The sequence below is a fragment of the Blautia sp. HCN-1074 genome, from assembly GCF_037890165.1.
GTDB lineage: Bacteria > Bacillota > Clostridia > Lachnospirales > Lachnospiraceae > Blautia_A.
This window is the reverse complement of record NZ_JBBKBP010000010.1, coordinates 1-115,343: the sequence shown is the minus strand read 5'-3', so window position 1 is coordinate 115,343 and position 115,343 is coordinate 1. Positions and strand designations below refer to the sequence as shown.

Here is a 115,343-nt window from a genome sequence, read left to right as displayed (position 1 = left end):
CGGACTTTTAATAAGGTGAAGGTTCATTAAAATAGTGTTAATAATTCCACTGTTTTCTCCAAACATGAATTTAAACACAAGTGCAGTAACCGTAACCGGAAGCATCCAACTGATAACGATAAACCCTCTTATTGGTTTTGCTAATGTGAATTTTTTTACAAAAAACATTGCCAGCAGGAATCCCAGTGAAAACTGGATTACCAGACATCCGATTGTATATACAAATGTATGAAGCACTGATTTACGGAATGTTACATCCGAAAAAATCGCCTTAAAATTATCAAGCCCTACAAAATCTCTTGCCGCACTTGCCAGTGTCGTCGCCGTTACATCCTGTAAACTGATAATCCAGTTATATACAATAGGATATCCTATAAAGATCAGCATATAAATAACTGCAGGAAGAATAAAAAAATAACCTATCCGTCTCTCCCTTTTTTCGCTCTTACTGTTCATCTGGCTCCTCCTTTTTACAATTTTGAGCATAAAAATCCCATCACATCACAATTAATATTGTATATGCGATGGGATTCTCTGATTTTTTATTAATTTATTTGTTTATTTATCAAGAGCATCAATTTTTGCCTGAGCATCGCTCATAGCTGTATCTACATCTTTCTGACCAGAAAGTACTTCCTGTTCTGCTGAATAGATAGCTTCAGAGATTTCTGGCCATACAGGTGAAGGACCTCTGGATTCTGCAGTAGGAAGAATCTCAGCAAAAGTAGCATTTAATGGATCATCTTTGTACATTTCCTGTACATCTACATCTGCTCTTGGTGAATAACGTCCAATCGCTTCACAGATTTTTGCCGACTCTTCTTTACTGGTAATCCATGTAAGGAATTTCCAGCTTGCTTCTACATTAGCGCCTTTACAGATAGCTACGTTCTCTCCACCAAGTACAGAAGCATAATCTCCATCATCTGCTTTCGGAACTTTAGCCACTCCATATTCCAGATCCGGAGCATCATCAGAAAGTCCTGAGAACTGCCACGGTCCGTTAATCATCATAGCTGCCTGTCCTGATGCAAACTGTTTCTCTGCATCTGCCTGTGTCCAGTTAATACATTCTTTGCTGATATATCCTTTATCCATTAAGTCTTTCAGGTAAGTCATAGATTCTTTGGACTCATCACTTGTAAGATTATCCACGCTTCCACCTGCTGAAAGAAGCCATGGCATATACTGGAAAGTTCCCTCTTCATTTCCAATTGCAGAAATTGCAAGACCTTTACAAGTATCTGTTGTCAGTTTTTCACATGCTGCCTCTAACTCTGACCATGTTGTAGGTACTTCTACTCCTGCCTCTTCCAACATAGATTTATTGTAGAAAAGTCCCAGACAGTTATTTCCCCAAGGTAATCCATAAAGTTTATCGTCATAATAACAGGAGTTAATGGATCCTTCCATAAAATCTGCTTCATCCCATGAATTGTACAGATCCGTAATATCCTCAAATACTCCCATGGATGCATAAGAAGCATGATCCGGGTTATCTACCATTCCACAATCTGGAAGTTCTCCGGAAACTACACCTATGGTGTACTGTTTCATCAGTTCCTCTCTTGGAAGATACTGTGCCGTTACATGAACTTCATCCTGAGAATTATTAAATTCCTCAATTGCTTCATTTACGAACTTACCTTCTTTGTCTTCTGACATATAATGCCAGAAAGTAATCTCTGTAGGCTCTGCTGCCGATACCGTTCCTACATTTGTCAGACAACCCGCCATAAGCGCTGCGATTGCAACTACTGCAATTCTTTTTTTCATTTGTTACCCTCCTTAAATAATGTTCTGTTCTCTTTGTTTGTAATTGTAGTATAGCAGTCAGAAGCACTAAAAAAAATTCTATTTTTCTAAAAAAAGTGTAATTATTTTACAGTTTTCAAAGCAAACTGTTTGGCAGATACCCCCACATATTCTTTGAATACTTTAGAGAAGTATTTTTGATCCGGGTATCCCACAGCACAGGCAACTTCATATATCTTCATATCGGTACCAGTCAAAAGTTCTTTTGCTTTCTCCATTCTTACCTGTCGCAGATAATTTGAAAAAGTAATTCCGGTTTCTTTTGCAAAAAGATTTCCAAGGTACTCCGGAGTCATATGAAACTTTTCAGCTATAGCATCTAACTGCAGTTTCATTCCATACGACTCTTCTATCACATTAATCATTTCTCTAACAATATCCGAACAGTTTTCTCTGTTCAGTCCCTGTGTTATTTCTTTTTCCTCATTTAATTTGTTCAGCAATTCTTTCACGTCTGAAACAGATGCCGGTTTCAGCAGATAATCCATTACTCCTAATTGGATTCCCTGCTGTGCATACTCAAATTCTGCATAACCACTTAATATTACAAAATCACAGGATGCTCCCATTTCTTTTGCCTGACGTATCATAGATAATCCATCCATTTTCGGCATTTTTATATCTGTAATGACCACCTCAGGCTCCATATCACTGATCATTTTTAATCCTTCAAAACCATTTTCTGCTTCTCCTATGACTTTACATCCCATATCCAGTTTATTAATCAGAGTGGATAAGCCGTTTCTGATACGAAATTCATCTTCTACAATAATTATTTTCTTCATAATTTGCTCTTCTCCTATGCTACAATAATCCCCGGATCTTTTCTTGGAATAACAAGAATAAATTCTGTTCCACTTCCAAGTTTACTTTTGACCATAATATTAGCTTCTTCCTGATAGTAAATACGAAGTCTGTGAATTACATTACTAATACCAATACTTTCACTATTAAGTGCTCCATTTTCCCTAATTTCTTTTCGAATCCGTTCTAATGTCAATATGTCCATCCCGCATCCATTATCTCTGATGTGAATCTCGAGCTTTCCATCCTTTCTGACGCAGGCTTCTATATTAATCATTCCACCTTCTTTTACATTTTCAAATGCGTGAAGAATCGTATTTTCAATTATAGGTTGCAAAAGCATTTTATATACAGGAAACCCCATTGCATCTTCCGTTACATCATAAACACAATCAAAAGAATTCTGAAAACGATCTCTTTGAAGAAATACATATTTTTTAATCCAACTTATTTCTGCCTCCAGACAAACCATACTTTCAATGTTTGACACACTGTATCTTAAAAGGCTCCCTAATGTTGCCAGCATATCACTAATTTCTTCTTCATCATTTTCAATGGCACGCCAATTAATAGAATCCAACGTATTAAAAAGAAAATGCGGATTAATCTGTGCTTCTAATGCTTTAATTTCTGCATGTTTTTGACTGATTGCCGCTTCCTGAATCTCTATGTTTTTCTTTTCAAGCGTCTCTACCAGATGGTTAATACGTACTGTCATTTTGTTAAACTGACGTACAATCGTATACAACTCATCTTCTTTATTAACATCTACTTTAAGTTCTTCCGTTTGTTTTCCCTCATAATTTCGCAATCCCTGTGAAATTTTCTGGATATTTCCAATGTACCTTCCAAAAATTCCCCATACGAGTGCACAAACTATTACTACTACGATTACAACAATTATTATTACTGCCCATAAAGTATGATAAATATCTTCCCTGTAAATTGCTCTGTCAATAATATGTACAATTGACCACTGAGTAGACTGAATCGGATATTTCCGTATTTCCAATGTAGAAACATTTTTATAAATCTCCCCCAGATAAGAATCCAGACTTATATTAATAAATTTGTCCTTTGTTCCGGCAATAATTTTATTATAATCATCTATAATAACCGTTTCTACCCCTTTTACAGAACTCTCACTTTCACTATTGAACAACAGACAATTATCATCCAGTGCAATAATCAGAACTCCGCTCTGTTCCTGTGTTCTAAGATCACGTACAGGAAATCCCATAAGAATCGCCTGGTCATCTCTCACTTCTTCAATACCTATATTTACAGTAGCAATAAATGTTAATGCCTGATTGTTATTCACATCATCATAGATTTCCGTTCTTTTCTTAGATTCTGACCAGATACTGTCATACTGACTTCCATACCATCGAGAATAACTCACATATTTCCCACTGTCAGAAAGAAATACAGCTGCCCTGATCTGGTCATACGTATTAATACCATTACTTAAGATTTTCTTGATTTTCAGCTCATCAACAGAATCACTGATATTATACATTTTAGCAAGATTAATAAATTCTGAATCTGCAACCAGTTCATACATTACATTTTCATAATTCTCCATTCTTTCCTGCACAATGATTTCATGCTGTTGTGCATTTTCATTCAATATATTATATGCACTGTCCAAAATCCTCTGATAATATACTCCGGTAATTATCAATGCAATCAAAAGCATAGGTATTATTGTCAGTACCAGATAAATTGTTATAATTTTCCTTTGAAAGCTATGAGGATTACCAACAAAACGTTCCAGATAATTTTTCATTATTTGTATCATTCCTTTTAAATATTGTATAACAATCTGTAGATTATAAGTTATCTATGCATCAACATTTATTTATATCAATTTATAAAATTGTCTCTTTCCGAAAGACTAATAAATTATAACATAATTTATACCGAAATAAATATATATAGTTTCATCATAGCACAAAGAAACTTATAGTGTTACTGAGAGCATAGTAAACAGTAACGTTATAGTTTAAATTCCCACAGAAATTTGCCTACAACAAAAAAACTGCTAGCAGACTATGTACTAACAGTTTTTTCAGTTACATTACCCATAGGAAAAATCTCATATCCTGAACTATATTCTTTTTATATTCTCTTTCAGTTAAAGCGAATCTCATCCGCTAATTCCTTTGCCTCTTTTACCATAACCTGAATCTTATCAAATTCACCGTTTCTGATCATATCTCCCTTTACCATCCAGCTTCCGCCACAGCACAGAATCTTATCGCAAGATAAATAATCTTTCAAATTTCCGGTATTTATTCCTCCTGTCGGCATAAATTTAAGGTTCTGGTATGGCGCTGCCATTGCCTTTATCATGGCAATTCCACCAGCCTGTTCTGCCGGAAAAAATTTAACCACTTTCAATCCTCTTTTTACAGCCTGGGCAACCTCTGAAGGGGAAATACACCCAGGAAATACCGGAATGTTTTTTTTCAGACAATAATCCACGATTTCCGGGTCAAACCCTGGACTTACAATAAATTTTGCACCAGATTTCACTGCAAGATCTACCTGCTCTGTAGTCAGTACAGTTCCCGCTCCTACCAGCATATCCGCATATGTTTCTGACATCAGACGAATACTTTCTGCCGCTGCCTCTGTACGGAATGTTACTTCCGCACATGGAAGTCCGCCCTCAGACAGAGCCTTTGCTAAAGGAATCGCATCTTTTTTATCTTCCAGAACAACAACCGGCACTACTCCTAATTTCTGAAACTGTTCTTCTATTGTTTTCATAATCTCTGCCCCTTTATCTTTTAATATCAAAATTCATCTGCATCACATGACGGATCAGTGAAACATCATCGGTAATGTTTCCATCTCCATGAAGTGTATGCTTGATCGCACTGCTGGCCACTCCGAAATTTACGGTATCTTCCGGAGTAAATTTCTGCATAAGTGCGTAAATAATTCCACTTACAAACGCATCACCACCGCCAACACGATCCAGAATATTAAATGTCAGTTTTCTGCTCTCATAAGTCTTTCCCTCATACCACAGATATGCTTTCAGACTGTTTTCACTACAGCTTGGAGAATATCGTACATGTCTGGCAATACATTTCAGATTCGGATATCTTTTAACAAATGCATTGAAGACTATCTCTTGCTGTTCTAAATCTGGCTGAAATGGGATATCATCCTTCACGTCTCCTGCACTGTAATTATTTTCGTCTTTCCATAAGTGATATGGTTCTATTCCCATCAAAACATCGACATACGGAAGACACGCTGTACAGAATTCTCTTGCCTCTTCCCAGCTCCATAATGTACTTCTGAAATTTCCATCAAAGCTGACGGTGATTCCATTCTTTTTTGCAATTTTCAGACAGTCCATGATCATTTTTCTGCAACGTTCTCCCAAAGCAGGGGTAATCCCACTTAAATGCAGCCAGGTATAGCCATCCAGTAATTTTTCCAGATCGACCTTAGTAAAATCATACTCATCAAAAGCACTGTGTTTTCTGTCATAAATGACCTTACTTGGACGAATCCCATATCCAGTCTCCAGATAATATGTTCCTAATCTATGTGTCGGAGTTTCTTCAGATGTACTGAAAATTACAGGTGTACAGTCAACATCATTACTTTTCATCATTCTTATCGCACTTTTTCCAAGGCTATTATCCGGTACAACCGTAAAGTATGAACTGTCTATCCCAAGATTTGCCAGAGACAATGCCACATTCGCCTCACTTCCTCCATATCTCGCTTCAAAGCAATCTGCCGTCCGGATTTTTTCACAGTCAGGAGGAGTCAGACGCAGCATAATTTCACCCATTGTTATAAATCTTTGTTTTCTATTTTCTTCCTGATACATAGTCAATTCCTTTTCTCATATCCCATTTGATCAATATTCCAGATATGCACCCTTCATCGGACTCGCCGCATGCTGGCTGAATAATCTCAAAACTCCTTTTCTATATTTCGGCTCTCTTGGTCTCCAGTTTTTGCGTCTTTCTTTTAGTATCTCATCAATCTCTTCTGCTGTTTTGCGCTCTCCGGCAATTCCAATGATATTCAGTTTTCGCTCCATTACATCAATTTCAATCAGATCGCCTTCTTCTACCAGAGCGATAGGACCACCATCTACTGCCTCAGGGCTGCAATGTCCGATCACCGGACCTGTTGAAGCTCCTGAGAATCTTCCATCCGTGATCAGAGCGATACTTTTTCCTAATTCTTTATCACTGCTGATTGCCTCAGATGTATAAAACATTTCCGGCATTCCGCTTCCTTTTGGTCCTTCATAACGGATAAAGACAGCATCACCTTTCTGAACTTTATGTTTAAGAACCGCATCCAGACATTCTTCCTCACTGTCAAATGGTCTCGCACGAAGAACCGACTTGAACATTTCTTTCGGACACGCCGTATGTTTGATAACAGCACCTTCAGGCGCAAGATTACCTCTTAATACTGCAATACTTCCATCTGTTCCAATGGCTTTGTCATATGGACGGATAATATCTTCTTTTGAAATTTTAATACCATATCTCTGATTAAATTCCTGCAGCCATTTATCACATTTCTCATAAAATCCGTTCTTTTTCAGATCATCAAGATTTTCACCAAGAGTCTTTCCTGTTACCGTCATTACATCAAGATGCAGATGTTCTTTAATTTCTTCCATGATGGCCGGAACTCCTCCTGCATAATAGAAGCATTCTGCGGGCCACCTTCCAGCCGGACGAACATCTAACAGATATCTTGCATTTCTGTGAAGGCGGTCAAAAGTATCTCCTGTAATTTCTATTCCAAACTCATGTGCGATTGCCGGAATATGGAGAAGACAGTTTGTACTTCCTGAAATTGCTGCGTGAACCAGAATTGCATTTTCAAAACTTTCCATTGTCACAATATCACTTGGACGCATATTCTCTGTCTGCGCCAATTTCACCGCCTGTCTTCCGGCCTCTCTTGCATATGCCAGAAGATCCGGGCTGGCTGCCGGCATTAATGCGCTTCCCGGAAGTGCAAGTCCTAACGCTTCTGCCATAATCTGCATGGTTGATGCAGTTCCAATAAAAGAGCATGCTCCACAGCTTGGACATGCATTACATTTAGCCCAGTCCAGCTTTGCCTCATCAATTTCGCCTCTCTCATATTTCGCGCTGTACATGCCAAGCTGTTCAAGAGTAAGCATCTCTGGTCCGGCATTCATTGTTCCACCAGGAACAACAACGGCTGGAATATTGACTCTTGCCAGCCCAATCAGATTTCCCGGCATTCCTTTATCACAGCTGGAAAGATAGACACCTGCATCAAATGGAGTTGCATTGGCATGAATCTCTATCATATTTGCAATCATTTCCCGGCTTGCCAGACTGTAATTAATTCCATCTGTTCCCTGACTTTCCCCGTCGCAGATATCAGTACAGAAGTAACGCGCTCCAAAGCCTCCGGCTTCTGCAATACCTTTTCTGACTTCTTCTACCAATATATTTAAATGTCCGCTTCCCGGATGACTGTCACCATAAGTGCTTTCAACCATAATCTGCGGTTTCCCAAGATCTTCCTTTTTCCATCCTGTTCCGATTCTTAATGGGTCTAATTCCGGCGCTAATTTACGCATTTCCTGACTTTTTAAATTCATGATTTTTCCTCCTGCTAAGCAATTTAGACGTAAGATTATTCGAGAAATCAACCTGTTTGTACACTAGAGTGTGTTTCAAACATGTGCTAAAATATATATGGTAATTTTTTATTATGAAACGATAAACCATACGATCGTTGCTCCAACAATTCCTACTAAACCAACAATCGTTTCCATCACTGTCCATGTTTTCAGATTTGTCTTTTCATCAACTTCAAATAAAGATTTGGAAAGCCAGAAACCGGAGTCATTTACATGGCTGAAGGCTGTTCCTCCTGCTGCAATCGCGATAGTAAGTGTTGCAAGCTGCAACTGTGAAAGACCTGAAACCATAGGCATGTGTTGTAACTATTTTTATATTTCCGGCGCCTTGCTTGATCATGGCTACACTATAACAATTGGATTTTCAGCTTTCAATACATATGACGTATATATATTTTTTTCTGCAAAACGACAAAAACAGGCGGTGATTTTTCCTTGTTCACCGCCTGTTTTTTGTATATTTTTACTATCTTTCATTAAAAAACGTTTTTATAACATTCAATACGTCTGATGTATTTACATTATTATTCTTGTTTGATTGATTAATAGCAGATGTACTTATATATCATCTGGTTCATGATTTTTTCTTACTTTTTTCTTTTTTTCCAGAAGTTCCATGATTACCTTCCGGTTATAGGTCAGGTGCATATTCATGGCACATTTTGCCCCTACAGGATCTTTATGTTCAATAGAGTTAACAATTGCCCTGTGTGTTTCCAGAGTTTCCTGCATCAGACTTCTGTATGTGATATTGGCAAATATCACAACTGATGTATTGATTACAGGGATCAGACGCTCTACTACCATATTTCCACTGAGTTTCGCCAGATAACTATGGAATTCCATATCTTTCTGGATATGATTATGCCCTTGCTTGTATAGCATCTCAACTTCATTACATAATTCACGAAGTTTCGCAATCTGTTCCTTCGTTGCCTTTCTACATGCCCATGTGACAATCTCCGGTTCAATCATCAGACGGACATCAAAAAGATCTAATGCCAGCTGATATCTGTCTTTTATCTGCCCAAATCCCAGAACATCATTCTCCATATAAACTGTACTGATCACATAAGTTCCGTCTCCACGCCGCACTTCCAGAATCCCACGGCTTACCAGCCCCTTCACAGCCTCACGAATTGTACTTCTTCCTACATCAAATATCCCAGCAAGCTCAAATTCATTTGGAATTTTCTCACCAATTGCAATCTGATTATCTAAGATGTACTTCATTAGCTGATCCTCGGTTTGCTGACCAAGAGTCTTTTTTATCTGTACTTTTTTCTGACTCATTGTTTCCTCCTTATGATTGTATGTCCAGCAATATACAACAGAATCGGAATCAGATGTTCCGAATAGTTACTGATCACTCCGAAATTGCATTCTGCTCCAGATATTTCTGCAAAGAAGATACATACAGTTTCCCCATATTACTGAGAATAGAATTCTTTCTGGTGATGTATCCGATTTCCATATCGCTGTTCTGGTTCTGTTCATCGCCCTCGAAGGGAATTGCCAGATAATCACTGCCGTTCAATTCTTCACAGATGATTCCTGAACATAAAGTATATCCATTTAAACCAACCATCAGATTCAGCATCGTTGCACGGTCTGAAGCTTTGACTGTTCTGGTGTATTCGTTCGTAGACAGAATCTCTTCCGCCAGATAGAAATTACCTTTTTCTCCCTGTTCAAAAGACAGACATGGATATTTCTCAAGCTGGCTGTAACTGATTGATTTTTCCTTCGCCAGCGGGTGATTTTTCCATAAATATACATAAGCCTGACAGTCTATAAGATGATGAAATTCCAGGTTCGCAGAATGAAGAAGTTTCAGCAATGCCTTACGGTTAAAATCACTGAGGTAAAGCACACCAACCTCACTCTTCATAGTGCTGACATCGCTGATTACATCTGCTGTTTTTGTCTCCCTGATGGCAAATTCATATTCCGACATATCGAATCCCTGTGCCATATCCACGAATGCCTTTACTGCAAAAGAATAATGCTGCGTAGAAACACCGAACTTCTTCTTATAAGAACCACCCTCGCTGTATTTCTCCAGAACACTCTCGTATTGACCATAAATCTGACGGGCGTACATCAGAAACTCTGTACCGTCATTGGTCAGAGTTACACCTCGGCCGCTGCGGTTGAAGATGGTGATTCCGAGTTCCTTCTCCAGCTCTTTCACAGCATTGGTTAACGATGGCTGGGAAATATATAATGCCTCGGCGGCTTTGTTTAATGAACCTGTTTCTGAAATTGTGATGATGTAATTCATCTGTGTTAATGTCATAACTTCTCCTTATTGTCTGCAATTATTTTACGCTTTGACAGGCTGAGTCAATCGGATATTCGCAATTGAAGCAGGGGACTTACTTGATTCGGTTAAATATCGTTTGCCTGTTTTTTTTATTTTAGTAAACGAAACGTTTTTTTACAAGGATAATTCTCGTATAAAAAAGAAAAACCATGGTTCCAATCCTAATTGCCCACGGTTTTTCCTCTTTTCTACTTCACTATTCTATCACATTGTTGTTTATCGCATTACCAAAAAATAATGATATAAATTTAAGTATCTTTTCTCACTACCTGTAATAAATCCCGCCCCAGTAAATATTGTCTTTCACAATCGTCTCCGGTGGCAGTTCTATCCCGTCTAATGCCCATTTCTTATACTCTGCGAATCCCACGCGGTCAATGATATATCCCACATGTTCTTCTCCGCCCGGTGCATTCGGGTCGATATATTCTTTTACAAATTTATAGGTATTCAGAATGACCTTAATGATCGTATCCTCATCCGCCCAGATCAGGAAATCCTCGCCAAGACGCGGGTTGCGTTTTCCGGTTCTTCCCATAAGCGTAAGGCGGTAGTATTTTTTCTCACTTCGTGTCCATGCTCTGGTCGGACATTTCGTTACGCAGACTCCACATCCCACACACTTTTCCTCATTGCGCACAACCCGGTAATTCTCCATTTTCAGTGCATCTACAGATAGCTTATCGCAGCCTTTTACACAGGCTCCGCAGGATACGCAACGGTTCGGATCATACTGCGGTTCTGTCATTCCGATGATTCCAAAGTCATGCATTCTCGCCTTGATACAATCATTTGCACAGCCTGTAAGAGCAACCTTGAAATGAAGATCATTCGGGAAAATAGCTTTCTCAATCCTCTTTGCAAAAGCTGCCGTATTATAGTTTCCAAAAGGACAGACACGATTTCCGATACATGCGCAGACATTTCGTGTCCCTGATGCCGGATATCCACTTCCAGATTCTGTCTGATTAATCTCAAGATTCTCAATAATCGGCTGAAGCATTTCATTGACTTTGTCCATATCTTCCATACGGATTCCTTCAATCTCAAAGCCCTGACGGGTAGTCAGATGAATCTGTCCGTTACCATATTTCTTTGCAATATCTACTACCTGCTGCATAACTTCCGCATTACAGCAGCCACCCGGAACACGTACTCTTGACGCTGCGATTCCACGAACCTTTGATACACGGAAGGCATTTTTCTTAAGTTTCTTTGTATTAATATCCATCATTCATCCTCCCTTAATCAAACAGTTTCTTTCCTTCTGAATAACAGAAAACCGGTCCGTCCAGACAGATATAGGTGTCATTCATTCTGCAATGTCCACATTTACCAAGTCCACAGCACATCTTTCTCTCCTGGGAAATCCAGATCTGCTCCTCTTTCATACCCAGCTTCAGAAGCTCTGCCACTGCAAACTTCATCATAATCGGCGGCCCTACTACGATCGCAGCTGTCTCGCTGATATCCCCAAGCTCAAGTCCCGGAATATACTTGGTAACAAGTCCGGTCTGATAAGCTGGATCATCTGAAGAATCTACTGTCAGAATAAAATCCATCTGATTTTCCCATCGCTTTAAATCTTCCTTAAACAGAATATCTGACGGAGACTTAAATCCAAGGATCGTATGAAGCTTCTTCACCTCATCTTTGTGCTCACCGAAATAGCTGATCACACCGCGCACCGGAGAAACGCCTGTTCCGCCAGCCACAACAATCAATTCTTTTCCCTGATAATTTTCTTTCTGGAATCCATTTCCATAAGGTCCTCGCATGAAAAAGCTGCTACCCTCTTTCAGCTCAAAAATCTCGCCTGTTACCTTGCCTACCTTACGGATCGTCAAGTCTACATAATTCGTTCCGATCCCGCTTACAGAAATCGGTGCTTCCCCATATTTCGGAATGGAAACCTCGAAGAACTGTCCCGGTTTTACATCACCCACATAAGTCATACGGAAAGTATACTCTGTCTCGGTATGTTTAATAATCTCCTGAATCTTAGACAAGAAAGGAATATATTCGTTCGTCATCTTATTTTCCCTCCTTTTCTTTCAGCTTCTGCAGACATGCAATATAGGAGATATACTCCGGACAGACATTCTCACAGCGGCCGCAGCCTACGCACATATGATAGCCGAATCTCTTTTTATAATCTGATACCTTATGTAAAACCTTAAAACGCATTCTGTCTCCCTGACTCTGGCGGAAACTATGTCCTCCCGCAATATCAGAATATCCATCCACCTGACAGGAAGCCCACACGCGGCGGCGTTCCCCGGCCTTCGGATTATCTTTATAGAAAATATCCTGCATGGTAAAACAGGTACAGGTTGGGCAGACAAAATTACAACGTCCACATCCAATGCATCGTCCTGAATATTCCTGCCACATGGAATCTTCCTGAATATTCTCCGGCAGACTTTCCGGAATCTCTACCTGAACCTGATTCTTTTCCACAAATACCGGCTCTTCTTCAGTGCTCTGTCCACATTCCGGGAGCAAACTTTCCAGTTCTCCACTTTTTACATCCACATAACAGCCATTTTCATCCTGAAAAGCATAAATATCATAACCTTCACATCGGTTTGTTCCCATACTTACACAGAAACAGGATTCTCCGGATTCCTTACATCCCATCACAGCAAAAACTGTATTCTCCCGCATTCTTCTGTAGTAAAAATCCTCCGCACCATTCCTCAGATACATCTCATCCAGACGTTTCAACGCATGGAAATCACAGCTTTTCAGAAAAATCATTCTCGGTCTGGCAGGTCCGTCTGCTGTTTTCATCTCATTTTCTGTAAAATAAAGAATCGTTTCAGAAATCGGAAACAATGCTTCTTTAAAACTGTAGTCAGATTTTCTGTCCCAGACAAGTTCCTCCCAGCTTTCAAGCTGTCCATAACGAACTACATCTGTATCTGAAAAACAGCCTGTTCCCTGATAAAGTTTCGGACCGTATATATCATAGGACTCCTGCAGACTCTCAAAAAACTGCTGCATCTCATCCCTGTTTAATCGTTTTCCCATCAGATACCCCTTTCTCACATCTTATAAAAGTCTGCAAGACCATCGAAATCTATCAGAATGAATCGTTTGCTGCTGTAGTGGATCAGTCCTCTGTCAGTCAGAACCTTACACGCACGGGATACATTTTCTCGCGGAACTCCTACCAGATCTGCCATCAGTGTAATAGTAAGATCGATATCTACCATTACACCCTCTTCTGTCTCCACACCAAAATCCCGTCCAAGTTTCCATAACTTGGCTGCGATTTTCCGCTCCGTCTGCATATTTCCGGTAGTATTTTTCAGCTGATGCCCCATACGCCAGAGGTTCCTTTCATATTCACGCAAAATGGAATAGGTCAACTCATGACACTGCTCCATAAGCCGCAGAAAAACGCCCTCTGGAATTTTCAATGCCTGCACAGGACAGACTGCCTCACCAAAAAGAGCATTCGGCTTTTTGCTCACAATGCTCTGATTTAACAGTCGTCCTTTTCCCAGGATAAAAATCACCTTTCTGTTTCCGTGCTTCGTCAGGTTGTAAAGCATCACCTCGCCCGAAAGCACAAAATACACAAACTCTGTTCTGGTGCGGGAATGAAAAATCACTTCTTTCTTCTTATAAGAAGCAACTGTACTTTCATTAAGAAGATTCTGCAGGATATCCTGCGGAATCCCTTCAAAAAAATCCAGCTTTTCCAGCTCTCTGATCGTTATCTGTCCCATCGTTTCAACCTCACTGACATGCCCCGGCAAAAATTAATTAACTGCAAATATTATTCAATCTTCGAACAATCTCTTCGACAGTTTCATATTCATTTTAATCATGTCCTGCAATTCATGTTTATTATAATGAGAAAATTTTTCGGTTTCTGTGATGTATATCACATTTTCAAAGATTTATAAAAAAATTTCTTTAAATCATAAAAATCGTTCTGCTGCCTTGTATTGTATCCAATAAATATTATTCTGCTTCAGGATGGTACATCTGATGTTCTTTCTCCAACTCTTTATAAAGCTGCATACAGTTCCAGTTCTGATTATGCTCTGTCAGAACTGCCTTATAGTCCACCGGTGTTCCTGCTTTCCGCAATGTATAGAGCACCTGGTCAAATAAATTCCCGGTGATTCCTGCAAGAATCAACATTTCCTTTTCCATCTGTTCCTGTGGTATCAATGCTGACAGAATCTCTGTTGACGCAGTCTCCACTTTCGCAATCTCCTTCACTCCAGCTAGATAACCAATCGGCTGACAGTAATCCTGAGATTCCACTGTTTTTAAGCGGATTTTGAATGGCAGTAATGCCATTTTTAATTTACGAAGTTTCTGCTGGTCTTTAAAATTTATTAATAAAATCGTTGGTTTCATTTATGTTGTCCTCCTATAGTAACCCTCAAAGATTAACTTATTGGTCTTCTATGCTTTTTCTTATTGCCCATCATACCACACAAAATCCGCCAAATTCAACACCTTGCATTGTAATTCACACGTTATTGTGGTAAAGTAGTGTCATGCTATTTTTTCTGAATCTGGAAATTTATTGCAGTCGGCACATGCTCTGCCATCTTCTGTTTCTACTTGAGCCATATATTCTAGAGCGTGTTTGAAAAATGCTTTCTGCAAGATGTGCGTCACAATTTGTGGGAGATTTCGCCTGAATGAGGGCGGCGTAGCGGGCTACGCCAACCGAATGAGGGCAAAATATACCGCAAAGTGGGGCGTGCAGATTGCGGGAATGATTTTTCAAACACGCTCTAGACACCTGCAAGTTATTTCCAGCATCAGAAAAATGAAGGAGGGAACTAATGAAAAATTTCTATTCGTGGTACAAAAAGCATATCACCACCGCAATCTTTATCGGCCTGATCCTCGGTATTCTTACCGGACTGTTTCTGGCAGGCAGATTTGAGCCGGTACTTACTATCACAAGTCTCATCGGAAGCATTTACATGAATGCTCTGAACATGATGATCTTTCCACTGGTCTTCTGTTCCATCATCATGGGTATCTCCAGTATCGGCAATGCCCGTACAACCGGTAAGATCACAGCCGGAGCCATGATCTTCTTCCTGTGCACAACTGCACTTGCCAGCCTCGCAGGACTGATTATTCCACGACTGATCCATCTCGGTGAAGGCGTTAAATTCGAAATGGCAACTTCCGATATCCAGGCCACAGAAATGACCAGCATTCTGGATACCATCAAGAACCTGATTCCATCCAACCCGGTTGCAGCTTTTGCAAACGGAAATATGCTTCAGGTACTTGTATTTGCAGTAATCGTCGGCTTCACCCTCATCGCCATCGGTGAAAAAGGTGCAGCACTTCTGAAAGTGATCGACTCCTGTAACGAAGTCTGTCTGAAAGTAATCAGCACAGTTATGTATTTCACGCCAATCGGTGTCTTCTGTACAATCGTTCCTGTTGTAGAAGCCAACGGTACAGAAACAATCGTTTCACTTGCAACCCAGCTGATCATTCTGTATGTAGCATTCTTCGGATTTGCAATCGTTGTTTACGGCGGTGCTATCAAACTTCTTGGAAAAGAAAGTCCAATCAAATTCTTCAAGACAATGCTTCCAGCAGCATTAAACGCATTCGGAACCTGCTCCAGTTCAGCAACCATTCCGATCAGTAAGCAGTGTATGGAAAATGAAATGGGCGTATCTGATAAAATCACAAGTATCGCCATTCCTCTTGGTGCTACAGTAAACATGGACGCTGTATCCATCCTGATGTCCTTTATGATCATGTTCTTCGCAAATGCCTGCGGTATCAACGTAAGCATTTCCCTGATGATCGTAATCCTTCTGGCAAACGTGCTCCTCTCCGTAGGAACACCTGGAATCCCAGGCGGTGCCATCGCATCCTTCGCAGCCCTCGCAACAATGGCAGGTCTGCCAGCCGGTGTTATGGGCGTTTACATCAGTATCAACACTCTCTGCGATATGGGAGCTACCTGCGTCAATGTTATCGGAGATATGGCCGGATGTGTAGTTCTGAAAGAAAAAATTAAGTTGGAAGACTAAGTTGGAAGATTAATTTTAATAACTAATGTAAAAAAGTTGTTGTATTTTCATTTGATATATGAAAAATACAGCAACTTTTTTCAAAACCACTCTGGTACACTTTCACTTACAGATACTGGCTAAACTCCACTTTCTCCTTATTTGGTCCTTCAATCGTAAAGAACTTCACACCATTTTCCCAGAACGGCAGAAAATGAATCGTATCCTGTGTGGAATTCAGACCAGATTCATTAATATACCGAAAAATCTCCTCAATGTCTCTCACATCAAGCGCAACATGATCAATCGCCCCATGCTCCATCTTCGCCGCATGATTCTCATAAGTCTCCACAACCAAAGTTCCCAGCTTCAGAAAAACAACCTTCTCATTCGCGTCCTCATTCACAGTCTCAAACGCCGTCTCAAATCCTAGCTTATGATAAAACTCCACCGTTTTCTCAATATCATTCGTCGGAATCCCGATGTGCTGTACACCTGTTGAATAATTCTTTAAATCCATAATCATTTGCTCCTTTCTTATATCACACTACTGCCTCAACAATATGCTTTTCTCCAATAAAAACATCATGAACACCAATTTCTTTGTTTTTATTAAAATTAAAACTCAATAAATATCCTGTATCCGTATGATACTCATTCAGATAATCTACTATCTGTTCTTCTCCACGTTTATTATACTCCTCACCATGCCACAACTTCAATTCAATAATATATTGTTTTCCCCGATAATCCACGATAACATCCGTTCTGCGCATGCTTCGCGTCTGAGCCTCAATATAATAATTTCCTGTTCCATTGATAATCGGACGTAGATACAGTAAAAAATATAGCCTTCCTTCCTCTTCCAGGAACCTTTTTCCACATTTTCCAAACACATCATGAAAATGCCAGACAAATTTTTCCAGAACTTTTCTCATATCCAGACATCCATCTATAATAAATTGGTTTTTATCCTGTAAGGAGGCTCTGTAAATATCATTCTCACGCAATTCATCTTCTGATAAAAAAAAATTATACAGCCGTATCTCAAAAATACGATTCGCTACAGCCACATTTCCATTCTGATTTTTTATAAATCCAAACATGGCAGCCATATCAATAATGCCCTCATCTGTATTATATGGATAAGACTTACCGGTAAAAAGAATTCCTTTTATCAGCTTGCTTAATTCAGGATAATCATGCAATTTTCCAATTAAAGATTCAAACAATGTATTCTTCTCAGAGAGAATCAGACGAACAGCTTCATTAAATCCATTTTTCGTCCATGCCAGCTTTTTATCCTCTATTCTCTGATATACAAAAGCATCTATCAACTGACATATTCTTGATACAAGAAATGGATAACCATCTGTATAATCAAAGATCAGTTTCGACATGCCTTCAATATCCATCCCACTGTTATGATCATCCTCATATTCCTGCAGCATGCCCGAAATTTCTTCCTTCGAAAAACTCATATCAATATTAAAATCAGCAGCAATATTCCATGGACTATTATACTTATGATCTTCCTCTGAACGAATCTTCTGCTTCAGGTTTTTAATATCATAAACACCTGCAAAAATCACCGACTGAAATGCCGGCTGCATATCACGGGCAAGATACATCGCACGCAACTGAGCAAGAAAATCTAAAAACACCTGGTTATTTGTCGCACTGTCAATTTCATCAACCAACAATACAATAGGCTTGTCCGTTACTGCACAGATCTGACGTAAGTTTTTAAAAAGAGGTCTTAATGTAAATCGTTCACTTTCCGATTCCACTTCCAGTTTTTTCAACGCATTTTTAAGTTTCGTATTCTCTTCATAATCATTATGATCAAATAACTCCGTAAATTCCATTGCAAAAGAAGTCGAAAAAATGTTTTCTGCGCCGAAATCAGCATTACTAAATGTCTGAAAATCTATAAATACAACATGGTAGTCATTCTTTAAATACTGATTCAAGGCTCTGAGCGTAGTAGTTTTTCCATACTGACGCGCCTTATTAATGACAAAATAACTTTCACCATCCACCAGTTTCTTTATTTTTTTCAAACGATTCTCTATATTTACCATATAATGCTTCTTAGGAACACATACACCTGTCGTATTAAATACCTTCACTATTTATTTCCACCTCTTTTCTGACGTTTCGCATTGTATATCATTTATATATTTCACCTATACTCTGTTCTTTCCACGAATATGGCAAAAGATTATCTGTTTACTTCGGTTAAAAATATTATATCCTGTTCTTTAAGCACTGGCAAGAAAAGCCTGATGATGTAATCCGACAAATCATTACTGTTGTTACTATTTACTCTGTTCTCAGTAACACGCTTCACGATATACCTGATTGCACACCTTTCTGCCTGCTCTTTATTCGCAGTACAATAAAATCCAAAATAAAAATCTCTATTATAAATAGACTTTCTTATACTCGGATACACAACAATTTCTTTACTTCCATAAAATAAAACCATTCCTTCTCCTTTCCCTGTTACTTGTATGTACTTATGATTGTAAGTCTTTTCTCTAACAGAATCAACCTCTTTACGTCCAGCATTACAGTCATTACTGTTCCCTCTTACACTTCCAATCCCCAGCGCGAAGCAGCATCTCTTTGCAGGTGAATTTGGAGGGGGCTTAGTAACTCTTAGGTGGGGGAAATCCGCGTTATGAAGAAAAATAGCAACCTGTCTGAGCGGAGTTCTGCAACGGAGCGAGTTTTGCATTTTTCTTCATGCTTTTAGCGGATTTTCCCTCACCTTAGAGTTACTTAGCCCCCGGAACTGAACCTGCAGATAGATGCTACTTCGCGCGTCCCTTATTGTCTGTGTACGCCCCACGCCAACAAACTTCCCCCAAATACTTACAAAAACCTCTTGACTTTCAAAACAAATCGCGTTAAAATTGCTTTAGTTTTTTAAACAGCTAAACCTATAACGCATAAATTCAATGAAGGGAACCAGTAAAAACAGTCCACCTGTCCCCAGAGAGCTGCAGTCCGGTGAAATGCAGCGACAGACCTGTTTCGAATATCATCCCCGAGAAGGAAAGCCGAACCTTGAATACAGCCATCACAGATATCGCCGCATTCACAGTAAGCTTCCCCGTCCGCCCCCCGTTACAGGAGCCGCGTATATCGGTACGTTGCAGAATCGTACTTGTTTCAAAGATGAAACAGGGTGGTTACGGAATATTATATGTCCGTCCCTGCGTGGGGCGGACTTTTTTTATGTCAAAAGTGCCCTGACACACGAGACATACTTTCTTTTCCAGGCTGTCGATCTGAAACCGAAACACTACTTCTGCTTTTTGAAAACAGCAGAATTCACCACAGATGAATCTGCCCTACATTTCGAAAAACAGGAACAAAAATTTTGAGAGGAGTAGAGAGCATGAAAATCTACAAAAAAATCATGAACGCACTGGCTGCAGCAGAAAAGATCGTCCTTGTGATCTCCACACTGCTGATTCTGGTGCTGACTGTGGGAAACGTATTTTCCCGTAAAGTCATCCACCGTTCCTGGTCCTTCACAGAAGAACTTGTAGTAGCGGTATTCGTACTCATCACCCTGCTGGCAGCCGCACTTGCCTGCCGCGAAGGAGAACTGGTCAGCCTGACACTGGTTACAGACCGCCTTCCGAAGAAACTGAAGAAACCATCCGTAATCCTGATCACAGTCCTGAGCATCATCTTCAGCGTCATCCTTTTCAAATACGGAATGGACAAGGTAATCACTCAGCTTCAGAACGGAAAAAGAACCTTCGTATTAAACTGGCCTGAATGGATCTTCTGGTCCTTCGTCCCTATCGGTGCAGGATGCATGATCCTTCACTTCATCGAATTCTGTCTGGACTTCTGCTGCAAAACCGATAGCGCAGAAAATGCCGACAAAAACACAAAAAGTAACATGAACACAATCACAACAGACAAAAAGGAGGGCAAATAAATGATCAGTGCAATCTTATTTATCTCCTTCTTCATATTCCTGATCCTCGGTGTGCCCATCGGAATCTGCCTCGGACTTTCCTCCGTATGCGCAATCCTCTACTCCGGTACATCCCTGACGATTGTAGCAACAAATATGTACTCAGGAATCAGTAAATTCCTGCTCCTGGCAATCCCATTCTTCGTACTGTCAGGTAACATCATGGCAAAAGCCGGTATCTCCAAACGACTGATCAAATTCGTTGATACCTGCGTAGGACACAAAAAAGGCGGTATCGCTATCGTATGTGTCATCGTAGCCTGCTTCTTCGGCGCAATCTCCGGTTCCGGTCCTGCAACTGTTGCAGCCCTTGGTGCCGTACTGATCCCTGCAATGGTAGAACAGGGCGGTTTCTCCGCACCATTCTCCACAGCACTGATGGCTACCTCAAGTTCCATTGCCATCGTCATCCCGCCAAGTATCGCCTTCGTTGTATATGCTTCCATCACAGGCACATCCATCGCAGATATGTTCATGGCAGGTATCGTACCAGGTCTTCTTATGGGCGTGGCACTGGTAATCGTAGTAATGCTGGAAGCAAAGAAGCATAACATCAAACCATCCAGAGAAAAAGCCTCAGGCAAAGAACGCTGGGACGCTTTCAAAGATGCTTTCTGGGGATTCCTGATGCCAATCATCATCCTGGGCGGTATCTATGGCGGTATCTTCACACCAACAGAAGCAGCAGCCGTATCCGTTGTATACGGACTCTTCGTAGGTATGGTCATCTACCGCGAGGTTTCCATCCGCGATATGTTTGACATCCTGGTAGACTCAGCAAAGACAACCGGCGGTATCATGCTCATCGTAGCAAGTGCCTCCCTGTTCTCCTTTGTATGTACCAAATTCGGTATTGCAGAAGCAGCCTCCAATTTACTTGGAAGCATCGCACACAACCAGTTTACCTTCCTGCTGATCGTAAACATCATCTTCCTGATCGCAGGATGCTTCATTGATGCAAACTCCGCTATGTACATCTTCATTCCGATCATGCTTCCTGTATGTAAGGCACTGGGATACGATGTGGTAGCATTCGGTGTTATGGCAACTGTAAACCTTGCAATCGGACAGGTAACTCCTCCTGTAGGTGTAAACCTTTTCGTAGCAATCAGTATCAAGATTAAAAAAGGTCTGGAAGTTACTCTGCAGGAGATCTCAAGGGCAGTTGTGCCAATGATCGCAGCCTGCGTTGCAGTTCTTCTGATCGTTACATACATCCCGATTACCTCCACCTTCCTTCCGAAAGCTCTTGCAAAAGAAGGCTCCTACACAGGTGATCAGTCCTCCGCTTCCTCAGATACAGCTTCCAAGGATGCTGGAGACGGCAATAACTCATTCGACACAATCGCAGATTACAGCGACCTTGACTGGCCAGAAATGACCTGGAACTTCGCTTGCTCCACTACTGAAACAAGTACCTGGGCTGACGGCGGACGTAAGTTCGGTGAACTGATGGAAAAAGCCACAGGCGGCAAAGTTAAAGTCAATATTTACGCTGCTGACCAGCTGACAAACGGCAACCAGTCTGAAGGTATTCAGGCTCTGATGAATGGTGATCCGGTTCAGATCTCCATGCACTCCAACCTGATCTACTCCGCTTTTGACCCACGTTTCAACGTTGTTTCTCTTCCGTTTGTCTATGATTCTTATGATGACGCAGATGCGAAATTCGACGGCGAAGCTGGTGAAAAGCTGAAAGAAATCCTCAGTGAGTACGGACTCCACTGCATGGGTATTGCAGAGAACGGTTTCCGCGAAATCACAAACAGCAAACATGAAATTAAATCAGTAGACGATATGAAGAACCTGAAGGTTCGTGTAGCAGGCTCCAACCTTCTGATGGAATGCTACAAGAGATGGGGCGCTGATGCCACCAACATGAACTGGTCAGAAACCTACACAGCACTTCAGCAGAACACTGTTGAAGGTCAGGAGAATCCACTTCCTGCTATCGACGCTGCAAGTGTCCAGGAGGTTCAGCCTTACTGCTCTATGTGGGATGCAATCTATGACTGTCTATTCTTCTGTATCAACGAAGACATCTACAATGGTCTGACACCAGAGCAGCAGAAAGTTGTTGACGAAGCAGGTCAGAAAGCAGTTGAATACGAGCGTTACATCAACCGTTCCGGTGATGACGAAATCAAAGAACGCTGGGCAAGCCAGAATGGTGTAACAATCACAGAAAAAGAAGATATGGATATCGACTCCTTCAAAAAGGCAGTTGACGGTATCGATGACTGGTTTGTAAACGAACTGAAGAGCCAGGGCTACGACGATGCACAGGATCTGGTTGACCTTTTCACAAAGGATTCCTTCAACACAGTGGAAGATTACAGTAATCTGGACTGGCCGGAAACAACCTGGAACTTCGCTTGCTCCACTACTGAGACAAGTACATGGGCTGACGGCGGACGTAAGTTCGGCGAACTGATGGAAAAAGCTACAGGCGGCAAAGTTAAAGTCAACATTTACGCAGCTGACCAGCTGACAAACGGCAACCAGTCCGAAGGTATCCAGGCTCTGATGAATGGTGACCCGGTTCAGATCTCCATGCACTCCAACCTGATCTACTCCGCATTCGATCCACGTTTCAATGTTGTTTCTCTTCCATTCATCTATGATTCTTATGATGATGCTGATGCAAAATTTGACGGCGAAGCCGGTGAGAAGCTGAAAGAAATCCTCGGTGAATACGGACTCCACTGCATGGGTATCGCAGAAAACGGTTTCCGTGAACTGACAAACAGCAAACATGAAGTGAAAACTGTTGACGATATGAAGAACCTCAAAGTTCGTGTAGCCGGTTCCAACCTTCTTATGGAATGCTACAAGAGATGGGGTGCTGATGCTACTAACATGAACTGGTCTGAAACTTATACAGCACTTCAGCAGAACACTGTTGAGGGTGAGGAGAATCCACTTCCTGCTATCGACGCTGCAAGCGTTCAGGAAGTTCAGCCTTACTGCTCTATGTGGGATGCAATTTATGACTGTCTGTTCTTCTGTATCAACGAAGACATCTACAACGACCTGACACCAGAACAGCAGGCTGTTGTTGATGAATGCGGACAGAAAGCTGTTGAGTACGAACGTTACATCAACCGTTCCAGCGATGATGAAATCAAAGAACGCTGGGAATCCAAAAACGGCGTGACATTCACAGAGAAATCTGATATGGATATCGATTCCTTCAAGGAAGCCGTTGACGGTGTAGACGAATGGTTCGTAAACGAACTCAAGAGCCAGGGCTACGACGACGCCCAAGATCTGGTTGATCTGTTTACAAAATAACACCTTTATCCAATTAGAAAAGTTAATATCTCCATAAAAATAAAAGAACAGGGTATGAAGTTTCATCAAATAAAGATGAGCTTCATACCCTGTTTAATTATTGTTACTGTTCACTCCGTGCCCAGTAACACGCTTCGCGATGCACAGAATTTATGCTAATCGCATAAATTCGCGCTGTATGTCTCGGGATTTTGGCATATTCATGCCAAAACGCCTCGCGGGATAGTGGCGTGTGAACAGTAACTAATTATTTATATAATTTAAGTATTAGAACATAAAGTACTTGATATCTTCTCTCTTTAACGTTATACTGAACTGGTATAATTGAACAGACTCCGGATGCGAAGTTTCTACCCTTGCCTTCCAGTTTTATGAAAGGAGGGGATGCCTGATGAACACAATGGAAGTTCTTACTTTATTATTAGTAATCTTTACGGCATTGACTTACATAGATCAACATAAAAAGAAATAAGCATCCAACTTTGGGCGGTGGGATGCTTAAATTCTTTTCACATTAATTTTACCGAGGGTAACCGGAACTAGCTTCCGGTCAACTTCTAAGTAGATTATACAATGGAGCACTTGAATTTTCAAGTGCTCTTTTATAACAATTCAGATAGGATTCCACATGTGTTGAGTCAATCGGATATTCGCAATCCGCTTTCGCTACTTGCTCATAACCAAATAACTGCTTCGCAGTTTATCAGAAGGGGCTTGTACCCCTTCTGATACAAGCAAGTCCCCACCCACTGCTTATTGCTCTTCGCAATTGAAGTAGGGGACTTACTTGATTTGGTTAAAACAAAGTGAATTGCAACTTTCATATTTTCAGATAAGACTTTATCTTCTCTTCCTGCAAATCCTCACCAATTACAATCAAAACCTCCTGCCCTACATGAAGAGGACGGATCGTAATTTCATTCTTAGTAGCATTTAATTCAATCCACTTTTTCCAATTTTTCTCCGTCTGAACAGACTTTCCAGAAATTCCATCACCATCGTCCACTCTCATAAATCCTTTCATACGAAATACATGTCCGCATTCCGGATCAGACAGAATCTTCTCTGCCGCTTCCCGCAGTTCCTTCTCGGTCATTTTCACATTCATATAATACAGAGAAGTAAACGCCTCATCCGCTTCGAGCTCCGGTTTCCGGTAAGTTGACATCTCATATCCACAGGACGCAATCCCGGCAAAGTCCTCTTTCGACATTTCATCCCAGTTTTTGTGGATAACATTACCCATTTTATCCATATCCTGTTCCGTATTTTCCTTACCTAAACCGCCAAATCTCCTGCGACAATGCACCTTCTCCAGCGCCCGATTTACATGATCAATTGTCCCCTGAATTTCCTCCGGTGAAGCCTCCTGGCTCTTGCTCATCACGATACATCCCGCATCTGCCACCTCAGAAGCCAGAATAAAATCCGCCTCATCCGACAAATCATTCTCCAGCCTGGAATCCACGATCGCAATCACATTTCCAATCTGGTACCAGCGATTCAGTGGTTCTTCATGAAGGATATCAAAGAACTCATCCACATCAAAAATCCCCGACGGTTCCACGATCACACGATCATATCCGCACATTCCCATAGCAATCAGCTTCGTTTTAAACCGTCTCCTGTGACAGTCCTTGTCACACCCACCGGAAATCATCTCCAGCTCACAGTTATCTCCCATCAGATCCTGAAGCAACATCATATCCACATTCACTGCCCCATAATCATTCTCAAGTATTCCAATATTATTTCCTTCATCCATCAGATACTTCGCATACTTCCTGATAAACGTCGTCTTCCCCGACCCCAGAAAGCCTGTGATTAAATCTACCTTAACCATTCGTTGTTTTCCATTCCTTTCGTAAACTTATATCGCATAATAATTGATAATTTTTTATCTGAATTTTTCATAAACAATCTCCATAATTTTTTATTATAACGGAAAACTTAAGTAATAACAATGGACTAACAGAACAACAAATTAACTTAAATATATTCCTTCCATAGTATAAGGGCGCAGCAGACCTTATCTGTCTGCCACACCCTTATACGCATACCTTTTAATCCATATAACTCTATATAAAAGTAATCCTTTAAGATAACTCCAGCTTACCAGTATAAAGCTGATAATAAGTTCCTTTTAACTTAATGAGGTCTTCATGGTCACCTCTTTCAATGATCTTACCATGATCCAGTACGATGATGGCATCGCTGTTTCTGATGGTTGAGAGTCGATGGGCGATTACGAATACGGTACGGCCTTTCATCAGGTTATCCATACCTTTCTGTACGATACTCTCTGTACGGGTATCGATACTTGAAGTTGCTTCATCCAGGATCAGTACCGGCGGGTTGGCTACGGCTGCTCTGGCGATAGAGAGAAGCTGGCGCTGTCCCTGAGAGAGTTCCTCGCCGTCACCGCTTAACATGGTGTCATATCCATTCGGAAGCATCTTGATGAACTGGTCTGCATGAGCCAGTCTTGCTGCCTCATATACTTCCTCATCTGTCGCATCCAGTTTACCATAGCGGATATTTTCCCTAATAGTTCCAGTGAACAGATGAGTATCCTGAAGTACAATTCCCAGAGAACGTCTGAGGTCGTCTTTCTTAATCTTCGTGATGTTGATTCCGTCGTAACGGATCTTACCTTCCTGAATATCGTAGAAACGGTTAATCAGGTTTGTGATGGTTGTCTTACCGGCACCGGTAGAACCTACGAAAGCAAGTTTCTGTCCTGGTTTTGCAAAGAGACTGATGTCTTTCAGAATTACTTTATCCGGGTTATAACCGAAAGTAACATCTTCGAAACGTACATCTCCTGTCAGCTCTGTGTAGCTTACAGAACCGTCTGCGGAATGCGGATGTTTCCATGCCCACATACCTGTTCTTTCTTTGCATTCTATGATGTTTCCATTGGCATCTTTCTTCGCATTGACAAGTTCTACATAGCCTTTATCCTCTTCCGGTTCCTCATCAATGAGCCTGAAGATTCGTTCTGCACCAGCCAGAGCCATAACGATTGCGTTAAACTGCTGTGCCACCTGCATAAATGGCTGTGTGAAGCTCTTTGTAAACTGCAGATAGGAAGCCATGACACCAAGAGTGATGCCGCCGATTCCTGTTACAGATAGAAGTCCGCCAAGTACAGCTGTTAAAACGAACTGCAGGTTACCAATGTTACCAATTACAGGTCCCATCATGTTACCGTATTTATTGGCATTTGCAGAACTTTCGAAAAGTGCTTCGTTGAGTTTGTCAAATTCTTCTTTGGACTGCTCTTCGTGGTTAAAAACTTTTACAACTCTCTGTCCGTTCATTCTCTCTTCCACGAAACCAGTCACATCTGCCAGAGATACCTGCTGGCGGATGAAGTATTTACCACTGTTAGAACCGATTTTATTCGTGACCTTCAACATGACGAAAATGATCACAACTGCCAGAATTGTAAGCAGCGGGCTTAACACCAGCATGGAAATAAATGTAACAATGATCGTAAACAATGCCATCAATGCCTGCGGAATCGCCTGGCTGATCATCTGTCTCAATGTGTCGGTATCGTTGGTATAAAGACTCATGATGGATCCGTTTGTGTTCTGATCGAAGTAGCGGATCGGGAGAGTCTGCATATGTTCAAACATATCGTCACGGACACGTTTCAGCACGCCCTGACCGATATAAACCATTGTTCTGGTATAGATAAATGTAGCAATTACACCAAGAAGGAAAATACAGCCAAGAACGGAAAGCGCCTTATACAGTTCTGCAAAGTTCGGATCTGTCTGTCCGATCAGCGGAATGATAAAATCATCCAGCAGGAATTTCAATGACAGAGAAACAGAAATGCTGGCTACTGAACTAATAAAGATACAGATAAACACAAGGATAAACTGTGCTTTATAAGTTGCTGTCATATATTTCAGAAGTCTTTTGGCAGTTTTGATGGTATTCTGATCTAATTTTTTCTTCTTATTCATCGTCTCCGCCTCCTTTGACCTGTGATTCATATACTTCTCTGTAAATATCGTTTGTCTTAAGCAGTTCTTCGGATGTTCCCACGCCTACGATCTTACCGTCATCCAGTACGATAATCTGGTCTGCATCCTCAATAGAAGAAACTCGCTGTGCAATAATGATTTTTGTTGTATTCGGGATTTCCTCGCGAAAAGCCTTACGGATCAGGGCATCTGTTCTGGTATCTACCGCACTGGTAGAGTCATCCAGGATCAAAATCTTCGGTTTCTTAAGAAGTGCTCTGGCAATACACAGACGCTGCTTCTGTCCACCGGATACGTTGTTACCACCCTGAACGATCATAGTATTATAGCCATCCGGGAATTCACTGACGAATCCGTCTGCCTGTGCAAGCTTACAAACTCGCTGAACTTCTTCATCACTGGCATGTTCATCGCCCCAGCGGATGTTTTCATAAATGCTTCCGGAGAAAAGCACATTTTTCTGCAGTACCATAGAAACCTGGTCACGAAGAACCTCCAGATTATAGTTACGGACATCTACGCCGCCAACCTGTACATTTCCCTTCGTGACATCATAGAGTCTCGGAATCAGCTGTACCAGAGTAGATTTGGCACTACCGGTTCCACCGATAACACCGACGGTCTGACCTGATTTAATATGAAGGTTTACATCCTTCAGGGAAAGGTTTCCGCCTTCTCCTGCATAGCTGAAATCTACATGATTGAAGTCAATAGAACCATCTGCCACTGTTTTTACTGCATCAGCCTTATCCTGCATTTCCGGAACTTCATCCAGAACTTCAATGATACGGTCTGTAGATGCCTGTGCGATCATAATCATAACAAATACGAAAGTTACCATGTTCAGGGACATCAGAATCTGAAGTGCATAAACGATAACACTTGTCAGTTCACCAGTCTCCATGCCGCCGAGAACGATTCCTCTTCCACCGATGGCAACAATGATAATAATTACGGTATACATCATAAACTGCATAACCGGAGCATTCCATGCAACAATCTTCTCTGCTTTAGTAAAGAGGTTGTAAACGTATTTGGAAATTCCATGGAATTTCTCGATCTCATGGTCTTCTCTTACGAATGCCTTAACTACGCGGGATGCATTTACATTTTCCTGTACAGAATTGTTCAGGATATCGTACTCATCAAATACTTTGATGAAATGCGGATGTGCTTTCTTTGCAATGAAGATCAATGTACCGCCCAGAAGCGGAACTACGACCAGGAAAAGTAAAGCAACTTCCTTGTTAATGGTCAGTGTCATGATCCATGACAGAATGATCATAAACGGTGCTCTGGCAAGGAGACGTATGCTCATCATATATGCCTGCTGCACGTTCGTGATATCTGTAGTCAATCGTGTGACCAGACCTGAGGTTGAAAAGTGGTCGATATTTTTGAAGGAGAAATCCTGCACCTTGTAAAAAATATCATGTCGTAAATTCTTTGCATATCCTGCTGCCGCAACTGCCGCCATGTTTCCGGCCTGTACACCGAAAAACAGAGAGATCATTGCCATTGCAACAAGGATGACTCCTCGCTGGATGATATAGCTCATATCGCCGTTTGCGATACCTACGTCGATGATCTTCGCCATTTCCAGCGGAATCAGAACTTCCATCAGTACTTCCAGAATTACAAGGATCGGAGCCAATACAGACTGCTTCTTGTATTCCCGGACGGAACTTAAAAGTTTCTTATTCATCTTTGTCGATGTCCTCCTTATTCTTTATAATTGTTACCTCTCATTACTTTTTATGTTCACAATGTTCTTCTTTACCATGAACATCATCAACTTCCTGTGACTGTCTCTCTTTCTCCTGATCTGCCAGACAATTACATACGCTTCTGCGATTTTCATACATCTGCCACAGAACCTGCTTGCACAGCTCCACATCTTCTTTCGGGATTCCCCGAACCATTGCCTCTTCATTTTCCTCGATGCTCTTAAGAATTGCCAGGCGGATGTTCTCTGCCTTTTCGGTAGGGACAATCCGTTTCAGACGTGCATCCTGTCTGGCACTCTCTCTGTAAATATAGCCATTCTTCTCCATCAGCTTCAGAATTCCGGTCGCTGTTGGCTTTCTGACCTGAAATTCCTCTTCAACATCTTTCTGATAAAGATCCCGATGCATCGTTTCGAGAAGAATGAATTTCAGCACATGCTTCTGCATCGTTGTCAGATCATCATTCTCCATCACTTCGGTCGGATTATGCCGCCGCATGGAATGTGACAAAATATGGATCAGCCTGCCAACATACATATCCTTTAGTCTCTGTTTCATTTCTTCCTCTATCGCTCCTGCACCTCCTGTCAGTCAGATATTTGTAATCCGCTTCATTACTTTCTGATTTATAGCAAGCTGATAAAATCCCACCTCTTCAGAATACCAGTACATAGAATCCTGAAAGTGGGAAGTTTTATGGCTTTCTATTTAGTTAGTACCCTAACTATTTTTTTATTATAATGATGCATATGTGGAATGTCAATCATTTTTATCGTTACTGTTCACTCCGTTCTCAGTAACGTAGCCAAAATTCATTCCAGATTGCCTGCGGCAATGGAATTTTGGCTTGTATGTCTCGGGATTTTGGCATATTTATGCCAAAACACCTCGCGGGATAGTGGTGTGTGAACAGTAACTTTTTATCAATAACAATTTGTATTTTTTATAATCCAGAAATTGCGTCTGCCCGGAAAGTATGTTAATATTGTTTCACTGAGTACAGCGATAAAATACAAAAGTCCGAAAATAATATTCTGTAAAATCAGATGGATTCCGGACTATGTTTAATAACAAAGGAGGATTTTTATTATGTATATTACATGTCTTGACGTAGAAGGTGTATTGGTGCCGGAAATCTGGGTTGCATTCGCAGAAGCCAGCGGAATCCCGGAACTTAAGAGAACTACCCGTGATGAACCAGATTATGATAAATTAATGAACTGGCGACTTGGCATTCTGAAAGAACATGGTCTCGGACTGAAAGAGATCCAGGATGTTATCGCAAAAATTGACCCGCTTCCAGGTGCTAAGGAATTTCTGGATGAACTTCGTTCCTTCTCTCAGATCATCCTGATCAGTGATACTTTCACACAGTTTGCTGCACCTCTAATGGAAAAGCTTGGAAGACCAACACTGTTTTGCAACACTCTTGAAGTTGCAGACAGCGGTGAAATCACCGGCTTCAAGATGAGAGTGGAACAGTCCAAATTAAGCACTGTCAAAGCTTTACAGTCTATCGGATTTGATACGATCGCAAGTGGTGATTCCTACAATGACCTTGGTATGATCCAGGCAAGTAAAGCCGGATTCCTTTTCAGAAGCACTGATAAGATCAAAGCCGATTACCCGGATATCCCGGCATATGAAGCTTATGATGAATTACTGTCAGCTATTAAGAATGCTATGAAATAATTGACGGAAATCCTAGTGTGCCGACAAGTTGATTCTTGAAGCAATCTTGCAGGATAAATTTTCTTATTTCAAGGCGAAGGAGAGAGGCGTAGCGGTGGCTACGGCGACCGACGACAACGCGGAAATAAGGAATTTAGACGCAAGATTGTTCGAGAAATCAACTTGTCGGTACACTAGAAACTAATTATTTTGAAACATTACTCAAAAATCAATCAATAGCAATTTCGTATTGTAAATAATTTCCAATTATTACAAAAACCATCATACATTCCCAATAACATCGAAATATTTTTTCGTTGCATCGGTTCTGTATGATGGTTTTTTATAAATTCACACAATATATCTCAGGATTTTAGAAGATCCAAAAACGCTTACTATTTTTACTATTTCGTTATCCCGTATTTCTCTTTAAACTGCTCCGCCGAACATGGCTTGCTGTAATAATATCCCTGAATATAATCCGGTTTCATTTTAGTGATCGATTCCAGTTCTTCTTTCGTCTCAATCCCCTCTATCACAACTTTAAGGTTCAGGCTATGTATCATATCTATAATATAATCTAACAGTTTATGTTCATATTCGTTCTTTAACGCCTGCATCGTGAAGCTGCGGTCAATCTTCAACGTATTCGAAGAAAGTCTTCCGATATTTTTCAGGTTCGAATATCCCGTACCGAAATCATCCATCGCGATACAGACACCAATCTTCTTAAAACTCTCCCACATGTGCCGGACATTCTTGGATGTCTCCAGATCTCCGCCAACATCATTAACGACCAGATATTCAATATAATATACGTCAAAAGTCTGAGTAAATTTTCATCTACAGTTCCCTTCAGGAATTCTTATATCAATCCGGCTACAGTTCAAACGCTTTCTTTATGCTGTCATAATGCAGAAATTTTCCTTCTGCCGCAAACGCCTTAATCTCATCAACTGTAGCAAACATATATCCGTCTGTTTCCTCTGTCTGCAGATGCAGATTCTTCTCGTCAATGTCCATCACAAAGCGATACACATCCACGAAATAATTATCGCCCTCACCCGGGTTCTCTCTCTTATATGTAAAAAGATATCCACCTTCTGCACCACGTGCATCCAGACCTGTTTCCTCTTTTACCTCACGCAAAACAGCTTCGTAAGATTCCTCTCCCGCCTGAGCAGCACCACCGGATACTTCCCACCAGCCAGGTGCCCATGCTTTCGTCATTACGCGTTTTGTTATAAGAAAAGTTCCATCCGGTCTTGCAACCACACCCAGAACTGTCAGATGATATTCTCCATCCTTTAAGCACCAGTCATTTCTCTTCATTGTGCGTCCGGTCGGTTTCTTGTCTTTATCATAAATGTCCCAAAACTCCATGTTGATCTGTTTCCTTTCATTAATGTATTGCTGCCCTTCATTATACGGCTTTTCCCTGTCGTAAAGCAACTTATTTATGAAAAATAAACAAGATACCTGCAAAATATCCTTAAATTCCATGCATCCTTGCATTGAAATTAAAACAATTATTAAGTATAATTGCATTAGACAACTGTCACCGTATGGAGGCAGTCATTTAAAGGAGGAATATTATTATGGCAACATGGAAAAATCTGGATACCCTTGCTTCTTACAGCAAACTTGCCGAACTGAAAGGTCACGTAAGTATCGCTGACGCCATGGCAGGTGAGAAGGGTGCAGAACGTGTAGTGAAATACAGCGCACCAATGGCAGCCGGTTTAACTTACAACTATGCTGCAAAACAGGTGGATGAGACAGTTCTTGACGCACTTGCAAAACTTGCAGATGAGGCCGAACTTATCGACAAATTCCAGGAATTATACAACGGCGCTGTAATCAATACAGGGGAGAAACGTATGGTTCTTCATCACCTTGCACGTACCCAGCTTGGTGAAGCTGTAGTTGTAGACGGTGTTGACAAACGTGAATTCTACGTTGCACAGCAGAAGAAAGCGGCAGACTTTGCAAACAAAGTTCACGCAGGTGAGATCACAAATGAAAACGGCGAGAAATTCACAACCGTAGTACAGATCGGTATCGGTGGAAGCGACTTAGGTCCTCGTGCATTATATATCGCTCTTGAGAACTGGGCAAAAGCAAACAACACATTCAAGATGGAAGCGAAATTCATCAGCAACGTAGACCCTGATGATGCAGCTGCTGTTCTTGCTTCCGTAGACCTTGCTCATTCTCTTTTCATCGTTGTATCCAAGTCCGGTACAACTCTTGAGACATTAACAAACGAAGCATTTGTAAAGAATGCTCTCATTAAAGCAGGATTAAATCCTTCCAGACATATGCTTGCTGTAACAAGTGAGACTTCTCCTCTGGCTAAGAGCGAAGATTATCTGACAGCAATCTTTATGGATGACTATATCGGCGGACGTTACTCTTCTGTTTCCGGTGTAGGTGGAGCAATCCTTTCCCTTGCATTCGGTCCTGAAGTATTTGCACAGATCCTTGACGGAGCTGCTGCTGAGGACAAGCTTGCTACAAACAAGAACATCCTTGAGAACCCGGATATGCTTGACGCCCTGATCGGTGTTTATGAGAGAAACGTACAGGGATATCCTGCTACAGCAGTTCTTCCATACTCTCAGGCATTAAGCCGTTTCCCTGCACACTTACAGCAGTGTGATATGGAGTCCAACGGTAAATCTGTAAACCGTTTCGGTGAACCTGTAAACTATGTGACAGGACCGGTTATCTTCGGTGAGCCAGGTACAAACGGACAGCATTCCTTCTATCAGTTATTACATCAGGGAACTGATATCGTTCCGCTTCAGTTCATCGGCTTTAAGAAGAGCCAGCTTGGTGTAGATGTTGATATCGAGAACAGCACAAGCCAGCAGAAACTCTGCGCTAACGTTGCAGCTCAGATCGTAGCATTTGCATGCGGTAAAGAAGACGAGAACCTCAACAAGAACTTCAAGGGCGGTCGTCCTTCCAGTATCATCGTAGGTGAAGAACTGACACCGGCTTCTCTCGGTGCATTACTAGCTCACTTCGAGAACAAGATCATGTTCCAGGGATTCGTATGGAACTTAAACAGCTTCGACCAGGAAGGTGTACAGCTTGGTAAAGTCCTTGCCAAACGTGTTCTCGCACACGACACTGACGGAGCACTGAAAGTATACAGCGATCTGTTAAACATCTGATTTGTAGTTTTATACTTTTACAGAAAATATCTACGGGAAATCATTCTGATCTGGATGATTTCCCGCTTTTTATGTCATAGGAATGTTATTCAATAGTTTTCTATAATATAAAAACCATCATACAATCCCCACAAGATTCTGTATGATGGTCTTCCTATCTTCTTTTAATTTAATTATGCTTCGCAGAGCTTCTGCACAAATTCAGCTCTCGGCGATGGTCTGGAATAATAAAATCCCTGGATATCATCACAGCCCATTTCTCTCAGAAGTTCTACCTGATCCGCGCTCTCCACACCTTCGGCAATCACATTCATGCCAAGTCCATGTGCAAGAATTGTTATCTGCTGCACGATCATTCTTCCCTTATCTTGCCCGATACAGTCTATCAGACTCTTATCGATCTTCAATGTATTAAATGGCAGTTCACTTAATGTGATCAGAGAAGAATACCCGGAGCCAAAGTCATCCATGTGCAATGCAAATCCAGCATTTACCAGTCTCTCTGTAAAGTCTCTGATCTTCACATTATTCAATGTAGCCGTCTCTGTCAGTTCGATCGGCACACAGGAAAATGGAATTCCCGTTTCTTTTACGATGTCAACATAACGGTCTACAACGCCTGTATGATGAATACTTACACGTGACAGATTTACCGAGATTGGAACCAGTTTCTGTCCTTTCTCTATAAGTTCTCGCTGAAATTCACATACATATCTGAATATATATTCATCCAGTTTTACGATCAGGCCATCCCTCTCATATAGCGGAATAAAATCCCCCGGCATTACCATAGAGCCATCCGGATTGATCCAGCGTACCAGAGACTCTGCTCCTACAATTTTCTCTGTTTTTGCATCATATTTCGGCTGGAAATATGCTGCAAACTCTTTATCACGAATCGCACTGTCAAATCGGTTCTCCAGCTTTCTGTCAAACATCTGTTTCTGGTTTAACTCTTTCGTATAATATGCAATACTGTTCTCATAATTATCACGAATACTGCGGATTGCCATAAATCCTCTGTCACAGATTACGGAAACCGGTAACGAAATATCAATATCTTCATAAATTCCGTACTTAACCATAAGATTCGGAATCGGAGCATTCTCCGCAATTTCTTCTGTCACCCTCTTCATTATATCTAACGACAGATCCATATCCCCATAAGCAAGGCATACAAACTGATCACTTCCATATCTGGATATCAGACCATGCGGCATCATCTTTGCATATGTCCGGGCCAGATAACACAGAACCTGATCCCCGATCTTATCTCCATAACTGCTGTTAATCAGTTTAAAATCTCTGATGTCGGCAACTACCAGATGAAATTTCTCCTCCGCCTTAGCCTTTAGAAGTACTTTGGCATGATAGAAGAATGCCTGTCTGGTATAAATTCCGGTAAGTTCGTCATGTTCTACCGCTGTAAGTGTCAGCACAGACTCTCTTAACTTTATTACACTGTTGATTCTGCCCATTACAATTTTAAAATTATAAGGTTTCGGAATAAAATCAACCGCACCCAGATCCAGACACTGAATCTCCGCATCCTTCGAATTACTTCCGGTCATAACAATAACCGGTATCGTTGATAACACTTTATCCGTATTTCTCCGTCTAAGAAATTCAAATCCATCACACACCGGCATGCAGATGTCAAGTAATACTACAGATAATTCTCTGTAATATTCCCTGAGAATCTTAAGTCCTTCTTCCCCATTCTCCGCAAGAAGAACTTCAAATCTCTCTTCCAGAAAAGAAGAAAGAATTTCACGATTCAGTTCATTGTCCTCTACGACCAGAATCTTTCTCTTTGCTGGCGTTTTTCCCGGTTCCAGCAGTTTTACATTGTCAGAATCTTTTATCATACTTCTCTATTGCTCCCTTCAGACCGAAAAGCCAAACATTACTGTTCATTCCGTTTCCGGCAACAGCAAAACATCTCCGGATATGTCTGCCGGAGATGCTTAAAATTCATTGACGATCTGTTTGTTCTTCTAATGTATCTTAAAATAACCGGCCAGATGTATACTCTCGTTTCCTGTCAGAGTTTTCTACAATTTAGGCCTCGTAACCTCACAATTTTAATTATGCAAAATATCCTAAGTTATAAAAAAATCATACATGATATAAAATGTATTTTGGCTTCTTAATTTTACCTTATTCTGCATATTCTTTCAAGAGTTAATATGAAATCGGGGAAACTCTTTCGTTACTGTTGTTACTGTTCCACGCCACTATCCCGCGAACAGTAACATGACGTCCACAATTTGCAGACGTCACATTTCCAATTGCTACCGTTTTCTCTTTCCCGGTAGCTCATATAAAATTTATTCCATTACAGAATATCGCAGAACTTCTCTTCGTCAAGAGCAAACTCCATTTCATTACTGACGGAAAAAATATATCCATCGAATTCCAGAGTCTTAAAAAAACAGTTTTTCTCTGAAGATTTTCCGAGGATAAATCCATTCTCTGTCGGAATTACTTCAAACGAGTCCAGTGCAAGGCTCATTCCTTTTCCAGTCATCTTCATGTAGCTTTCTTTTAATGTCCAGAGTGTAAAGAATGCTCTGTTTTTGTCATCCGCAGATCTTATATATTCAAGTTCTGTGGAGTAGAAATAATGTTCTGCTACCTCAAGTGGCGCTTTACTGTTCTTTTCAATGTCACATCCGACTTCGCAGTCTGATAATACACCGACTACATAATCCCCTGCATGTGACACATTAAAAAAGAGGTTGTCCACAAATGGTTTTTCATTTTCGGAATACTTCAGATCATTTTCTGAAAATCCATTTTCATTAAGAATTTTCCTGATGATGATACCTGCTCCAAGACTTCTCTTCCGGTCATCAGGCTGAAGATACCTGATGACCTTTTTTCTTCGCCTCTCGTCAACCAGTTCGAGAAGCTTTTTATCCTGCAACGGATCATTAAAATTCCTGATATTGATTCTGTATAATTTCATTTTATATCATCCATAAATCAAATTGCTGACCACTCAGTCCTCAGCAATACACTACATTACCTGAATATCTCGTAGAATAACGTTATATAAACATCAGCAATCCTTATATCTTATCTCTCGATTTCTATCTGCTGGTCAAATCCGGTAAGTCTGAAAATATCAAATACTTCATCCGAAACATTTATAATCTTAAATCCATCCTTACCCATCATCTTCTTATATGCAACGATTACCTGACGCAGTCCTGCTGAAGAAATATATTCAAGCTTTGCAAAATCAAACACGAGGCTTGTAATGCTATCCTCAAGTTCTGAAAGTGCCTCCTGTAACTGAGGTGCTGTCTGTGTATCAAGCCATCCGCTGATCTCCAGCGTTGCTTTATTTCCTTCTGTTTTCTTTACGATTTCCATGAAATGTACCTCCTTTTTTATCCAATTTAATCAAAGAACGTAAGTCTGTCAAGTGCTGCTATCGCACTTTCAAGATATTTATCATCCGTAACAGGCCATTTATAATCGAGTCGGTAAAGAACCTGTGCCGTAAATCGGTTACTATAATCCAATGTATAAATCTCATTTTCATTATGTGAAGTATACGCAATAAGTCCCGAAACAGCTTCAGAATCTTTATTACTCTTCGCAAACTCTTTTACAGTTGCCTCGAAATCCTCATCTCTTACAATATCAATCTTAAATCCATAATCGCGCATTGCATAGATCAGATCTGCCATGTAAATATGGTGGCTGTTGCAGGCATGAAATACAGTAAATCTCCTGTCTGTCTGCGCAAGCTTCAGAACTGCAAGGGCAGTGGAGTCAATAGGAGAAAATTCTGCGGCTTCATGCATACCTCCGATCGGGAACTTACCTACAGCCTTATATCCTCTCAGACTGCGCAGGAATCCGTTGGTAATAAAGTTAATCTGGAACTCACCATCAGAATCTCTGCTCATAAGATTTCCCACACGCATAATCTTTCCGTCAAGTCCGTCTGCGACAGCTTCAAGTACTGCTCTCTCGGCGAGGAACTTTGTACGGATATATTCATTCGTAATACTCTGTCCAATATACAGATCATTTTCACCAAAAAGTCTGGACATCGGCGGAACACCATTTGAACCTTCACCTGCAACGGAAACTGTAGAAATCTGAATCAGTCTGCGTCCATTATTTTTGCAGAAATCAACGAGATTTTCTACGCCATGCACGTTTATTTTCTCCAGGACATCACCTGCTGCAAAATGCTTTACGCAGGCTGCACAGTTAATGATCGTATTAAATTTATACGCAGAAAATCCATTCACTTCTTCTTTTGATGTAATATCGCCATCCACGCAAACAATACGCTCTTTGAACATTTCCCGATATGGATTGTCGAAATAGTACATCAGCATATTCATCATTCTCTTCTCCGATGATTCATATGCACCTTTACGTACAAGGCAGTAAACTTTGCCATCATAATTATCCAGATATGCTTTCAGAACATGTATTCCAAGGAAACCTGTCGCACCTGTGATCATGATGTCTCCGAGATTTTCTTTCGTTATTCTGTCAACATTCTCTTCCACATTTCCGCTGATAACACTCTGTATTTTGTTGTAATTATATTTTGAAAATTCATTGTCACTCTGTACAGCTTCAGCTGCCCCGTCATCATCGACGATTGCTGAAAGTGCGCGAATCGTAGGATGTTTGAAAATATCTGCATACACGATTGAAATATTCTTTGAGAGGCACATGATTGCAACCTTTGAAGCAATAAGTGAAGAACCTCCCAGTTCAAAGAAGTTATCATCTATTCCTACGTTTTCAATTCCCAGTGCTTTCTCAAATATCGCACAAAGTTCTGTCTGGACAGAAGTAACAGGTGCCACATATCCTGTTCTCTCGGTCTTTACTTCAGGTAACGGAAGTGCTTTTTTATCAATCTTACCACCCGGAGTGACAGGCAGTTTATCCAGGTAAACAAAGAATGATGGCATCATATAATCAGGAAGCAGTGGTTCCAGGAATGCTTTAAGCTCATCGTCCGGAATACTTTCACCTGTATAATAAGCCGTTATATATTTATTTCCACCTTTTTCGATAACTGTAACTGCAGACTCTTTTACAAGCTCATGTTTAAGGACAGCACCTTCAATTTCTCCAAGTTCAACACGATATCCTCTTATCTTTACCTGTGAATCAATTCTGCCAATGTACTCAATATTTCCGTCACCTTTCATACGGACCATATCTCCGGTTCTGTAAAGGCGTCTGTCCTCTTCGCATACAGAGAACGGATTCTCCACAAATACGGAAGCCGTTTTTTCCGGAAGATTATGATAGCCTCTTGCAATCTGTCTTCCTGCATGACACAGTTCACCTGCTTCTCCCACCGGAAGTCTGTTTAAATCTTTATCCACAATATAACTTCTGACATTTCTCTGAGATTTTCCAATCGGTATATTCTCATACTGTCTGTCAACCCGGAATTCTGTTGATGATACAGTATTTTCTGTCGGTCCATAACCATTGATCATTTGATAGGTACGGTTACGGTAATGCTTAAATTTCTCACCGCCAAGGGTGACAAATTTAAGATTTGGAGCATCCTCAAGCAGTTCTGCAACCAGCTCACCCATCTGTGTCGGGAAAGTTGCAGTAGTAACTTTTTCGTCTTTTATAAATTTGCCAACTGCGATTGCATCTTTTCTTATACTCTCCGGCAGGATATATACGGATGCTCCTGCAGTAAGCGGTGCAAACAAATCTATCACTGATGCGTCAAAACAAAAACTTGCAAATTCAGCAACTACAAAATCCGGTGTCATTTTTCTTGATGCCACAACATATTCAATCAGATTCAGAAGATTTCTGTGTTCAAGCATAACACCTTTCGGTTTTCCGGTCGAACCGGAAGTATAGATCATATATGCCAGATTCTCCGGCCTTGGAGCTGTGAGTTTTACAGAAAGCTGGAAATTCTTTGATTTTTCAGCAACATCATCAATACTTATCACATTTTTATCGTAAAAATCCACAAGATCTCGATACTGGCTGACCACAAGCAGATTATCTGCTCCCGAATCCTTCAGCATATATTCAATTCTGCTCTGCGGATACTCCGGATCAAGCGGAACATACGCTCCACCGGCCTTCATAACACCGACATATGAGACAGCAAATTCTCTTGTTCTTCCACACAGGATACCGGCAGCTTTTTCCCTGCCAAATCCATTTTCCGTAAGATTCTGTGCAATGTAATCGGACATTTGGTCAAGTTCTCTGTAAGTGATCTCACCAGATTCATCTTTTATGGCAGGTCTGTCCGGATATTTTTCCACTGCTTCTCTGAACAGATCCACGAAAGTCTTTCCGGCATGATCAGGATCATTCTCCATTTCTGTCTGTTCCTCAAACATAAGTCTGATGTCTGATGGTTCAGATTCGCCAAGAATACCCTCCGCTGCAATCTCCAGATTATCTGCAAGATATTTCATCGTCTCTTCATTATACTTATCGCCTCTGTACTCGATATCAAAGACGAATTTATTTCTTTGAATGGAAATACTTACGGAAACAGGTGCTTTCGCTGCATTCAGCTGAACCGGTTCTTCCGAAGCAAACTCGCCGCCGATCGTATCGAACTCAAAGCTGTCTCCCTGATAAATAACCATTGCATCCGCTTTTATATTAAATTCACGGCTTATCTGTGAGAACGGATAAATATCATTATTCATAGAATCGATAAGCTGCTGCTGAACGCCTGTCAGACACTCTTTTGCACTGCCTGAAAAATCGCAGTAAACAGGAAGTGTTTTTACAAGCATACCTACTGTTTCTGAAAGTCTTGAGTCATTTCTTCCATGATAGATTGTCGTAAACACAGCATCTTTTCTGAAATTATATTTTCCAAGCGTAAGTCCAAAAACAGAAATGAAAAATACATTTTCCGTAATCTTATTCTTCTTACAGAAATCCTTTACACTCTGCACAGATATCCCTGATATCTCTTTACGGTAAGTTTCCGCCGTCGGAACTGAACCATTTTTGTCCGGGTAGAAGCTTATACTTCCTCCGGCGTTCTCAAATACTGATTTATAGTAATTCTCAGCATTCTTATAAACATCACTCTTAAGCGCATCTCTGTTATCAAGCGCAAGATCATACGAAGTATACTCCTCTGCCTCAAGTTTTTCTCCGGCATATGCTCTGTTAATATCATTGATTATGATAGCGAGAGATGTGCCGTCTGCAACGATATGGTGAATATCCAGGAACAGATAATTTCCATCGCAGGTTCTGTAAATCTCAAATCTGAAAAGCTGCTCATTAAACAACATATATGGGCGAACCAGAGTCTCCCGGTTCATTCCATTAAAAATCTGTGTTCTGCATGGCAAATCATCATTACGTCTCTGAAGAACATCTCCGTTTTCATCCATGAACAGACGTGTTTTAAGGTAGGAATGTGCTTTAACCGTACTGTCGATTGCGCAAGCAAGTCTCTCAAGATCAACCCGTTTGTCAAGTTTCAGCAGATACGGAATGTTGTAAATGGTTGTTCCCATATTTGCAGTACATTCAATAAAGATACCTTCCTGCGTATTGGTAAGCGGGTAAACCTCCTGAATCTCTCTCTTTGTTTCTTTTCCTGCAGTTTTAACAAAGCTCTCCAGAGCCTGGATCGTAGGATTGTTTTTGATATCTGATGTCTTGATCACGATATCAAAAGCTTTTGAAATAAGAATGTTCAGCCTGATCGCAGTGATTGATGTAAGTCCCGCATCATAAATATCAGTTGTAATTCCAAATTCCGTATATCCAAGTACTTCTGAAATACAGTCAAATAATTTCTGCTGAACATCATTCTGCGGCTTAATGATTTCTGCGGCTTTTCTTTCCGGCTTTGGAAGCTCTTTCTTATTGACTTTCTGGTTCTGATTCAACGGAATCTTATCAATCTGCATGGTTACAGCCGGAACCATATACGGCGGCTTTGTTTCTCTGATGAAATCATTTAATGAATGTATATCCACTTTCTCATCAGATACCACATATGCAGCAATATATTTTCCACCAGATGTCTCATCAAACGCAACAACTGTCGCATCTTTGATTCCTTTATATCTTCTGATGACCTCTTCCACTTCTGAAAGTTCGATTCTGAATCCTCTGATCTTAACCTGGGAATCCTTTCTGCCTATGATCTGGATATTTCCATCCGGAAGATATCTCACAACGTCACCGGAATGATACAATACTTCATATCCTTCAGTATCATCATAAATATTTCTGGTGTATACTTCGGCGGTTTTCTCCGGCTTATTGAGATATCCTCTGGAAACCTGCCAGCCTGCTATCATCAATTCGCCGCAGGCACCGTACGGAAGCATATGTCCAAACTTATCTGCCACGTAAAGTCTGACATTATCGAGTGCCTTTCCTATCGGAACATTATTATAATATTTATCAATCTCAAATACTGTTGTAAAGATTGTATTCTCCGTAGGTCCATAAGCATTGAACAATTTAAAATTCTTCGGCGGTTCACATGGAACAAGCTTTTCACCACCGATAGAAAGAGTCTTCAGACTCTTGCAGTCCATCTCCAGTGCAAACTGTCTTCCAACCTGGGTTGTCATAAATGCATTCGTAATACCATTTTCTTCAAAATAATTATTGAGTCCGATAAAGTCAAGCCGGATCTCTTCCGGAATGATATGAAGTTCGGCTCCATTCACGATCGCACCATAAACATCCATCATAGACGCATCAAATCCAAATGAAGCATATGCAGCTATTTTGGAATCAAAACCAATTTCGTAATATTTCTTAAACCAATGGCAGAAAGCAGTAATGTTTCCATATTCAAGCATACATCCCTTCGGGACGCCCGTTGAGCCGGATGTATAAAGCAGAATAAATAAGTCATGCAGAGACGGTTTCCTCAGCTGGATATCTGTATCTTCCAGCTGCATGGTGTCTTCTAACTGCACAATTTCATCCGTAAACAGGATTTTTCCTTTATATCCGTCCACTAACGGCAGGAGTTCTCTGTCAGCAATGAGAAGTTTCGCAGAGGAATCCTCTAACATGTACATCAGTCTGTCTTTCGGATACGTCGGGTCAAGCGGCTGATATGCTGCTCCGGCCTTGATTACACCCAGCGGTGCGATTGCCATATACTCACAACGCGGAATCAGAATTGATACAACCTCTTCCCTGTCAATTCCAAGGGATAAAATATATTTTCCAAGTCTGTCGCTGAGTTTATCAATTTCTTTATATGTATATTTTCTGTCCTTATATACTACAGCAATCTGATCTGGCACTGCCTGTACAATCTCATCAAACATATCAGAAATTGTTTTGCTTCTGTCATAATCACATTCTGTATGATTAAACTCTGCAATCTCATCTGCTGCATTCCGGGAAAGAACAGATACTTCTGAAACATACTTCGCTTTAAGCATAGATTTCATCGCAGCCTCATATGCTTCAAGCATACCATTAACAAAAGCTTCGCTGTACATATCACTTCGGTATTCTGCGGTAAGCACATATTCATTGTTATAATCTCTTACTTGAATAAGCAGCGGCATTTTTGCCATATCAAGGGAGAGGTCTTCTCCTTTTGCCATCGTATCTCCGATCGGATAATCATCCTCAAGTTCTGCCTGATATGCGAAAACAAGATCTGAGTTAAATCCGTATTTTGCACAGATATCAGAGAATGGGAAAATGTCATTTGCCATGGATGACATCAGCTGTTCGGAAAGCTCTGTCATGTAAGTCTGTAGGGTAGTTTTGCTGTCAAACACACAGTAAACCGGAAGTGTTTTTACAAGCATGCAGACTGTATTTTCAAGTCTTGAATCATTTCTTCCATTATAAATAGTTGCAAAAAGACTGTCGTCTGCGTTTGAATACTTGGTCGCAAGAATGCCAAACACACCTGTAAATAAAACATTCGGAGTAACTCCCAGTTTTTCACAGCAGGAAAGGATCTTATCTTCGGAAATCTTTATATTTCTGGATGTATATCCTTTTTCAGGAACTTCACCGGACTTGTCAGGAAGTGGAAGTGATTCTGTCTCAATTCCTTCGAAAATACTGTCATAATATTTCTCAGCTTTCTTATATTTTCCTTCTTTCATCTGCTGCTCTTCATCAAGTGCCGCATCAAATCCCGTATAAGATTCTTTTTCGAGTTTTTCACCCATGCATGCTCTGTTGATATTTGCAAAAATGATGTCATAGGAATTGCCGTCAGCAATGATATGATGGAAATCCGTAAAAAGGTACTTTTTATCTTCTGTAAGATAAATTTCCGCACGGAACAGATGTCCTTTCTCCAGCTTAAACGGACGCACAAGTTCATTCTTTACAGTCTCAAATTTATCATTTGTTGTTTCAATAATCTCAGGTACAAACTCTTTTTCGCAAGGGCACTGCACCATCTCACCATCGTCATTGAGGTACACTTTTGTGAGCAGATACGAATGTGCATTCACCATCGCCGTAACTGCTGCCGATAACTTCTGTACATCTACAGAGTTATCAAGCTCAAATAAGAACGGGATATTATATATGGTACTCTCAGGATTTTTGATACACTCTGCAAAGATTCCCTTTTGTGAACCTGTAAGTGGATAAACATCTCTCTTTTCATAAGTCCTGATCTTAGGTGCAAGCGCGATATATTTTTCCAGTTTCTCAACTGTATTGTTCTCGTGAATATCACCCGTTTTTACAGTAACCCCAAATTCATCTGAAATCAGAATGCAAAGTTTCATCGCACTTATAGAAGAAAGTCCGGCCTTATAAAGGCTTGTATCAATTCCAAAGAAATCATTTCCGACAACCCCGGCAACAATTTCAAAAATCTTCTTCTGCATCTGTGTCTGTGGTTCTTTCAGATTTTTCGGCTCGGAAACCGGCTTCGGCAATGCCTTCTTATCAATCTTACCATTCTGAGTCATCGGCATTTTTTCCAGCTGGATAAAAACATCCGGAACCATATAATGTGCAAGTGAGCCCGCCGCATAATCTGAAAGCTCATCTGTATCAATACTTCTGTCTGCAATAAAATAACAGCAAAGATATTTGTTATCAACAGGAATTGTAATGCTTGTGATAATTCCCTCAAAGCTGTTGATCACTTCTTCAATCTCACCAAGCTCAATTCTCAATCCGCGAAGCTTGATCTGATTGTCCATTCTTCCGAAAAACTCTATTTCGCCGTCTGCATTGATCTTCGCCAGGTCACCTGTTTTATATGCTCTCTCACCGTTAAGTTCAATAAATACGTCAGCAGTCTTTTCAGGAAGATTCATATATCCCCTGCCTACTCCCATACCCGCAACAACAAGCTCTCCCGTCTCTCCATCAGGCAGAATCCTGTTTTCCTTATCGACAATGTATACCTTAACATTACCATTTGGAACACCGATCGTAATGTTTTTACTGTCTGTGATAACCTTCATCGTACAGCTGATCGTTGTCTCTGTCGGGCCATAACCATTCATAATATAAACATCCGGATTTACGGTGCGGATCTTATCATACAACGCCGGTGGAAAAGCTTCTGCTCCCAGATCAAAAACTTTGATCTGAGCCATTGCTTCTTTAAGCTGTGGGATATCGATAATATTTGATACATAGGTAGGTGTTGACGTCATGATATCAACTTTATTTTTTACGATTAAATCACCAAGCATCATCGGATTATTAATCTCATCATCACTTGCGATAACAGCAGTAAGTCCATTGATAAGAGGAACAAATTCCTCCATGACGGACACATCAAATGTCATTGCCGCCATGGAAAGAGAAACCTTTCCTTTGTCTGCAAAACCAAAAATCTCTGCGTTTTTCGGATTCGGATTTACAAAGTTTGCCAGATTAATGTGCTCGATCATAACACCTTTCGGCTTTCCTGTCGACCCTGATGTATAGATACAATAGCAAAGATCATGCTCTCCGATCTCTGTATCCGGATTTGCTGTATTTTCATTTTCAAGCAGCTCTTCCAGCAAAAGTACTCTGCATTTGAGCTTTGTAAACAATTCCTTACGTTCATCTGCAATTTCTTTCGTTGTGATAATAAGCGGTACTCCCGCATCTTCAAAAATATACTCGATTCTGTCATCCGGATATTCCGGCGCAGCAACGGCAAATGCTCCTCCGGCTTTTAAAATACCCTGTCTCACTGCATAAAAGTCGCAGCAGCGTTCAAGTACAACACCTACAATCACTTCACGTCTTACACCATTTTCAATCAGTGAATTGGCAACTTTGTTTGCCCTTTCATTTAATTCAGAATATGTGAAGCTTTCCTTACTCGTAACAACCGCACACTTGTCCGGATGAAGACGTACCTGTTCTTCAAAGAGTTTTGTTACCGGCTGAAACTCAAATGTGAAATTACTTTTCTCATTAATTACGGACATTTCCTTGCACCTCCTGCAATAATCTTCGTTTATAACTGTTCAGTACCTTCATTTTTCTCTTACACTTACTGTTTCTATTCACTGCATAAACAGTAGTCTTTTGCTGATTTTTGTTTTTCTTATCTTATCAGCCTATCGTACCAACAAATTGATTTCCTGAATAATCTTGTCGGCATATTGTTTCCTGCTAAAAAGATATTACTGTATTATTCATATCAATCGCACGGATATAGTTCATCGATGTTGAAATCTTCTTCACAAGCTCTATTCCATGAATATCAAAATCTTCACTGTCATAGCTGTACTCCAGAGGATTGAAATTCACTCCGTTGTCCCTGATTCTCAGGTTGCAGGTATCATCTTCAATACAGAGATTGATATCGATCCAGTTAGAAGTTTTTCCTCCAAACTTAATGATATTTACTGTCATCTCTTCCGCACATACAGCCGCAAGATTTGCTTTCTTTGCCGATATATTATTTTCCCGGCAGAACTCTATGATCTTTTTATTGACATCCTGTGCTTCATCCATTGTACTTTTAATTGAAAAGTCAAGGTTGATTCCCGGATTTTTATCCGGAACAATATAGAATGTAGAACCTTTATGTTTTATTTTCCGGAAAACATATGCTGCGATAGCTGTCACTACCTCAGTAACGACAAAACCAACAGCGATTCCGTCTATACCGATTCCGTCTATCTGTCTCCAGATAAGAATTCCTGCCAGTGTTGCAGGCAGAACCACGATTGCATTCTGAAGAAATGTAACAAAACTTGCGATTGCCGTCTCTTCAATGGATTCATAATAGCTTACCATAAATTTATTCCAGAGATACGGCACCACACATAAGGCAAATATACGAAGTGAATCTACCATCTGTCTTCCCAGTTCACCACCGCTGCTTCCAAACAAAATCGTGATCTGTTCAGTAAATACCATCACACATATAAATACAACTGCCAGAACCATGTAGCTGTATTTCAGCATTTTTTTGCAAAGAACCCGGATACCCACATAATCTTTCTCACCAAAGAGAATACCTGCAACATTCGGAATAACACCGATAATTCCTCCGGTAAGCATCTCAACGATCAGAAGCACATTATCGCAGACTGTAAATACCGCCATTCCGTCCTCACCGATAAGATTCATGATTATTGTATTAAGTCCAAGCGCTTTTACAAAATTTGCCGCCATAAAAATCAGCATCGGTATGCCCGTAACAACTGCTTCTTTTATTATCACGAAATCTCTGGCTTTTAGAAAAAAAAGACTGAGATTTCGCTTATCTGAACGAATATAAAATATAAAGATCACCATCGCAGCCAGAAATCCGAGTACCGTTGATAAAGACGCACCTGCAATTCCCAGCGGAGTAAACCTGAGGAATATGTAATCAAGCACAAGATTTATCACATTTGCAGCTATCAGATATGCAGATGAGAGTTCCGGATGATTCTCTGCGCCAAGATAGCTTACCATCATCAATCCGATTCCAATCACCGGTGCACCAAGCATACTTACGCGAATATAATCTCTTGTATAATGCATCAGATTACCCTCGCCCGATACAAGCAGCCTTGCAATCGGTTCCGCGGTAAACAATGCACTGACTGAAAAAATGATTCCCACAAGAAGTGTCACTATAAAAGTAGCCGAAAATAATTTGGAAGCTCCTTCTTTGTCACGCTTCCCAAGCATAATCCCTGCCGCTATCGAACCTCCGATTCCAAGACAGTAACCCACAAGCTGAACAACTGTCTCAACCGGCAGACTCATCGTAACCGCCGACATCGCCTCTACTCCTATTAAGTTACTTACAAAGATCGTATCAACGATATTTCCCAGCTGAAGCGCCAGCGACATCATAATCCCCGGAATGATGTATTTGTTTAACTTCGCATTCAGCAGCCTGTTATTTCTTTTTTCCAATATTTCATCCCCCTTTTTCAAATAAGCTCTAAATTTCACAATTTTTCCTATATTAAATTATAATTTTACCATAAAAATAACCGCATTTCATTTAAAAAGAACGAAATGCAGTTATTTGGAATGAAATGATATTTTGTTGTGCGTTTTCCTGCCGCAAACAGGGCATACGATCCATTCTGTTTTTATAAGTTTATCCATTCCATACAGACAGGCCACTGGACTATGATAAACAGGTCTTTTTCCGTGGAGGTTATCTCTTTCCACAGTCTGTTTATTATCAGCTGCAGATGAATAAAGTCTGTAGGAAATTAAAAGCTCCGCATTCTAAAGACTATCTGCGAAACAAAAGAACTATCATCGGGGCGTTGGAGCAGTTTGATGACTTCGGCCGCATGCCTGATGGCAGAAGCCGACATACCTTGTTTGAGAGGGGATCCTATCATCTGCTTTGTTCCGAATTCAGAGAATTGATTGATTTTTACCGTATATATGAGAAAAAACGTGGAAAGAAGGAATCGACCATACGGGGTGAAGCACTCAATACAGCATCTTTTTTACATCAGATGCAGCAACGGGGTGCCCAGTGTCTGGATACAATAATGGAAGAGGATGTCCTGTCATTCTTTCTCGTAGAAGGTGGTTCTTTGCAAAGAAGCTGTTCTTACAAGAAAAACATTGCAGCAGTGTTCAAAGCAGGGCTTAACTGGAAAGCAGCACAATGTCGGAAGGTGCTCAGTTTCCTGCCTGTGCTAAGAGAAAACAGAAAAAATATCCAGTATCTTACGCAGGATGAGGTCAGGCTTCTACGGGAAGCAACAGAAAAAGGCGAAGTTTCTGCACGTAATCGGGCGATTCTCTTCCTGCTCCTTTTTACGGGGCTTCGGGGTTGTGACATCGCCAGGCTTACTTTCCGTTCCATTGACTGGAAAACTGAACAGATACTGGTCACACAGCAGAAAACATCCGTACCCTTAGAACTTCCGCTTTCTGCTGTTGTGGGGAATGCCATATATGATTACCTGGAATCGGAAAGGCCGGATACCGGCTGCCCCCGCCTGTTCCTGACAGAAACACATCCCTTTTCACCATTGTCTACCCAGGGAATTGCAAACATCGTAACAAAAATCTGTCGGATTGCAGGAGTGCGGCAGAATCCAGGAGACAGGAAGGGGACACACATCTTCCGGCACAACCTGGCATCCTCTATGCTGGAAAGCGGTGTACTACAGCCCGTGGTTACACAGACTCTCGGACATACAGCTCCCGATTCCCTTGAGCCTTATCTAAGGGCAGATTTTGTACATTTAAAGGAATGCGTCCTGAGTGTGGAGCAAGTTCCCCATGGCAAAGGAGGTGCTGTCCATATGAAAGAATTCCGTTCGTTCCTTTCCCCACAGATCCATAGCTTTATAAGGTACCGGCAGGCATCCCAGCGATGGAATGATTCTTCCTATGAGGAAAACCTGATGCTGTTTGACCATTACTGCCACGCGAATGATCCATGTGCTACCGCACTGACACAGGAAATGGTTGACGGCTGGTGCCGTCAGCGGAGGACGGAAACCAACAACTCCTGCAGGTCGAGGATATATGTGGTAGACAGCTTCATTCGTTTTCTGAACATGCGGGGCCTGTCCAATGTTCAGCCTCCGCAGATTCCCCGGAAAGAAAGGCGGAGATACCTCCCGCAAAAGCACTTGCTACTTTAGAAGATGAGAACGATAAGCATCACGAGAAAAAATAAAATCCCAGAAACCCTTGTAAATAAAGGACTTCTGGGATTTTGCTCATTATTCGAATTCGGGTGCGGATAGGATAATCCAGGTACTTTTCAGTACACTTTTGTGTCGTTTTGTATTCATATTCTCTGAATTTTATTTGATATTTTTCTCATGCCAAATTATTAGAGCCAAAATAGAGCCATCACACTTTCTATTTTTATTCCCCCCGCACCTTAAATATTATCTAAAAATTCAAATGTCAAAAATGCTTATCTGTGTTTCCTTTAACGACACAACCTTTCTAGTACTAATCTTATCATCTTTTTCTATATGACCACATAAAAGTGGTGACAAAGGATCATACTTTTGGAAATTAGACTCCACACTTTTCGCACTATAATTCGCATAACAATATACACATCCATTTTTACATGTATTATATGTACCTACCTCAACACTTTCTACACAGCCACATTCAATACGCTGATTTTTGTCTTTATTTATCTTTAATTTGCAACCTATAATTTTTTCAATTAATTCCTTATCAATACAGGAATTATGAATTATTCCATATTCATCCAAATCAATTTTTTCAGCACAACTTCCAATTTTGATATGATTTTCTTTTGCTATATTGCTTAATTCTTTTGCAAATTCCCGTAATTCACTATCGCTCAAATCATAACTTAACAAATCATCCATATTTTTCTTATTCTTAGGATAAATATCCAAAAAACTGATTACACATTTTTCTGTATATCCACTTAATGCCTCTGCAATACTTCTAAATGCTTTTAAATGATATTTGGCATTATACCTATTACTAAAAAAAATAGGATCATATCTCCAAACCACCTTTTCTTTACCTATTCTATTTGATAATTCTTGAAAAATAGGAATGACTGATGTTTTTTTATTTGGCAAATTTCTCTCCACATCATTTCCGTACCCCGTAAGTGTGAACTGAAAATAATAATTATACGCTTCTAGTTCGTCTAATCTCTCCATCATTGGCAACGGATTTTTAGTCCAAAACACAATACAGTCTACCACATCTGGCGATATTTTAATTTTACTTATTTGATGAAAATTCATTGGATTACGAACATATAAAAATCCCTCTTTTAATCTATTAAAAAACCATTCAGAATAATAATTCGGAATATCTGTTCTTCTACTTACACTCAAAATCATCTAATCACTTCTTTCTGCTCTTTTTTTATGAGTATCTGTGCACTAGCACAACTGTCAAATGGATTATATGCCTTTCTTATTTCATCCGGAATGTCATCAAAAATAAGACAATTCCTTTTATATTCATCCCCATATTCAAAATGTCTGTCTTTATTGTTGTTATTAAAATGCATTCTCCTAACTATCTTTGGATTACCAATTTTTGATTCCAATGCATCAAAAAATTCTCTTCCACCATTATATGCTTTGCTTAAGTTTATGTCGTTACATAAAATATAAATCGGCTTTTCACCACATGCATTTAAAAAAGTCGCCAACTTATCAATAAACTGATTTATCTCTATTGTACTCGAATTCTTATACATATCTGAAAATACATATTGAAAAATCAGTACATCGGGAACCCAGCTATGTCTAGTAATTATATCAACTAATTCTAATATATCTTTTTGATAAAAATTAATTCCATTTCCAAAATATTCTTTAATATCACTCCAAATACGCCTCCATACATTCCCTAATGGATCAATCCCTCTATATTGCAATTTTTCATAATTAAGTACACCTTTTTCTTTAAGATAATCAACTGCTGCTAACTCTGTACACGGACCACACCCAACGGACATAATCTTTAACGTTTTCTTATTTCGAATCTCAGCAAAACAAGCTAAACCATATGTGATTTCCGAGGCATATTTATATGCATATTTACAATAATAACAATCTGCCATATGAACACAATCATATTTTCGTGGTACTGGCGCATTCTGCGGATAATGCACATGTTGCAGACACTTCTGACAGTCACCTGGGCAATTATCTCCGTATGAACAGTCTTCACATTGTTCATGCTCGTTTTGAAATTCATCTCTATAAGAACATTTTTCAATTAAGTCATATAAAAGCATATCCCTCTCCCCTTTGCTTTCTGTTTCATATATTGTATCATTTTTTCTATTATAATTGAAATGATTTTCAATTATCGTTGTCTAGTTGCACAACATTATTATCAAACGAAAAGCAAGCCTTTTCAGACTTGCTTTCTATCATACTTTCCTTATTGGTAAATAATCTCTTTCTCCACAATCTCCTTCACATACGCCTGTATATTGTTCATTCTTCTAACCCCTTCTAAGACATTTTCCACCCTTCTTATCGTTCTCTATCCATAGATTTTTTCTTGACTGACCGTTTTGGCTGCTGTCTGCCTTCCTGCTGATAGCGGTGCAGCTTTTCCAGTACACTCGCTTTTTTCGGCTGTTCTAACGGTTTCTCTTTCTTCTGTTCTGTCTGATTTTTCCATGCCCTTAGTTCTTCGTTGTATTCTATAATCAATTCTTCTGCCTTGTTATAAACCTTCTGAAATGCTTGCACATTGGGATAGCCTTCCCGCTTTACTATCTGTTCCAAACTCTTGTGCAGACGCTTTTCCAAATCCTCTAACAGTTCAATTTTCCCCTCCAAAGATTTTCGCTCTTTGCCTTTAAATAGTCCTCGTAACTCTGACAGTTGCTTTTTCAAAGAAGAAATATCCTGCTGTGTGCGTTTTATCTCCATGGACTGTCTCTGCAATTCATACATGATCTTCTGCATATCTTTCCATTCCTGCAAATCAATCTTTGGTACAGGTTTCGGCGGTAGTTTAAATTTGAAAATTACTTCCTGCAAAAAATCTTTCGCACCTCGGATAATCTGCCGGAACATATCCGGCAGCCAACCGTGTGTCCTGATAGATTGCAGCGTTTTGTCTGTGATTTTTTCCTGCTTGATCTTCAAAATATCTTCTTCGGGAACCCCCTCGACTAATGCCACATCAACTGTCCGATTCCATTCCTGCCTTGCCGCATTGTCTGCCTTTATCTCCTCTGCTTTCGGATTGTTCTTTCCGATTTTCTTGGTTGCCAGATATACGCCGCCCTGTTGGAATACGGATAGTTTTTCTGATTCCTCTTTTACATATCGGTTGATCGCATCGGTAAATAGTTCCTTGACTTCTTTAGTAAAGGCTTTGTTCTTAAACCATTCATCCTTTTTCGTGAAGATATGGCTTTCATAAACTTCCCCTTTGGGGATAATACTGCATCCCGCCCGAAGATTGCCCTGCTCGTCTAAAACCTCTTTCTTTGTGCGTCTATGCTTTCCCTGCTCATCATAAAACATATTTCGGGTAGCAATCTTTACTTCGGGTTGTTCCAACATTTTCCGTTCACTGAATACCAGATGAATATGATAATTCGTCTTTGCTTTGTTGTGATGAAGGGCAGCACTGCATTCCACACCATATCTTTTATGAAAACTCTCCGTAAAAAGCCTTACCACATCATCTGCCCTGTACTGAACAAAACTTTCGGGAAGTGCTATGATGAACTCACGCCCCTCAATACATTTCCCTGCCGATCCGCTTGCCTTAAAATCCAACTGATTTTCTCTTGCAAGATTTTTCCAAAATTCAAGTGTTGCCCCTTCTGTCTGATAGGTAGCATAAAGATATTCCTGTCTTTTCGGATTGGAAATATAATCAATACGCCCTGCCACATCGGACAGCTTACTTTGTCTGATAAATGAATGTCTGCCTATAAGCATCCTCCTTTCTCGGCTTACGCCGGCTTTGCTGTGAGTAGGTGCATAGGCACCTGTTTACGAACTTATCCGCCTGTCGGCGGCTTGCCCCCTGCAAGGGCGAAATACGCAGAGCATAAACAAAGTTTGTGCGATGGGTGTATTTCGCTCTCAAACGCCGAGGGCTTGTTTTTGTTTAAAACTATCCGATTACTTCTCCGACTCACGCTTATATTTATGGGCGTTTCCGCCCTTTTAATCTGCCCGTATCCGTGCTGCTTTTTCTATAACTGACAGCAAATGATCTACGGTACTTTCTTCCCATCCGGCAAGCCATATCAGAGTTTTTTCTTCTGCTTTTGTCAGTTCCACGTCTGCCAGTACCTTGTTCATTTTTTGTATCTGTTTACCCTCCATCTCATAAAATAAATCATTCACATTTCTACTTTCTCTTTCCGGCTGCTTTAACATCCGCAATACTCCTTTCCTGCCTTATCTGTTATTTACAGGTGCGTGGCACGCTCCTGTTTCTATCATCAAGGAAGAATTACCAACGGAATTTCTCCGGCACTCCTCGTCTGTCCAGATATTCTTTTCTCGCATGTTCTCGTTCTTCCTCTGTGGGTGCTGTTTTGTATTTTGAATATAAATCTCTCATTACCAAAGCATCCAATTTCGCTTCTAATCCTTGTTTTATACTTGGTAAATTTTCTTCCATATCCAGCAAATGAAATTTTACAAGTTCCATAAATAACTGCTCCGGTATCTGTATTTGTTTCATACGCTCTCCTTTCCAACTCCGCAACAATGCAATGTCTTTAGTTTTTGCAACCTTACATTTACGTCTCTGCAATTTCTATACACTCTGCATTGTTGCGTTCTTATCTACGGTTTCACGATTTCATCAAGTTTCCAATACCATGATTCTCCAATCCGTTTTCCTTTAATACCCAACTCTTTTTTCGCATTTTCCAATGTTCGTTTTGAAATTCCTTTTTCTTCGGCAAGGTTAACAATATCCTCACTTTTTACCACGCTGTTTGTTTCTGCCAGTTTATAAATGAGTTGTTTTGCCCGCTCCTTTTTATTTGCTTTCGGGGTGATTCCTCCCAACAATTCGTCTGCCGTAATTTCATAATCACCCAGCCAATGAAAGCCTTCTTCCGTCAGTTCAAATGCCTTTGAATGTCCGAATGCGGCAAGGTTATTCTTTATCTGCACAACTGCTCTTGTATTTTCCTGTCCCTCTATTCTGCCGACTAAAAGAACGCTTCTTGCTACTGCAAAAAAGTCAATCGAACCCATTCCTCGATATGCCGCCTTGTTTCCGGCAGCCTTATTCATATGACCAATTAGGATAATCGCGCACTTATACTTCTCTGCTAAAAGTCCTAATTTCTTAGTCATATCTCTTGCTTCATTTGCCCGGTTCATATCCATTCCGCCACCCAGATAGGCTTGTATCGGGTCTAAAATAAGTAATCGTGCATTGGTTTGAACAATCGCCTGTTCCAAACGTTCATCTATCATAGAAAGAGATTTTTCGCTTTCGTCAATAACCATAATTTTCTCACAATCAGCATCTGCCGCTTCAAGTCTTGGCTTAACTGTATCTGCTAATCCATCCTCGGCAGTCTGATAAATAATATTCATAGGCTCTGATACCTGCATATCTTCATCAAGTCCGATACCCTTTGATAATTTGGCTGCAAGATTCAATACAAGTGTTGTTTTTCCATCTCCTGGATCGCCTTGAATAATTGTCAATTTCCCATAAGGGATAAACGGATACCACAACCATTCAATTTCCTGCGATTGAATATCTGCCATATTGATAATTTTTAATTCAATTTTCTGTTCTTCCATAAAGTCCTCCATTCAAAAATTCTGTTGTTTCTGCGGAGAACCTCTGTTATACTGATTTTGTAAATATCTTGATAACAAAGGTTATCCGATTTTTCGTAAGTCCTAACAGTTGCCGCTGTCAGGACTTTTTTCAGTTCCCTGCCAAAGATACTTTGCTCCGTCTAACATCCATATAATGGCTTTCAGCATATCCAGACAGTCATTTTTCATCTGCTCCAATCCTTCGTCTGATAACAGGATTTCCTGCTCTTCAAATTGCTTTAGGATTTCCGCAATGTTGTACTGCATAAGTTGTAATTCCTCAACCAGTTGATATATCACTTCTTTTTTCCCGACTACGCACACTTTGTTATAAATGCAGGAACGTACAAAATAATCTTTTTTCTGCATACCGCTCGCTTTGATTTTTGCTTCTATTTCGTCCCTCTCTCTTGGAGAAATACGAAAACTGATTGTTGGGTATTTGTGTACTCCGCTCATAGCTACTCCTCTCCATTGGCAATTTCCAACTTCTCTGCCAATTCTGCTTGTTTATTGGGATACAAATGTGAGTATGTGTTCAAGGTAGTCTCAATCTTCTCATGCCCCAACCGTTCTGCAATCGCCAATGGCTGAAATCCCATTTCAACCAACAATGACGCATGAGAATGTCTTAAATCATGCAGACGGATACGTCTAACACCTGTTTCTTTTATCCCCCGAACCATTTCATGTTCCATGAATGATTTTGTAAATCGAAACATTCTTTCATTTGCCGTTATTCCATACAACATACTGCAATATTCTTTTAATTCTTCCGCTAAAAATGGCGGAATAGATATTTGACGATTGCTTTTCGGAGTCTTCGGCGGCGTGATCATATCCTTACCGTTCAAACGCTGATATGACTTGTTAATCGTGATACAACGTTTTTCTAAGTCTATATCTTCATAAGTTAAAGCAAGCAATTCTCCAATTCTCATACCAGTCCAATATAAGAGCAGGAATGCCATTCTTGCTTCAGGCTTACTATCCATAGATGGCAAGAACTCTTTGAACTCCTGTTTTGTCCAAAAATCCATTTCATCAGCCTTGCTCTTTCCGATACTTCCTGCTTTTCTGCAAGGATTATCACGCAGATCATAATAGCGTACAGCATAATTAAAAAGCGCTGCCAACTGATTGTTAATACTTTTCAGATAAGTCGGAGCATATCCCTTTTTAATCAACTCATTCTGCCATGCTCTGATATCTGAAGTTTGAATTTCACACATTTTCTTATGTTTGAAATACGGAGTTACTTTCAAGTCAAACACATATCGCTTATTAATAATCGTGCTTTCCCGTAAACGGTTCTCCATATCCGCAAAATAAATTTCTACAAAATTCTCAAAACTGATATCCAGATTCTTCTGCTGTTGCTGAAGAAAGTTTCTTTCCCATTCATCTGCTTCTCCTTTTGTCTTAAAACCTCGTTTGTTCTTTTTGCGGCGTACTCCCTGCCAGTCTTTATAATAAAACTGACTGCGCCATAATTTTCCGTCTCTTGTTGCCGGCATATCTTCATCCCCTCTTTCTTCTAAACAACCATTCCATAATATTTTTCCTGAAAATACTTTCTTGGCACTTTCCCTGAAATCACTCGAAATCCCTTTGCTTTCAACTCATCATTCAGTCCTCGAATAACTTTATATGCATACCCTCTAGATACTCCGAGTAATTCAGCAACTTCATCTGCGGTAATATACATTTTCATCGTATTCTCCATATTCATTTCTCCTTTCCTCTTTAATCTTGGTACACTTTTGTGTTCCTTGTAATTCGTATTATATAGTACACATTTGTGTTCGTCAAGTATTTTTCATAAATTTTTATACACAAATGTGTCCCAATGTGCTAAACTATCTCTATACCCACAAAGCACAAAAAGGAGAAACACTATGACTGTCGGAGAAAAAATCAAATATTATCGGAATATACGTGGAATATCACAAGAAATGTTGGGAAATCTTTCCGGCATAAATCCGGCTACTATCAAAAAGTATGAGTATGGTATTCGCAATCCAAAGCCGGATCAATTACTGAAAATCACAAACGCTCTTGGCATCAGCATTAATCTATTCATGGATTTTGATATAGAAACTGTATCTGATGTACTTTCTTTACTGTTTAAATTAGATGAGCAAGTAGATATGAAATTTGAAGCAGAAAGAGATGAAAATGGAGAGTTTATCCCTTCTACTGTGAAATTTTCTTTTCAGAACGCTGCTATCAACAATAAACTTTGCACCTATCTTAAAGCAAAGCAAATAAAAGAAAATCTGGAAAACTCCAAGAATAAATTGAGTGCCGAAGATAATTATGCAGAAACTATCACTGAGATTGAGCAGAACATGGAAGATATAAAAAATCATCTAGTAGATGATAATATGGTTGTCAAAAAAGGAACCAACAGAATTACTGTAAAAGTATTTCCACAATAGATATAACCTCTCATTCTACTATGTAAAAGACCTTTGACTATTGAATTTACTCTATGTAAAAGCATTTTGATAGAATCATTTACTAACATTTAATACGATATGTCTAGGTCGAGAGAAAAAACACGTAAAAAGGAGGACGCGCATTGGAACTGTATAAACAGATAAAAAGATATCGAACAGATATGAATTTATCTCAGGAAGAACTTGCAGAAAAAATATATGTCACAAGACAAACTATTTCTAATTGGGAAAATGATAAAAGTTATCCAGATATTCATAGCCTGCTACTGTTAAGTTCAACATTTCACATCTCTCTTGATCAACTAATCAAAGGAGATATTACTACTATGAAAGAAGAAATTAGCAAAGAAGCTATACAGAAATTTAATCGTGATGGAGCTATTTTTACAGTACTTTTAATATTAACTGTCATTGCAGCTGTGCCATTGGCAGTATTTTTAGGATATTGTGGATATATCGTTTGGGGAATTCTTTTCTTAATTATGATATATTACGCTTTAAGAGTAGAAAAGTTCAAAAAAGAAAATGATATTATGACGTACAAAGAAATTGTGGCATTCACCGAAGGAAAGCAATTAGATGAAATTGAAAAAGCACAAGAAAAAGGAAAACGTCCTTATCAGCAACTGCTTTCAGCTTTACTAAGTGCCACAATCGGATTTATTATATCTATGTTTTTTGTTTGGTTGCTCAAATCCTATATTTTTTAATCCGTCGACGTTTTTACCTATCAAAATTTCTTAAATAGAGCCAAAATAGAGCCAACAGACATAACAAAACCTCGGAAACCCTTGTAAAATGGGCATCCGAGGTTTTTTGTCCGTTATTCGAATTCAATCGTACCCGGCGGCTTGCTGGTCAGGTCATAGAATACGCGGTTAACGCCCTTAACTTCGTTAATAATGCGGTTCATAACCTTGTTCAGTACTGCATACGGAATCTCAGCAGACTCGGCTGTCATGAAGTCGATGGTCTTCACTGCGCGGAGCGCTACAGCGTAATCATAAGTTCTGAAGTCACCCATAACGCCTACACTTCGCATATTTGTCAGTGCTGCGAAGTACTGGTTCGGCATCCATGAAGGATCTTCACCATGTTCTTTCTTATACTCAGCTGCAGCATTGTCTACCTCTTCACGATAAATGAAGTCTGCATCCTGTACAATACGAACCTTCTCTGCGGTAACTTCACCGATAATACGAATTCCAAGTCCCGGTCCCGGGAATGGCTGACGGAATACCAGTCTCTTCGGAATTCCAAGCTCCAGACCTGCTTTACGAACCTCATCCTTGAAAAGGTCGCGGAGCGGTTCAATAATTTCCTTGAAATCAACGAAATCCGGAAGTCCGCCTACATTATGGTGAGATTTGATCACTGCGGACTCTCCGCCCAGACCACTCTCTACAACGTCCGGATAAATAGTTCCCTGTGCCAGGAAATCTACTGCCCCAATCTTCTTGGCCTCTTCTTCAAAAATACGGATAAATTCTTCACCGATGATTTTACGTTTTGCTTCAGGCTCTGTAACACCTGCCAGCTTGTCATAGTATCTCTGCTGTGCATTGACGCGGATAAAGTTCAGGTCAAACTGACCGTTTGGTCCGAATACACCCTCAACCTCATCTCCCTCATCCTTACGAAGAAGACCATGGTCTACAAATACACAGGTAAGCTGCTTTCCGATCGCTCTGGAAAGAAGTCCTGCTGCAACGGAAGAATCAACACCGCCTGACAGGGCAAGAAGAACCTTTCCATCTCCGACCTTCTCGCGGATTTCTCTGATAGTGTGCTCAACAAAGGCATCCATTTTCCAGTCTCCGGCACATCCGCAGACACCAAGAACGAAGTTGGAAAGCATCTTCTTTCCTTCTACTGTATGAAGTACTTCCGGATGAAACTGGATCGCATACAGCTTCTTCTCCTCATTCTGTGCAGTTGCTACCGGACAGTCTGCTGTGTGAGCAGCGATCTCAAATCCTGGTGCAACCTGGGAAATGTAATCTGTGTGGCTCATCCAGCAGATTGTTTTGTCAGATACATCTTTGAAGATTTTAGAATCTGTCTTATCTACCAGAACCTCTGTCTTTCCATATTCGCTCACATCTGCTTTCTCAACTTTTCCGCCCAGAACATGCATCATAAGCTGTGCACCATAGCAGAGTCCCAGAACAGGAATACCAAGCTCAAATAATTCCTTATTGCATGTAGGTGAATCTGCCTCATAGCAGCTGTTCGGACCACCGGTAAGGATAATTCCCTTAGGATTCATTGCCTTGATTTTCTCAAGATCGGTCTTGTATGAATAGATTTCGCAGTATACGTTACATTCTCTCACACGTCTGGCAACCAGCTGATTATACTGACCGCCGAAATCCAGTACGACGACTGTTTCTCTTTTCATGTTTTCCTCCTTGTTTCTCATTATTTGTAACTGTAAAGATATTGAACCGTTACCATTGAATTTTATTATAAATTACAGTTCGAATTTTTACAATGCTTATTTTCAGTTTTCCACCTTGTGTTTCCTTACTGCGTTACTGTTCACTCCGTTCTCAGTAACGTAGTGGTGTGTGAACAGTAATCTTACTTCCAGTTTATAAGTTTTTTAGAATTTAATCACGTTTTTTTCAACAGTCCATCACATTTTGCTCACAAATTCCCTGTATATTAATAAGCAAATAAAGCAAATGCTTTACAAACAGGTTGCAAATGCTTTTTCACATAGATTTTTAACTTTTTTCTTTTTCATACTTATGCCGGGCCGCAAGGTCCGGCCCTCCTTCTTTTTACAGACCTTTTCAGGTCTTTTTCTTTTTTTATAAGTTTTTTAGAATTTAATCACATTTTCTTCAACAGTCCATCACATTTTGCACACATTTTCCCTGTATATTAATAAGCAAATAAAGCAAACGCTTTATTTATAATAAAACTTTTTCTTTTTCATACTTGCCGGATCGCAAGATCCGGCACTCCTTCTTTTAAAATGTGAAATCCCGCTCACAGTAAGACACAACTGTGAGCGGGATTTTTGTGTTACCGCAGGGAACTTACTTGATTCGGTTAAATTCCCATTGTAAGAATCTCCATCAGTACCCCAAGCAATGACGGATTCAAATTCATGGATACCAGAACAGGCACTGCCTCTGTGCCCAGCTCTTTCACTACTTTATAAACGTCTGTCTTCTGTGCATAGGTAATCTGTGCTTTTTCCAGAATCTCATAAACCTCTTCTGCATAGTCTCTCTGATAAACAGCTGCATCTGCCGCAAAAGTAATCTTCACCTGTGCATCTGCCGGCACATCCTTCAGGATCACTATTGTTCCATGAAGCTTCTCATCCTCTGCGAACTCTGCCTCCTTATATGCCTGTCCGTTTACAGTAAGCTCCTGCGGTTTGTCCAGAATATTGCAGAAGCGGATCTTCCAGGAACGTTTCTGCGGGATCACTGCTGTATTTCCCTGTGCAGCTTCTATAATAAATACTGTTCCATTCTCATCTGCAGTCTTCGTCATTCTGGTGGACACCCAGTTCTCATCCAGGTCTTCCGGTGTGTCCCCACCGTCTTCCCAGAGTACAAATTCCCCGGATTTTCCAGGATATACAAGTACTTCCAGTTTCTCAGGATTCTCAATGGAATTATCATATCCTTCCATGTCCTTCAGCGGAATGATGCTGCCTTCACGCACAAGTACCGGCATCTCATAAATATCTCTCCAGAGATCCACTTTTCTGCCGCCCTTATATGCTCTTCCGTTAAAGAAATCATACCAGATTCCCTGCGGGATCCATGTCTTCGCACCTGCCAGTCCTGTTACCTGATCCAGCTTATCTGTAATTGGAGATACCATCATCTCTGTGCCGAAATAATAGTTGTTCGGCACTTCATAGGTTTCCTCACGCTCCGGCTCCAGATAATACATTGGCTGTACCAGCGGCAGTCCCGCTCTGCTTGCACGACGGTTCATAGTGTAAAGATACGGAACCAGCTTATGACGCAGTTTCAGGAAATTCTTCATTACTGTTTCTACGATCTGGTTGTATTTCCATGGTTCTTTTCCATTGAACGGGTTGTCTGTGCTGTGCAGACGGTTCATTGGTGAAAAGACTCCAAGCTGTACCCATCTTGCAGTGAGCTCGTCGTCTCTGTATCCCAACATATGTCCACCGATATCATGACTCCACCATCCAAAACCGATGTTGCTGGCATTTGCCGTGAAATATGGCTGGAATTTCAGACTTTCCCAGGTAATGACCGTATCACCTGAAAAACCAACCGGGTATCTGTGGCTTCCGGGTCCTGCATATCTTGAGAAAGTCAGCGCACGTTTTCCTTTCCACTTGCTGTCCAGATAGTGATAGTGGTTCAGCATCCAGAGCGGATCCAGTCCCGGAACCTTGGTTACAGTTCCCTGCTGCCAATCAAGCCACCAGAAGTCTACTCCCTCTTCTTCCATCGGATGATGCAGTTCCTCAAAATATGTCTCAATGAATTTCGGATCTGTCATGTCAAAAAGCACCGGTTCCTTGCTTGCAGGATCAATTCCCATCTTCTCTGCAACTCTCGGATATGCTTCCTCATAAGCACGTACTCCATCTGCCGGATGTACGTTCAGTGTGATTTTATATCCATGTTTGTGCAGCCAGTCCATAAATTCAGGCGGATTGGGGAAAAACTTCTTATTCCAGGTATATCCTGTCCATCCGCTTCCATATACAGGAGGTACATCCTCTACCAGATGCCAGTCCATATCTACAACTGCAACAGAGAATGGCACTTCTTCTTTCTCAAAACGCTCTACCAGTTCTTTGTATTCTGTCTCTGTATATTTGTGATATCTGCTCCACCAGTTTCCGAAGGTGTATCTTGGAAGCAGAGGTGTTTTTCCACATAATCTGTAAAAATCCTGCAGGCATTCCACATATCTATGACCATATCCAAAGAAATAGAAGTCTGCTCTGTTTCCCTGACGTGGCTCTACCATTCCATCTTCGCCCATAGCCATTGTGTGGGAATCATCCAACACTGAAAAACCGTTTCTGGACATAATGCCATGACTCAGCGGAATCTCACCGTCTGCTTCATCCAGGGTTCTGGCTGTTCCCAGCAGATCTTTCGGTTCATCACCATAATGCCACACACGCTCGCTGGCTTTTCCACCCGCAACACGTATCATCAGACCGCTTGGAGAAAATTTCTGCCTGTCATAGTGGATTTCCAGATCTTTGGTGTAAATATGTAATTCCTCACCACCATCGCTCACCCTGAATTCCGGCACCGGGAAATCACGATTGCATACCATCTGTGTTGCTCTGTCCTCAAATCCTCCGTCTTCACTGTACTCAAAACGGATCAGGGCAGTTGTCAGCATTGTAATCCTGAAATGATCGCTCACGATCACAGCTTCCTTTCTGCATACAGGATTACCTTCCAGTACAAATTTCTTTAAGTCCATAAAAGCTTTTCCTCCTCTACATCAACAACAGTTGTAATAGCTGCTTTTATGTCTATTTTAATCTTCTGCGGTCCGATTGACAACGATTTTTTCAACTGCTGAACAAATTTGCTGAACAAATTATGTGACATATACGTTACTGTTCACTCCGTTCTCAGTAACGTAGCCAAAATGTATTCCAGATTGCCTGCGGGAATGATTTTTCAAACGCCTGCTGTCTCTGATATAAATTCTGTCTTTTTCAGACTTTCCACATATTTTTCGTCCGGTTTCCTGCAAAAAAGAGGTGAAAGTACATTTACCAGCACCACGATCAGCAGGAAAAGGCAAAATACTTTGCCTGTTCTTTTTAGTATTTTTTTCATTCGATATACCTATATTAATGATGTCCGATTTGTCCGGATATTTTTTCACCGTATTGCCATTTTATTGCAATCATTCACACTTGTCTATTCCACATTTTATTTCTTCATTTCACGACTGATCCATTCCATAATCACATTTACAATATATTCCTGCTCAGTTTCTGTCAGTTCCCGTCCTTTGGGAATATGATGCCATTTTTCCAGGCATCCTCTGCAACAGGTAGCTGTAGCATGCTGTGCCACAAAAACAGGATGTCCTCTCATCGGTGTCTGTTTTCCATCATTTGGTATGTCTGCCTGCGCAAGACGTTTTCTGATAAAATCACAGGCATGCTCGCGTACTTTATCCATTCCTTTGTCTGATACATAACTCCTGTCATTTGCTTTCAGGGAAAAACTGCTTCTGAACTTTGACTGCGACAGGCGTTTCCACAGATTTCCTTCGTAAACTGCCGGGGTCTCACATACCATCGAAGGCTGTATGCCATCCTTGTAGACAATCTTTTTTTCTCTCTTCTGTGGTGAGGTTGCCACAGGAGCACTGCCAGTCTCATTTACTGTCTCATCAAATGCCTCTTGCAAAAGCTGTGTCTTCACTTCCTGTGCTTCTTTGCTATCCGGCTGCAAACGTCTTGCCAGCATGGTATTTCGCCCGGTGGTTGTCTCATTTTTTATCGCATAATACACTGCTTTCTTCTCCCCCACAAGTACCAGGATCTTTTTCGCCCTGGTCACCCCTGTATAAAGAAGATTTCTCTGCAGCATGACAAAATGACTCATGGTAAATGGCATGACAACGATTGGATATTCGCTTCCCTGTGATTTGTGGATTGTCACTGCATAGGCAAGTGTCAGCTCATCCAGCTCCGTCACATCGTAGATTACTTCCCGTTCATCAAACAAAACCGTCAGTTCCCTCTCTTCCATATCTACTTTTGTGATGGTGCCGATATCCCCGTTAAATACTTCCTTGTCATAATCATTCCGTATCTGCATCACCTTATCTTTCAGACGGTACTGTGTCCCGCCTCTCCTCAAAAAAATCTTTGACGGATTCATGGCTTCCTGCAGCACCTGGTTCAGATTTACTGCTCCACATTCGCCTCTCTGCATCGGAGTCAGCACCTGAATGTCCTGCAATGGATCCACATGATAATATCTCGGCAGGTTCATCCTGCAATACTGAATGATGGTATCCACCACTTCCTGATTGCTCTGTTTAGTGGCAAAGAAAAAGTCTGAATCTTTTCCGCCTCTCATATCAATGCTTTCCCCTTTATTGATCCTGTGTGCATTCATAATGATCCTGCTCCCCTGTGCCTGACGGAAAATTCTGGTCAGACGTACAACGGGAACACATCCGGAATCAATAATATCCCTGAGAACATTGCCTGCCCCGACACTCGGAAGCTGATCAATATCTCCCACAAGAATAAGAGACATCTGTTCCGGCAACGCTTTTAAAAGATTGTACATCAACATAATATCAATCATGGAACATTCGTCCAGGATCAGCACATCGCCTTCCAGCGGATGTTCTTCATTCTTCTGATAACCTTCCGGCGGTTTATATTCCAATAACCGGTGAATGGTCTTAGCCTCCATACCGGTAGCCTCGGACATTCTTTTTGCTGCCCTTCCTGTAGGTGCTGCGAGAATAATCTGACAGCCTGCCTGCTTATATGCTGAAATAATTCCCAGGGTTGTCGTAGTCTTTCCGGTTCCAGGTCCGCCGGTCAGTACCATAACTTTAGAGGAAATAGCTGCCTTTACTGCCTGCCACTGGATTTCATCATAGGTAATTTCTGACGAAGCTGCTACTTTCTTTAGTATTTCTTCTGCATCCTCAGATTTCTTCTTTCCACAGGACATAAGCCGGATCAGCCGTTTTGCACATCCACTTTCCGAAAAATAATAGGGTGGCAGATAGACCGCTTCCTGCTCACCGGCCACCTCCCGGATCACATCATTTGTACGGATCATTTCATCCAGTGTGATTTCCAGCTCCGCATCTTCCACTTCCAGAAGTTCCCTTGCTTTCCCGATCAGCTGCTCTCTTGTAGCATAACAGTGTCCGGCTTCTGCCAGCTTGTTCAATGTATAAAAAGTACCACTGCGCAGACGGACAAATTTCCCTTTATCAATTCCCATCTTCTGCGCAATGGAATCCGCTGTCTTAAATCCAATCCCCCAGATATCATCTGCAAGACGGTATGGATTCTCTTTTACAATTGCAATACTCTCACTGCCATATGTCTTAAAAATCTTTGTCGCATGAGAGGTACTGACTTCATGACTTTGCAGAAAAAGCATGATATTTTTGATTTCTTTCTGCTCCTGCCAGCTTGTTTTAATCCGTTCTACCCGAACTTTCCCTATTCCCTGTACCGTAAGCAATTTATCAGGAGTATCTTCTATGATATTCAGCGTATCTTTCCCAAATTTCTCCACAATTCTTTTTGCAAATTTAGGACCAACTCCTTTGACCAGACCGGAACCCAGATATTTTTCAATTCCGTATACCGTAGCGGGGAGTGTTTCTTCAAATTTCTCTACGGAAAACTGCCGCCCATATCTGGCATCCATCTTCCACATCCCTTCCAGAGACAACACAGAGCCAACATGGGTATCCGGCATTGTGCCAACTACCGTAACAAGATCACTGTAATTCTTCACTGCACATTTCAGAACCGTATATCCATTGTCTGCATTCTGATATGTAATTCGCTCCACTACACAACGCAAGTGCTCCATATCCGTCTCCTTTCTCCGTCGTACAAATGATTATCTGTCCAGATTGCCTGCGGCAATGGAATGAATTTTGGCTCTACTATATTTTCATGGTTGTCTTTCCATTTGTTGTAGTTATAAGCCTGTTCTGCTTCCCTCTGGGCATTTCCAATCTTTGCTCTTTGTATTGTTTCATCCAGGAAGCTTTTATGACTTTATTGGTAACAAAAAAACAACCTGACTCGAGCAAATGGGTATGAGTTATCTTTTTCAGCCTTTTGCAATCTCTACATTTTTACCAGCAAAGGCAATTCCGTATTTTACAATTTCCTTGATTCCGTAATCCTCCATATCTGTATCATAGTGCTTATCCTCAATCTGCTTCAGAGCCTCTGCGGCGGATGCAGATAAACCAGCATCATCCTTTATCGCTTTGAATTCCATGATAACGCCCGGCAAAGAATGTACCTTAGGTTCCAACACAAGATCGAATCTTCCCTCTCCGGATTCCCTGTTTGATCTGATATAATATCTTGAGGACATGCCTGCTGCCAGTCCAAGCATCATGCCATGGTAAAAGCTTTCTGTGGCTCCATCAAAACAACTGATGCAGGTAATCATATATTTTCGAAGGAATTCCTGAAGTTTCTTCCCATCATTCAGATACAGTGCTTTTTCAAGTCCTACCATGATATTACCATCCACTGTCCCCCTGAGCCAGGATAAAATCTCTGTATTGTAAACTCTGCGAATCTCCTTATTCGGTAGCGCCAGCTCCATAAATGTCCCAAATTCTGTTTCAACTACATCACTTACAGGTTTTAAATATCCCGCAAGTAACAAGAAGCTGAAGATGGTATCGGTTCCATCCGTTATCCTCGGATAGATGACATCCATATTTAGCGATGCCTGAACGGTCTGCCCCTGCAACAGCGCAAAAAGGTTTTCTGCAATATCCGGTGTAAGAGATATCATGATCTCATTATCACTGGTATTGGTCCAATATGGTTTCGCCTGACAGTTATTATAAAAATAGTTGGAAACAGACCAGGGATTATAGATTTCTGTACTTCCGAAACGATATCCGTCGTACCACTCACGAAGTTCTTCCAGTTTTTCCTCCTGTCCATAATATGCTGCCATAGTGTCCACTTCATCCACAGTAAATCCAAAGTATTTGCTGTATTTCTCATCAAGCACAGAATTTACGATTGGATTATTAAGTCCGCTAAACAGATTCTCCTTTGACACACGGAGGATGCCGGTAAGAACACCCAAAGCAAGAGCAGGGTTATCCTTAAGACCTCCGGACATCAAATTACGCATAAATGTAATCACTTCATTATAGAAACCTCCGGAATGTCCCTGTTGGATTGGAGTGTCATACTCGTCAATGAGAATGACTACCTTGGACTGATGATGTTTTTCCAACATGCGTCCCAGATTCAAGAGTGCTCTGGTATACTCCACCTCACTCAGCTCATCCAACTGCATTCTGGACAAATAGTCCTGTTCCACCGGATTAAGGCTGTCGCTTGTAAAAAGCTCATCATGCCGCATAAATTCATCACGAATTACATTTTTAATTGCCGCATAAGTACTAGCCCAATCCGAAAACTTTGCATCCTTGAAAGTGATGAAAATCACCGGAAATGCACCTTGCATCTTCTGATATTTTTCACCGCATGCCCAAATCTGCTTATCTTTGAAGTAAACGGAAGTATCCTCTTTTGTTTTTTCAAAAAAAGTTTTAAGCATATCAAGAGCAAGTGTCTTTCCAAATCTTCGTGGTCTGGTAAACAAAATGACCGGAACCTGATCATCAATCAAATCACGGATCAGAAGTGTTTTATCTACATAATAACTGTTCTTTACTACATCCATGTAAGATGTATTCCCAACTGCACAAGAAAGAACCTCTCCATTTCCTGCTTCAGGTTTTTTAATGCCAATGTAATCGTATACAGTCTCCTCCGGAACCATCCAATTGCGACCTTTTCTTAAAGCGCCTTCCAGTTTTCCAGCATTACATAACCCTACTACTCTTCTTGTTGATAATCCCATAATCCCGGCGGCTTCTTTTGTTGAAATATATCTGATATCGGTCATGTTATCGCTCCTTTCGGAAATAGTATAGCATTTATCGGAAATTTCAGCAATTTATTTCCTCTGGATTTCCATTATATTTCCTCTGTATTTCTGATAAAATGCCCAGTTTCTCACATTTAACAGTATATTTTCTAGTTAAAAATGATTCCTGGCCTCCGTCTGTGATCTTATGTTTGATAAAAATATCATTCAGGTATATAAATCTAAGGGATCCAAGACAAGACTTGTAATCCTCTGCCCCCGGCTGAAAGTAAACCTGATGAAGTATTGTGTGATCCATCGCAAGTATACAGCCCTTTCCCCTATGTCCTATGTGTTTTTACAGATGAGACAGCAGGAAGCGATCAACTCCAATGTGATCAAGCAGCTCTTTGCCCGGATAAAAAAGAAGTCCGGCATAGATCGGCTTCATCCCCATCTTTGTCGACATACTTTTGCAACGTCATATATTAAAGGCGGCGGTAACATCGAGATGCTCCGCCTGCTTCTTGGACATACGGATTATAAGGTAACCAGGGTTTATCTGCATCTTGCGCAGCAGTCTTCTCTTCTGCATGAAGATATTTACCAGCTTGACCCTGTGTTCTTTAAGCGGTATCAATAGCATAAAATACTTTTACGCCCCTGTGGAACTCTTTCCATAGGGGCGTAAATACTTCATTTCTATCTATTTCCCAGACACCTTTATTTTTCACTTTCCCATAAAACATAAAAAACACCGTCCCCGCGGCAATCGCTTTGTCCGCAAAAACAGTGTTCTTAGTGCGCCTTCAGGGGTTCGAACCCTGGACACCCTGATTAAGAGTCAGGTGCTCTACCAACTGAGCTAAAGGCGCATATTCTTTTGTTTTCTTTGTGTTGATGTTTTGTTAACTCCTCAACGCAAGTGATATTATATATAATGTGAGATAAAATGTCAATAGGTATTTTAAAAAAATTTTAGAAAATTTTCTATTTCTTTTATTTTTCCTTTTTTTCATCCTTTTTAGACATCTTATTTAGCATCTTATTGACCTCTTCTGCTGACTTTCGCACCTGGCTGAAAGTATCGTCAAACTTTTTATGCTCATATCCAAACTGTACCATCTTATTATGGAAGGAACTTTTTCGTTTCATAGGCAGACTCCTTCGGGGCGCGAAGCGCCCCTTGGATTTTCTTACACTATATTATGCAACGCAGGCTTCATATTCCAGTCACAGAAATACAACATCTATAAAATATTGTATTCCTATCCATTAGCTATCCAGCAAAACACTAAGACTTCAGACAGATATCCTCAATCTGTTTTCACTACACATCTCTACACTAGTATGACTCACGCTAATTAACAATCTGATTCATGCTGAAACATAGCAAAAATTTATCCCCTTGAAATCACCATCTTACAAATCGGATTCCCCATAGAGGAAAATTTCTCCTCATACTCCGTCATCACATTCCCCTGCACCATCTCTTCATTATGATGCAGATCAAAGGTATAGTTTTCCAGATTCCAGCCTGCCTCTTTCACTTCTTCCAGTGAAAACTCAAACAGGTCCCTGTTATCTGTCTTAAATTCCACCTTTCCGTCCTGCACCAGAATCTGGTCGTAACGCGCCAGGAATTCTCTTGATGTCAGACGGCGTTTTGCATGGCGTGCTTTTGGCCATGGATCGGAAAAGTTCAGATAAATTTTATCCACCTCTCCCTTTTCAAAAATATCCGGCAGAAGTCTGGCATCTACTCTCATAAAGAATAAATTGGAATAAACCTCTCCGTTCTGCTCCAGCTCTTCTCTCTTCTGCAGCGCACGCAGAAGTACACTGTCATACATCTCGATTCCCACATAATTGATCTCCGGATGAAGACGCGCCAGGTCCATCAGAAAGCGTCCTTTTCCCATTCCTACTTCTATATGAAGCGACTGCTTTTTCGCAAAAACCTCCGCCCAGTGTCCTTTCTTTGTCTGTGGCTCCTGCACCACATAAGGGCTCTCCAGAATCGCATCCTGTGCCCCAGGGATATTTCTTAATCTCATAGTCTCTCCTTATATATTTTATTAGTAAAACGTTAATCGTCCACCCTCTGTCTCTTTATATCAGACAATATAAACTATAGCAATTCCATCTCTATTTTCTTTGATATTACGGCAAAATTATCTCCTTGCCATCAATAAATCTTCCTATTATATTCCTGTCATCTCCCGCATAGCAGAATCTCTCCGCTCTTTCCTCCGGACTCAGGGTAAAGCCTTCATCCTCCAGTCCGTCAAGCACCAGCGCATTAAACCGATAGCCTTTCTCCAGAGAACCTGCGCGGTCAAATACGCTTCCGCCAGCCTTGGTTGCCATATGAAATGCCTGTGCAAACGTTATGCTTCCATTTCCTTCCGGTTCATAAAACTCTTTCAGTTTCGAAAGCTGTACTGCTCTTGCAACCTGTCTGTAAACAGCCGCATGCTGTCCGCCTCCGATATCACAGCCCATGGCGATCGGAACGCCTTTCTCACTTAATGCTTTCGCCGGCATAATTCCTGCTATAATATTGGTAGTTGCATCCGGGCAATGCACTGTTACGCTGCCAGCTTTGCGAATAATATCCAGATCTGCCTGAGATGGAAAAATATAATGTGCAAAAATAGACGGTCCATGTTCCAGCAGTCCATTTCTCTCATAAATCTCTGCATCCGAACCATAATCTGGAAATAATTCCAACGTCCATTTCACCTCTGCCTGAGATTCTACCAGATGAGTCTGCAATCCGCAATGATATTTTGCAGCCAGTTCGCCCAGTCCTTTCATTAACGGCTCAGAACAGGTCGGTGCAAATCTCGGTGTCAGAATCGGCTGCACAGTTCCTTTTCCCTGATGTTCTGCAAGGAAGCGCTCTGTCTCTTTCAGGGATTCTTCTGTCGTCTCACACAGATACTCAGGAGAATTCATATCCATATTCACTTTACCCACATACGCATACATTCCCTTATCAGCCAGCGCCCTGAACAGGTAATCTGACGCATCATAATGAATCGTCGTAAAAAGACTCGCATGAAACGTTCCTTGTCTGAGCAGTTCTGTCACTACCTGATCATACACATTCTTTGCGTAATCCATGGATGCGAAACGGGCTTCCTGCGGAAATGTATAATCATTAAGCCAGTCAAAAAGCAGCTTGTCCATTCCGACTCCACGCTGCACAAACTGGGAAGCATGAATATGCAGGTCAGAGAATGCCGGTATGATCAGACCTCTGCCATAATCTTTTACCTCCACTCCCTGAAATTTCTCAGGAAGAGTTTCATAAATTCCCTCAACGAAACCATCCTGCACTACCAGATAGCTGTCCTCAAATACTTTCAGTTTCTCTATACTTTCCGAATATAAAATATCTCCATGACATACAAAATCCGCCATTTTATCCCTCCTGAATTAATTATACATAAAACGTAACTGTTAATGCACTGAACAATTGCGATAAGTCATTATACCACACCCATTCACCCAATAACATCCATTTCCCCGCCTTGTTTAAAAAATAACAAGTTTTTCTCTCTAAAGAAAATTTAGATGGTTTTTTTCAACAAAAGGGTGTATTATATCTAACAGATATTACTATTTTACACATAGTAAATCTGATTTTTTTGTAAAAATTTGACAACTAAGGAGGTTGAAGATGGAGCAGATACTTAACAAATTATCTGAAATCGAGCTTACAGCCCAACGCATCATGGAAGACTGCGACCGACAAAAGCAAGTGCTTTCTGAAGAAGCGGAAAAGAAATGTAAAGATTACGATGATCTGCTGGAATCTCAGACAAATGAACAGATTCTAAAGATCCGTCAGCAGCTTGAAGAAGAAAAAGACTCCCGACTATCGCAGTTACGGGCAGACACCGAGGCTACCTTTTCTTCTCTTGATGCCCAGTATGAGCAGCAGCACACACAGCTTTCCCGGGAACTATTTGAGAAAATTTTATCTATGTAATCAAATACAAAATATCAGGAAAGGAAGTGAGCAATAATGGGAGGCGTACTCTCCTACAGCGGACTTTCCACGAAAATCCGCGCAATGCAGAGCAGACTCACTACCATGGAGCAGTTCGAGGAAATTCTCCAGCTCTCCAACGTTACACAGGTAGCTGCCTATCTGAAACGAATGCCGGAATATTCTTCCAAATGGGATGCACTGGATGAAAATACCCTGCACCGGGGCCAGATTGAGAAGCTTCTGAAGAAATCTATTTTCCAGAATTTCTCCAGAATCTATCACTTTGCAAATCTCGAACAGCGTAAGTTTCTGGATCTGTATTCCAAGCGATATGAGATTCGTGTACTGAAAGAAGTTATGACAAATATCTTCGATCACCGCGACACAGACCCTGTTGATGTCTCTCCGTATCGTGACTTCTTCCGCCTGCATTCCAACATCGATGTAGACCAGATCACAGCCTGTTCCACCATGGAAGAACTGATCTCCTGCCTCAAAGGAAACGAGTTTTATATCCCGCTTTCGAAGATTCAGGAACACGAAACGGCGCTTCTTTTTGACTACGGTATGGCACTGGATCTGTACTATTTTACACAGATCTGGAACGTACGCAAGAAGCTGTTTAAAGGCAAGGATCTGGAAGAAATCACCCGTACCTACGGCGAGAAATTCGATATGCTGAACCTGCAGTTTATCCAACGTTCCAAACGATATTTCAACATGGATCCGGCAAGTATTTATGCGCTTCTGATCCCTATGAATTATAAATTAAAGAAAGAAGAGCTCACCGCTCTGGTAGAAGCTCCGACACCGGAAGATGCCAGAAGGATTTTCCAGAAAACATGGTACGGCACCAGATATGGGCAGCTTACTGTTGCCAATCTGGAGGAATTTTACAACTATATCCTCCGCAGTATCCTGGAAAAAGAAGCGCACAGGAATCCCTATTCTGTGGCAGTGATCTATTCCTACCTATATCATAAGGAACATGAAGTAAACCGCCTGACGATTGCTATTGAATGCGTCCGTTATGGCGTACAGCATGATGAAGCCATGCGTTATATATGTAATAACTGACATAACTCATGAGCTGATATCCACAAGCTTTATAATCTGCACATAATATTTTTTGCAGACTATAAAAACTATAGAATAATACAGCAGATTTCATACAAGTTATATATTCATATTATGTAAACTGTATTAAATACAACTAACCAGGAGGTGAATTTATGATTGAGAAAATGAAGTTTCTGAGCATTACCGGTCCGAAAACCGATATTGACAGAGTGGTAAACACCTACCTATGCAAGTACGAAATCCATCTGGAAAATGCCCTTTCCGAGCTGACTGCAGTGGAGAGTCTTTCTCCCTTTATGGAGATTAATCCATATAAAGAAGCACTCACTACTGCTAACAGCTTTTATGAGGAGCTGACGGATACAAAGCAGATTTCCGTCCGATCAATGAATACGGAAGAGGCATTAAATACCATCCGCCGGCTTCAGTCCGATTATCAGGAACTGAGCAATACCCGCGCGGATCTGGAGAGTCAGCTTGCAGCACTTGATGAATCTTTGCGAGTGATCAGACCATTCAGAAACATCAATTACAACCTCTCCTCAATCCTGAAATTCCAGTTCATCCACTTCCGTTTCGGAAGAATTGAGAAGGAATATTATCAGAAATTTGAGAAGTATATTTATGAGAATCTGGACACGATCTTTATCAAATGTGACGAAGATGACCAGTATATCTGGGGTGTATATTTCGTGCCGGAACATGAAGCACAGAAGGTCAAAGCCGTCTACTCTTCCATGCATTTCGAGCGGATTTATATGCCGGATACTTATGAAGGGACTGCCAAATCAGCATTCGAAGAACTCACCAAAAAACGCAGCGATGTAGCTGCCAGACTGGAGTCTGCGAACCAGAAAAAAGCTGATTTTCTCCAGCAGAACAAAGAAGATATCGCAGCATCCCGCAACGCGATCGCACAGCTTTCCGGCAATTTTGATGTGCGCAGACTTGCAGCATGTACCCATGGGGATAAGGATGTCTTCTATATTTTATGTGGATGGATGACTGAGAAAGATGCACATTCTTTCCAGGCAGATATCAAGGATGACAGCCGTATCTTCTGCATTATTGATGGTGAAGAAGACGAGCATCTGAAACCTGGCGTGCACCAGCAGCCGCCGACCAAATTAAAGAATCCGAAGCTGTTCAAACCTTTTGAAATGTATATCAAAATGTATGGCCTTCCAGCCTACAATGAGATGGATCCGACATGGTTTGTGGCACTGACCTATTCCTTTATCTTCGGTGCAATGTTCGGTGATGTCGGACAGGGATTGCTGCTCTTTATCGGTGGTTTCCTGCTTTATAAATTTAAACATATCACACTGGCAGGTATCATCAGCTGCGCAGGTGTATTCTCCACATTCTTCGGATTTATGTTCGGAAGTATCTTCGGATTTGAAGATGTGATACCTGCCTTGTGGCTGCGTCCGATGAACAATATGATGTCTGTTCCGTTTATCGGAAAACTGAATACTGTATTTATCATTGCCATTGGTTTTGGTATGGGAATCATCCTTTTATGTATGGTATTTAACATCTTAAACGCATGGAAAGCCGGAGATATCGAGCATATCTGGTTCGATACAAACTCCATAGCAGGTCTGGTATTCTACGGATCCGCAGTTGTTTCCATCGCACTGATCCTGACCGGTCATACACTTCCGGGAGGAATCGTACTGTTTATCATGTTTGGTGTGCCGCTGATCCTGATTTTCCTGAAAGAGCCTCTCACAGCCCTTATCGAGAAGAAATCAGAAGTTATGCCGAAGGAAAAAGGAATGTTCATTGTACAGGGACTTTTTGAAATGTTTGAAGTCCTGTTAAGCTACTTCTCCAATACCCTTTCCTTTGTCCGTATCGGAGCTTTCGCAGTCAGCCATGCAGCTATGATGGAAGTTGTCCTCATGCTCGCAGGCGCGGAAAGTGGAAATCTTAACTGGGTAGTGGTAGTCCTTGGAAACCTTTTTGTATGCGGTATGGAAGGTCTGATCGTAGGTATCCAGGTACTTCGTCTGGAATATTACGAAATGTTCAGCCGTTTCTACAAAGGTACGGGACGTAAATTTGAGCCATTCCGCTCCGTAAAATAAACAAAGAAAAAATATCAAAACGTATAATACTTTTCAGTCAAGCGGATATTCGCAATCCGCTTCGCTACTTGCTCATAACCTAATAACTGCTTCGCAGTTTATTCGGTTAAAATAAAACCAAGAGGAGATTTAATTATGACAACAATAGCACAGATTATTTTAGCAATCGCATTGGTACTCAGCATCATCCTTCCATTTGGATACTATCTCATTGGCGAGAAAAACCGCGGTCGTTACAAAACAGCCATCGGCGTAAACGCATTCTTCTTCTTTGGCACAATGCTCATCGCCATCGCCGTAATGTTCACAGGTGCTTCTTCTGTACAAGCTGCTGCCGGTTCTGAGGCAGGTCTTGCAACAGGTATGGGCTACATCGCAGCAGCCCTTGTAACCGGTCTTTCCTGTATCGGTGGTGGTATTGCCGTTGCCAGTGCGGCAAGCGCAGCTTTAGGCGCTATCAGCGAGGATCAGAGTATCCTTGGTAAATCCCTTATCTTCGTAGGTCTTGCAGAAGGTGTTGCCCTTTACGGACTGATCATCTCCTTCATGATCCTGGGACAGTTATAAGATGCAGATGTTTTTGATCAGCGACAATATCGATACCTACACAGGGATGAGACTGGCAGGTGTAGAGGGTGTAGTTGTTCACACACATGATGAATTAAAAGATGCTTTGCAGAAAGCCATCTCCAATAAAGAAATCGGAATCATACTCCTGACCGAGAAATTCGGCCGGGAGTTTCCTGAAATTATTGATGATGTAAAGCTTCATCACAAGACCCCTCTGATCATCGAAATCCCCGACAGGCACGGTACTGGACGCAAACCGGATTTTATTACCTCATATGTAAATGAGGCGATTGGACTAAAACTATAGGCAGGTGTTAACATGACAATTGATGAAAAACTCAGCCATTTTTATGATATCACTGTTGAAGATGCCCGCGCAAAAGCTGCCGCCATTCTTGAAGAGCACAGACAGACTCTGGAAAAAATGACAGAAGAGCGCAAGGCCCTCAGTGAAGAAAATGCCCAGGCACAGATCAAAGCAGAAACCGCCAATGCAAGACGTGAAGTAAACAAGGCGCTTTCCGCAGAACAGCTCACGATCAAACGCGACTGGACCAAGAAACAGAATGATTTAAAAGAGAAAATCTTCTCTGAGGTAAAAGAACTTCTCAAATCCTTCACCAAAACTTCGGAATATGAAGATTATCTCAGTGAAAAGATCAAAGAGGCTCTGGACTTCGCCGAAAACGATGAAATCTCCATCTATCTTTCCCCGGAAGACAGCGCACTTTCAGAGAAGCTTCAACAGCGCACAGGCGCATCCATCCAGCTCGCCAAAGACTCTTTCCTTGGCGGTATCCGCGCCACGATTCCTCACAAGAACATCCTGATCGATCACTCTTTTGCAGGAAATTTCGAGGCAGCATACAAAGAATTCAAGTTTGACGGAGGACCAGAACATGAGTAATACAGGTATTATCTACGGTGTCAATGGCCCCGTCATTTATCTGAAGGGCGACAATGGATTTAAAATCTCCGAGATGGTTTATGTAGGTCCGGAACATCTGGTAGGTGAGATCATTGGCCTGAAAAAAGGCATGACCACCGTACAGGTTTTTGAGGAAACTACAGGACTCAAACCAGGAGATACAGTTACAGGTACAGGAGATGCAATCTCCGTACTTCTCGGACCTGGAATCATTCACAACATCTTTGACGGTATCCAGCGTCCCCTGGAAGAAATTGCCAAAGCTTCAGGCAAATATATTTCCCGAGGTGTCAGCGTAGACTCTCTTGACACAGAAAAAAAATGGAAAACACACATCACAGTAAAAGAAGGAGATGTCGTAGGACCTGGTTCTATCATCGCAGAAACCCAGGAAACCGATTCTATCCTTCATAAATCCATGGTGCCTCCGAATCTCACAGAAGCCACAGTTATCCATGCGGTTCCTGACGGAGAATACACCATTCTGGAACCAATCGTAACCATTCAGTTCGCAGACGGCACTACCAGAGATCTGGCACTTGCGCAGAAATGGCCGATCCGTATCCCAAGACCGACACACAAACGTTTCCCTGCAAGCGTTCCGCTTGTCACAGGCCAGCGTATCCTGGACACCCTCTTCCCGATTGCAAAAGGCGGTACAGCCGCTGTTCCGGGAGGTTTCGGTACCGGTAAAACAATGACACAGCATCAGATTGCCAAGTGGTCTGACGCAGATATCATCATCTACATTGGCTGCGGAGAGCGTGGTAATGAGATGACTCAGGTTCTGGAAGATTTCAGCAAACTGATCGACCCGAAATCCGGAAACCTGATGATGGACAGAACCACACTGATTGCCAATACTTCAAACATGCCGGTTGCGGCACGTGAAGCTTCTATTTATACAGGTGTTACCCTCGCGGAATATTACCGCGACATGGGCTACGACGTAGCCATCATGGCAGACTCCACTTCCCGTTGGGCTGAGGCACTTCGAGAGCTGTCAGGACGTCTGGAGGAAATGCCTGCCGAGGAAGGTTTCCCTGCATATCTGGCATCCAAGCTGTCCGCATTCTATGAGCGTGCGGGAATGATGCAGAACTTAAATGGAACGGAAGGCTCTGTCTCCATTATCGGAGCTGTTTCCCCTCAGGGTGGTGACTTCTCAGAGCCTGTCACACAGAACACCAAGCGTTTCGTCCGCTGCTTCTGGGGACTGGACAAATCTCTTGCCTATGCCCGTCACTTCCCTGCGATCCACTGGCTGACCAGCTACAGTGAATATCTGGAAGACCTGACACCATGGTACAGAGAACATGTTTCCCCGAAATTTGTGGCAGACAGAAACCAGCTGATGGCGATTCTGAATCAGGAAAGTTCCCTGATGGAGATCGTTAAACTGATAGGTAGTGACGTTCTTCCTGATGACCAGAAACTGACACTGGAAATCGCCAGAGTCATCCGTCTGGGATTCCTCCAGCAGAACGCTTTCCACGCAGAAGACACCTGCGTACCTATGGAAAAACAATTTAAGATGATGGAAACGATTCTCTATCTTTATGAAAAATGCCGCGCGCTGATCAACCGCGGAATGCCTGTTTCCATACTCAAAGAAGGCAACAATATTTTTGAAAAAATCATTTCCATTAAATATGATGTAGCAAATAATCAGCTTGAGAAATTTGACCAGTATAAACAGGATATCGACACTTTCTACGACGACATTATGAAGAGAAACGGCTGATGCCGGGAGAGGAGAAGTTTATGGCAATTGAATATTTAGGCTTAAGCGAAATAAACGGACCTCTGGTGGTCCTGGAAGGCGTCAAAAATGCCTCCTATGAGGAAATCGTAGAATTTCACATGGATGACGGGACTCGCAAGATCGGCCGTATTATTGAGATTTACGAGGACAAAGCTGTAATCCAGGTTTTCGAGGGAACAGACAGCATGTCCTTAAGCAATACCCACACAAGACTGACCGGACACCCAATGGAGATCGGACTTTCCCCGGAGATCCTGGGACGAACCTTCAATGGTATCGGCCAGCCAATCGACGGACTGGGCGACATCACCCCGGAAGTCAAATTAAACATCAACGGACTTCCACTGAACCCGGTAGCCCGCGAATACCCACGAAACTATATCAACACCGGTATCTCCGCGATTGACGGACTGACCACGCTGATCCGTGGTCAGAAGCTTCCGATTTTTTCCGGAAATGGTCTTCCACACGATAAGCTGGCTGCACAGATCGTACAGCAGGCATCCCTGGGAGAAGGCTCTGATGAAAAATTTGCCATTGTTTTCGCAGCAATGGGTGTCAAATATGATGTCGCAGAATTTTTCCGCCGTACCTTCGAGGAAAGCGGAGCTGCAGACCACGTAGTCATGTTCCTGAACCTGGCAAACGATCCGGTTGTTGAGCGTCTTCTTACACCGAAGATTGCCCTCACCGCCGCAGAGTATCTTGCTTTTGAAAAAGGAATGCACATCCTGGTCATCCTGACAGATATCACTTCTTTCTGCGAGGCCATGCGAGAAGTATCATCCTCAAAAGGTGAGATTCCGTCCCGTAAAGGTTACCCGGGCTATCTGTACAGTGAACTTGCAACCCTGTACGAGCGCGCCGGTATCGTCAAAGGCAAACCAGGTTCTGTAACTCAGATTCCAATCCTGACCATGCCTAACGATGATATCACTCACCCAATCCCTGACCTTACCGGTTATATCACCGAGGGCCAGATTGTTCTGGACAGACAGCTTCATGGGCAGGCAATCTACCCGCCGATCAACGTACTGCCATCCCTTTCCCGTCTGATGAAAGATGGTATCGGTGAAGGCTACACCCGAGCCGACCACCAGGACGTAGCAAACCAGCTTTTCTCCTGTTATGCAAAGGTTGGAGATGCCAGAGCCCTTGCTTCTGTTATCGGTGAGGATGAGCTCTCTCCACTGGATAAACGATATCTGGTATTTGGTAAGGCTTTTGAAAATGAATTCGTCGGTCAGTCAGAGACGGAGAACCGAAGCATCACCGAGACTCTTGATAAAGGCTGGGAGCTTCTGGGACTTCTTCCGAAGGAAGAACTTGACCGAATCGATACGAAGATCCTCGATAAATACTATCACGAAACAGTACGCTAAAAGAAGCGAGGTGATTGAATGGATCCGAATACCTTTCCCACCAAGGGAAACCTGATACTTGCAAAAAACTCGCTGAAACTTTCCCGTCAGGGTTATGAACTGATGGACAAGAAGCGTAACATCCTGATCCGCGAGATGATGGATCTGATTGATCAGGCAAAGGATATCCAGACGCAGATTGATGTCACTTTCCGCGCCGCTTACGCTGCGCTCCAGAAGGCAAATATGGAAATCGGCATTGCCTTTGTCCAGCAGATTGCCTGTACCGTTCCTATAGAGAATTCCATCCGTATCAAAACCCGAAGCGTTATGGGTACGGAGATTCCTCTTGTGGAATATGACAAAACCAGCAATACCCCAACCTACGCTTACTACAGCACAAAGATGTCCCTGGACGAAGCCAAGGCTGCATTCGAGAAGGTAAAAGAGCTGTCCATCCGCCTCTCTATGGTGGAAAACGCAGCCATCCGTCTCGCAGCCAACATCAAAAAGACGCAGAAACGTGCCAACGCACTGAAGAATATCACAATTCCGAAGTACGAGGCACTGACCAAGGATATCCAGAATGCACTGGAGGAAAAAGAGCGTGAGGAATTCACCAGATTGAAAGTCATCAAGCGAATGAAGCAAAAATAAATATAAAGTGATTAAAAACCGCCAGATGAATGTCCGGAATCCAAAATTCCGAACCCATCTGGCTGATTTTTATATGTGGAAAACTATTTAAAAAGTTATCCCCATCATTATTTGTTTTGTGTATCTGTCATCCACATCTGTCTCTCCTATGTGGAAATTTCATCTTTTACACACTCGGATTCTCTTTTTATATTCTGTTGTGTCTATCTGCACAATACCTTTTTGAATATTCTGATTATTTTTATATATAATCCTTTATTTTGTCTTTTGCGTGCAATATTATATGATTTTTAGAATATAAAAAAGTCAATAGATTTTTGATTTTTTCTGTCGTAAAATGCGGATTTATCATTTTACACAAAACATTCGTTTCTTTTTCTGTTATGTAAATCAAGTATTCCACACACATAAAATGTGGATAATGTGGATAACTTTGTGTATAACTTTAATTTACGGGATTTTTTAAAGGTTATACATGTGGATAGAATGTGTATGACTTTATCCACTTATCCCACCTTTCGACTTTCTTTGTGCAATTTGTCGAATCCTCTGTTTTATGCTTCTTATGGGTGGACAAACAAATATTCAAGAAAGACTCTACTCACTACTTATTACTGTCTGCAATTGAAGCAGGTGACTTACCCGGTTCACTTAAACAGACACATAAAAAGCCTCATTTATCGTTACTCAAATATAAGAGTAAGCTCTAAACGAGGCTTTTACATAATCACAATTATTCCATGAATGTTCCAATCGCTGTCGGCTGTTCATAATCATAGTTGGAAATCTTGATTCCTGTAGCAGCACCGCTGGCATGAATGATCTTTCCATCACCGATATAAAGCGCTACATGATCGATAGCTCCGCTTCCATAGAATACCAGATCTCCCGGCTCAATCTGGCTGATATCTTTCTTAGTGGAGGCATCACACTGGGCTGCTGCCACACGCGGAAGGCTATAGCCAAAGTTGGCAAATACAGACATTACAAAACCAGAACAGTCAGCACCGTTTGTAAGGCTTGTTCCACCGTATACATAAGGATTTCCCTCAAACTGCAGTGCAAAATCCACTACTGCCTGTCTCTTGGCGACACGCTTTGCTTCTGCCTCTTCGGCTGCTTTCTTCTTTGCATCCTCAACTGTCTGCCGGATACTCTCCAACGCTGCTGCCTTTTCCTGCTCTGCTTTCTCAGATGCATTTTCCGCCTTCTCGATTCTTCTCTCCTCGCGGATCTGGGCTGCTTCCTCTTTCTTCGCTACAAACTTCTGAGTTTCCTCTTCTGTCTGCTTCGCAAGAGCACTTGCCAGAGCACTCACACTTCCGGTTGCTTCGCTGCTGTCTGTTCCATCAGAAAACACCTGCTCACCGTCATCAAACTGTGCCGCACTCACTCCTTGTGTCAGAACCATAGAACTTACAGCTACTGCCATTAAAATTGCTTTTATTTTATTATTCATTTACCTGTCAACTCCTGTTAATATACACTCCAATCTCTGGGACACTTTCACTATGCTTCTATTTGGCATATTTCATATTGCCATGAATCAGACAAACACCTTCCAAATATCAGCTGGCGAACATCATTTACTGTTCACTCCGTGCCCAGTAACAAACATCATTCTCTACATTCCTTGAATAATGAAGCTTCGTTAATTGTTACGTTTTTGTTACAACAAGTTACGCATTTGTGTATATTAGCATAGTTTCCAAGTTATGTCAAATAAAAAAAGTATGAAATAGATATACTAATCAAGCTCTCTGTTAACGAATTCTCAAAATCAGAGTGAAGTATAACATTAATGCCGAATCAGATAATTATGTGCAGAAATCACCGCATTCGCGCCATCCGCCACCGCTGTCACAACCTGTCGCAGCATCTTTGTGCGGATATCTCCCGCCGCAAAAACACCCGGTGTTTCCGTAATTCCCTCTTCTCCCGCAATAATATATCCGGCTTCGTCAAGTTTCACCAGACCTTTGAATTTTTCTGTATTCGGAAGGATTCCTACAGCAATAAAAACTCCATCTGTATCGATTACGGATTCTGTATCATCCAGGACATTTCTGATTTTCAGTGCTGTGACGCATTCTGTACCCTGAATCTCCACTGCCACACTATTCCATATCATCTCCACATTCTCACATGCTGACAAGCTCTCCTGTAGGATCTCGTCTGCGCGCAATTCATCCCGTCTGTGAAGCAGATAAACTTTCTTACAGATTCTTGAAAGAAAGATTGCGTCCTCTACTGCCATATTTCCACCACCAACGACAACCGCGGTCTTATCCTTAAAGAAAGCACCATCGCAGGTAGCGCAGTAAGAAACACCCATTCCGGACAGTTCTTCTTCGCCAGGAATATTCAGTCTGCGATGGCTTGCACCACAGGCAAGGATCACTGTTTTCGCTCTGTATTCATGTTTCTTTGTTCGGATAATTTTCTCAGTTCCGGCATCTTCTACTGACAGGACATTCTCCCTTACAGGTTCAATTCCCAGCTTAGCCGCATGTGCTCCCATAGCCTCACCAAGATCCATCCCACTGATTCCCGGCATTCCCGGATAGTTGTCCACCTCGTAAGTGTTAAGTACCTGTCCGCCCTGGGCAAACTGCTTATCCAGCCATAAAATATTCATCTTCGCTCTGGCAGCATAGATTGCTGCGCTGATTCCCGCAGGACCTGCTCCCAGAATCGCTATATCATAAATCTCTGACATCCTCTTACCTCCATCTGTTGTTACCAAATATGATAGCATACTCACCCCTCTTTTCCAATAAGATAGTAAAAAGCGCCTTCCGAGGTGGATATGCGTATTTATAAGAGCATCCCCAAAAGACTCCTTGCCCTCTGCCTGGTTTTTGCCACAGGAATCGGACTGGGCTGCCTGTCCGATCATTTTATTTCAGAAAATTCCCGTTTTCAGGCTTTTACCGACGAATTATTTCAGTCTGAAGTAAGCAATAACACGCTCACCCTGCATTACACCCTCGCCAATCCCTCCAAAAAAGGAATCAAAAAACCCGAAGCCACCCTGGGTACTGTCCTCTCAGACTCAGACAAAACAACCAACATCTGCCAGAAATATGAAAAAAAACTGCAATCCTTTGCCTACTCCAAACTCTCCAAAGAAAACCAGCTTACCTGTGATCTGCTCCTTCTCTACTTCCACACCAGGGTATCCCTTGGAAAAAACAGCATTCTGGATGAGCCGCTAGGTCCAAGCCTGGGCGTGCAGGCACAGCTCCCGGTTCTTCTCGCAGAATATTCTTTCTATAAAAAAGAAGATATTTCCGATTATCTGAAACTCCTAAGTACCATAAAACCATATTTCCAGAGCATCCTGAAACTTGAAAATCAAAAGTCCCAGGCTGGTCTTTTCATGAGCAATACAACCCTTGACCGGATTCTGAAGCAATGCCGTTCCTTTATTGCTGATCCTGACTCCAACTATATGGATGACATTTTCACTCAGAAATTAAAAGCCTTCTCTAATCCTGCCCTGACTGACAAAGACCAGAAAAAGCTCTGTACATATCATCACAAACTAATCTGCGAAGAAGTAATTCCTGCCTATCAGGAGCTGATTAATGGTCTGGAGAAACTTCGCGGAACCGGGAAAAGCAGCCGGGGACTGGCTTTTTTTGAGGGCGGTCGTGAATACTATATTTATCTGCTCAGAAGCCAGACCGGAACCTACGTCCCTGTCAAGAGAATCGAACAGCGCCTGTCCTCCCAGCTTCTTTCTGATTATCAGCAGATCCGTTCTCTTCTTCAGAAAGATCCTGACTTGATTTCTGGTCTGTCCAGATACGTCAACGAACTTACACTGTCCCCGGAACAAATGCTGAATGCACTGCCCAAGCTTATGACTGAAGATTTTCCCACATTAAGCGATGTGACCTACGAGATCCGGTCTGTCCATCCATCCATGAAAAGTTTCCTCAGTCCGGCCTTTTACCTCACACCACCTGTTGACACCCAGAAGCCAAATGTGATTTACATTAATGATTCCGGCCGCACTACCAGTCTGGAACTCTTCGGCACTCTTGCCCACGAAGGATTTCCCGGACACCTGTATCAGACAGTTTCCTTCGCCCGAAGCAATCCCTCTGACATCAGATACCTTGTCGCTTCTTCCGGTTATGTGGAAGGCTGGGCCACTTATGTGGAATCCTACGGTTACGAATATGCTGCCTCCCTTATGAAAAACTCTGCCGCAGCCAAAAGCGCAGTCCGTCTGGCATGGCTGAACCGTAGTATGAACCTGTGCATCTACTCGCTGATAGACATTGGCATCCACTATCGTGGCTGGGACGCCGCCCGCACTGCTGCTTTTCTAAAAGCTTTCGGCATCACCAACGCCTCCACTGCAAATGAAATCTACCAGTATATTGTTGAAACCCCCGGGAATTATCTGAAATACTACTGGGGATACCTTAACTTCCTTGATCTGAAAACATCCAGCCAGAAAAAACTTGGCGATGATTTCAACCTGAAAGAATTCCACCGAAAGATTCTGGAAATCGGCCCGGTACAGTTTCCGGTACTGGAAAAATATATGAAATAGCCTTTGGCTGTCTGCTTTGTTCTTAAGAATCTTGTTTTTATTATTGAAAACAAAGTGGACAGCAGGTTTCTTTCACAATTTTCGCTTATGTACTTCATTTTATTTGACACTTTCAGCGAAACACAGTAAAATATTGATAAATATTATAATTATTTAATGTGAACAGTAACTATAACATTCCTATAGGAATTCCAGAAAATAATGCAAATAAGACCGTCTAGCAGAGTGCGAAGGACAAGGAAGATATCTGCAGGCGTGCTAACGCACGACAAAGATATCTGATGCAGGACTTCACGCTCTGATGGGTTGGATTAATTACAGTATTTTCGGGAATTGCTATAATTGCTATCATCGAGGGGACAATCATTATGATCAATGTACCATCAAACTTATCCGGAGCAGTCAACAGACAGACCGTTATGAATATTAACAATAAGAAAATCCAGGAGCCTCTGTCATCTCGCAATATTGATTCTATAAACACCAAATTTGTAAATGCTGCTTCTCCCAATTCCAACTCCACGCATACTGGTTCTATTAATACCCAATCTGTAAATGCCGCTTATATAAATACCAATTCCAGATCTGCTGGTCCGGTAAATACCAGATCTGCAAATACTGCTCCTACAAATTCAGGCAATCATAGTTTCAATTCCAGACCTGTTCCAACTATCAGAATTCCTGCCTTTAAGAACCCAGTCCGAAAAGGTCAGAAAATACCACTTGAAACTCAATCCCGGCTTACAGGAATTAAGGCGCATCTTGGATGGAATATTACAAATCCGGACTGTGATGTAGACGTATCCGCATTTCTTCTGAATAATACCGGAAAGGTTATCGGTGATTCATGGTTTGTATTCTATGGACAGGAATCCAGTCCTGACGGAAGCACTGTCTTTTTTGCCGATCAGGGACAGAATCGTGAAATGATCTCTATAGATTTCGTAAAATTAAACCCAGCCGTTTCAAAAATTGTTTTTGTCCTTACCATAAATGAAGCCCTGGAAAAGCATCTGAATTTCAGCATGATCAAAGACGCGTATATCCAGATTACCGATGCTTCAAACACTGAATTAGTCAGTTTCAAAATGGATGAATACTATTCCAACGTTACTTCCATGATGATAGGCGAAATATACCAGCATAACGGCATCTGGAAATTTAACGCGATCGGAAACGGCGTTTCCAGAGATCTCGCCGGACTCTGTGAATTATACGGAGTTCAGGTTATTTAAAAGGAGGACTATCATGTTAACATTTGAAACCATCAACGAATTAACTCTGAAAGTTACCTGTACCGGCAATGATGTTCTTTTTGTAAAAGCAGGAGCTTTTATAGCCGGAGACAATTCCGGCCCAAAGAATTACCGGTTTGAAAAAGTTCTTCTCGGCCCGCAGCAGAATCTCGGGCAGGCCCTGTTCGGACAGCTGGCACGAAGAGTCACTGGTGAAAACCTTCCATTGATGAAAGTCAATCTGAACGGTGATTCCGTTACATATTATGCAAACTACGGACAACATGTTGTGATCTACCAGCTGGCCCAGGGCGAAACTATTTCTGTTGAATCTGAGAACATTCTGGCATTTACTCAGGACTGTGATTATAGCGTCCGCTTTATCGGTGTCGGAGTTCTCTCCCAGAAAGGACTTGCTACTTCAACACTCACTGCACGCGGCAAGAATGCATATGTTGCAGTACTGTCAGACGGCAACCCAATCGTACTGAGCAATATTGGTAAAAACAATACCATTTCTGTCGATCCTGATGCAGTCATCTGCTGGGTAGGAAACGGCCACTGCGATCCAAGTGTTACTGCCGATGTATCCTGGAAAACCTTCATCGGACAGGCATCCGGCGAATCTTATCAGTTTGAATGGCACGCCGGAGACAACGTTACGGTTATCATTCAGCCATCAGAACGCCAGGGGGGAATTCGCGTAAGCATGGACTAATCCGGATAGAAGAAGAGGCAGAACTCATCACGTCAGTTCTGCCTCTTTCTTTAAGCATTTTTCCAGTAATGCTTCCGAAAATAATTTTCCGCTTTCCATCTCCATTACGTTTTCTTTTAAGTCTTCTTTTAAATCCGCTTTTAAACGAAACATCTTCCCAAATCCATCCGGAACGCATCCAAAGTCGCTCTCTTCTACCATAGAAACATCAAACTCACTGTCTCCGGCAGCCAGAATATATCCGGGATTCATTTTTTTCCGAAGTCGTTTCACAGCCATCCCTTTATTCAGCTTCTTAGGAACAACATATACTTTTTCTCCATTATGAAACACATCCACCAGTTCCGTCTTCAGCGTTTTGTTCAGATCCTTAATCACTTCATCCGGCTTTTCACATTTTGTAAAAACAAAAAGCTCATCTATAAATCTTACTTCAAATTTCCGCCGCGGATCCACTTCAAGAATACCGATGGCCTTATCCAGCTGCGGTCTGCTTTCCGCGATCATCTTCAAGGATTCGTAATACCATTCTTTGTCCCGTTCGCCATTCACAAGTAATACACCGCCATTGCAGACAAGTGCATACGGTATAGCTCCTATATGCAGATTGATACGTCTGTATTGTTCTTCCGTCCTCGTAGAAGTTGGTACAATCAGCATCTTGTCATTTACTTCTTTTAACAACGAGTAGGTTCTTTCAGAAATAAATGAGATTTCCCGTCCATTATATAACTCAACGTTTAATTTTTTCTCTCCGATATCATGCTTATATGAATATATAATCGTGTTATCCATATCAACGCACAAAATATTTTTCATCCATTTTCTCCAAAAAGAATGTGGTACAAGTGTTCCCTGCACCACATTCATGAAACTTCATAACTGCTTCATACATTCACAATCATATCACTTTTTAATTTACTTTGAAACGATTGCCTTTCTGATAAGATCCACCGGTATGATCAGTATGGCAAGTGCCATGGATACCAATAAAGCCTTAGGCTCAAGCATGGTTGTGCTGAATACTTTTCCACCAATCTCAATGATGATCGTCTGAAGCACAAAAATCGCACCCATTACCAGTAAGAAGTTCTTGTTCTCGCTAATGTGCTCAAACAGGTTAAACTTCTCTGATCTCGTATTCAGACTGTTAAAGATGATCGCATAGATGAAAAATGCAAACATAAATGTCTTCTCATAAAGCTCCGGATCTGCACAGGATACCGGTGTTACGAAACTTGTAATACCACCTATATTCTCAAGAATCAATATCGATCCCAGAGTAATAAAGATAGCACTCGTACCAATCGCAGATTTAATATAAGAAGTCAGGATATTATCAGTTCTCTTCGCCGGCTGCTCATTCATGTATCTGTCCAGAATCGGCTCACCGCCAAATGCCATAGCTGCCAGTGTATCCATGATCAGGTTGATCCACAGAATCTGGACAATGGAGAACGGCTCTGTCCATCCAAGTATCGGAGCGATAATGTTCATTAACAATGTACTGATATTTACAGTAAGCTGGAAAATAAGGAACTTACCAACAGATTTAGCCATTGTTCTACTGTTAAGTACACAGTCCTTAATAGATGTCAGACTGTTGTTAAGAATAACAACATCTCCGGCCTCCTGCGCAACTGCTGTACCATCTCCCATTGCAAAACCGATATCTGCCTGTTTCAATGCCGGAGCATCGTTGACACCGTCACCGGTCATACCACAGACATTGTCAAGCTGCTGTGACATAGATACCAGTCTCTTCTTATCAAGAGGTTTCGCTCTGCTGACTACCTTCAGATTTGGAAGAACTTTCTTAAGTTCTTCATCAGACATCTTCTCTAACTGCTCATGAGTGAGAACAACATCCTTCTTCTCATCCATAAGGATTCCCGCTTCTTTTGCAATCGCAACAGCAGTTTCTTCCGCATCACCGGTAACCATGACTACCTGGATTCCTGCATGGTTAAGAATCTCAACTGTCTCGATTGCATCTGTTCTTACATTATCACGCAGACACAGAACAGCCATAAGAACGGTTTTCGCACCGTCGATCTTTGCTACGGAGAGAAGCTTCATTGTTCTCTTCGCCTGTGCGTGCATCTGTTCTTTTACTTTATTCTTATCTGCTTCTGTGAACTCTTTTTCTTCTCCGTCAGGAAGCATATAGTGTGTTACTTTCTCAATGATGTTCTCTGTAGCACCTTTCCAGTAAACAAGTCCATTCTTAAGTGTTACAGTTGCACATTTCTTCTCTGAATCAAATCCGCTGATGTCTTCTACCTTATCCGGATCGTTGTCTGAATCATTGTATCCATGATTGAGCGCATAAGAAAGCAGCGCTCTGTCCATGTTGTTACTGCCGATGGCTTTTCCTTCGGCAGAAACCTTTGCAAGGTTATTCAGGGTAATTGCCTCAATAAACTCTTTGTTCTGAATAGAATCAATGATATCGCCTTTACCTGTGATAAACTCAACCAATGACAGATTTCCTTCTGTGATTGTTCCTGTTTTATCACTGAACAGCACGTTCATATAAGCTGAATCAGAGAATGCTGCTTTATGGCTGACAAGAATATTCTTCTTATACATGGACTCTGTATTCATTGACTGAACCAGACTGTTCATCATCGGAAGACCTTCCGGAACTGCCATGATTACGATAGATGCCATAAGCATAACTGCCTCTGCGATAACAAGAAGAACTGAAACAACTGTAATTGCTTCGTCCGCTCTTACAAGAGTCAGCACAACATGTAAGATACCAGCAATTGCCGCTGCAGAGACACCTAATTTACCGATTCCTGCTGCAACCCCCTCCAGTTTAAGGCTGGAAGTATCTTTTCTCTCTTCTTCCTCATCAGTATCAGTCAGTGCTTTATTAATCTTTCCTAATTCTGAGTTATCGCCGATGACTGTTGCAACCATATATCCTTCACCGGAAGTTACTACAGAACCCATGAAAACTTTTCCTACTGAGGAATAATCAGTGGATTCTGCATCAGCCATATCTGACACTGCTGCCTTGTTTTCATCTCTTGACTCACCGTTTAAGGCAGCCTGGGAAACTTTGATTTTTCCTTCAAATATTAAGCCATCGGCCGGAACTTTATCTCCCGCCTGTACAAGAATCGTGTCGCCTTTCACAATCTCGCTTGTAAGAATATTGACAAGCTTTCCGTTTCTCATAACTTTGGCATAAGTTTTACTGTATTCTTCCTGAAGTGCTTCACTTCTTGAAGTATTTCTGTATTCTGACAAAGTACTGAATCCGGTGGCAAGTGCGATTGCGATTACAATACTGATGATCTCTACAACGTCATTTCCGCCAGATAATGCCGGGACAAAAATTCCAAGAATTGCCAGGATCACTTTAAGCGCCAGTGCCGCACACAGAACTTTGATCCAGATATCATCAAATGCGCCGATAAACATGGACCAGAGTGACTCTGTTTCCTTCTTGGCAAGCTCATTGGTGCCATATTTCGCTTTACTTTCATTAACCTGCGAATCGGATAATCCGCACATTAATTGTTTTTTGTTCATATCACTCATATATCTGAATGACCTCCTCATTTTAATCTCTTATAAGAACAAATTCCTACCAGCGAGGTTGACTATAGTGACAGGATTTTGACTTATATATCTCATACTCTTACGCTTTTATACCAGAATCTCTCTCTGAAATAAAAGACTGTTAGATATTCACAAAAGAGGAACTATCGCATAGTCCCTCTTATTCGTAAATAAATGGTTATCTCCAATACTCAGGATTATGAAAATCTTCGGCAGAGTTCTCCAATTCCCGGATCGGTTGTTCCATTTCCCATCGCATTAAATTTCCACTCACCGTTATGTCTATATATTTCCCCAAAAATCATCGCAGTCATTCCTGAATAATTTTCGGTCAGATTATATTTGCACATTTCTTTATTGTTTCTGGCATCAACCAGACGGATAAAGGCATTTTCAATCATTCCGAAATGCTGTTTTCTCTGAACTGCCTGATAAATATTTACAACAATAACGATCTTATCGTATTCAGCCGGAACTCTTGACAGGTCGATAACAATCTGTTCGTCATCTCCTTCTCCCTCTCCGGTAAGGTTATCTCCCATATGATTTACTGTGCCGGATTTATGTTTCAGATTTCCGAAATATACTAAATCGGTTCTGTCCACGAATTTTCCATTCTTCAGCATGATTGCAGAAGCATCGCAATCGATTGCCTGATGTGTTGTAGCAGCGCCGCCAAACAACGTTGCGAAGAATCCACCACCACCGCCACCTGACGGTTTCGCTTCATCCCATCCAAGTCCGACAATAACCTTCGCTAATCCTGCATTATCCTTTGACAGATTTACTTTCTGTCCTTTCTGTAAGCTGACTGACATAAGTTTTCCTCCTATTCCACTGCGATACCATAGCTATTGCACAAAGCAGCTAAGCCGCCCTGATAACCGCTTCCGATGGCATTGAATTTCCACTCATTACCATTCTTATATAATTCGCCAAATACAACTGCAGTTTCGATAGAGAAATCCTCGCCAAGATCATAGCGAAGAATCTCCTGTCCTGTAGCCTCGTTAACAATTCTTACAAAAGCATTGGAAACCTGTCCAAAGTTCTGACGTCTCTCCTCCGCTTCATAAATCGTAACGGTAAATGCAATCTTTGTTATATTTGCAGGAATCTTTGAAAGATCGATTTTTATCTGTTCATCATCTCCATCGCCTGCTCCGGTAAGGTTATCTCCCATATGCTGAATCGCACCGGATGGATGTGTAAGATTTCCATAAAATACAAAATCCTTCCGATCGGAAACTTTTCCGGAATCAGTCAGACAAAATGCTGCTGCATCAAGATCGAAATCTCCGCCTGTATCAAATGCATTGATATCCCATCCTATACCAACAACCACATTTTTGAGTCCCGGATTTTCTTTTGTAAGGCTTACTTTCTGGCCCTTTTTTAAACTAATCGGCATATCTTTATCCTCCTATGCTACTTCAATACCATAATGACCGCAGAGTGCTGCAAGTCCGCCCTGGAAACCACTTCCAATGGCATTAAACTTCCACTCTCCGTTATGTCTGTAAAGCTCTCCGACAACTACAGCAGTCTCAATGGAGAAATCCTCTCCAAGATCGTAATGGATCAGTTCCACATTATTTGCTTCATCTACCAGACGGATATAAGAATTGGAAACCTGTCCGAAATTCTGGCGTCTTTCTTCCGCTTCATAAATGGTAACTGTAAATGCGATTCTCTCAACATTTGCCGGAACTTTTGTAAGATCAACCATGATCTGCTCATCATCGCCTTCACCCTCACCGGTAAGGTTATCTCCCATATGTTCAACAGATTCGCTTGCATGTTTCAGATTACCATAGAAAATAAATTCTTTCTCTGTCGGGCATTTTCCATTAGCGCCAAGCATAAATGCTGCTGCATCAAGGTCAAAATCTGAACCTGAATCAAACGCATTTACATCCCATCCCAGACCTACCATAATCTTCTTAAGTCCCGGGTTCTTCTTTGTTAAGTCTACTTTCTGTCCTTTGGATAAATTGATTGGCATATTAGTGGTCCTCCTTAATATTTTTTAACTGTTCATCAGCTTTATCATTCTGAATCGCTATGTTATATATTATCTGTTACTGTTCATTCCGTTCCCGGTAACTATTATCTCCTCGCCTGTGGCATGTGATAATTCCGGTTGAAATCCTGTTTGATAGCCTCTAAACGAATCTGATCATCCTGACGTTTCTTTCTGGCTTCTTCCTGAATCCTCTGCGTCTCCTCGATTCCACTTGTAATGGTTCTCCAGGTTTTCTCCAGAGTCTCGATCTGAATCGAACTTCCCGATGCCATTCTGGCTGTTGCCTTTGAAACATCAACGGTATTCTGGGCATTTTTGATAAGCATTTCATTCGTTTTCTTATCCAGCTCTGAAATAGCATCTGCCTGAATCTTCTGTCTCTTAAGAAGAATCGCCTGTGCAAGCGCCTGCTTGAAAATCGGAAGAGTAACAATAAATGCTGAATTAATCTTTCTCACCAGATTATAATTGCTGAATGCCATGGTCTTGATCATAGGAATTGACTGCATCGCAACATTCTCAGCAGTTCTCAGATCCTGTGTTCTCTGCTCCATCATCTGCAATGCCTGATTTAATGTCGTAAGCTCAAACTGAATCGACTGATCTCCGGTGTTCTCCATGTCCTGCTGTCTCTGTGCAATATAGGCTTCGATTTCCTTGCATGCCTGCTCGCCTGCCAGAATATACTTAACCAGTTCATGATAATAATTTACGTTAACATCAAACATCGTATTCAGCTTTCTGTTTGACTCCTTAATCTCAGCCTCATATCCTTTAAGCTGAACATAAATTTTATCAACTTCCTCGCCCATTGTGTGATACTTCGCCAGTATCTTATCAAGCTGCTTTTTGAAATTTCCGAAAAGCTTTCCAAAAAGTCCCGGATTATCTTTGATCTCATTTATATCAAACTGATCCATAATCTTGGCTAATGACTTAAGCATCTCACTCGTCTCATCCAGCTGCGACATGTTCATACTGTTAAGAACTACGTCCGATGCCTTTGAAATCTCTTCTGCTACTTTTGCGCCAAAAGATACGATCGTATCCATGTTATAAACTTCAATCGTACTGACGATCTGATCAACTTCTTCTGAGTTCACTAAATTGTCGTTCATCTGCTGCCTGTCAGCAACAATATCGTATTGCTCCACTACCTCAATCTCATTCTTCTCTGCTGAATAACCGCTGCCTGCCTGAGGTGTATTTCCCATTGATGAACCCCTGCTGAAATCAAGTCCCATAAGCCACTAACCTCTCTTAAAAAATCTACGCCACGAAGGGCGTGTGTCATTCGTTGAAATGCTATTCAGATCCGGAACCTGCATATCATATTTATATTCCCCGATCTGGTGCTCTTCCATCAGGTTACCCGTAAAATACTTTTCCACGCTTTGATAACCTGTCGGAACAAAAAACAGAATATCAAATCCTATCAGGTTCAAAAAAGCGATCAAAATGGAATCTTCCAGGGAGATCATCGTCTCACCTGTATTAATATATATTAATTTCGGATTCTTCTTCGTAAAATCAAACTTCTGGATCAGACGAATGATGTCCTTCGGTAAATTCAGAACCTGGGCGATAACTATATATTCTGTGCCATTTTCCCCGATTCCTTTTATCAGTTTCTGCTCAATCAGAAACTCCAATTTATCAAGCATGAACTCCTGCATTTCTTCACGTAGAAGCCCATATGGATATTTCGGATGATTCTTTATTTTATTACGCTGAAGTTTCCAGTTTTTATAAAACTCTGCGGAAAAAGCTTTCATTGGATTCGGTGTTGTCGGCTGAATATACGGAGCACTTTTAATAACGACCGTATCTTCTGTCATCAGCTCTTTTATCGAACTCCAATACTGAGATACATTTCCGTCTTTAACCCCGGATATTTTTGAAAAAATAACCGGCATATTTACTACTCCGTCAACAGTACTGAAATTAGGCCTGTACTTTAATTCCTGATCCCACAGAATCTTTATTTCTTCATACATGGTCTGCAGATTAATGACATTTGCTTTCACATACTGTTGATTTCTATATATTCCACTGTCCTGATACATCAGCGTATCAAGTTCTCTTTCCGCGTGATATGCGACCGTTCCAATCTTTACCTGCGAGCTCTCTTCCGGATACCTTGTCAGTAAAAGACTCTCTGTATAGTTCACTTCATATAACAGCTTATCCTCAAGACAGCATTTCACGTTCAGATCAGGACATAGAATCAAAACATCCAGCGGAAGCCGTCCGAGAAAGCTCATAAACAAAGCTTCCTTATCATCCCGGCAGCCACCCATATAAATAAAACATCCAATATCTGAAGGTTTCCACCCTGCAAACAGCTTCGACATATATCTTCGCAGCCAGCAGATCAGATACACCGCCCGGTTTGTCAGTCGGTTAAGATTCTCGCCTTCTCTCCTGGATTCCGCCAGAATAACATCGACAAATGTTTTATGCAAAATCCTCTGCAGTTCCACATTTCCTGTATATTGGATGTTCCCCACAAGTCCAAGGATCATCTGATCTTTGTTCGCATAATTGTCTCTCTTTATCTCTGCGATCTCCTGCGGTGTCGGCTTCGGAATCTCCTCATTAACTATAACGAGATTCCTCTTTGAATTCTTCAATTCCTGCTGTAATTTAAATAATTCATTTGCATAGGTAAGCTTGTCCTCTGCCCCGTTTATCCTGCAAAAGCAGTTATAAAAAAAGCGATCGTCATTTCCCCTCAGCATGATACTCTCGCGGATATCATCCAGTCCTTTTCCACTTATCCAGGCATTTGTACAGTTTGTGATCGTTGGTCTTGTCCCATACAATCGCTCGTTATTGATCTCATTTTGAATCTCATCTCTGACTTTCTTTATACAATACCCTTGTGGAAAAGCGCCTAACCCATTCATCTGCAGGCTGTCTGACAGCACAGATCCCGGATCTGACTTCAGATATCCACTGTCACCTTCATACTGAAGAAAAACTACATCGCATCCGGCATTAGAAAGAATTGATATAAGCATCAATTCATAGCTGCTTATATTTCCTTCATATAATATTTTAGGAATATTATTTTCTCCAAGCTGATTCACAATTCGTTCAAATTTATAATAAAGCCAGCACATAAACTTGATATATGCATTCTTCAGCATATTCTCCGTTTTACCGGCTTTTCTCATTGAATCTAATGAGTCATAGACAGACTCTGCTACATTTTGTCTCTGGAGATCATTCATTCTGGGAAGCCATTTCTTCAGACTTGTCAGAATAAACCCCGGGTTCATCTGAAAATCCATGCCCATTATCTCATTATAATATGAAAGATTTCCCTCATCAGGATTCGGGATCTTACCCTCGATCACTACTCCCGTTTTCCTTGCTGCATCGTAATATTTTTTGATAAATGCACCAACTTCTTCTGAGTATCCATTGATCCGGTAAAAGTAAACGCCCCTCTCCCGTCTGTTATCCAGTTTGACAAAATAATCGCTAAGGTTCTGAATCTTCTTATGCTCTAACATGTAGCATTCTCACCTTCAATATCTGCTCATTTTATTCTTGTTCATTACAAATCCTAAAGCAGAACCAACGCCTCCTCCTACAATATGAGTAAGATTAGCTATATTGTCCTGAACAAAAATTCCCTGATATACCTGTTCTCCAATATAAATAACTGCAACTAAAATAAAAGTAAACGGTATTTTACCTTCCTCAAAACCAGCAAATGATGAAAGTAAAATCAAAGCAAAAACCACTCCGCTCGCACCAAGTAATTGCGTATACGGAAAAAATATGAAATTGACTATACCGGTCACTAATGCCGTTGCCAAAATAACAAACAAAATATTTGCTGAGCCATATTTCTCCTCAAGCAACGGCCCAACAACCAGAATAAGCATTATATTTCCTATAAAATGTTCCCAGCCAGCATGCCCCAATACATGTCCAAAGAATCTGAAATAAGTCAACGGACTAAGCAATGATGATCTGTACACACTAAACAGCGCATTTGTAGATACTCCCCCAGTAATCTTATCCACTAACAAAACTATAAAACATGCTATAGTAAAGGCTAATATAACTGGAGAGTTAAATGAAATTTGTATTTTTTTATTTTTAAAATTCATCTTTTCACCTGAAAATTATATAAATTCTGCACAGAAAAATTGTACCATATCACTACTTCTATTTCAATAAAAATTCAATTAAAAAGCTTGCTGTTTTTCCACAAATGCACATAATTATTTTATTATTCACTCTATTCCAAAAAATCTAACCACTCATTTAGCGTTTCCATTTTTATTAAAATATGATATTATGAATATTACACCCATCGCGCTATAACCACACGAATATTTATAATAAAACTAGTTTTCTCTTCATTTAAGCCATTAAGATATTCCTGTGTATAACAATCCCTGTAGATATAAATAAGGAGTATTATGAAAAATAACGTTTTATATTACAGCGTAGGACCATTACTTTACTGCCCTGCCAATAAAGCTTCCATCACTGATTCCTTAATAAACGAAAAATTCGGAAACAGATTTTCTCTTGCTCTCTGTCTGGAAGATACGATAAACGATGCTTATGTCGCAAAAGCAGAACAGATACTTATTCATTCTCTGGACACAATCTTTGCGCAACATGAAATAATACCTTTTTATTTGCCCAAAATCTTCATCCGGGTTCGAAACCCACAGCAAATCCACAGATTAATAAAATCTCTGGGACGTTCTGTTGAAATAGTCACCGGTTTCATCATTCCGAAGTTCAGTCTTGATAACGCATCAGATTATATAAATGAAGTAATCCGTGCCAACGAACTCGCCTCAAAAAATATTTACATGATGCCAATTTATGAAAATTCTTCTATTATCGACCTCAGAAATCGTACAGATATTCTTTATTCATTAAAGGATTCCTTGTCACAAGTTGAAGATCTTGTGCTGAACATTCGCGTCGGAGGAAATGATTTATGTCATATGTTTGGATTCAGGAGACATTCCAATGAATCCATTCATCAGATCCGACCAGTTTCTGATATTTTCTCCGATATCATCACTGTATATGGCATGGATTACGTTGTGTCAGGTCCTGTATGGGAATACTATGCAGGTGATAACTGGAAAGATGGTATGATCCAGGAAATTCAGGATGATAAGCTTTGTGGTTTTATTGGAAAAACAGTTATTCATCCTGCACAGATACCTGTAGTCAATTGTTCTTATCAGGTATCAGAGAAAGATTTTAAAGATGCCCAGGAGATTTTAAACTGGAATAAAAATTCTGCTTCCCTTGTCTCCGGAAATAACGTCAGGGAAAGAATGAATGAATACAAAACACATATCAACTGGGCCCAGAGGATCATTTATCTGGCTGAGTCTTTTGGTGTCGCAAAATAAACAGATCAGGGCGATGGAATTTCAATTTTACATCTCCCTGATCTGTTTATTCATACTCATTTATGGCAATTTCATGCATCTGCTATTTTCTTAATTATCCCGCAACATTTATAATGTGTAAGCTGATAATATTCTATAGGCACATTTTTCTCCTGTGCAAGTCTGACCAAATGTTCCAGTTGAGGATCTCCCTTATAACGTTCATCAATTAATATTTTCCACGGAAGCCTTCTTAGTAATACTCTCGTGGTTTCACCAATTCCCGGTTTTATCAGATTAATATCATTTATTCCAAAGTTTCTGCCTATCTCCTTGACTTCATCAATTCCCTTGTCCTCAGGCATATTCTTACGATATGGAACATTCTCCATGACAAACTCTTTCTCAATCGTTTCAATAAAATCATAAGACAAATCAGAGTCTGTCAGTTCTCCATAATACGCAGCCCCATGAAAATCATCCTTACCTATAATATCATCTCGCAGGAAGGTTCGGCTAATAAGACCTGATACTGTGCTGTTCAGACAAGAACTGGGAATCAGTATATCATCATGTGTTCCACACAATTGGGTAACATTCGCCGGATCTGCAATAACCGCTATGTCAGAAGATACCCCTTTGTATGCGGATATATCTTTCTTCAATTCATTAAGAATCGCACCCTTACCAATCCAGCCATCAACAAACAGAAGCTGTTCCGGCCTATATTTTCCCAATAAATACTTCATAGCATTATCATCAATGCCTCTTCCCCTGATAATTGAAATCGAATAGTGAGGTACACTTATCTTATATTTATACTTCATATAGCGTTTTATAAGAATACCTACCGGAACTCCGGCTCTGGCAAGAGATACCAGAACAATCTCTTTTCCTTTATTTTCTATAATCTTATCCGAAAGTATACCCACAGCATTTGCAACCGGCTTTGCAAAATTTTTCAGCGCATTATTATATACTTTTATGTATTGATCTGTAGGGACATACTCAACAGGAAGCATCTCACTGTAATGTTTTCCCGATTGGATCAACTTCTCCCGCTCCTCAGCAGGCTGAGGCTTTACCAATCCGGTAATATCCTTTAGTAATAAGATTACGTCTTCATCTGAATAGGAACTTCTCAAATCAGCACCACCTTACAACTGTAATATCATCATTGTAATTCTGAAGAGCATTTATCAAGGTTCTCTGCCCTTCCTCAATTTCCGGAGAATCTGTAATAACAAATACTTTATCGTATTTTTCTATATCATAAAGAAAAGTTCTTCGATCCGGATCATACAGGCTTTTCAGTTCGTATCTGCTGTGAAGCGGATATTCCCGCTCTAAACTCACTACGATCGGACTTCTTGTTGTCGAATGACATCTCACAGAATTCCCCTCTTTCTCCAACTGTCTGCCAATGTAAAGCACAGGAAACATAAACTCTTCTGTTCCGATAACCAGTATTTTTTTACCCGAAATACTTCCGGTCTGCGTTTGAATCTCTGTCCATAATTTCTCACATGCAGCTCCATATTTCTCAGAATCAACCAGCCTTCGTGCATCCATACGTCCAGAAATATTAATGGTCATATAATCTGTTGTTACCGTATGGTCTGAACATTTATAATAATGGCCTTTTTCTGCAAGCTTTTCTGCTCTGTCACTATAATCACTATGGTCTGTTTTTATCAGATAATGCAGTGGAATTCCTTTTTTTCTGTATTGTTCCAAATACTCTTTATCCATTCCATTTAGCAGAGATGCCACTGAATATTTAAATTTCCCAGTATATTCTCTGTCAAGAATATTTATAATATTCAGAATCGTGTTTCCGGTAGTAACCTCATCTTCAACAAACACAATTCTGTCGATTTCATCTACAATACTATCAATATCATCTTTTACCAGTTTCTGTTCCGTAGCATGACTATGTTCTTCCGAAAAGAAAAGATATTCTACATTAGGGATTACTTCTCTGGTCGTCTGAATATACTTCGCACCAACAGATATTGCTGCCTGCGCTCCTATGGCCGTGGCTGTTTCTGCAAAACCTACAAGTAAAAGCTTTTCATTCTTATATTCATTCCGGAATACATCAGCCAAATCCGTAAACAACTTTAATGCCTTTGATGGCACTACCGGAACATGTTTCCCCTGAAGAGGATTTACCACCAGATATTTTCTCCTCATATTATTTTCTCTCTTTGCGATCCTGACTAAGTCATTTTCAACATATTCTATTTTATGTTCCACTTTACTGTCGTCCCTTTATATTATTCATATGATCTGAAAAACGTCTGTAGCTTCGTAAGTGCCATAGTCAGCGCTTCTGTCTCCTCAACATTTAGTCCTTTCAATACAGCCAGAACCATCTTCTCGTGGAAATCCTTATGGTGATAATAAGCCCTCTCTCCTAGCTTAGTCAACGAGATCAGCACCACTCTTCTGTCCTCTTCACTTCGCATACGCTGGATATACCCCTTCTTCACAAGGTTGTTTACTGCAATTGTCAAAGTACCGACCGTCACATTCAACAATCTGGCTACTGTTGACATATTTTTCTGTTCCCGGATACCCAACGCATCAATAATGTGCATATCATTGACTGAGATATTCTTATATTCTCCAGTGATCAATGCTCTCTCTTCCAGGTCCAGAATCTCATTAAATAAATTGACCAGCACATCATTGATCGCTTCATAATGGTTCATCCGGCTACCTCCCTCTTCTTAATTGCTTCTATTATACACTAAAATACTTTGTCTCACAAAGCATTTTTAGATGTTTTCAAAGAAATTCCCGCAGGCTTCTTTCTTTGGACTCTGAAATTTGATATAATAAAAAGATAAGACATCAGGACAAAATTTATTTTGCCTATTCTAAGATCTTAAAGGAAAAACTTTATGAAAAAAAATAATATACCTCTTAATTTCCGGGAGAAAATCAACTCCCGCATCAGCCTTCTGTGCTCGATCGTGGTTATGGTCCTGCTCGTTCTGGTGATCCATCAGCTCGATTATACCCTGATACGCAAACCTCAGAAGGAAGCCGCCGAAGCGGCATCACTCAAAGAAGAACAGGAAAAAATAGCGGCAGAAACACCGGAGATCTCCACTGCAAGTGTAATCGCAGTCGGTGACAATCTCTATCACAGCAAATTATATGAATCTGGTGAGTATGATTCCGGAACATGGAATTACGACCATATTTATACGCACATTCTGGATCAGGTCCAGGCTGCTGATGTCGCTATGATCGACCAGGAAACTGTTTTTGCACCCAGCCATGATGCAGTCAGTTCCTACCCGTCATTTGCCACTCCCGAAGAGGTTGGTGACGCCATTATCAAAGCCGGATTTAATGTTATAGAATCTGCTACCAACCACGCAGATGATTATGGCTACGATTACCTGAAAAACACTCTGGATTTCTGGAGCACCAACTATCCGGATATTCCTGTACTTGGAATCCACTCCACTCAGGAAGACGCAGATACGGTAAAAGTAAAAGAAGTCAATGGAATCAAGATTGCTTTCCTTGACTATACATATGGCACCAATAATTCCGGTGTCGGCGACGGCTACGAATATATGCTCGATATCTTTGACAAAGACAAGATCACCACAATGATCCAGAAGGCCAAAGAAGTCAGCGACTGCATTATCTTCGTCGCCCACTGGGGAACAGAAGACGAAACCATGCCAAATGAATACGAGAAACAATGGGCTGCTTTCCTGATGCAGCAAGGTGTTGATGTGATTATCGGCGGACATCCACATGTACTTCAGCCTTATGGACAGCTTTCTGATGACCAGGGACATACCACTACTGTATTCTATTCTCTGGGAAACTTTGTTTCCACTCAGCAGGAACTCCCGGAACTTCTGGAAGGAATGGCAAGCTTTACAATTCAGAAATCCACTTTAAATGGAAAGTCCACCATCCAGATTCTCGCTCCAACAGTGAAGCCTATGGTCATGCATTATGACTATGACTCCGGAGAATACGGTCCATATATGCTGGATGATTATACCGAAGAACTCGCTTCTTCCCACAGTGTCCGCAACGTAATTGGTGACGAATTCACACTCGACAATCTGAAAGCCAAATTCAAAGAGATCATGTCCATGAATGTAAAACCATCCACTAACACCAACTTGTTGAACGTTAAATTTGACTGGGAAGGCAACATGATAGATAAGACTACCGGAAATGTAGTGGAAGATACAGAATCTATTCACTCCTGGGAATACCTGGCAGACACTGCAGGTGGTTCTGATAGTCCGGACAGCTCAGATACCTCTGACACCACAGATAATTCTGACGGTTCAGATAGCTCAGACAGTTACAGCGACAGCAGCTATGACAACAGCGACGACAGTAGTGACGACAGTAGTGACGACAGTAGTTATGACAATGGCAGTTATGATAGCAGTGACGATAGCAGTGACGACAGTAGTTATAACGATGGCGGCTATGATAGCAGCTACGATGAAAGCTATTGATTATTTATATGCAAAAAGGACTATGCTCTGCATAGTCCTTTTTACATATCATGCTATTTTTATAAACCTAACAGTCTCTCCGCATTCTGTCTGGTCACTTCAATAACCTCTTCTGCCGTAATCCCTTTCAACTCTGCGATTGCCTGTGCCACATAAGGCAGATTCAGAGAAGAATTTCTCTTCCCTCTGTTCGGCTTCGGAGCCAGGTACGGGCTGTCCGTTTCCAGCACAAGCTGAGACAGCGGCGCATACTGAACAGTCTCCTTGACTTTCTTCGCATTCTGAAAAGTAACCACCCCGCCAATTCCCAGATACATTCCCATCTTCAGATACTCAGCCGCAATTTCCCTGCTATAGGAAAAGCAATGAATAATGCCGCCATACATACCGCCCTGCATATACTCTCTGATAATATTAAGAGTATCCTCCGCAGCATCCCTGCTGTGAATCATAAACGGCATTTTTTCTTCTCTCGCAATATCAAGCTGGGCACGAAACATCTTCTGCTGAATCTCATGCTCTTCTTTCCCCTTATGCCAGTAATAGTCCAGACCAATCTCACCGATTGCCACCATCTTATCCATACAAGAAAGTCTGCGGATCTCATCCAGAGTTTCCTGTGTCATCTTATCCGCATCATCCGGATGAACTCCCACAGATCCATATATAAAAGGATATTTCTCCATCAGATCCACTGTATCGTGTAAACCGTCTACAGAAGCGCAGACATTAACTATCTTCTCAATCCCGCCATCATGCATAGATGCAAGAAGCGCCTCTCTGTCTGCGTCAAAAGCCTCGTCGTCGTAATGTGCATGTGTATCAATAATCATTTTCTTCGTTCTCCTCGTATGGTCGCCATGTATCCGCTAACTTATATTCCTTGTGAAACGTCAGAGAAATTACTGACAGCGACTTTATAAATATTGCTGATTATTATCCGGTTAAACAGATATTATCTTTAATCCAGTATTGTAAGCTCATCTCCTGGATGAATCACACCGCCATGCAGAACTCTTGTAAAGACTCCCTGCTTCGGCATAATGCACTCACCCATTTTCTTAAAGATCGCACATCCGCTATGGCACTCTTTGCCGATCTGAGTCAGCTCCAGAACCACATCATTGCATCCAAATTTTGTACCGATCGGAAGTGTCGCAAAATCAATCCCCTGAACCACCAGGTTCTCTCCAAATGCTCCATCCTCCACTTCAGCGCCGCGCGCGCGGAAATCTTCAATCTTGTCAAAAGAAAGCAGGCTTACCTGGCGATGCCATTTTCCTGCATGTGCATCACCCTCAATGCCCCAATCTTCAACGACCTTTATTTCCGGAACACTCTTCTTCTGTGTTCCCTTCGCCTCACTTGTACAGACCGCAATTACTTTTCCCATAAGATTATCCCTTTTACCTTCCTGATTTTATTCGTCACCGTTTATTTATAGCAATCCCATAAAATGATGCCATTAATCCAACTCATCTTGCGCAGTTTCCAGCCTCACCCGTCATAATCTCGATGCCATGTCCCAGCGCATCAATAATATACTCCAGGCTCTCTTTCACCGCCTTAGGACTTCCCGGCAGATTAATGATCAGCGTTTTTTTACGAATTCCTGCTGTCGCGCGGCTGAGCATTGCTCGCTTGGTAATTGTCATGCTATACGCACGCATTGCTTCCGGAATCCCCGGAACACGTCTGTCAATAATATCCTCTGTTGCCTCCGGTGTGATATCTCTCGGGGAAAAACCGGTTCCACCCGTAGTCAGGATCAACTCTGCGGCACCACTATCCGCAATCTCTGCCATTCTCTCTGATAACATCTTTCTGTCATCCGGTAAAATATCTTCAGATACAACCTCATATCCATTCTTCTCCACAATCTCCCGAATCGCCGGACCGCTTAAATCCTCACGCTCCCCACGATATCCGGTATCGCTGGATGTAATAATCGCTACTCTTTTCATCTTGTAAAAACCTCCGCAATTTTTATTTATATCCATTATACACCCTTATTCCGATTTGCCCAACAGATATTTCAATCGGATATTTGCAATCCGCTTTCGCTACGTGGCTCTACACCGAATGACTGCTCCGCGGTTTCGGTCAAAAATGGAAATCCCCACTCTTACCGCCAGTTTTCTCAACCAGATGGATATTTGACATTACCATATGCTTATCAATTGCTTTACACATATCATAAATCGTCAAAAGCGTCACCTGAACACCAGTCAACGCTTCCATCTCCACACCAGTCTTTCCCTCAGTCTTAACTGTACAGAATGCGCGGATAATTCCATTCGCCTCGTCCAGTTCATAATCCACCGAACACTTCTGAATCGGAAGCGGATGGCACATCGGAATCAGTTCAGAAGTCCTCTTAACTCCCATGATCCCGGCTACTCGCGCCACACCAAGCACATCCCCCTTCTTCACGGAACCATCCTTCACCGCTGCCATAATAGCCTCTCCTACATGAATCTCACCTGTAGCAACCGCCGTTCTATACGTAACATTCTTCCCGGAAACATCCACCATAACTGCGTTTCCGTTCTCATCAAAATGATTAAAACCCTGTGACATAATTTATCCCCTTTACATTGTTATTTTGTTACTGTTCACACACCACTATCCCGCGAGGTGTTTTGGCATAAATATGCCAAAATCCCGAGACATACAAGCCAAAATTCCATTGCCACAGGCAATCTGGAATGAATTTTGGCTACGTTACTGAGAACGGAGTGAACAGTAACGTTATTTTCATTTTCAGACAAAAAACGAGGCTTTTATTACACGAAATCATGCAATAAAAGCCTCGCCCATTCATCACGATACGGATGGAGTCTTTACCCATCGAGATTGACAACATCATGAACATGCACGTGCCAGCTACTCCCCTTTATCTAATACTAATATAGCTTTTGGGGACGCATTTGTCAAGTTCATTTTTCGGAAATTTTCACAGAATTTAATCTGTATTTTCAGTAAATTTGTCACTGTTCACTTTGTAATCAGCAGATCTCAGCACCTGCCGGCATTTCTTTTTCCGGTACCATCAGGGAAAGGTTTCCGTCTGCATCTTCTGCGCAGAGAATCATTCCTTCACTGAGTACTCCGGCAAGTTTGGCTGGTTTCAGGTTTGTGACTACCATAACTCTCTTGCCTACCATTTCTTCTGCACTGTAGTGTGCTTTGATTCCGGATACGATCTGGCGTACCTGGCTTCCGATCTGTACCTGTGAGCAGAGAAGTTTCTTGGATTTCTTTACTTCCTCGCAGGAGATGATCTTACCAACCTGGAACTGGAGCTTGCCGAAATCTTCAAATGTGATTTCTGGTTTTGCCTCAATGTCAATCACATCCTCTTTCTCTTCTTTTGCAGGCTCTTCAGCTTTTGGTGGATGAAGCTCTGCTACTTTTGCCATTACTTCTTTAAGGTCAAGACGTGCGAAAAGGATCTCCGGTTTCTCAGTTACTTTGTTTCCTGATGGATAGAGACCGAATGTCTTGAGGTCATCTAAGCTTCTGTCCTGAGCATTTAACTGGGCAAAAATTCTCTCTGTTGTTTCCGGCATAAAGGATTTCAGCAGAGTTGCGCCAATGCAGATTCCCTCAACCAGATTGTAGAGAACGGTTGCAAGACGGTCTTTCTTTTCTTCATCTTTTGCAAGTGCCCATGGCATTGTTTCGTCGATGTATTTGTTGCAGCGTTTGAAGATAGTGAATACTTCTGTCATTGCGTCTGCTACACGAAGTTTGTCCATTTTTTCGTTTACTTTTTCCGGTACGGAGAGGATGAAGTTCTTGAGATCATCATCTACAGGCTCTGTTACGCCTTTGTTCTCTACTACGCCGCCAAAGTATTTGTTGGACATGGAAATCGTACGGTTTACAAGGTTTCCGAGGGTGTTTGCAAGCTCGGAGTTGAGGCGCTCTACCATCAGTTCCCATGTGATAACACCATCGTTCTCAAATGGCATTTCGTGGAGTACGAAGTAACGTACTGCGTCTACGCCAAAGAAGTCTACCAGTTCGTCTGCGTAGATTACGTTTCCTTTGGATTTACTCATTTTGCCATCACCCTGAAGGAGCCATGGATGTCCAAATACCTGTTTCGGAAGTGGAAGATCCAGTGACATCAGGAAGATTGGCCAGTAAATTGTATGGAAACGGATGATGTCTTTACCGATGAGGTGAAGGTCTGCCGGCCAGAGTTTGTTGAACTGCTCTGTACTTTCTCCATCGCAGTCGTAACCGATTCCTGTGATGTAGTTTGTGAGGGCATCAAGCCATACATATACTACGTGTTTCGGATCGAAGTCTACCGGAATTCCCCATTTAAAAGATGTTCTGGATACGCAGAGATCCTGAAGTCCCGGAAGAAGGAAGTTGTTCATCATTTCGTTCTTACGTGATTCCGGCTGGATGAAATCCGGGTGTGTGTTGATGTAGTCGATCAATTTGTCAGCATATTTGCTCATTTTGAAGAAGTATGCTTCTTCTTTGGCAGGTACGCATGGACGTCCGCAGTCAGGACATTTGCCGTCTACAAGCTGGGATTCTGTGAAGAAAGATTCGCACGGTGTGCAGTACATTCCTTCGTAGTGTCCTTTGTAGATGTCGCCTTTTGCGTACATTTTTTTGAAGATTTTTTTGACCTGTTTTTCGTGGTCTTCGTCAGTGGTTCTGATGAATTTGTCGTAGGATGTGTTCATCAGATCCCAGATTCTTTTGATCTCGCCGGATACGTTGTCTACGAATTCTTTCGGGGTGATACCGGCTTCTTCGGCTTTTAATTCGATTTTCTGGCCGTGTTCATCAGTTCCGGTCTGGAAGAATACGTCGTAGCCTTGCTGGCGTTTGTAGCGGGCGATGGCGTCGGCTAATACAACTTCATAAGTGTTGCCGATGTGCGGTTTGCCGGATGTGTAGGCAATCGCGGTGGTGATGTAGTATTTCTGTTTTTCCATGGTTGTTGTCTCCTTTTTTTGAATGTGGACGCCTGGTTTTTCAGAATGGTAACAACCGCTCCTTTCCTATGGAAGAAAAATATAAATTCTTCATAAGGGAAAATGAATGGAAGTGGGACTTATTAGTGCTCCTGGTTAGGATATGGAGGTTCATATATGTTTATAACATAAAAAAAGTCTCCCCAGAGTTATCTGAGAAGACGAGTGTTTGCCCGTGTTACCACTTCTGTTCGTTTCCTGCTCGCGCGGGGAAACCTTGGGAGGTACGTGTAATACCTCTACGCTATAACAGGCGTGCCTGTCGCTGCCTAAAGTCCATGACTCTCAGCAGTGCCTCTCGGAAGCCATCTTCGATCTGCTCCTTGCATATCCCTCTCAGCCTTCAGGACTTACTATCGTCGTCCATGGGGATTTCTCTGTAATACGGTCTGCGGATGTACTCTCTTCTTCAATGAGTTTGTATTATTTCGTAACAGCAGTTCTGTGAGTTATCTGAAATGCTGTTATCAGTTATAGGAATTAGTTATTTCCTGTTATAGGGAAAATATAGCACATTTCTAAGGGTTTGTAAACCCACTGAAATGTGCTATTGCTTGTTTTATTATATTTCTGATGTTTTATCAAGAAGCTCTTTCACACCTTTTAACGCTGCATCTATTTTTCTTTCTTCCAGATGATAATTTAAAACATAACGAGTTCTTGCCTCCCATAAAGAGAGCATTACGAAAATTAAATATATATTTTATCTTGACAAATATAATCCATTATTGTATAGTAATAATATCAGTAATGATTATCGTTATTAAACATATTTATTTACTGAAACTCAGAGAAGGGAGGAATACCATGGCGACACTGAAATATAGCCGTCAGAGGGAATCAATTAAGGAATTTCTCCGTAACAGAACAGATCATCCTACGGCAGATGTGGTATATGAGAATATGAAGCTCATTTATCCGAATATCAGCCTCGGCACGGTATATCGCAACTTATCTCTGCTTGCTGATCTGGGAGAAATCAAGAAGCTTTCCTCATTTGCCGGTGCGGATCATTTTGATGGACGGACCGAGAGGCATTGTCACTTTATGTGTACCAGATGTGAGCGGATCATGGATCTGGAGAGTGAGGGGATTCATCACATTATGGAGCTTGCGGGTGAGAACTTCGGCGGAAAGATTACCGATTACAGCGCCAGATTTTTCGGACTGTGTGAGGACTGCCTGAGAGAAACAGCCGGAACTCCTGTAAAAGCTGACGATGCTGCTAATGATAAAAAACAGCAAAAAAGTTAAAATAAAACTTGACTTTTTATATCAAATATGATACTCTAAGGTCACAACAAAACAGTAACAATTACTATTATTAAAAACAGATAATAGTACAGAACAAACAAACTGATGTCATTAAGAATAAATTTTAACTGACATCCAAATAATAAATCATTAAGAGAAAAGGAGATTTTAATTATGACAAAATGGGTATGTAGTGTATGCGGTTATGTTTATGAAGGTGAGAAAGCTCCGGAAGCCTGTCCAGTATGTAAAGCACCAGCTGAGAAATTTGTAAAACAGGGTGATGAAATGACATGGGCTGCTGAACACGTTGTAGGTGTTGCTCAGGGATCCAGCGAAGATATCATGGCTGACTTAAGAGCAAACTTCCAGGGTGAATGCTCTGAAGTTGGTATGTATCTTGCAATGGCAAGAGTTGCTCACAGAGAAGGATATCCGGAAGTTGGTTTATACTATGAGAAAGCCGCTTACGAAGAAGCAGAGCATGCTGCTAAATTCGCTGAGTTATTAGGCGAAGTTGTAACAGACAGCACAAAGAAGAATCTTCAGATGCGTGTAGAAGCTGAGAACGGCGCTACAGCTGGTAAAACAGATCTTGCTAAACGTGCAAAAGCTGCTAACCTTGACGCTATCCATGACACAGTTCATGAAATGGCTCGCGACGAGGCTAGACATGGAAAAGCATTCGCTGGTCTGCTTAAGAGATACTTCGGAGAATAATTCTATCGGAAAATCGCATAAAATAAACCTTTTAAAGGGAGAACCATTGAGGTTCTCCCTTTTTATCCGTTCGTATTTTCATAATTGGAAGCTTAACTGGATTTCGCCTGAAGTCTGGCAACCTGATCTGTCAGAGCATTCATCTTAACCTCATTAATCATAATCCTGTTCATCCAGGTAGCCGACACATCCATCTTATTGATAAGATTCAGATGATTCTCTGCAAGGATAGAAATATTCCTATCCGTTATGTTCTCCAAATGCAGTCTGATATCTGCAAAGTTATTTCTGGTCTCTTCTTCAAAACACTTCTGACGCTCTTCCATTCGGTCCATTCGCGTTCCAAGACCTCTGACCTCCGCCAAAACAGCTTCCAGCATTTGTCTGTCTGTCACCACTTTCACCTCCTCTGTAGCCCGTATCGTTCTTTTATATAGGATTGATTATATCACATACACGAAAATATGTATATAAAAATCTATAAACATTAGAGAATGTTTGGAAAATGCTGTTACTGTTCACTCCGTGCCCAGTAACACGCTTCGCGATGCACAGAATTTATGCTATTCGCATAAATTCGCGCGGTATGTCTCGGGATTTTGGCATATTCATGCCAAAACACCTCGCGGGATAGTGGTGTGTGAACAGTAACAAAATGCTTCCCACAAGATGTACGTCACAATTTGTGGGAGATTTTATTTGTTATTATCATTCATCTTCGCCTCAATCGCCGCACCAACCCTGTTATAAACAGTCACAGCGTCCTGAATATGCGGAATCGTATTTCCATCTGCTCCTGAAGCACCTGCGGAAACAAAGATATATTCCCTGCCCTCAATCTCCGCAAAACTTACCAGACAGTGTCCTGCCTCACTGGTATAGCCGGTCTTTCCGCCGAGGATTTTTCCACCTGTGACTGTCGGATCAGACAGGTTTTTAAACATTGTACTGTAGTAAGTGATGCCATCCGGGTGGATATTGGTAACCCCTGTGGAATGTCTGGCCGTCTCAATAATCTCCCTGAACGTATCATTCTTAATACAATACTTCATCAACACCGCAATATCCTTAACCGTACTGTAATGATCCGGATTATGCAATCCCGTAGAATCGCAGAAATGCGTATTATCCATTCCAAGCTTGGCAGCTTTCTTATTCATCAGCTCCGCAAAATCCGCCTCCGATCCACTGATCGTATCCGCCAACGCAATACAACACTCCGCTCCCGACGGCAGCATCGCGCCATAAAGAAGATCAATCACCCTGACTTCCTCTCCCGGCTGAAATCCCGCCTGCGTAGCATCCTGCTCATACAGCCCCGCGAACATCTCATCCGTCAGCGTAATCTTCTCATCCAGATCATCAAAATTCTCAATTCCAAGAATCACCGTCATAATCTTCGTCATAGAAGCCGGATAAATCTTCTCATCCCCATTGATCTCACCCAGAACCTTACCGCCTCTCGCATGCATCAGAATCGCATTCGGACTATTGATTCCACTGATATCCACTTCCTTCAAAACCGGCTGTTCAAACTGCTCAAACCATTCCTTCACACCCTTATTCCAGCCAACCATAATAACGAGCGCACAGATAATCAGAACCTCCACGAACACACACGCCACGATTCTTCCACGATATCTCCACGCATAGCTTCTCCCTCTTCTCTGTTTCCGTCTCCTAACTGCCAAAACCGACTCCTCCTCTCTGTCCCAATCTCATCCTCCCTACTATAACACACCTTATCTCACCACTGTAACCCTCTTCTTCCACCTTCACCTTCCATATAAATATAACGTCTCTTCCCCACTCCCACCTTCAATTCCTTTCCCTATTTCATCCTCTTGCGAATTTCAATTAGCCAGGGAGGGAAAATATTTGTTTTGGGACACATCTACAGGAGGTGTAGCAAATCCCCGGAAGCTTAGTATTCCTGCCTCCGCAGCCGTGTCCCAAAACAAATATTTTCCCTCCCGTACCTTAGTCAAAAAAGGGCAAAAGACGCAAAAAGACCCCCGGAGAATACTCCGAGAGTCTTAACTTGCTAAAATCTATTATGCTAATTTCATCGGGTTGATCTTCACACCAGGTCCCATTGTCGGAGCAATAACAACGCTCTTTAAATACTGACCTTTCAGTGTGCTTGGTCTAGCCTTAACGATAGCATCGATCAGCGTCTGGAAGTTGTCGCTTAACTGTTCTTCTGTAAAGGATGCTTTACCAACCGGAACATGAATAATGTTGGTTTTATCAAGACGGTACTCAATCTTACCTGCTTTGATATCGTGAACTGCTTTAGTAACGTCCATTGTTACTGTACCAGCTTTCGGGTTTGGCATTAAACCTTTCGGTCCAAGTACACGACCAAGACGACCTACAACACCCATCATATCTGGAGTTGCAACAACAACGTCAAAGTCTAACCATCCTTCGTTCTGGATCTTCGGAATTAAATCCTCAGCTCCAACGAATTCAGCACCTGCTGCTTTTGCTTCTTCAGCTTTAGCATCTTTAGCGAATACTAAAACACGAACTTTTTTACCAGTACCGTGTGGCAGAACTACTGCACCACGGATCTGCTGATCTGCATGACGTCCATCGCAGCCTGTACGGATATGAACTTCGATAGTCTCGTCAAATTTAGCAACTGCAGCTTTTTTAACTAAGCTGATAGCTTCTGCGGTATCATATAATGTAGCGCGGTCTACTGCTTTGGCAGCTTCCACGTATTTCTTTCCTCGTTTCATTTCTATAACCTCCTGTGGTATTTGCGGGGAACGCCCTCCCACTTACTATTTAATAATAAAATTAATCAACTACTTCGATTCCCATACTTCTTGCAGTACCAGCGATCATGCTCATAGCTGCTTCGAGGGATGCTGCATTTAAGTCTTTCATCTTAAGTTCAGCGATTTCCTGAACCTGAGCTTTAGTAACCTTAGCAACTTTTGTCTTGTTCGGTACGCCGGAACCGGATTTAATCTTAGCAGCTTTCTTAAGAAGAACTGCAGCCGGCGGAGTTTTGGTTATGAAGCTGAAACTTCTGTCTGCATAAACAGTGATAACTACAGGAATGATTAAGTCTCCCTGATCTGCTGTTCTTGCATTGAACTCTTTTGTGAACTGAACGATATTTACACCGTGCTGTCCAAGAGCTGGACCTACAGGTGGTGCTGGAGTTGCTTTACCAGCCGGAATCTGTAATTTGATATATCCTGTTACTTTCTTTGCCATTTTTCGGCACCTCCTATGTGGTATTGGCGGGGGTTTATGTCCCTCCCACGATATTGTTACCTTTGCTTGTTACATCTGTTTGATTTCTGCGAAACTAATTTCTACCGGCGTTTCGCGGCCGAAAAGTTCAACATTGATCGTTGCTGTCTGCTTAGGAATATCAAGAGCAGTAATAACACCAACGGTATCTTTCCAGGCACCGCCTGTTACAACAACTGTATCGCCTTCTGCGAAATCTACCTGGATATCCTCATTCTGGATACCAAGAGGAATCATCTCTTCCTCAGTTAACGGTACCGGCTTGGACCCTGGTCCAACGAAGCCTGTCACACCTCTGGTGTTACGGACAACATACCATGTATCGTCATTCATAACCATGTTGAGAAGTACATAGCCAGGAAACATTTTCTTCTGAACCTGTTTCATAGTTCCGTTCTTCAGTTCGGATACTTCCTGTAAAGGAACACGAACTTCAAGGATCTGATCTTCCAGGTGTCGGTTTTCGATGGTTTTTTCAATGTTGGCTTTTACTTTGTTTTCATACCCGGAATAAGTATGAACAACATACCATTTCGCTTCTGACATACAATCACCTTATCCTTATTTCATTAAAAGATTAATGCCTTCGAGAATAAATGAATCCATAACGCTGATCAGTACGCAGAGAACAATTGATACGCAAACTACTACGATAGTCTGCTTGATCAGTTCATTGCGATCTGTCCAGACAATTTTTTTGAATTCTGACTGAAGTCCCTGAAACCAACTCTTCTTCTGGCTTTTGCCAGCAGATTTTTCATTTCCTTGCATAGCCTGACCTCACAATTCTCTGTGAGTAACTGTTTCGTCCAGTTACCTTGGATTACTTTGTTTCCTTATGCAGAGTGTGTTTGCGGCAGAACTTACAATATTTCTGAGTTTCCATTCTCTCAGGATGGTTCTTTTTCTCCTTAGTCATATTGTAGTTACGCTGCTTGCACTCGGTACATGCTAATGTAATCTTAACGCGCACAACTTCCACCTCCAGTGTTTTCATTTGCATGGTCATTTCCTCATGCCTGACGATGTATCCGTCATCTTTTTCGGGCATAAAAAAAAGACCTAACTTCCATGTCGCTTGTCAAGTTTATCACACATGACATGCTTAAGTCAAGTCTTTTCTTATATTTATGCCTATAAATTATCGCATATTTTTGGCATTAAGACTCATATTAAGACAATCTGGAAAATCTCACCAGAACGTTCCGATATGCACCCACGAATCTTACTTTTCCTCCTTCGACAAAATACATCAAAATAACTGTAAAACTCCTATCAACTGGTCCCTCTTCAATATGATAAGATCCC

The 115,343-nt window shown here is 41.3% G+C and carries 100 protein-coding genes and 1 tRNA gene (1 of these 101 running past the window's edge); 26 read left to right on the top strand and 75 right to left on the bottom strand.

Going from position 1 to position 115,343, the window contains the following annotated elements:
- The 17 genes from WKT11_RS10580 to WKT11_RS10500 all read right to left on the bottom strand — a co-directional run.
- Positions 1-456, bottom strand: the 5' portion of a protein-coding gene (locus tag WKT11_RS10580; RefSeq protein ID WP_118408569.1) for a carbohydrate ABC transporter permease. It extends 441 nt beyond the left edge of the window; 456 of the gene's 897 nt are visible here — the first part of the coding sequence; its start codon is at positions 454-456; the stop codon falls past the left edge of the window.
- Positions 457-558: 102 nt separating this feature from the next.
- Complete coding sequence (locus WKT11_RS10575; RefSeq protein ID WP_118408567.1) at positions 559-1,776, bottom strand: ABC transporter substrate-binding protein; 1,218 nt, start codon at positions 1,774-1,776, stop codon at positions 559-561.
- A gap of 101 nt (positions 1,777-1,877) precedes the next feature.
- Positions 1,878-2,600 carry a response regulator transcription factor gene (locus WKT11_RS10570; protein ID WP_173721376.1) on the bottom strand — a complete coding sequence of 241 codons (723 nt, stop codon included), beginning with the start codon at positions 2,598-2,600 and terminating at the stop codon, positions 1,878-1,880.
- Positions 2,601-2,614: 14 nt separating this feature from the next.
- Positions 2,615-4,408: a sensor histidine kinase gene (locus WKT11_RS10565; protein ID WP_340284212.1), complete on the bottom strand. Its 1,794-nt coding sequence runs from the start codon at positions 4,406-4,408 to the stop codon at positions 2,615-2,617.
- Between the two features lie 344 nt (positions 4,409-4,752).
- Positions 4,753-5,394 (bottom strand): bifunctional 4-hydroxy-2-oxoglutarate aldolase/2-dehydro-3-deoxy-phosphogluconate aldolase, encoded by a 642-nt coding sequence (locus WKT11_RS10560; RefSeq protein WP_118408627.1) that lies wholly within the window; start codon positions 5,392-5,394, stop codon positions 4,753-4,755.
- Positions 5,395-5,407: 13 nt separating this feature from the next.
- Positions 5,408-6,439 (bottom strand): sugar kinase, encoded by a 1,032-nt coding sequence (locus WKT11_RS10555; RefSeq protein ID WP_243099400.1) that lies wholly within the window; start codon positions 6,437-6,439, stop codon positions 5,408-5,410.
- A gap of 69 nt (positions 6,440-6,508) precedes the next feature.
- Positions 6,509-8,254, bottom strand: a complete 1,746-nt coding sequence (ilvD, locus tag WKT11_RS10550) for a dihydroxy-acid dehydratase (protein WP_340284209.1) — start codon at positions 8,252-8,254, stop codon at positions 6,509-6,511.
- Positions 8,255-8,365: 111 nt separating this feature from the next.
- Complete coding sequence (locus WKT11_RS10545) at positions 8,366-8,593, bottom strand: GntT/GntP/DsdX family permease (protein WP_118609842.1); 228 nt, start codon at positions 8,591-8,593, stop codon at positions 8,366-8,368.
- 45 nt (positions 8,594-8,638) lie between these two features.
- Positions 8,639-8,773 (bottom strand): hypothetical protein, encoded by a 135-nt coding sequence (locus tag WKT11_RS10540; protein ID WP_274604820.1) that lies wholly within the window; start codon positions 8,771-8,773, stop codon positions 8,639-8,641.
- 81 nt (positions 8,774-8,854) lie between these two features.
- The gene (locus WKT11_RS10535; protein WP_340284205.1) at positions 8,855-9,589 is read right to left on the bottom strand and encodes a FadR/GntR family transcriptional regulator; all 735 of its coding nucleotides are present in this window, start codon (positions 9,587-9,589) and stop codon (positions 8,855-8,857) included.
- Between the two features lie 73 nt (positions 9,590-9,662).
- The gene (locus WKT11_RS10530; protein ID WP_119245289.1) at positions 9,663-10,595 is read right to left on the bottom strand and encodes a LysR family transcriptional regulator; all 933 of its coding nucleotides are present in this window, start codon (positions 10,593-10,595) and stop codon (positions 9,663-9,665) included.
- A gap of 292 nt (positions 10,596-10,887) precedes the next feature.
- Positions 10,888-11,853 carry a sulfite reductase subunit C gene (gene asrC / locus WKT11_RS10525; RefSeq protein WP_340284239.1) on the bottom strand — a complete coding sequence of 322 codons (966 nt, stop codon included), beginning with the start codon at positions 11,851-11,853 and terminating at the stop codon, positions 10,888-10,890.
- A gap of 13 nt (positions 11,854-11,866) precedes the next feature.
- On the bottom strand, positions 11,867-12,655 hold the full coding sequence (gene asrB, locus WKT11_RS10520; RefSeq protein ID WP_117675555.1) for an anaerobic sulfite reductase subunit AsrB: 789 nt from the start codon (positions 12,653-12,655) through the stop codon (positions 11,867-11,869).
- A gap of 1 nt (position 12,656) precedes the next feature.
- On the bottom strand, positions 12,657-13,655 hold the full coding sequence (gene asrA, locus WKT11_RS10515; protein ID WP_117675557.1) for an anaerobic sulfite reductase subunit AsrA: 999 nt from the start codon (positions 13,653-13,655) through the stop codon (positions 12,657-12,659).
- 14 nt (positions 13,656-13,669) lie between these two features.
- A complete protein-coding gene (locus WKT11_RS10510; protein WP_118629559.1) occupies positions 13,670-14,359 on the bottom strand; it encodes a Crp/Fnr family transcriptional regulator in 690 nt (229 codons plus the stop codon).
- 238 nt (positions 14,360-14,597) lie between these two features.
- Positions 14,598-15,002: a DUF3783 domain-containing protein gene (locus tag WKT11_RS10505; RefSeq protein ID WP_118629561.1), complete on the bottom strand. Its 405-nt coding sequence runs from the start codon at positions 15,000-15,002 to the stop codon at positions 14,598-14,600.
- Positions 15,003-15,171: 169 nt separating this feature from the next.
- Positions 15,172-15,339 carry a DUF6783 domain-containing protein gene (locus WKT11_RS10500; protein ID WP_340284237.1) on the bottom strand — a complete coding sequence of 56 codons (168 nt, stop codon included), beginning with the start codon at positions 15,337-15,339 and terminating at the stop codon, positions 15,172-15,174.
- Here WKT11_RS10500 and WKT11_RS10495 point away from each other — a divergent pair.
- Together WKT11_RS10495 and WKT11_RS10490 are read left to right on the top strand one after the other, a co-directional pair.
- Entirely contained in the window at positions 15,259-15,543 is a 285-nt protein-coding gene (locus tag WKT11_RS10495) for a DUF6783 domain-containing protein (RefSeq protein ID WP_340284199.1), read from the top strand. The two genes, WKT11_RS10500 and WKT11_RS10495, sit on opposite strands and share 81 nt — an antisense overlap.
- A complete protein-coding gene (locus tag WKT11_RS10490) occupies positions 15,440-16,663 on the top strand; it encodes a dicarboxylate/amino acid:cation symporter (protein WP_340284197.1) in 1,224 nt (407 codons plus the stop codon). Before WKT11_RS10495 ends, WKT11_RS10490 begins: the two co-directional genes overlap by 104 nt.
- Before the next feature lie 106 nt (positions 16,664-16,769).
- Here WKT11_RS10490 and WKT11_RS10485 read toward each other — a convergent pair whose 3' ends face one another.
- From WKT11_RS10485 to WKT11_RS10475, 3 genes are all read right to left on the bottom strand, one after another.
- The gene (locus tag WKT11_RS10485; protein ID WP_117675565.1) at positions 16,770-17,162 is read right to left on the bottom strand and encodes a VOC family protein; all 393 of its coding nucleotides are present in this window, start codon (positions 17,160-17,162) and stop codon (positions 16,770-16,772) included.
- A 22-nt stretch (positions 17,163-17,184) separates the two neighbouring features.
- Complete coding sequence (locus WKT11_RS10480) at positions 17,185-18,774, bottom strand: AAA-like domain-containing protein (protein WP_340284194.1); 1,590 nt, start codon at positions 18,772-18,774, stop codon at positions 17,185-17,187.
- Positions 18,775-18,866: 92 nt separating this feature from the next.
- Positions 18,867-19,133 carry a DUF3990 domain-containing protein gene (locus WKT11_RS10475; protein ID WP_117675569.1) on the bottom strand — a complete coding sequence of 89 codons (267 nt, stop codon included), beginning with the start codon at positions 19,131-19,133 and terminating at the stop codon, positions 18,867-18,869.
- Between the two features lie 918 nt (positions 19,134-20,051).
- On the opposite strand from WKT11_RS10475, the gene WKT11_RS10470 reads away from it, so the two are divergent.
- Together WKT11_RS10470 and WKT11_RS10465 are read left to right on the top strand one after the other, a co-directional pair.
- Complete coding sequence (locus WKT11_RS10470) at positions 20,052-20,606, top strand: TRAP transporter small permease (RefSeq protein WP_117675573.1); 555 nt, start codon at positions 20,052-20,054, stop codon at positions 20,604-20,606.
- The gene (locus WKT11_RS10465) at positions 20,607-23,939 is read left to right on the top strand and encodes a TRAP transporter large permease subunit (protein ID WP_117675575.1); all 3,333 of its coding nucleotides are present in this window, start codon (positions 20,607-20,609) and stop codon (positions 23,937-23,939) included. It abuts the gene before it with no gap.
- A gap of 820 nt (positions 23,940-24,759) precedes the next feature.
- Here the strand turns inward: WKT11_RS10465 and WKT11_RS10460 are convergent.
- The 4 genes from WKT11_RS10460 to WKT11_RS10445 all read right to left on the bottom strand — a co-directional run bounded on the left by WKT11_RS10460 (position 24,760) and on the right by WKT11_RS10445 (position 30,225).
- Positions 24,760-25,782, bottom strand: a complete 1,023-nt coding sequence (locus WKT11_RS10460; RefSeq protein ID WP_117675577.1) for a GTP-binding protein — start codon at positions 25,780-25,782, stop codon at positions 24,760-24,762.
- Between the two features lie 253 nt (positions 25,783-26,035).
- On the bottom strand, positions 26,036-27,919 hold the full coding sequence (locus WKT11_RS10455) for an ABC transporter ATP-binding protein (RefSeq protein ID WP_340284188.1): 1,884 nt from the start codon (positions 27,917-27,919) through the stop codon (positions 26,036-26,038).
- Positions 27,912-29,645 (bottom strand): ABC transporter ATP-binding protein, encoded by a 1,734-nt coding sequence (locus tag WKT11_RS10450; RefSeq protein ID WP_118516498.1) that lies wholly within the window; start codon positions 29,643-29,645, stop codon positions 27,912-27,914. Before WKT11_RS10450 ends, WKT11_RS10455 begins: the two co-directional genes overlap by 8 nt.
- A 43-nt stretch (positions 29,646-29,688) precedes the next feature.
- Positions 29,689-30,225 carry a MarR family winged helix-turn-helix transcriptional regulator gene (locus tag WKT11_RS10445; protein WP_117675583.1) on the bottom strand — a complete coding sequence of 179 codons (537 nt, stop codon included), beginning with the start codon at positions 30,223-30,225 and terminating at the stop codon, positions 29,689-29,691.
- 531 nt (positions 30,226-30,756) lie between these two features.
- Between WKT11_RS10445 and thrH the strand changes: the two genes are divergently transcribed.
- Positions 30,757-31,359 (top strand): bifunctional phosphoserine phosphatase/homoserine phosphotransferase ThrH, encoded by a 603-nt coding sequence (gene thrH / locus WKT11_RS10440; protein ID WP_340284185.1) that lies wholly within the window; start codon positions 30,757-30,759, stop codon positions 31,357-31,359.
- Positions 31,360-31,742: 383 nt separating this feature from the next.
- On the opposite strand, the gene WKT11_RS10435 is transcribed toward thrH, so the two are convergent.
- Both WKT11_RS10435 and WKT11_RS10430 read right to left on the bottom strand, forming a co-directional pair.
- A complete protein-coding gene (locus WKT11_RS10435) occupies positions 31,743-32,111 on the bottom strand; it encodes an EAL domain-containing protein (RefSeq protein WP_278278552.1) in 369 nt (122 codons plus the stop codon).
- 106 nt (positions 32,112-32,217) lie between these two features.
- On the bottom strand, positions 32,218-32,721 hold the full coding sequence (locus tag WKT11_RS10430; protein ID WP_117675589.1) for an NUDIX hydrolase: 504 nt from the start codon (positions 32,719-32,721) through the stop codon (positions 32,218-32,220).
- A gap of 215 nt (positions 32,722-32,936) precedes the next feature.
- On the opposite strand from WKT11_RS10430, the gene WKT11_RS10425 reads away from it, so the two are divergent.
- Complete coding sequence (locus tag WKT11_RS10425; protein ID WP_340284182.1) at positions 32,937-34,520, top strand: glucose-6-phosphate isomerase; 1,584 nt, start codon at positions 32,937-32,939, stop codon at positions 34,518-34,520.
- A 173-nt stretch (positions 34,521-34,693) separates the two neighbouring features.
- Here WKT11_RS10425 and WKT11_RS10420 read toward each other — a convergent pair whose 3' ends face one another.
- From WKT11_RS10420 to WKT11_RS10400, 5 genes are all read right to left on the bottom strand, one after another.
- Entirely contained in the window at positions 34,694-36,388 is a 1,695-nt protein-coding gene (locus tag WKT11_RS10420; protein WP_340284180.1) for a two-component system response regulator, read from the bottom strand.
- A gap of 470 nt (positions 36,389-36,858) precedes the next feature.
- On the bottom strand, positions 36,859-37,491 hold the full coding sequence (locus tag WKT11_RS10415) for a 4'-phosphopantetheinyl transferase family protein (protein ID WP_117675596.1): 633 nt from the start codon (positions 37,489-37,491) through the stop codon (positions 36,859-36,861).
- A gap of 110 nt (positions 37,492-37,601) precedes the next feature.
- On the bottom strand, positions 37,602-37,901 hold the full coding sequence (locus WKT11_RS10410; protein WP_117675597.1) for an STAS domain-containing protein: 300 nt from the start codon (positions 37,899-37,901) through the stop codon (positions 37,602-37,604).
- 26 nt (positions 37,902-37,927) lie between these two features.
- Positions 37,928-46,930, bottom strand: a complete 9,003-nt coding sequence (locus WKT11_RS10405) for an amino acid adenylation domain-containing protein (protein ID WP_340284178.1) — start codon at positions 46,928-46,930, stop codon at positions 37,928-37,930.
- Between the two features lie 187 nt (positions 46,931-47,117).
- On the bottom strand, positions 47,118-48,863 hold the full coding sequence (locus WKT11_RS10400; RefSeq protein ID WP_118516503.1) for an MATE family efflux transporter: 1,746 nt from the start codon (positions 48,861-48,863) through the stop codon (positions 47,118-47,120).
- A gap of 392 nt (positions 48,864-49,255) precedes the next feature.
- On the opposite strand from WKT11_RS10400, the gene WKT11_RS10395 reads away from it, so the two are divergent.
- On the top strand, positions 49,256-50,572 hold the full coding sequence (locus WKT11_RS10395; RefSeq protein ID WP_445291940.1) for a tyrosine-type recombinase/integrase: 1,317 nt from the start codon (positions 49,256-49,258) through the stop codon (positions 50,570-50,572).
- Positions 50,573-50,836: 264 nt separating this feature from the next.
- On the opposite strand, the gene WKT11_RS10390 is transcribed toward WKT11_RS10395, so the two are convergent.
- The 9 genes from WKT11_RS10390 to WKT11_RS10350 form a co-directional block, all read right to left on the bottom strand.
- Entirely contained in the window at positions 50,837-51,778 is a 942-nt protein-coding gene (locus WKT11_RS10390) for a DUF1848 domain-containing protein (RefSeq protein ID WP_118050095.1), read from the bottom strand.
- Positions 51,775-52,686, bottom strand: coding sequence for a hypothetical protein (locus WKT11_RS10385; protein ID WP_118050093.1), 912 nt, complete (start codon positions 52,684-52,686; stop codon positions 51,775-51,777). The genes WKT11_RS10390 and WKT11_RS10385 overlap by 4 nt, the downstream gene beginning before the upstream one ends.
- A 244-nt stretch (positions 52,687-52,930) precedes the next feature.
- Positions 52,931-54,361: a MobA/MobL family protein gene (locus WKT11_RS10380; protein ID WP_118050092.1), complete on the bottom strand. Its 1,431-nt coding sequence runs from the start codon at positions 54,359-54,361 to the stop codon at positions 52,931-52,933.
- Positions 54,362-54,592: 231 nt separating this feature from the next.
- Positions 54,593-54,775: a DNA ligase gene (locus WKT11_RS10375; RefSeq protein ID WP_340284169.1), complete on the bottom strand. Its 183-nt coding sequence runs from the start codon at positions 54,773-54,775 to the stop codon at positions 54,593-54,595.
- Between the two features lie 109 nt (positions 54,776-54,884).
- The gene (locus tag WKT11_RS10370) at positions 54,885-55,118 is read right to left on the bottom strand and encodes a complexin-2 (RefSeq protein ID WP_118050088.1); all 234 of its coding nucleotides are present in this window, start codon (positions 55,116-55,118) and stop codon (positions 54,885-54,887) included.
- Positions 55,119-55,222: 104 nt separating this feature from the next.
- Positions 55,223-56,203: an AAA family ATPase gene (locus WKT11_RS10365; RefSeq protein WP_118050086.1), complete on the bottom strand. Its 981-nt coding sequence runs from the start codon at positions 56,201-56,203 to the stop codon at positions 55,223-55,225.
- 102 nt (positions 56,204-56,305) lie between these two features.
- Positions 56,306-56,683 (bottom strand): plasmid mobilization protein, encoded by a 378-nt coding sequence (locus WKT11_RS10360; protein ID WP_004611807.1) that lies wholly within the window; start codon positions 56,681-56,683, stop codon positions 56,306-56,308.
- Positions 56,684-56,685: 2 nt separating this feature from the next.
- Positions 56,686-57,741 (bottom strand): site-specific integrase, encoded by a 1,056-nt coding sequence (locus tag WKT11_RS10355; RefSeq protein ID WP_055066092.1) that lies wholly within the window; start codon positions 57,739-57,741, stop codon positions 56,686-56,688.
- 20 nt (positions 57,742-57,761) lie between these two features.
- Entirely contained in the window at positions 57,762-57,956 is a 195-nt protein-coding gene (locus WKT11_RS10350; RefSeq protein ID WP_081017244.1) for an ICEBs1 excisionase, read from the bottom strand.
- 166 nt (positions 57,957-58,122) lie between these two features.
- Here WKT11_RS10350 and WKT11_RS10345 point away from each other — a divergent pair, with 166 nt between their 5' ends.
- Together WKT11_RS10345 and WKT11_RS10340 are read left to right on the top strand one after the other, a co-directional pair.
- Positions 58,123-58,665 (top strand): helix-turn-helix domain-containing protein, encoded by a 543-nt coding sequence (locus tag WKT11_RS10345; RefSeq protein WP_055066090.1) that lies wholly within the window; start codon positions 58,123-58,125, stop codon positions 58,663-58,665.
- 143 nt (positions 58,666-58,808) lie between these two features.
- Entirely contained in the window at positions 58,809-59,396 is a 588-nt protein-coding gene (locus WKT11_RS10340) for a helix-turn-helix domain-containing protein (protein ID WP_117639246.1), read from the top strand.
- 113 nt (positions 59,397-59,509) lie between these two features.
- Here the strand turns inward: WKT11_RS10340 and guaA are convergent, their stop codons facing one another.
- From guaA to WKT11_RS10310, 6 genes are all read right to left on the bottom strand, one after another.
- Complete coding sequence (gene guaA / locus WKT11_RS10335) at positions 59,510-61,087, bottom strand: glutamine-hydrolyzing GMP synthase (RefSeq protein ID WP_340284159.1); 1,578 nt, start codon at positions 61,085-61,087, stop codon at positions 59,510-59,512.
- 659 nt (positions 61,088-61,746) lie between these two features.
- Positions 61,747-64,140: a glycoside hydrolase family 31 protein gene (locus WKT11_RS10330; RefSeq protein WP_340284157.1), complete on the bottom strand. Its 2,394-nt coding sequence runs from the start codon at positions 64,138-64,140 to the stop codon at positions 61,747-61,749.
- Positions 64,131-64,271: a hypothetical protein gene (locus tag WKT11_RS10325; RefSeq protein WP_340284155.1), complete on the bottom strand. Its 141-nt coding sequence runs from the start codon at positions 64,269-64,271 to the stop codon at positions 64,131-64,133. Before WKT11_RS10325 ends, WKT11_RS10330 begins: the two co-directional genes overlap by 10 nt.
- Before the next feature lie 72 nt (positions 64,272-64,343).
- Positions 64,344-64,505, bottom strand: coding sequence for a hypothetical protein (locus WKT11_RS10320; protein ID WP_340284153.1), 162 nt, complete (start codon positions 64,503-64,505; stop codon positions 64,344-64,346).
- Between the two features lie 96 nt (positions 64,506-64,601).
- The gene (recD2, locus tag WKT11_RS10315; RefSeq protein ID WP_118136281.1) at positions 64,602-67,259 is read right to left on the bottom strand and encodes an SF1B family DNA helicase RecD2; all 2,658 of its coding nucleotides are present in this window, start codon (positions 67,257-67,259) and stop codon (positions 64,602-64,604) included.
- 246 nt (positions 67,260-67,505) lie between these two features.
- A complete protein-coding gene (locus tag WKT11_RS10310) occupies positions 67,506-69,344 on the bottom strand; it encodes an AAA family ATPase (RefSeq protein WP_118609999.1) in 1,839 nt (612 codons plus the stop codon).
- A gap of 169 nt (positions 69,345-69,513) precedes the next feature.
- On the opposite strand from WKT11_RS10310, the gene WKT11_RS10305 reads away from it, so the two are divergent.
- Positions 69,514-69,948, top strand: coding sequence for a tyrosine-type recombinase/integrase (locus tag WKT11_RS10305; protein WP_117675642.1), 435 nt, complete (start codon positions 69,514-69,516; stop codon positions 69,946-69,948).
- Between the two features lie 159 nt (positions 69,949-70,107).
- Here the strand turns inward: WKT11_RS10305 and WKT11_RS10300 are convergent.
- From WKT11_RS10300 to WKT11_RS10285, 4 genes are all read right to left on the bottom strand, one after another.
- Positions 70,108-70,180, bottom strand: a tRNA-Lys gene (locus WKT11_RS10300).
- 124 nt (positions 70,181-70,304) lie between these two features.
- On the bottom strand, positions 70,305-70,460 hold the full coding sequence (locus WKT11_RS10295; protein WP_178761279.1) for a hypothetical protein: 156 nt from the start codon (positions 70,458-70,460) through the stop codon (positions 70,305-70,307).
- A gap of 245 nt (positions 70,461-70,705) precedes the next feature.
- Entirely contained in the window at positions 70,706-71,362 is a 657-nt protein-coding gene (gene trmB, locus WKT11_RS10290; protein ID WP_340284149.1) for a tRNA (guanosine(46)-N7)-methyltransferase TrmB, read from the bottom strand.
- A gap of 106 nt (positions 71,363-71,468) precedes the next feature.
- Positions 71,469-72,734, bottom strand: a complete 1,266-nt coding sequence (locus WKT11_RS10285) for an amidohydrolase family protein (RefSeq protein WP_117675646.1) — start codon at positions 72,732-72,734, stop codon at positions 71,469-71,471.
- Between the two features lie 259 nt (positions 72,735-72,993).
- Between WKT11_RS10285 and WKT11_RS10280 the strand changes: the two genes are divergently transcribed.
- The 9 genes from WKT11_RS10280 (at position 72,994) to WKT11_RS10240 (ending at position 81,762) form a co-directional block, all read left to right on the top strand.
- Positions 72,994-73,305, top strand: coding sequence for a hypothetical protein (locus tag WKT11_RS10280; RefSeq protein WP_117845343.1), 312 nt, complete (start codon positions 72,994-72,996; stop codon positions 73,303-73,305).
- Between the two features lie 36 nt (positions 73,306-73,341).
- Positions 73,342-74,385 carry a V0D/AC39 family V-type ATPase subunit gene (locus WKT11_RS10275; protein ID WP_118411571.1) on the top strand — a complete coding sequence of 348 codons (1,044 nt, stop codon included), beginning with the start codon at positions 73,342-73,344 and terminating at the stop codon, positions 74,383-74,385.
- A 155-nt stretch (positions 74,386-74,540) separates the two neighbouring features.
- Positions 74,541-76,481: a V-type ATP synthase subunit I gene (locus WKT11_RS10270; RefSeq protein ID WP_340284145.1), complete on the top strand. Its 1,941-nt coding sequence runs from the start codon at positions 74,541-74,543 to the stop codon at positions 76,479-76,481.
- A 135-nt stretch (positions 76,482-76,616) separates the two neighbouring features.
- Positions 76,617-77,048 carry an ATP synthase subunit C gene (locus WKT11_RS10265; RefSeq protein WP_019163225.1) on the top strand — a complete coding sequence of 144 codons (432 nt, stop codon included), beginning with the start codon at positions 76,617-76,619 and terminating at the stop codon, positions 77,046-77,048.
- Position 77,049: 1 nt separating this feature from the next.
- Complete coding sequence (locus tag WKT11_RS10260) at positions 77,050-77,358, top strand: V-type ATP synthase subunit F (RefSeq protein ID WP_008705340.1); 309 nt, start codon at positions 77,050-77,052, stop codon at positions 77,356-77,358.
- A gap of 12 nt (positions 77,359-77,370) precedes the next feature.
- Entirely contained in the window at positions 77,371-77,958 is a 588-nt protein-coding gene (locus WKT11_RS10255; RefSeq protein ID WP_118136286.1) for a V-type ATP synthase subunit E, read from the top strand.
- On the top strand, positions 77,951-79,723 hold the full coding sequence (locus WKT11_RS10250; protein ID WP_118136288.1) for a V-type ATP synthase subunit A: 1,773 nt from the start codon (positions 77,951-77,953) through the stop codon (positions 79,721-79,723). The genes WKT11_RS10255 and WKT11_RS10250 overlap by 8 nt, the downstream gene beginning before the upstream one ends.
- Before the next feature lie 20 nt (positions 79,724-79,743).
- The gene (locus tag WKT11_RS10245) at positions 79,744-81,126 is read left to right on the top strand and encodes a V-type ATP synthase subunit B (protein WP_117675715.1); all 1,383 of its coding nucleotides are present in this window, start codon (positions 79,744-79,746) and stop codon (positions 81,124-81,126) included.
- An 18-nt stretch (positions 81,127-81,144) separates the two neighbouring features.
- Complete coding sequence (locus WKT11_RS10240; protein WP_117675657.1) at positions 81,145-81,762, top strand: V-type ATP synthase subunit D; 618 nt, start codon at positions 81,145-81,147, stop codon at positions 81,760-81,762.
- A 733-nt stretch (positions 81,763-82,495) separates the two neighbouring features.
- On the opposite strand, the gene WKT11_RS10235 is transcribed toward WKT11_RS10240, so the two are convergent.
- A complete protein-coding gene (locus WKT11_RS10235) occupies positions 82,496-83,221 on the bottom strand; it encodes a C40 family peptidase (protein ID WP_118136290.1) in 726 nt (241 codons plus the stop codon).
- Positions 83,222-83,560: 339 nt separating this feature from the next.
- On the bottom strand, positions 83,561-84,481 hold the full coding sequence (gene trxB / locus WKT11_RS10230) for a thioredoxin-disulfide reductase (RefSeq protein WP_340284136.1): 921 nt from the start codon (positions 84,479-84,481) through the stop codon (positions 83,561-83,563).
- A 90-nt stretch (positions 84,482-84,571) separates the two neighbouring features.
- On the opposite strand from trxB, the gene WKT11_RS10225 reads away from it, so the two are divergent.
- From WKT11_RS10225 to WKT11_RS10215, 3 genes are all read left to right on the top strand, one after another.
- The gene (locus WKT11_RS10225; RefSeq protein WP_118774939.1) at positions 84,572-86,332 is read left to right on the top strand and encodes a DUF885 domain-containing protein; all 1,761 of its coding nucleotides are present in this window, start codon (positions 84,572-84,574) and stop codon (positions 86,330-86,332) included.
- A 368-nt stretch (positions 86,333-86,700) separates the two neighbouring features.
- Positions 86,701-87,567, top strand: a complete 867-nt coding sequence (locus WKT11_RS10220; protein ID WP_118629686.1) for a TerD family protein — start codon at positions 86,701-86,703, stop codon at positions 87,565-87,567.
- Between the two features lie 13 nt (positions 87,568-87,580).
- Positions 87,581-88,285 (top strand): AIM24 family protein, encoded by a 705-nt coding sequence (locus WKT11_RS10215; RefSeq protein ID WP_117675667.1) that lies wholly within the window; start codon positions 87,581-87,583, stop codon positions 88,283-88,285.
- Between the two features lie 27 nt (positions 88,286-88,312).
- On the opposite strand, the gene WKT11_RS10210 is transcribed toward WKT11_RS10215, so the two are convergent.
- The 8 genes from WKT11_RS10210 to WKT11_RS10175 form a co-directional block, all read right to left on the bottom strand.
- Positions 88,313-89,104 (bottom strand): HAD hydrolase family protein, encoded by a 792-nt coding sequence (locus WKT11_RS10210; RefSeq protein WP_340284130.1) that lies wholly within the window; start codon positions 89,102-89,104, stop codon positions 88,313-88,315.
- 99 nt (positions 89,105-89,203) lie between these two features.
- Positions 89,204-91,840, bottom strand: a complete 2,637-nt coding sequence (locus tag WKT11_RS10205; RefSeq protein ID WP_340284128.1) for a cation-translocating P-type ATPase — start codon at positions 91,838-91,840, stop codon at positions 89,204-89,206.
- A 218-nt stretch (positions 91,841-92,058) separates the two neighbouring features.
- Positions 92,059-92,679: a TerD family protein gene (locus tag WKT11_RS10200; RefSeq protein WP_117845333.1), complete on the bottom strand. Its 621-nt coding sequence runs from the start codon at positions 92,677-92,679 to the stop codon at positions 92,059-92,061.
- An 11-nt stretch (positions 92,680-92,690) separates the two neighbouring features.
- Entirely contained in the window at positions 92,691-93,272 is a 582-nt protein-coding gene (locus WKT11_RS10195) for a TerD family protein (RefSeq protein WP_340284125.1), read from the bottom strand.
- A gap of 12 nt (positions 93,273-93,284) precedes the next feature.
- Entirely contained in the window at positions 93,285-93,866 is a 582-nt protein-coding gene (locus WKT11_RS10190) for a TerD family protein (RefSeq protein ID WP_117675675.1), read from the bottom strand.
- Positions 93,867-93,970: 104 nt separating this feature from the next.
- Positions 93,971-95,131 (bottom strand): toxic anion resistance protein, encoded by a 1,161-nt coding sequence (locus tag WKT11_RS10185; protein ID WP_117675677.1) that lies wholly within the window; start codon positions 95,129-95,131, stop codon positions 93,971-93,973.
- A gap of 6 nt (positions 95,132-95,137) precedes the next feature.
- Complete coding sequence (locus WKT11_RS10180; RefSeq protein WP_117845332.1) at positions 95,138-97,408, bottom strand: YceG family protein; 2,271 nt, start codon at positions 97,406-97,408, stop codon at positions 95,138-95,140.
- 15 nt (positions 97,409-97,423) lie between these two features.
- Positions 97,424-98,014 (bottom strand): rhomboid family intramembrane serine protease, encoded by a 591-nt coding sequence (locus WKT11_RS10175; protein ID WP_117845331.1) that lies wholly within the window; start codon positions 98,012-98,014, stop codon positions 97,424-97,426.
- Positions 98,015-98,329: 315 nt separating this feature from the next.
- Between WKT11_RS10175 and WKT11_RS10170 the strand changes: the two genes are divergently transcribed.
- Complete coding sequence (locus WKT11_RS10170; protein WP_117845330.1) at positions 98,330-99,292, top strand: HpcH/HpaI aldolase/citrate lyase family protein; 963 nt, start codon at positions 98,330-98,332, stop codon at positions 99,290-99,292.
- A 71-nt stretch (positions 99,293-99,363) separates the two neighbouring features.
- Here the strand turns inward: WKT11_RS10170 and WKT11_RS10165 are convergent, their stop codons facing one another.
- From WKT11_RS10165 to WKT11_RS10155, 3 genes are read right to left on the bottom strand one after another with little or no spacing between them, the layout of a single operon-like run.
- Positions 99,364-100,416 (bottom strand): cysteine protease StiP family protein, encoded by a 1,053-nt coding sequence (locus WKT11_RS10165; protein WP_117675685.1) that lies wholly within the window; start codon positions 100,414-100,416, stop codon positions 99,364-99,366.
- A 1-nt stretch (position 100,417) separates the two neighbouring features.
- On the bottom strand, positions 100,418-101,530 hold the full coding sequence (locus WKT11_RS10160; protein ID WP_340284119.1) for a phosphoribosyltransferase domain-containing protein: 1,113 nt from the start codon (positions 101,528-101,530) through the stop codon (positions 100,418-100,420).
- 20 nt (positions 101,531-101,550) lie between these two features.
- Complete coding sequence (locus WKT11_RS10155; RefSeq protein ID WP_117675687.1) at positions 101,551-101,988, bottom strand: MarR family winged helix-turn-helix transcriptional regulator; 438 nt, start codon at positions 101,986-101,988, stop codon at positions 101,551-101,553.
- A gap of 192 nt (positions 101,989-102,180) precedes the next feature.
- Between WKT11_RS10155 and WKT11_RS10150 the strand changes: the two genes are divergently transcribed.
- The gene (locus WKT11_RS10150) at positions 102,181-103,782 is read left to right on the top strand and encodes a CapA family protein (protein WP_340284116.1); all 1,602 of its coding nucleotides are present in this window, start codon (positions 102,181-102,183) and stop codon (positions 103,780-103,782) included.
- A gap of 59 nt (positions 103,783-103,841) precedes the next feature.
- Here WKT11_RS10150 and WKT11_RS10145 read toward each other — a convergent pair whose 3' ends face one another.
- The 5 genes from WKT11_RS10145 to metG form a co-directional block, all read right to left on the bottom strand.
- Entirely contained in the window at positions 103,842-104,615 is a 774-nt protein-coding gene (locus WKT11_RS10145) for a TatD family hydrolase (RefSeq protein WP_178761272.1), read from the bottom strand.
- Between the two features lie 128 nt (positions 104,616-104,743).
- Entirely contained in the window at positions 104,744-105,175 is a 432-nt protein-coding gene (locus WKT11_RS10140; protein ID WP_117675693.1) for an MOSC domain-containing protein, read from the bottom strand.
- Positions 105,176-105,257: 82 nt separating this feature from the next.
- On the bottom strand, positions 105,258-105,746 hold the full coding sequence (locus tag WKT11_RS10135; RefSeq protein ID WP_117675695.1) for a MogA/MoaB family molybdenum cofactor biosynthesis protein: 489 nt from the start codon (positions 105,744-105,746) through the stop codon (positions 105,258-105,260).
- Positions 105,747-105,885: 139 nt separating this feature from the next.
- Complete coding sequence (moaC, locus tag WKT11_RS10130) at positions 105,886-106,362, bottom strand: cyclic pyranopterin monophosphate synthase MoaC (RefSeq protein WP_117675697.1); 477 nt, start codon at positions 106,360-106,362, stop codon at positions 105,886-105,888.
- A gap of 428 nt (positions 106,363-106,790) precedes the next feature.
- Entirely contained in the window at positions 106,791-108,749 is a 1,959-nt protein-coding gene (gene metG / locus WKT11_RS10125; RefSeq protein ID WP_118591313.1) for a methionine--tRNA ligase, read from the bottom strand.
- A gap of 846 nt (positions 108,750-109,595) precedes the next feature.
- Here metG and WKT11_RS10120 point away from each other — a divergent pair.
- Positions 109,596-110,042 carry a Fur family transcriptional regulator gene (locus tag WKT11_RS10120; protein WP_117675701.1) on the top strand — a complete coding sequence of 149 codons (447 nt, stop codon included), beginning with the start codon at positions 109,596-109,598 and terminating at the stop codon, positions 110,040-110,042.
- A 174-nt stretch (positions 110,043-110,216) separates the two neighbouring features.
- Complete coding sequence (locus tag WKT11_RS10115) at positions 110,217-110,762, top strand: NADH peroxidase (protein WP_117845325.1); 546 nt, start codon at positions 110,217-110,219, stop codon at positions 110,760-110,762.
- Between the two features lie 92 nt (positions 110,763-110,854).
- Here WKT11_RS10115 and WKT11_RS10110 read toward each other — a convergent pair whose 3' ends face one another.
- The 7 genes from WKT11_RS10110 to rpmG form a co-directional block, all read right to left on the bottom strand.
- Positions 110,855-111,157: a hypothetical protein gene (locus WKT11_RS10110; protein WP_243009494.1), complete on the bottom strand. Its 303-nt coding sequence runs from the start codon at positions 111,155-111,157 to the stop codon at positions 110,855-110,857.
- A 300-nt stretch (positions 111,158-111,457) separates the two neighbouring features.
- A complete protein-coding gene (locus WKT11_RS10105; protein WP_340284108.1) occupies positions 111,458-112,453 on the bottom strand; it encodes a D-alanyl-D-alanine carboxypeptidase family protein in 996 nt (331 codons plus the stop codon).
- A 363-nt stretch (positions 112,454-112,816) separates the two neighbouring features.
- On the bottom strand, positions 112,817-113,509 hold the full coding sequence (rplA, locus tag WKT11_RS10100; RefSeq protein WP_008705377.1) for a 50S ribosomal protein L1: 693 nt from the start codon (positions 113,507-113,509) through the stop codon (positions 112,817-112,819).
- A 61-nt stretch (positions 113,510-113,570) separates the two neighbouring features.
- Positions 113,571-113,996, bottom strand: a complete 426-nt coding sequence (gene rplK / locus WKT11_RS10095; protein ID WP_008705378.1) for a 50S ribosomal protein L11 — start codon at positions 113,994-113,996, stop codon at positions 113,571-113,573.
- 69 nt (positions 113,997-114,065) lie between these two features.
- Positions 114,066-114,581: a transcription termination/antitermination protein NusG gene (nusG, locus tag WKT11_RS10090; protein WP_117675707.1), complete on the bottom strand. Its 516-nt coding sequence runs from the start codon at positions 114,579-114,581 to the stop codon at positions 114,066-114,068.
- 15 nt (positions 114,582-114,596) lie between these two features.
- A complete protein-coding gene (gene secE, locus WKT11_RS10085; RefSeq protein WP_117675709.1) occupies positions 114,597-114,806 on the bottom strand; it encodes a preprotein translocase subunit SecE in 210 nt (69 codons plus the stop codon).
- A 52-nt stretch (positions 114,807-114,858) separates the two neighbouring features.
- Positions 114,859-115,008 (bottom strand): 50S ribosomal protein L33, encoded by a 150-nt coding sequence (gene rpmG, locus WKT11_RS10080; RefSeq protein WP_025578252.1) that lies wholly within the window; start codon positions 115,006-115,008, stop codon positions 114,859-114,861.
- Positions 115,009-115,343: the final 335 nt, after the last annotated feature.

Bases quoted from the DNA above. Each gene is read 5' to 3' on its own strand.
- WKT11_RS10575 (WP_118408567.1), bottom strand. From the start codon at position 1,776: ATGAAAAAAAGAATTGCAGTAGTTGCAATCGCAGCGCTTATGGCGGGT.
- WKT11_RS10570 (WP_173721376.1), bottom strand. From the start codon at position 2,600: ATGAAGAAAATAATTATTGTAGAAGATGAATTTCGTATCAGAAACGGC.
- WKT11_RS10565 (WP_340284212.1), bottom strand. From the start codon at position 4,408: ATGAAAAATTATCTGGAACGTTTTGTTGGTAATCCTCATAGCTTTCAA.
- WKT11_RS10560 (WP_118408627.1), bottom strand. From the start codon at position 5,394: ATGAAAACAATAGAAGAACAGTTTCAGAAATTAGGAGTAGTGCCGGTT.
- WKT11_RS10555 (WP_243099400.1), bottom strand. From the start codon at position 6,439: ATGGGTGAAATTATGCTGCGTCTGACTCCTCCTGACTGTGAAAAAATC.
- ilvD (WP_340284209.1), bottom strand. From the start codon at position 8,254: ATGAATTTAAAAAGTCAGGAAATGCGTAAATTAGCGCCGGAATTAGAC.
- WKT11_RS10545 (WP_118609842.1), bottom strand. From the start codon at position 8,593: ATGCCTATGGTTTCAGGTCTTTCACAGTTGCAGCTTGCAACACTTACT.
- WKT11_RS10540 (WP_274604820.1), bottom strand. From the start codon at position 8,773: ATGAAAGATAGTAAAAATATACAAAAAACAGGCGGTGAACAAGGAAAA.
- WKT11_RS10535 (WP_340284205.1), bottom strand. From the start codon at position 9,589: ATGAGTCAGAAAAAAGTACAGATAAAAAAGACTCTTGGTCAGCAAACC.
- WKT11_RS10530 (WP_119245289.1), bottom strand. From the start codon at position 10,595: ATGACATTAACACAGATGAATTACATCATCACAATTTCAGAAACAGGT.
- asrC (WP_340284239.1), bottom strand. From the start codon at position 11,853: ATGGATATTAATACAAAGAAACTTAAGAAAAATGCCTTCCGTGTATCA.
- asrB (WP_117675555.1), bottom strand. From the start codon at position 12,655: ATGACGAACGAATATATTCCTTTCTTGTCTAAGATTCAGGAGATTATT.
- asrA (WP_117675557.1), bottom strand. From the start codon at position 13,655: ATGGGAAAACGATTAAACAGGGATGAGATGCAGCAGTTTTTTGAGAGT.
- WKT11_RS10510 (WP_118629559.1), bottom strand. From the start codon at position 14,359: ATGGGACAGATAACGATCAGAGAGCTGGAAAAGCTGGATTTTTTTGAA.
- WKT11_RS10505 (WP_118629561.1), bottom strand. From the start codon at position 15,002: ATGAAACCAACGATTTTATTAATAAATTTTAAAGACCAGCAGAAACTT.
- WKT11_RS10495 (WP_340284199.1), top strand. From the start codon at position 15,259: ATGTGCGTCACAATTTGTGGGAGATTTCGCCTGAATGAGGGCGGCGTA.
- WKT11_RS10490 (WP_340284197.1), top strand. From the start codon at position 15,440: ATGAAAAATTTCTATTCGTGGTACAAAAAGCATATCACCACCGCAATC.
- WKT11_RS10485 (WP_117675565.1), bottom strand. From the start codon at position 17,162: ATGGATTTAAAGAATTATTCAACAGGTGTACAGCACATCGGGATTCCG.
- WKT11_RS10475 (WP_117675569.1), bottom strand. From the start codon at position 19,133: ATGGTTTTATTTTATGGAAGTAAAGAAATTGTTGTGTATCCGAGTATA.
- WKT11_RS10470 (WP_117675573.1), top strand. From the start codon at position 20,052: ATGAAAATCTACAAAAAAATCATGAACGCACTGGCTGCAGCAGAAAAG.
- WKT11_RS10465 (WP_117675575.1), top strand. From the start codon at position 20,607: ATGATCAGTGCAATCTTATTTATCTCCTTCTTCATATTCCTGATCCTC.
- WKT11_RS10460 (WP_117675577.1), bottom strand. From the start codon at position 25,782: ATGGTTAAGGTAGATTTAATCACAGGCTTTCTGGGGTCGGGGAAGACG.
- WKT11_RS10455 (WP_340284188.1), bottom strand. From the start codon at position 27,919: ATGAATAAGAAGAAAAAATTAGATCAGAATACCATCAAAACTGCCAAA.
- WKT11_RS10450 (WP_118516498.1), bottom strand. From the start codon at position 29,645: ATGAATAAGAAACTTTTAAGTTCCGTCCGGGAATACAAGAAGCAGTCT.
- WKT11_RS10445 (WP_117675583.1), bottom strand. From the start codon at position 30,225: ATGAAACAGAGACTAAAGGATATGTATGTTGGCAGGCTGATCCATATT.
- thrH (WP_340284185.1), top strand. From the start codon at position 30,757: ATGTATATTACATGTCTTGACGTAGAAGGTGTATTGGTGCCGGAAATC.
- WKT11_RS10430 (WP_117675589.1), bottom strand. From the start codon at position 32,721: ATGGAGTTTTGGGACATTTATGATAAAGACAAGAAACCGACCGGACGC.
- WKT11_RS10425 (WP_340284182.1), top strand. From the start codon at position 32,937: ATGGCAACATGGAAAAATCTGGATACCCTTGCTTCTTACAGCAAACTT.
- WKT11_RS10420 (WP_340284180.1), bottom strand. From the start codon at position 36,388: ATGATAAAAGATTCTGACAATGTAAAACTGCTGGAACCGGGAAAAACG.
- WKT11_RS10415 (WP_117675596.1), bottom strand. From the start codon at position 37,491: ATGAAATTATACAGAATCAATATCAGGAATTTTAATGATCCGTTGCAG.
- WKT11_RS10410 (WP_117675597.1), bottom strand. From the start codon at position 37,901: ATGGAAATCGTAAAGAAAACAGAAGGAAATAAAGCAACGCTGGAGATC.
- WKT11_RS10405 (WP_340284178.1), bottom strand. From the start codon at position 46,930: ATGTCCGTAATTAATGAGAAAAGTAATTTCACATTTGAGTTTCAGCCG.
- WKT11_RS10395 (WP_445291940.1), top strand. From the start codon at position 49,256: ATGCCTGATGGCAGAAGCCGACATACCTTGTTTGAGAGGGGATCCTAT.
- WKT11_RS10390 (WP_118050095.1), bottom strand. From the start codon at position 51,778: ATGATTTTGAGTGTAAGTAGAAGAACAGATATTCCGAATTATTATTCT.
- WKT11_RS10385 (WP_118050093.1), bottom strand. From the start codon at position 52,686: ATGCTTTTATATGACTTAATTGAAAAATGTTCTTATAGAGATGAATTT.
- WKT11_RS10380 (WP_118050092.1), bottom strand. From the start codon at position 54,361: ATGCTTATAGGCAGACATTCATTTATCAGACAAAGTAAGCTGTCCGAT.
- WKT11_RS10370 (WP_118050088.1), bottom strand. From the start codon at position 55,118: ATGAAACAAATACAGATACCGGAGCAGTTATTTATGGAACTTGTAAAA.
- WKT11_RS10365 (WP_118050086.1), bottom strand. From the start codon at position 56,203: ATGGAAGAACAGAAAATTGAATTAAAAATTATCAATATGGCAGATATT.
- WKT11_RS10360 (WP_004611807.1), bottom strand. From the start codon at position 56,683: ATGAGCGGAGTACACAAATACCCAACAATCAGTTTTCGTATTTCTCCA.
- WKT11_RS10355 (WP_055066092.1), bottom strand. From the start codon at position 57,741: ATGCCGGCAACAAGAGACGGAAAATTATGGCGCAGTCAGTTTTATTAT.
- WKT11_RS10350 (WP_081017244.1), bottom strand. From the start codon at position 57,956: ATGAATATGGAGAATACGATGAAAATGTATATTACCGCAGATGAAGTT.
- WKT11_RS10345 (WP_055066090.1), top strand. From the start codon at position 58,123: ATGACTGTCGGAGAAAAAATCAAATATTATCGGAATATACGTGGAATA.
- guaA (WP_340284159.1), bottom strand. From the start codon at position 61,087: ATGAAAAGAGAAACAGTCGTCGTACTGGATTTCGGCGGTCAGTATAAT.
- WKT11_RS10330 (WP_340284157.1), bottom strand. From the start codon at position 64,140: ATGGACTTAAAGAAATTTGTACTGGAAGGTAATCCTGTATGCAGAAAG.
- WKT11_RS10325 (WP_340284155.1), bottom strand. From the start codon at position 64,271: ATGTCACATAATTTGTTCAGCAAATTTGTTCAGCAGTTGAAAAAATCG.
- WKT11_RS10320 (WP_340284153.1), bottom strand. From the start codon at position 64,505: ATGAAAAAAATACTAAAAAGAACAGGCAAAGTATTTTGCCTTTTCCTG.
- recD2 (WP_118136281.1), bottom strand. From the start codon at position 67,259: ATGGAGCACTTGCGTTGTGTAGTGGAGCGAATTACATATCAGAATGCA.
- WKT11_RS10310 (WP_118609999.1), bottom strand. From the start codon at position 69,344: ATGACCGATATCAGATATATTTCAACAAAAGAAGCCGCCGGGATTATG.
- WKT11_RS10305 (WP_117675642.1), top strand. From the start codon at position 69,514: ATGTTTGATAAAAATATCATTCAGGTATATAAATCTAAGGGATCCAAG.
- WKT11_RS10295 (WP_178761279.1), bottom strand. From the start codon at position 70,460: ATGAAACGAAAAAGTTCCTTCCATAATAAGATGGTACAGTTTGGATAT.
- trmB (WP_340284149.1), bottom strand. From the start codon at position 71,362: ATGAGATTAAGAAATATCCCTGGGGCACAGGATGCGATTCTGGAGAGC.
- WKT11_RS10285 (WP_117675646.1), bottom strand. From the start codon at position 72,734: ATGGCGGATTTTGTATGTCATGGAGATATTTTATATTCGGAAAGTATA.
- WKT11_RS10280 (WP_117845343.1), top strand. From the start codon at position 72,994: ATGGAGCAGATACTTAACAAATTATCTGAAATCGAGCTTACAGCCCAA.
- WKT11_RS10275 (WP_118411571.1), top strand. From the start codon at position 73,342: ATGGGAGGCGTACTCTCCTACAGCGGACTTTCCACGAAAATCCGCGCA.
- WKT11_RS10270 (WP_340284145.1), top strand. From the start codon at position 74,541: ATGATTGAGAAAATGAAGTTTCTGAGCATTACCGGTCCGAAAACCGAT.
- WKT11_RS10265 (WP_019163225.1), top strand. From the start codon at position 76,617: ATGACAACAATAGCACAGATTATTTTAGCAATCGCATTGGTACTCAGC.
- WKT11_RS10260 (WP_008705340.1), top strand. From the start codon at position 77,050: ATGCAGATGTTTTTGATCAGCGACAATATCGATACCTACACAGGGATG.
- WKT11_RS10255 (WP_118136286.1), top strand. From the start codon at position 77,371: ATGACAATTGATGAAAAACTCAGCCATTTTTATGATATCACTGTTGAA.
- WKT11_RS10250 (WP_118136288.1), top strand. From the start codon at position 77,951: ATGAGTAATACAGGTATTATCTACGGTGTCAATGGCCCCGTCATTTAT.
- WKT11_RS10245 (WP_117675715.1), top strand. From the start codon at position 79,744: ATGGCAATTGAATATTTAGGCTTAAGCGAAATAAACGGACCTCTGGTG.
- WKT11_RS10240 (WP_117675657.1), top strand. From the start codon at position 81,145: ATGGATCCGAATACCTTTCCCACCAAGGGAAACCTGATACTTGCAAAA.
- WKT11_RS10235 (WP_118136290.1), bottom strand. From the start codon at position 83,221: ATGAATAATAAAATAAAAGCAATTTTAATGGCAGTAGCTGTAAGTTCT.
- trxB (WP_340284136.1), bottom strand. From the start codon at position 84,481: ATGTCAGAGATTTATGATATAGCGATTCTGGGAGCAGGTCCTGCGGGA.
- WKT11_RS10225 (WP_118774939.1), top strand. From the start codon at position 84,572: ATGCGTATTTATAAGAGCATCCCCAAAAGACTCCTTGCCCTCTGCCTG.
- WKT11_RS10220 (WP_118629686.1), top strand. From the start codon at position 86,701: ATGATCAATGTACCATCAAACTTATCCGGAGCAGTCAACAGACAGACC.
- WKT11_RS10215 (WP_117675667.1), top strand. From the start codon at position 87,581: ATGTTAACATTTGAAACCATCAACGAATTAACTCTGAAAGTTACCTGT.
- WKT11_RS10210 (WP_340284130.1), bottom strand. From the start codon at position 89,104: ATGAAAAATATTTTGTGCGTTGATATGGATAACACGATTATATATTCA.
- WKT11_RS10205 (WP_340284128.1), bottom strand. From the start codon at position 91,840: ATGAGTGATATGAACAAAAAACAATTAATGTGCGGATTATCCGATTCG.
- WKT11_RS10200 (WP_117845333.1), bottom strand. From the start codon at position 92,679: ATGTCAGTCAGCTTACAGAAAGGACAGAAAGTAAATCTGTCAAAGGAT.
- WKT11_RS10195 (WP_340284125.1), bottom strand. From the start codon at position 93,272: ATGCCGATTAGTTTAAAAAAGGGCCAGAAAGTAAGCCTTACAAAAGAA.
- WKT11_RS10190 (WP_117675675.1), bottom strand. From the start codon at position 93,866: ATGCCAATCAATTTATCCAAAGGACAGAAAGTAGACTTAACAAAGAAG.
- WKT11_RS10185 (WP_117675677.1), bottom strand. From the start codon at position 95,131: ATGGGACTTGATTTCAGCAGGGGTTCATCAATGGGAAATACACCTCAG.
- WKT11_RS10180 (WP_117845332.1), bottom strand. From the start codon at position 97,408: ATGTTAGAGCATAAGAAGATTCAGAACCTTAGCGATTATTTTGTCAAA.
- WKT11_RS10175 (WP_117845331.1), bottom strand. From the start codon at position 98,014: ATGAATTTTAAAAATAAAAAAATACAAATTTCATTTAACTCTCCAGTT.
- WKT11_RS10170 (WP_117845330.1), top strand. From the start codon at position 98,330: ATGAAAAATAACGTTTTATATTACAGCGTAGGACCATTACTTTACTGC.
- WKT11_RS10155 (WP_117675687.1), bottom strand. From the start codon at position 101,988: ATGAACCATTATGAAGCGATCAATGATGTGCTGGTCAATTTATTTAAT.
- WKT11_RS10150 (WP_340284116.1), top strand. From the start codon at position 102,181: ATGAAAAAAAATAATATACCTCTTAATTTCCGGGAGAAAATCAACTCC.
- WKT11_RS10145 (WP_178761272.1), bottom strand. From the start codon at position 104,615: ATGATTATTGATACACATGCACATTACGACGACGAGGCTTTTGACGCA.
- WKT11_RS10140 (WP_117675693.1), bottom strand. From the start codon at position 105,175: ATGGGAAAAGTAATTGCGGTCTGTACAAGTGAGGCGAAGGGAACACAG.
- WKT11_RS10135 (WP_117675695.1), bottom strand. From the start codon at position 105,746: ATGAAAAGAGTAGCGATTATTACATCCAGCGATACCGGATATCGTGGG.
- moaC (WP_117675697.1), bottom strand. From the start codon at position 106,362: ATGTCACAGGGTTTTAATCATTTTGATGAGAACGGAAACGCAGTTATG.
- metG (WP_118591313.1), bottom strand. From the start codon at position 108,749: ATGGAAAAACAGAAATACTACATCACCACCGCGATTGCCTACACATCC.
- WKT11_RS10120 (WP_117675701.1), top strand. From the start codon at position 109,596: ATGGCGACACTGAAATATAGCCGTCAGAGGGAATCAATTAAGGAATTT.
- WKT11_RS10115 (WP_117845325.1), top strand. From the start codon at position 110,217: ATGACAAAATGGGTATGTAGTGTATGCGGTTATGTTTATGAAGGTGAG.
- rplA (WP_008705377.1), bottom strand. From the start codon at position 113,509: ATGAAACGAGGAAAGAAATACGTGGAAGCTGCCAAAGCAGTAGACCGC.
- rplK (WP_008705378.1), bottom strand. From the start codon at position 113,996: ATGGCAAAGAAAGTAACAGGATATATCAAATTACAGATTCCGGCTGGT.
- nusG (WP_117675707.1), bottom strand. From the start codon at position 114,581: ATGTCAGAAGCGAAATGGTATGTTGTTCATACTTATTCCGGGTATGAA.
- secE (WP_117675709.1), bottom strand. From the start codon at position 114,806: ATGCAAGGAAATGAAAAATCTGCTGGCAAAAGCCAGAAGAAGAGTTGG.